This window comes from Sphingobium sp. YR768, assembly GCF_900111125.1.
In the GTDB taxonomy this organism is placed as follows: Bacteria; Pseudomonadota; Alphaproteobacteria; order Sphingomonadales; family Sphingomonadaceae; genus Sphingobium.
The window spans coordinates 57,672-173,014 of sequence record NZ_FOGE01000006.1 but is presented as its reverse complement, the minus strand read 5'-3'; the positions used below and the strand labels follow the sequence as shown (position 1 = coordinate 173,014).

At 63.7% G+C, this 115,343-nt stretch carries 89 protein-coding genes (2 of these 89 cut by a window edge); 65 read left to right on the top strand and 24 right to left on the bottom strand.

The genetic code is table 11. From position 1 onward, the window contains the following. The 5 genes from pnuC to BMX92_RS10225 all read left to right on the top strand — a co-directional run. Positions 1-460, top strand: partial view of a nicotinamide riboside transporter PnuC gene (gene pnuC, locus BMX92_RS10245; protein WP_093015988.1) — the 3' portion only. Its footprint begins 113 nt before the window's first position; the window shows 460 of its 573 coding nt (coding positions 114-573); its start codon lies off the left edge, out of view; the stop codon is at positions 458-460. A gap of 102 nt (positions 461-562) precedes the next feature. Continuing rightward, positions 563-1,354, top strand: a complete 792-nt coding sequence (locus BMX92_RS10240) for a class II aldolase/adducin family protein (protein WP_093015985.1) — start codon at positions 563-565, stop codon at positions 1,352-1,354. Between the two features lie 18 nt (positions 1,355-1,372). Next, entirely contained in the window at positions 1,373-2,722 is a 1,350-nt protein-coding gene (locus tag BMX92_RS10235; protein ID WP_093015983.1) for an LLM class flavin-dependent oxidoreductase, read from the top strand. A gap of 90 nt (positions 2,723-2,812) precedes the next feature. Further along, positions 2,813-3,478 carry a peroxiredoxin-like family protein gene (locus BMX92_RS10230; protein ID WP_256213361.1) on the top strand — a complete coding sequence of 222 codons (666 nt, stop codon included), beginning with the start codon at positions 2,813-2,815 and terminating at the stop codon, positions 3,476-3,478. A gap of 116 nt (positions 3,479-3,594) precedes the next feature. Continuing rightward, a complete protein-coding gene (locus tag BMX92_RS10225; RefSeq protein ID WP_093015980.1) occupies positions 3,595-4,227 on the top strand; it encodes a DUF4198 domain-containing protein in 633 nt (210 codons plus the stop codon). A 46-nt stretch (positions 4,228-4,273) separates the two neighbouring features. Here BMX92_RS10225 and BMX92_RS10220 read toward each other — a convergent pair whose 3' ends face one another. Further along, the gene (locus tag BMX92_RS10220; protein WP_093015977.1) at positions 4,274-4,972 is read right to left on the bottom strand and encodes a pirin family protein; all 699 of its coding nucleotides are present in this window, start codon (positions 4,970-4,972) and stop codon (positions 4,274-4,276) included. Positions 4,973-5,088: 116 nt separating this feature from the next. On the opposite strand from BMX92_RS10220, the gene BMX92_RS10215 reads away from it, so the two are divergent. Then, positions 5,089-6,018 carry a LysR family transcriptional regulator gene (locus tag BMX92_RS10215; protein ID WP_093015974.1) on the top strand — a complete coding sequence of 310 codons (930 nt, stop codon included), beginning with the start codon at positions 5,089-5,091 and terminating at the stop codon, positions 6,016-6,018. Between the two features lie 38 nt (positions 6,019-6,056). On the opposite strand, the gene katG is transcribed toward BMX92_RS10215, so the two are convergent. Continuing rightward, positions 6,057-8,252 (bottom strand): catalase/peroxidase HPI, encoded by a 2,196-nt coding sequence (katG, locus tag BMX92_RS10210; protein ID WP_093015971.1) that lies wholly within the window; start codon positions 8,250-8,252, stop codon positions 6,057-6,059. A 322-nt stretch (positions 8,253-8,574) separates the two neighbouring features. On the opposite strand from katG, the gene BMX92_RS10205 reads away from it, so the two are divergent. The 9 genes from BMX92_RS10205 to BMX92_RS10165 all read left to right on the top strand — a co-directional run bounded on the left by BMX92_RS10205 (position 8,575) and on the right by BMX92_RS10165 (position 19,272). Further along, positions 8,575-10,272, top strand: a complete 1,698-nt coding sequence (locus BMX92_RS10205; protein ID WP_093015968.1) for a thiamine pyrophosphate-binding protein — start codon at positions 8,575-8,577, stop codon at positions 10,270-10,272. Positions 10,273-10,330: 58 nt separating this feature from the next. Continuing rightward, positions 10,331-12,199, top strand: a complete 1,869-nt coding sequence (locus BMX92_RS10200; protein WP_218145755.1) for a hypothetical protein — start codon at positions 10,331-10,333, stop codon at positions 12,197-12,199. Between the two features lie 332 nt (positions 12,200-12,531). Continuing rightward, positions 12,532-13,398 carry a phenylalanine 4-monooxygenase gene (gene phhA, locus BMX92_RS10195; RefSeq protein WP_093015965.1) on the top strand — a complete coding sequence of 289 codons (867 nt, stop codon included), beginning with the start codon at positions 12,532-12,534 and terminating at the stop codon, positions 13,396-13,398. Next, positions 13,395-14,597, top strand: coding sequence for an amino acid aminotransferase (locus tag BMX92_RS10190; RefSeq protein WP_093015962.1), 1,203 nt, complete (start codon positions 13,395-13,397; stop codon positions 14,595-14,597). Before phhA ends, BMX92_RS10190 begins: the two co-directional genes overlap by 4 nt. A 15-nt stretch (positions 14,598-14,612) precedes the next feature. Further along, entirely contained in the window at positions 14,613-15,659 is a 1,047-nt protein-coding gene (gene hppD, locus BMX92_RS10185; protein WP_093015959.1) for a 4-hydroxyphenylpyruvate dioxygenase, read from the top strand. Then, positions 15,652-16,971, top strand: coding sequence for a homogentisate 1,2-dioxygenase (gene hmgA / locus BMX92_RS10180; protein WP_093015956.1), 1,320 nt, complete (start codon positions 15,652-15,654; stop codon positions 16,969-16,971). The genes hppD and hmgA overlap by 8 nt, the downstream gene beginning before the upstream one ends. Beyond that, on the top strand, positions 16,968-18,269 hold the full coding sequence (gene fahA, locus BMX92_RS10175; protein ID WP_093015953.1) for a fumarylacetoacetase: 1,302 nt from the start codon (positions 16,968-16,970) through the stop codon (positions 18,267-18,269). The genes hmgA and fahA overlap by 4 nt, the downstream gene beginning before the upstream one ends. Next, positions 18,266-18,910, top strand: coding sequence for a maleylacetoacetate isomerase (maiA, locus tag BMX92_RS10170; protein WP_093015950.1), 645 nt, complete (start codon positions 18,266-18,268; stop codon positions 18,908-18,910). Before fahA ends, maiA begins: the two co-directional genes overlap by 4 nt. After that, positions 18,907-19,272: a Rieske (2Fe-2S) protein gene (locus BMX92_RS10165; RefSeq protein ID WP_218145754.1), complete on the top strand. Its 366-nt coding sequence runs from the start codon at positions 18,907-18,909 to the stop codon at positions 19,270-19,272. Before maiA ends, BMX92_RS10165 begins: the two co-directional genes overlap by 4 nt. Before the next feature lie 10 nt (positions 19,273-19,282). Here the strand turns inward: BMX92_RS10165 and BMX92_RS10160 are convergent, their stop codons facing one another. Then, positions 19,283-21,793: a PepSY domain-containing protein gene (locus BMX92_RS10160; RefSeq protein WP_093015947.1), complete on the bottom strand. Its 2,511-nt coding sequence runs from the start codon at positions 21,791-21,793 to the stop codon at positions 19,283-19,285. An 83-nt stretch (positions 21,794-21,876) separates the two neighbouring features. Then, on the bottom strand, positions 21,877-22,779 hold the full coding sequence (locus BMX92_RS10155; RefSeq protein ID WP_093015944.1) for an SDR family NAD(P)-dependent oxidoreductase: 903 nt from the start codon (positions 22,777-22,779) through the stop codon (positions 21,877-21,879). A 132-nt stretch (positions 22,780-22,911) separates the two neighbouring features. Here BMX92_RS10155 and BMX92_RS10150 point away from each other — a divergent pair, with 132 nt between their 5' ends. The 5 genes from BMX92_RS10150 to BMX92_RS10130 are packed head-to-tail and all read left to right on the top strand — an operon-like array spanning position 22,912 to position 29,222. Beyond that, positions 22,912-24,333 (top strand): MFS transporter, encoded by a 1,422-nt coding sequence (locus tag BMX92_RS10150; RefSeq protein ID WP_093015942.1) that lies wholly within the window; start codon positions 22,912-22,914, stop codon positions 24,331-24,333. 37 nt (positions 24,334-24,370) lie between these two features. Continuing rightward, the gene (locus tag BMX92_RS10145; RefSeq protein WP_093015939.1) at positions 24,371-25,129 is read left to right on the top strand and encodes a nuclear transport factor 2 family protein; all 759 of its coding nucleotides are present in this window, start codon (positions 24,371-24,373) and stop codon (positions 25,127-25,129) included. Between the two features lie 5 nt (positions 25,130-25,134). Further along, entirely contained in the window at positions 25,135-26,562 is a 1,428-nt protein-coding gene (locus tag BMX92_RS10140; RefSeq protein WP_093015936.1) for an NAD-dependent succinate-semialdehyde dehydrogenase, read from the top strand. A 3-nt stretch (positions 26,563-26,565) separates the two neighbouring features. Beyond that, positions 26,566-27,621: an amidohydrolase family protein gene (locus BMX92_RS10135; RefSeq protein ID WP_093015933.1), complete on the top strand. Its 1,056-nt coding sequence runs from the start codon at positions 26,566-26,568 to the stop codon at positions 27,619-27,621. Continuing rightward, positions 27,618-29,222, top strand: a complete 1,605-nt coding sequence (locus BMX92_RS10130; protein ID WP_093015930.1) for an MFS transporter — start codon at positions 27,618-27,620, stop codon at positions 29,220-29,222. The genes BMX92_RS10135 and BMX92_RS10130 overlap by 4 nt, the downstream gene beginning before the upstream one ends. 160 nt (positions 29,223-29,382) lie before the next feature. Here the strand turns inward: BMX92_RS10130 and BMX92_RS10125 are convergent, their stop codons facing one another. Both BMX92_RS10125 and BMX92_RS10120 read right to left on the bottom strand, forming a co-directional pair. Continuing rightward, the gene (locus BMX92_RS10125; protein ID WP_093015927.1) at positions 29,383-29,868 is read right to left on the bottom strand and encodes a DUF3237 domain-containing protein; all 486 of its coding nucleotides are present in this window, start codon (positions 29,866-29,868) and stop codon (positions 29,383-29,385) included. Next, positions 29,865-31,334 carry a carotenoid oxygenase family protein gene (locus BMX92_RS10120; RefSeq protein ID WP_093015923.1) on the bottom strand — a complete coding sequence of 490 codons (1,470 nt, stop codon included), beginning with the start codon at positions 31,332-31,334 and terminating at the stop codon, positions 29,865-29,867. Before BMX92_RS10120 ends, BMX92_RS10125 begins: the two co-directional genes overlap by 4 nt. Positions 31,335-31,445: 111 nt before the next feature. Between BMX92_RS10120 and BMX92_RS10115 the strand changes: the two genes are divergently transcribed. The 7 genes from BMX92_RS10115 (at position 31,446) to BMX92_RS10085 (ending at position 40,930) form a co-directional block, all read left to right on the top strand. Continuing rightward, positions 31,446-31,901, top strand: a complete 456-nt coding sequence (locus BMX92_RS10115; RefSeq protein WP_256213360.1) for a MarR family winged helix-turn-helix transcriptional regulator — start codon at positions 31,446-31,448, stop codon at positions 31,899-31,901. A gap of 280 nt (positions 31,902-32,181) precedes the next feature. Continuing rightward, the gene (locus BMX92_RS10110) at positions 32,182-34,689 is read left to right on the top strand and encodes a TonB-dependent receptor (RefSeq protein WP_256213359.1); all 2,508 of its coding nucleotides are present in this window, start codon (positions 32,182-32,184) and stop codon (positions 34,687-34,689) included. A gap of 65 nt (positions 34,690-34,754) precedes the next feature. Further along, complete coding sequence (locus BMX92_RS10105) at positions 34,755-35,522, top strand: glutathione S-transferase family protein (RefSeq protein ID WP_093015917.1); 768 nt, start codon at positions 34,755-34,757, stop codon at positions 35,520-35,522. Beyond that, a complete protein-coding gene (locus tag BMX92_RS10100; protein WP_093015914.1) occupies positions 35,519-36,268 on the top strand; it encodes a glutathione S-transferase family protein in 750 nt (249 codons plus the stop codon). Before BMX92_RS10105 ends, BMX92_RS10100 begins: the two co-directional genes overlap by 4 nt. 4 nt (positions 36,269-36,272) lie before the next feature. Continuing rightward, the gene (locus tag BMX92_RS10095) at positions 36,273-37,835 is read left to right on the top strand and encodes an AMP-binding protein (protein WP_093015911.1); all 1,563 of its coding nucleotides are present in this window, start codon (positions 36,273-36,275) and stop codon (positions 37,833-37,835) included. 100 nt (positions 37,836-37,935) lie between these two features. Further along, on the top strand, positions 37,936-40,068 hold the full coding sequence (locus tag BMX92_RS10090; RefSeq protein ID WP_093015908.1) for a PQQ-dependent dehydrogenase, methanol/ethanol family: 2,133 nt from the start codon (positions 37,936-37,938) through the stop codon (positions 40,066-40,068). Further along, positions 40,058-40,930, top strand: a complete 873-nt coding sequence (locus BMX92_RS10085) for an amidohydrolase family protein (protein ID WP_093015905.1) — start codon at positions 40,058-40,060, stop codon at positions 40,928-40,930. Before BMX92_RS10090 ends, BMX92_RS10085 begins: the two co-directional genes overlap by 11 nt. A 28-nt stretch (positions 40,931-40,958) precedes the next feature. Here BMX92_RS10085 and BMX92_RS10080 read toward each other — a convergent pair whose 3' ends face one another. From BMX92_RS10080 to BMX92_RS10015, 14 genes are all read right to left on the bottom strand, one after another. After that, a complete protein-coding gene (locus BMX92_RS10080; protein ID WP_093015902.1) occupies positions 40,959-44,294 on the bottom strand; it encodes a glycosyl hydrolase in 3,336 nt (1,111 codons plus the stop codon). Positions 44,295-44,313: 19 nt separating this feature from the next. Further along, complete coding sequence (locus tag BMX92_RS10075; RefSeq protein ID WP_093015899.1) at positions 44,314-44,754, bottom strand: hypothetical protein; 441 nt, start codon at positions 44,752-44,754, stop codon at positions 44,314-44,316. Beyond that, entirely contained in the window at positions 44,751-45,659 is a 909-nt protein-coding gene (locus tag BMX92_RS10070; RefSeq protein WP_093015896.1) for an alpha/beta hydrolase, read from the bottom strand. Before BMX92_RS10070 ends, BMX92_RS10075 begins: the two co-directional genes overlap by 4 nt. Before the next feature lie 14 nt (positions 45,660-45,673). After that, positions 45,674-46,978 (bottom strand): glycoside hydrolase family 1 protein, encoded by a 1,305-nt coding sequence (locus BMX92_RS10065; RefSeq protein WP_093015893.1) that lies wholly within the window; start codon positions 46,976-46,978, stop codon positions 45,674-45,676. A gap of 25 nt (positions 46,979-47,003) precedes the next feature. After that, positions 47,004-47,852, bottom strand: coding sequence for an alpha/beta hydrolase (locus tag BMX92_RS10060; RefSeq protein ID WP_093015890.1), 849 nt, complete (start codon positions 47,850-47,852; stop codon positions 47,004-47,006). Next, the gene (locus tag BMX92_RS10055) at positions 47,843-48,838 is read right to left on the bottom strand and encodes an MBL fold metallo-hydrolase (protein ID WP_256213357.1); all 996 of its coding nucleotides are present in this window, start codon (positions 48,836-48,838) and stop codon (positions 47,843-47,845) included. The genes BMX92_RS10060 and BMX92_RS10055 overlap by 10 nt, the downstream gene beginning before the upstream one ends. 79 nt (positions 48,839-48,917) lie before the next feature. Further along, positions 48,918-51,236 (bottom strand): TonB-dependent receptor, encoded by a 2,319-nt coding sequence (locus BMX92_RS10050; protein ID WP_256213356.1) that lies wholly within the window; start codon positions 51,234-51,236, stop codon positions 48,918-48,920. A gap of 37 nt (positions 51,237-51,273) precedes the next feature. Next, a complete protein-coding gene (locus BMX92_RS10045) occupies positions 51,274-52,104 on the bottom strand; it encodes a fumarylacetoacetate hydrolase family protein (protein ID WP_093015887.1) in 831 nt (276 codons plus the stop codon). Continuing rightward, positions 52,104-53,027: a VOC family protein gene (locus BMX92_RS10040; RefSeq protein WP_093015884.1), complete on the bottom strand. Its 924-nt coding sequence runs from the start codon at positions 53,025-53,027 to the stop codon at positions 52,104-52,106. The genes BMX92_RS10045 and BMX92_RS10040 overlap by 1 nt, the downstream gene beginning before the upstream one ends. Further along, a complete protein-coding gene (locus tag BMX92_RS10035; protein WP_093015881.1) occupies positions 53,024-53,455 on the bottom strand; it encodes a GlcG/HbpS family heme-binding protein in 432 nt (143 codons plus the stop codon). Before BMX92_RS10035 ends, BMX92_RS10040 begins: the two co-directional genes overlap by 4 nt. Further along, a complete protein-coding gene (locus BMX92_RS10030; RefSeq protein WP_093015878.1) occupies positions 53,452-54,951 on the bottom strand; it encodes a bifunctional 3-(3-hydroxy-phenyl)propionate/3-hydroxycinnamic acid hydroxylase in 1,500 nt (499 codons plus the stop codon). Before BMX92_RS10030 ends, BMX92_RS10035 begins: the two co-directional genes overlap by 4 nt. Positions 54,952-54,966: 15 nt before the next feature. Further along, complete coding sequence (locus BMX92_RS10025) at positions 54,967-56,202, bottom strand: amidohydrolase family protein (RefSeq protein ID WP_093015875.1); 1,236 nt, start codon at positions 56,200-56,202, stop codon at positions 54,967-54,969. An 81-nt stretch (positions 56,203-56,283) separates the two neighbouring features. Continuing rightward, positions 56,284-57,180 carry a LysR family transcriptional regulator gene (locus BMX92_RS10020; RefSeq protein ID WP_093015873.1) on the bottom strand — a complete coding sequence of 299 codons (897 nt, stop codon included), beginning with the start codon at positions 57,178-57,180 and terminating at the stop codon, positions 56,284-56,286. Further along, on the bottom strand, positions 57,177-58,181 hold the full coding sequence (locus BMX92_RS10015; RefSeq protein ID WP_093015870.1) for a threonine ammonia-lyase: 1,005 nt from the start codon (positions 58,179-58,181) through the stop codon (positions 57,177-57,179). Before BMX92_RS10015 ends, BMX92_RS10020 begins: the two co-directional genes overlap by 4 nt. Positions 58,182-58,332: 151 nt before the next feature. Between BMX92_RS10015 and BMX92_RS10010 the strand changes: the two genes are divergently transcribed. The 10 genes from BMX92_RS10010 (at position 58,333) to BMX92_RS09965 (ending at position 77,664) form a co-directional block, all read left to right on the top strand. Then, positions 58,333-58,944 carry a TetR/AcrR family transcriptional regulator gene (locus tag BMX92_RS10010; protein WP_093015867.1) on the top strand — a complete coding sequence of 204 codons (612 nt, stop codon included), beginning with the start codon at positions 58,333-58,335 and terminating at the stop codon, positions 58,942-58,944. 354 nt (positions 58,945-59,298) lie between these two features. Next, the gene (locus BMX92_RS10005) at positions 59,299-59,700 is read left to right on the top strand and encodes a hypothetical protein (protein WP_093015864.1); all 402 of its coding nucleotides are present in this window, start codon (positions 59,299-59,301) and stop codon (positions 59,698-59,700) included. Continuing rightward, positions 59,697-60,962 carry an efflux RND transporter periplasmic adaptor subunit gene (locus BMX92_RS10000; protein WP_093015861.1) on the top strand — a complete coding sequence of 422 codons (1,266 nt, stop codon included), beginning with the start codon at positions 59,697-59,699 and terminating at the stop codon, positions 60,960-60,962. Before BMX92_RS10005 ends, BMX92_RS10000 begins: the two co-directional genes overlap by 4 nt. Positions 60,963-61,081: 119 nt before the next feature. Continuing rightward, positions 61,082-64,264: an efflux RND transporter permease subunit gene (locus tag BMX92_RS09995; protein WP_093015858.1), complete on the top strand. Its 3,183-nt coding sequence runs from the start codon at positions 61,082-61,084 to the stop codon at positions 64,262-64,264. 11 nt (positions 64,265-64,275) lie between these two features. Then, the gene (locus BMX92_RS09990; RefSeq protein WP_093015855.1) at positions 64,276-65,688 is read left to right on the top strand and encodes an efflux transporter outer membrane subunit; all 1,413 of its coding nucleotides are present in this window, start codon (positions 64,276-64,278) and stop codon (positions 65,686-65,688) included. A 245-nt stretch (positions 65,689-65,933) separates the two neighbouring features. Then, the gene (locus tag BMX92_RS09985; RefSeq protein ID WP_093015852.1) at positions 65,934-72,878 is read left to right on the top strand and encodes a calcium-binding protein; all 6,945 of its coding nucleotides are present in this window, start codon (positions 65,934-65,936) and stop codon (positions 72,876-72,878) included. 140 nt (positions 72,879-73,018) lie between these two features. Next, complete coding sequence (locus BMX92_RS09980; protein WP_093015849.1) at positions 73,019-73,924, top strand: LysR family transcriptional regulator; 906 nt, start codon at positions 73,019-73,021, stop codon at positions 73,922-73,924. A gap of 152 nt (positions 73,925-74,076) precedes the next feature. Continuing rightward, positions 74,077-75,429, top strand: coding sequence for an MFS transporter (locus BMX92_RS09975; protein ID WP_093015846.1), 1,353 nt, complete (start codon positions 74,077-74,079; stop codon positions 75,427-75,429). Between the two features lie 28 nt (positions 75,430-75,457). After that, complete coding sequence (locus BMX92_RS09970; protein ID WP_093015843.1) at positions 75,458-76,354, top strand: shikimate dehydrogenase; 897 nt, start codon at positions 75,458-75,460, stop codon at positions 76,352-76,354. Continuing rightward, a complete protein-coding gene (locus BMX92_RS09965; protein ID WP_093015840.1) occupies positions 76,351-77,664 on the top strand; it encodes a carbohydrate porin in 1,314 nt (437 codons plus the stop codon). The genes BMX92_RS09970 and BMX92_RS09965 overlap by 4 nt, the downstream gene beginning before the upstream one ends. 37 nt (positions 77,665-77,701) lie before the next feature. Here the strand turns inward: BMX92_RS09965 and BMX92_RS09960 are convergent, their stop codons facing one another. Further along, a complete protein-coding gene (locus BMX92_RS09960) occupies positions 77,702-79,573 on the bottom strand; it encodes a bifunctional sugar phosphate isomerase/epimerase/4-hydroxyphenylpyruvate dioxygenase family protein (protein WP_093015837.1) in 1,872 nt (623 codons plus the stop codon). 195 nt (positions 79,574-79,768) lie between these two features. Between BMX92_RS09960 and BMX92_RS09955 the strand changes: the two genes are divergently transcribed. Beyond that, positions 79,769-81,112, top strand: a complete 1,344-nt coding sequence (locus tag BMX92_RS09955; protein ID WP_177184986.1) for an LLM class flavin-dependent oxidoreductase — start codon at positions 79,769-79,771, stop codon at positions 81,110-81,112. Between the two features lie 8 nt (positions 81,113-81,120). Here the strand turns inward: BMX92_RS09955 and treF are convergent, their stop codons facing one another. Continuing rightward, positions 81,121-82,674 (bottom strand): alpha,alpha-trehalase TreF, encoded by a 1,554-nt coding sequence (gene treF, locus BMX92_RS09950; protein WP_093015834.1) that lies wholly within the window; start codon positions 82,672-82,674, stop codon positions 81,121-81,123. Between the two features lie 188 nt (positions 82,675-82,862). Here treF and BMX92_RS09945 point away from each other — a divergent pair, with 188 nt between their 5' ends. The 4 genes from BMX92_RS09945 (at position 82,863) to BMX92_RS09930 (ending at position 87,427) form a co-directional block, all read left to right on the top strand. Beyond that, positions 82,863-84,080 (top strand): MFS transporter, encoded by a 1,218-nt coding sequence (locus BMX92_RS09945; protein ID WP_093015831.1) that lies wholly within the window; start codon positions 82,863-82,865, stop codon positions 84,078-84,080. After that, positions 84,077-84,916 (top strand): class I SAM-dependent methyltransferase, encoded by an 840-nt coding sequence (locus BMX92_RS09940; RefSeq protein WP_093015828.1) that lies wholly within the window; start codon positions 84,077-84,079, stop codon positions 84,914-84,916. The genes BMX92_RS09945 and BMX92_RS09940 overlap by 4 nt, the downstream gene beginning before the upstream one ends. Then, entirely contained in the window at positions 84,913-85,308 is a 396-nt protein-coding gene (locus BMX92_RS09935) for a hypothetical protein (protein WP_093015825.1), read from the top strand. Before BMX92_RS09940 ends, BMX92_RS09935 begins: the two co-directional genes overlap by 4 nt. Positions 85,309-85,390: 82 nt before the next feature. After that, on the top strand, positions 85,391-87,427 hold the full coding sequence (locus tag BMX92_RS09930) for an amidohydrolase family protein (protein WP_093015822.1): 2,037 nt from the start codon (positions 85,391-85,393) through the stop codon (positions 87,425-87,427). A gap of 67 nt (positions 87,428-87,494) precedes the next feature. Here BMX92_RS09930 and BMX92_RS09925 read toward each other — a convergent pair whose 3' ends face one another. Then, a complete protein-coding gene (locus BMX92_RS09925; RefSeq protein WP_256213355.1) occupies positions 87,495-88,400 on the bottom strand; it encodes a LysR family transcriptional regulator in 906 nt (301 codons plus the stop codon). A gap of 113 nt (positions 88,401-88,513) precedes the next feature. Here BMX92_RS09925 and BMX92_RS09920 point away from each other — a divergent pair, with 113 nt between their 5' ends. From BMX92_RS09920 to BMX92_RS09890, 7 genes are all read left to right on the top strand, one after another. Continuing rightward, positions 88,514-89,266, top strand: a complete 753-nt coding sequence (locus tag BMX92_RS09920; RefSeq protein ID WP_093015819.1) for an SDR family NAD(P)-dependent oxidoreductase — start codon at positions 88,514-88,516, stop codon at positions 89,264-89,266. A 122-nt stretch (positions 89,267-89,388) separates the two neighbouring features. Then, on the top strand, positions 89,389-90,066 hold the full coding sequence (locus BMX92_RS09915) for a winged helix-turn-helix domain-containing protein (protein WP_093015816.1): 678 nt from the start codon (positions 89,389-89,391) through the stop codon (positions 90,064-90,066). After that, positions 90,063-91,082 carry a sensor histidine kinase gene (locus BMX92_RS09910; RefSeq protein ID WP_093015813.1) on the top strand — a complete coding sequence of 340 codons (1,020 nt, stop codon included), beginning with the start codon at positions 90,063-90,065 and terminating at the stop codon, positions 91,080-91,082. The genes BMX92_RS09915 and BMX92_RS09910 overlap by 4 nt, the downstream gene beginning before the upstream one ends. A 40-nt stretch (positions 91,083-91,122) precedes the next feature. Continuing rightward, positions 91,123-92,229 carry an efflux RND transporter periplasmic adaptor subunit gene (locus tag BMX92_RS09905; RefSeq protein WP_093015810.1) on the top strand — a complete coding sequence of 369 codons (1,107 nt, stop codon included), beginning with the start codon at positions 91,123-91,125 and terminating at the stop codon, positions 92,227-92,229. Between the two features lie 8 nt (positions 92,230-92,237). Then, complete coding sequence (locus BMX92_RS09900; protein WP_093015807.1) at positions 92,238-95,330, top strand: efflux RND transporter permease subunit; 3,093 nt, start codon at positions 92,238-92,240, stop codon at positions 95,328-95,330. Beyond that, a complete protein-coding gene (locus tag BMX92_RS09895; protein WP_093015804.1) occupies positions 95,323-95,622 on the top strand; it encodes a DUF3240 family protein in 300 nt (99 codons plus the stop codon). The genes BMX92_RS09900 and BMX92_RS09895 overlap by 8 nt, the downstream gene beginning before the upstream one ends. Next, positions 95,619-96,860: a TolC family protein gene (locus BMX92_RS09890; protein WP_093015801.1), complete on the top strand. Its 1,242-nt coding sequence runs from the start codon at positions 95,619-95,621 to the stop codon at positions 96,858-96,860. The genes BMX92_RS09895 and BMX92_RS09890 overlap by 4 nt, the downstream gene beginning before the upstream one ends. Positions 96,861-96,873: 13 nt before the next feature. Here BMX92_RS09890 and BMX92_RS09885 read toward each other — a convergent pair whose 3' ends face one another. After that, positions 96,874-98,982 (bottom strand): winged helix-turn-helix domain-containing protein, encoded by a 2,109-nt coding sequence (locus tag BMX92_RS09885; RefSeq protein WP_177184985.1) that lies wholly within the window; start codon positions 98,980-98,982, stop codon positions 96,874-96,876. A 219-nt stretch (positions 98,983-99,201) separates the two neighbouring features. On the opposite strand from BMX92_RS09885, the gene BMX92_RS09880 reads away from it, so the two are divergent. From BMX92_RS09880 to xdhB, 16 genes are all read left to right on the top strand, one after another. Further along, the gene (locus BMX92_RS09880; protein ID WP_093015795.1) at positions 99,202-99,645 is read left to right on the top strand and encodes a hypothetical protein; all 444 of its coding nucleotides are present in this window, start codon (positions 99,202-99,204) and stop codon (positions 99,643-99,645) included. Further along, positions 99,638-100,981 (top strand): DUF418 domain-containing protein, encoded by a 1,344-nt coding sequence (locus BMX92_RS09875; protein WP_177184984.1) that lies wholly within the window; start codon positions 99,638-99,640, stop codon positions 100,979-100,981. Before BMX92_RS09880 ends, BMX92_RS09875 begins: the two co-directional genes overlap by 8 nt. A gap of 85 nt (positions 100,982-101,066) precedes the next feature. Next, positions 101,067-102,215 (top strand): bile acid:sodium symporter family protein, encoded by a 1,149-nt coding sequence (locus BMX92_RS09870; protein WP_093015789.1) that lies wholly within the window; start codon positions 101,067-101,069, stop codon positions 102,213-102,215. Next, on the top strand, positions 102,212-103,552 hold the full coding sequence (locus BMX92_RS09865) for an AtzE family amidohydrolase (RefSeq protein ID WP_093015786.1): 1,341 nt from the start codon (positions 102,212-102,214) through the stop codon (positions 103,550-103,552). The genes BMX92_RS09870 and BMX92_RS09865 overlap by 4 nt, the downstream gene beginning before the upstream one ends. Beyond that, the gene (locus BMX92_RS09860; protein WP_093015783.1) at positions 103,549-104,916 is read left to right on the top strand and encodes an NCS2 family permease; all 1,368 of its coding nucleotides are present in this window, start codon (positions 103,549-103,551) and stop codon (positions 104,914-104,916) included. Before BMX92_RS09865 ends, BMX92_RS09860 begins: the two co-directional genes overlap by 4 nt. Further along, on the top strand, positions 104,913-105,827 hold the full coding sequence (locus BMX92_RS09855) for a 5'-methylthioadenosine/S-adenosylhomocysteine nucleosidase (RefSeq protein ID WP_371262305.1): 915 nt from the start codon (positions 104,913-104,915) through the stop codon (positions 105,825-105,827). Before BMX92_RS09860 ends, BMX92_RS09855 begins: the two co-directional genes overlap by 4 nt. Beyond that, a complete protein-coding gene (locus BMX92_RS09850) occupies positions 105,827-107,404 on the top strand; it encodes a gamma-glutamyltransferase family protein (RefSeq protein WP_093015777.1) in 1,578 nt (525 codons plus the stop codon). Before BMX92_RS09855 ends, BMX92_RS09850 begins: the two co-directional genes overlap by 1 nt. Next, positions 107,398-108,633 carry an allantoate amidohydrolase gene (locus BMX92_RS09845; protein WP_093015774.1) on the top strand — a complete coding sequence of 412 codons (1,236 nt, stop codon included), beginning with the start codon at positions 107,398-107,400 and terminating at the stop codon, positions 108,631-108,633. The genes BMX92_RS09850 and BMX92_RS09845 overlap by 7 nt, the downstream gene beginning before the upstream one ends. 55 nt (positions 108,634-108,688) lie before the next feature. After that, positions 108,689-109,870, top strand: coding sequence for a pyridoxal-phosphate-dependent aminotransferase family protein (locus tag BMX92_RS09840; protein WP_093016058.1), 1,182 nt, complete (start codon positions 108,689-108,691; stop codon positions 109,868-109,870). Next, entirely contained in the window at positions 109,867-110,742 is an 876-nt protein-coding gene (puuE, locus tag BMX92_RS09835) for an allantoinase PuuE (protein ID WP_093015771.1), read from the top strand. The genes BMX92_RS09840 and puuE overlap by 4 nt, the downstream gene beginning before the upstream one ends. Then, positions 110,739-111,119 carry an oxalurate catabolism protein HpxZ gene (gene hpxZ / locus BMX92_RS09830; protein ID WP_093015768.1) on the top strand — a complete coding sequence of 127 codons (381 nt, stop codon included), beginning with the start codon at positions 110,739-110,741 and terminating at the stop codon, positions 111,117-111,119. The genes puuE and hpxZ overlap by 4 nt, the downstream gene beginning before the upstream one ends. Beyond that, positions 111,116-111,559, top strand: a complete 444-nt coding sequence (gene uraD, locus BMX92_RS09825; RefSeq protein WP_093015765.1) for a 2-oxo-4-hydroxy-4-carboxy-5-ureidoimidazoline decarboxylase — start codon at positions 111,116-111,118, stop codon at positions 111,557-111,559. The genes hpxZ and uraD overlap by 4 nt, the downstream gene beginning before the upstream one ends. 142 nt (positions 111,560-111,701) lie before the next feature. Then, a complete protein-coding gene (locus tag BMX92_RS09820) occupies positions 111,702-113,126 on the top strand; it encodes an FAD/NAD(P)-binding protein (protein ID WP_093015763.1) in 1,425 nt (474 codons plus the stop codon). After that, the gene (uraH, locus tag BMX92_RS09815; protein WP_218145753.1) at positions 113,123-113,452 is read left to right on the top strand and encodes a hydroxyisourate hydrolase; all 330 of its coding nucleotides are present in this window, start codon (positions 113,123-113,125) and stop codon (positions 113,450-113,452) included. Before BMX92_RS09820 ends, uraH begins: the two co-directional genes overlap by 4 nt. Before the next feature lies 1 nt (position 113,453). Next, the gene (gene xdhA, locus BMX92_RS09810) at positions 113,454-114,884 is read left to right on the top strand and encodes a xanthine dehydrogenase small subunit (RefSeq protein ID WP_093015757.1); all 1,431 of its coding nucleotides are present in this window, start codon (positions 113,454-113,456) and stop codon (positions 114,882-114,884) included. Then, positions 114,877-115,343, top strand: partial view of a xanthine dehydrogenase molybdopterin binding subunit gene (gene xdhB / locus BMX92_RS09805; protein WP_093015754.1) — the start only. It continues 1,843 nt past the right edge of the window; only the first 467 of its 2,310 coding nucleotides appear in the window; it begins with the start codon at positions 114,877-114,879; its stop codon lies beyond the right edge, outside the window. The genes xdhA and xdhB overlap by 8 nt, the downstream gene beginning before the upstream one ends.

Below are 115,343 nucleotides of genomic sequence, written 5' to 3'. Positions count from 1 at the left end.
CAAGCTGTTCCTTGATGTGCGCCTCTATGCCGACATGGTGCTTCAGGCTTTGTTCGGTGCTGCCATCCTCTATGGCTGGTTCCAATGGGCGCGGGGCAGGAGTGATACGGGCGAGATTGCCGTGGAGCCGTTGCGGCCTGCGCGGGCATGGGCGGGACTGGCGATCGGCGCGATCGGTGCAGCAGTGATAGGCTGGGGCACGAGTCGCTATACCGACGCCGCCTTACCCTGGATGGACTCCGGGCTCAGCAGCTTCAGTCTGGTCGCGCAATATTGGACGGCGCGGCGCCATGCGGCCAGTTGGCTGCTGTGGATCGCGGTCGATACGCTCTATGTCGGCATGTTCCTCTTCAAGGAGTTGTGGCTGACGGCTGGCCTTTATGCGGCGATGATCGCGCTCGCGATATTGGGCTACCGGCGGTGGCGACAGGCGCAGGCCAATCTACCCACTGGGACTTAGGCAATCGCATCCCGGCATTAGCAGCGCTTGCCGACACTTCAGACATTCTCATTGGGCGGCGGCCTGTTGCCTCTCTAGACATGCTCGCAAAGGAGCATATCCATGGCCACAGTTTTGAAAGACGATCGGTTTCGTCAGTCCGGCATCAGCGAAGCGGAATGGAAGGTTCGCGTCGACCTCGCCGCTTTCTATCGCCTGTCCGCCCTCTATGGCTGGGATGATTTCATCTACACCCATATCTCTGCGCGGGTGCCGGGGCCGGATCATCATTTCCTGATCAATCCCTTTGGCCTGATGTTCGATGAAATCACCGCGTCCAGCCTGGTCAAGGTCGATCTGGACGGCAATGTGATCGGCGAGAGCGACTATGGCATCAACTATGCCGGCTATGTGATCCATTCCGCGATCCATGGCGCGCGCGACGATGCCCATTATATCGCCCATTTCCACAGCGCTGACGGCATGGCCGTGTCGGCCCATGCCGAAGGACTGCTGCCGCTCAACCAGCGCGCCTTGTCGCTGATCCCGCGCCTGTCCTATCATGATTATGAAGGGGTCGCGCTCAATCTCGATGAGCGGGAACGCATCGTCGCGGACCTTGGCGACACGAAGATCATGCTGTTGCGCAACCATGGCACGCTGGCGATCGGATCGACGCCGGGTGAGGCGTTCAGCGGCATCTATCATCTGGAGGAAGCCTGCAAGACGCAGGTGCGCAGCCTCAGCATCGGCCGCGACAAGGTGCTGATCGCGCCCGAGGAAGCACAGGAGGAAGTGCGCCGCCAGATGAGCCGGGAGCGCAAGCCGGTGGAAGGCGCCAAATCCCATTACGACCTCGTCTGGGAAGCCGCCCTGCGCAAGGCGCAGCGTCAGGCGCCCGGTTACGACATCTGATTTCCAAGGATATTTTGCATGACGCAGCGTCAGCTCAAACTCGGCCTCGTTCCCACGGGTGTCGGTGGCCCCGGCGACAGCAATCGCTGGCTGGACACCGACATTCCGGTCGACGCCAGCGTCAGTATCGACTGGTATATCGATGTGGTGCGTCAGGCGGAGGCGGCCAAGTTCGACCTCGTCTTCATCGTCGACAGCCAGTTCATCACGGCCCATTCGCCGCCGCACTATCTCAACCGGCTGGAACCGCTGACCTTGCTGTCCGCGCTGGCCGTGGCCACCAGCCGGATCGGTCTGGTCGGCACGCTGACGACATCCTATAATGATCCCTTCAATCTGGCCCGCCGTTTCGCCTCGCTCGACCTGATCAGCAAGGGGCGTGCGGGATGGAATGTCGTGACCAGTGGGGACGCAGGGACCGCGGGCAATTTCAGCCTGCCCGAACATTTTGACTATGACACTCGTTATCGCCGCGCGGTCGAGTTCCTCGACGTCGCCCGGGGCCTTTGGTCGAGCTGGGAAGAGGGCGCGCTGGTCCGCGACCGCGCGACCGGCCAGTTCCTTGACGCCGACAAGCTGCACCGGCTGGATCATGATGGCGAATTTTTTCAGGTGGTCGGGCCGCTTAACCTCCAGCGGTCGCCGCAGGGGGAGCCGGTCATCTTCCAGGCGGGCGACAGCGATCAGGGGCGTGATCTGGGCGCGACCATCGCTGACGCTATCTTCACCCATGCCGCCACGATCGAACAGGGGCAGGCCTTCTATGCCGACCTGAAGGGGCGCGCCGTGCGTCAAGGCCGCGATCCCGATCAGATCGTCATCCTGCCCGGCTTCTCCGTCTATGTGGGCGATACCGATGCGGACGCACAGGCAATCCAGCAGCATTATCGCAGTGTAGACCAAAGCTTCGATCAGGCCCTCGCCGAATTCGGCCGCCCCTTTGGCTGGCATGATTTCCGCCAATATGATCCCGATGCGCCTTTCCCGATCGAGGCGCTGGAGCATGCCAAGAGCAGCTTCTACACGCAGGCGAAGAAGGTCACTGATCTTGCCGTCGAGCAGGGGCTGACCCTGCGGCAGGCGGTGGAACGGGTTCGCGCCGGTCGTGGCAGCCCCTTTGTCGGATCGGCGGAGACAGTTGCCAATGAAATCCAGCGCTGGTTCGAAGGGCGTGCATTGGATGGCCTCAACGTCCATCTGGGCCATCCGGCGCAGTTCAGGCGCTTCGTGCAGGAAGTGATACCCATCCTTCAGGATCGGGGCCTGTTCCGTACAGAATATGAGGCGGATACGCTGCGCGGCAATCTGGGCCTCACCATTCCGGCGAGCCGCCACCACGCCCCTTCGGCCCGTCGTGACGCGGCATGAAACTATAAAGATTCATCGACATAGGCCGGGCAACACTCATTGGCGCGGGGCGGTGGGGCGCTTCACTATGATCCGGACCGTAAGGAGATCATGATGGCGACACTTCTCACCGCAACGCTCAAGGACCGTTTTGCCGCGCTGCAGGCGGAACGGGTACGGAGCTGGCCCGCCGCGCAACTGGCCGCCAACGCCCGCCAGCGCCAGATACTGGTCGATCGGTTCGATCCGGCGGCAGTGGCGCAGGCGGGGTCTATCCTGCCACCCACGGATTTCGACGATGTCGACGGGGGCAGCCTGTCGCTGGACACGCTGACGGCAGATGGCCCGGCGGTACTGATCTATTTCCGCTTCGCCAATTGCCCGGCCTGTAACCTTGCCTTGCCCTATTATGCCGAACAGCTCTTCCCTGCGCTCGCAGCCAAGGGCGTTCGGCTGGTCGCGCTCAGCCCGCAGAAAGCGGATGCGCTGCGCGAGATCAGGACGCGCCATGCCTTGCCCTTCAGGGTGGCGACGGATCGGGACAATGGGCTTGCCCATCATCTGGGCATCACCTTCGAACCCGATGATCAGCCATCGCCACCGCCATCCGGCTGGATCGGCGACGTGACGGGAACGGGAAGCTGGGCATTGCCGCAACCGGCGGTCGCCATTGTCGGGCCGGGGCGGGAGTTGCTATGGCTGCAAGTCAGCCCCGACTGGCTCGACCGGCCGGAGGCAGACGATATTCTTCAGGCCGTCAAAGCAGCGTTATCCTAGCTTTGGCCGCCTATCTTCGTGCGCATGGAATTGCGAATATGTCGCATTAGCTGTACAGCGGTATCGAATCGGCCGGGTGGCGGCGATTTGCGCCGAAGATAGGAAGGATAAGAGGGATGCTGAAACAGTCGGTGCTGCTGGCCGTGCTGCTGGGCCTGGGTTCGGTCGCGCAGGCGCATGAAATCTGGGTGGAGCGCGATGGCGCTGGCCCTGCGCGCATCTATCTGGGCGAACCGGGCGACGTACAGCCGGAGGGCGGCGATCCTGAGTTCGAGAAGCTGAAAGCGCCGCGTCTGGTGCCCGCATCGCACGCGGCACAGACCCGCAAGGTGGGCTATATCGAAGTGGCCGTGCCTGCCGGGGACGTCCGCGTCATTGATGACAGCGTGTTCGTGCCTTGGGGCGAAGAGGGCAAGAAGGAGGGCGTGATCTATTACGCCCGTGCCGGTCGCGCGGAAGCCAAGGCAGGCCTGCCGCTGGAAATCGTTCCGACCGCCGCTCATGCCGACAGCTTCACCCTGCTGCGCGACGGCAAGCCGCTGGCCGCGACCAAGGTGACGGTAATTTCGCCCGACAAATGGTCGAAGAGCTTCACCACCGACGCGCAGGGCCGCGTCACCTTGCCGCTGAAAGACAAGGGTCGGTTCATCCTGTCGGCAACCCATGAGGAAAAGGGCGACCTGACTCTCGCGGGGCAGAAAGTATCCACTCTCTACCACATGGCATCGCTGACCTTCGTCAACGATTGAAGAATGATGCGGGGAGCCTGAATGCATCAGGCTCCCCGCAACTTGATCAGGCCGCGTCGACCAGAACGATCTCGCTATCTTCGATCGCGGTGACGCGGATCACGTCGATGTCGCTGATCGCGGCGCCATCGCGGGCGTTGACGCGGACATCGTCGATCTGGATCGCGCCGGTGGCGGGCACCAGATAGGCCTTGCGATCGCGCCCGATGGGATATTCGGCGCTTTCGCCTGCCTTGAGCGATGCAGCGACGATCCGCGCATCGGTGCGGATGGCCAGCGCGTCATTGTCATTGTCATATCCCGACGCCAGCGTCACGAAATGGCCGGCGCGATCGCCCTTGGGAAAGGGGCGGGCACCCCAACTGGGCGCTTCGCCCTGCCGGGTGGGGATGATCCAGATCTGGAAGATCTTCGTCGTCACATCTTCGCGATTATATTCCGAATGGCGAACGCCGGTGCCCGCGCTCATCACCTGAACGTCGCCCGCTTCGGTACGGCCTTTGTTGCCCAGGCTGTCCTCATGCGTGATCGCGCCTTCGCGCACATAGGTGATGATTTCCATGTCGCGGTGCGGATGCGGCGGGAAGCCCGTGTTCGGCGCAATCGTGTCGTCATTCCAGACGCGCAGATTGCCCCAATGGGTGCGCTTGGGATCATGATAGCCGGCGAAGGAAAAATGATGCTTGGCGTCGAGCCAGCCATGGTTGGCGCCGCCGAGGCTGTCGAAAGGACGAAGTTCGATCATGGTCGTGTCTCCATGCGGGGGCGGAATGCCGCCTCGCGTTGGAACCGTCTTTAGACCTTGCACACTTTCCCGATCAGAGAGATAAAATAGGGCGTTATGTTCGAGGAAATCGAAAAGTGAATAATCCCGGTACGCCGACTTTCGACCAGTTGCGCATATTCCTGACGATCGTCGACACGGGCAGTTTTGCCGCCGCTGGGCGCACGCTCAACCGGGCGGTGTCGGTGATCAGCTATGGCATCGCCAATCTGGAGGCGCAACTGGGCCTGCTGCTGTTCGAGCGGGAAGGGACGCGCAAGCCGCAACTTACCGTCGCCGGTCGCGCGTTGTTGGCGGAAGTGCGTAGCATATCGCATGGCATGGATGGGCTGCGAGCCAAGGTGAAGGGGTTGCTCGACGGGCTGGAGGCGGAGGTCAATATCGCCATCGACGTGATGCTGCCCGCCGACCGGCTGGGCAGGGTGCTGCGCGCCTTTGCACGGGAATTCCCCACGGTGCAATTGCGCCTCCATGCCGAAGCGCTGGGCGCGATCACTGCCATGGTGCTGGACCGGGGCGCGGTGATCGGCATTTCAGGGCCGCTGTCCGCCGGTGTCGAAGGGATTGAAAGCATGGCGGCGGGGCTGGTGCCGATGGTGCCCGTGGCCGCGCCGGACCATCCGCTGGGCCGGATGGACGCGATCGTGCCGGGGGCAGGGCGGGATTATACCCAGTTGGTGCTGACCGACCGGTCGCGCTTCACCGAGGGACGCGACTTTTCCGTCAGCAGCCCCAAGACATGGCGTCTCGCCGATTTGGGCGCGAAGCATGCGCTGCTGCGCGAGGGAATTGGCTGGGGCAACATGCCGCTGCCGATGATCGAGGCCGATCTGGTGGCGGGGACGCTGGTGCAGCTCGTCATGCCCGATCATCCCGGCGGCACCTATCGATTTTCCGGCATATGGCGGCGCGATACACCACCGGGGCCGGCCGCATCGTGGCTGCTCGACCAGTTTGTCGCGCTGGGCCAGGATGATCGCGAAGCAGATGGTATGAGCGACGTCTGATCCGGCTGGCTCGCAACTGCAAGCCAGCCGGTGACGTTTCAGACAAGGTCGAACCGGTCTGCGTTCATGACCTTTACCCAGGCGGCCACGAAGTCACGGACGAACTTTTCACCCGCATCGGACGCGGCATAGACTTCCGACAAGGCGCGCAACTGCGAGTTGGAGCCGAACGCCAGATCGGTGCGGGTCGCGGTCCACTTCTGTTCGCCGCTGGCCCGGTCGGAGCCGACAAACGTCTCGTCCGCTGCATCGTCCACCTGCTTCCAGGCGGTGTTCATGTCGAGCAGATTGACGAAGAAGTCGTTGGTCAATTGCCCGACACGGGTCGTGAAGACGCCGTCCAGAGATCCGCCATGATTGGCCCCCAGCACCCGCAGGCCGCCGACCAGCACTGTCATTTCCGGCGCGGAAAGGCCCAGCAACTGCGCCCGGTCCACCAGCAATTCCTCGGTCGGCACGTTGAAGCGCACCTGGAGATAGTTGCGGAAACCGTCCGCCTTCGGCTCCAGCACTGCGAAGCCATCGACATCGGTCTGGTCTTGCGAGGCATCGGTCCGTCCCGGCGTGAAGGGCACGCTGATAGCATGACCCGCGGCCTTTGCCGCCTGTTCGATGCCGACGCTGCCACCTAGCACGATCAGATCGGCGACCGAGACGCCGGCCTCCGCCGCAATGCCTTCATAGACCGCCAGCACCCGGCCCAGTTCCGCCGGTTCATTGACGTCCCAGTCCTTTTGCGGTGCAAGGCGCAAACGCCCGCCATTGGCGCCGCCGCGATGGTCGGACCCGCGATAGGTCACGGCCGAAGCCCAAGCGGTCTTGACCAGATCGGCCACCGACAGGCCCGACGACGCGATCTTGTCCTTGAGCGCCGCGATATCAGCGGTCACGGCGCCAGTATGCGCCGGGATCGGGTCCTGCCAGATCAGATCTTCCGCCGGCACTTCCGGCCCCAGATAGCGCGCCTTTGGCCCCATGTCGCGATGGCACAGCTTGAACCAGGCGCGGGCGAAGGCGTCGGCGAAATAGGCCGGGTCGGCCCGGAACCGGTCCATGACCTTGCGATAGTCGGGATCGACCTTCATCGCCATGTCGGCCGTGGTCATCATCGTCGGCACCTTAACGCCGGGGGTATGCGCCTTGGGCGCCAGCGTCTCTTCGGGATTGCCGACCGGCTGCCATTGCTTGGCGCCGGCCGGGCTGCGGACCAGTTCATACTCATGGTCGAGCAGCATGTCGAAATAGGTCATGTCCCAGCTAATCGGCGTCGGCGTCCAGGCGCCTTCGATGCCGCTGGTGATCGTATGATCGCCCATGCCGCTTTCATGCCCGCTCTGCCAACCAAGCCCCTGCTGCGCGATGTCCGCGCCCTCAGGCTCTGCGCCGACCAGCGAGGCGTCGCCTGCGCCATGCGCCTTGCCGAAGGTATGGCCACCCGCCGTCAGCGCCGCTGTCTCCTCGTCATTCATGCCCATGCGGGCGAATGTCTCGCGAATGTCGCGGGCCGACTGGAGCGCATCGGGATTGCCACCCGGTCCTTCGGGATTGACGTAGATCAGGCCCATCTGGATCGCGGCCAGCGGGCTTTCCAGCGCCATGTCCTTTTCGGGCTGGATGCGGGTTTCATTGGCTTCGTCGCCAACCCAATTTTCTTCCGTGCCCCAGTAAATGTCCTTTTCCGGCTCGAACACATCAGCGCGGCCACCGCCGAAGCCGAAGACTGGCCCGCCCATGGATTCGATCGCGACATTGCCGGCCAGGATCATCAGGTCCGCCCAGCTCAGCTTCTGGCCATATTTCTGCTTGATCGGCCACAGCAGCCGACGTGCCTTGTCCAGATTGCCATTATCCGGCCAGCTGTTGAGCGGCGCGAAACGCTGCGAGCCGGAGGATGCGCCGCCGCGACCATCACCGGTACGATAGGTACCGGCGCTATGCCAGGCCATGCGGATGAAGAAGGGGCCATAATGGCCATAATCCGCCGGCCACCAGGGCTGGCTGTCCGTCATCAGCGCGGTCAGATCCGCCTTCAGCGCGTCATAGTCGATCGTCTGGAATGCGGCGCGATAGTCGAAATCGGCATCCATCGGATTGCCCGACAGGCCGTTCTGCTGAAGAATGTCGAGCGACAGCTGATTGGGCCACCAGTCACGGTTGGTGCGACCCAGCAGGGTCCGGCGTGCCGCCTTATCCTTCATTGGACAGCCCTGTGCTTCTGTTGTCTTCGCATCCATAGTCGTCACTCCTTGTCTTTCCCTGCATGTCCTTCTAGGCGGCGGCCGGGCGCAAGCCAAACCGGGAATATCGCTCTGTCTGATCGATAGATTGGTGCGACAGGGACCACCCCGATGGAGCCGCGCAGGATGCGCTATTCTCCATTCTGCTCAATCAGGAAGGGGCAAAGACGTTGCCCCGCCCGTATCCGTCCGCGCGGGCGCGGCATTGATCGCTGCAAGCGGACTTTTGATAGCTCGCCAGCGACGCCCTGCCTGTAGACCTCTGGTTCGATAAGTATAGAACGGAGCGGGTAGAGCCGGTGCAGGCGGTGGTTTTCTTATGAGCGTCGACAGCCTGACCGGGGCCGAGGCCGCCGTTCGCACGCTTCAGGCGCATGGCGTGCGCCATATCTTTGGTCTGTGCGGCGACACCAGCCTGCCTTTCTACGATGCCCTGTGCCGGCTGGACCATGGCATGGAGCATGTGCTGACCCGCGACGAGCGAAGCGCGGCCTATATGGCGGATGCCTATGCGCGGGTGACGGGCCGCGTGGGCGTGTGCGAGGGGCCGAGCGGGGGCGGGGCGACCTATATCCTGCCCGGCGTGATCGAGGCGAACGAAAGTTCGGTCGCGCTGCTCTCCATCACCTCCGACGTGCCGGTGACGGCGCGTGGCCGCTATCCGCTGACCGAACTGGACCAGCGCGCTTTGTTTGCGCCGCTGACCAAATGGAATGCCGTGGTCGATCATGTCAGCCAGATTCCGCATATCTTCCGCACCGCCTTTCGCGCGACGACGACGGGGCGGCCGGGGGCGGCGCATATCGGCCTGCCCTATGACCTGCAAAAGCAGATGGTCGACGCGGCGGATGTCTGGGCCGATCCACGCCATGGCTGTTTCCCCGCCTATCGCACCGGCCCGGACCCGGACCTGATCGCAGCGGCGGCTGATGTGATGCTGGCCGCCGGGCGCCCTGCCTTCATCTGCGGCGGCGGGGTCATCCTGTCGGGTGCGTGCGATGTGCTGAGAGAACTGGCCGAGATACTCGATGCGCCCGTCGCCTCCACCGTCAGCGGCCATGGCGTGATTGCCGACGATCATCCGCTGGCCGTGGGCGTGGTCGGCGCCAATGGCGGCACGGACGAAACGCGCGCGGCCATATCAGACGCTGACACCGTGATCTTCGTCGGATGCCGGGCGGGGTCGACCACTACGGAACATGGCACGGTGCCGTCGCGCGGTATGCCGATCGTCCATATCGACATCGATCCTATGGTCGTTTCGGGCAATTACCGGGTCGAGGCGGGGATTGTCGGGGATGCGCTGCTCTGCCTGTCGGCGCTGAAGATCGAGATCGAACGGCGGCTGGCCGTCGCGCGGCTGCATAGCGGCGCGGCGGAACGGCTGGCCGGCCTGAAGGCAGCCAAGCGGGCCAGGTTCGACCGGTTGGCCGCATCGACCGACACGCCGATCCGGCCCGAGCGGGTGCTCGCCGCCTTGCAGGCGGCCTTGCCCGCCGATGCGATCATCGTGGCTGATCCGGGCACGCCCTGTCCCTATTTCTCCGGCCATTATCAGTTCAATTCCACCGGCGGCCGCTTCATCACCAACCGGGCGCATGGCGCGCTCGGCTTCTCGCTCCCGGCCTCGATCGGGGCGCAGATCGGGGCGCCGGACCGCAAGGTCGTGGCGGTGATGGGCGATGGCAGTTTCGGCTTTGCCGTGGGTGAAATGGAAACGATGGTGCGCAAGGGGCTGCCGATCACCATGATCGTCTTTTCCAACGCCTCTTTCGGCTGGATCAAGGCGAGCCAGAAGGATGGCTATGGCGAACGCTATTTTTCGGTCGATTTCACGCGCACGGATCATGCCCGGATTGCGGAGGCCTATGGCGTGAAGGCCTGGACGGTGCGCGATCCGGCCGAACTGGACGGGGTCGTGCGGCAGGCCATGGCCCATTACGGACCCACGCTGATCGACGTGATCGCACAGCCGCTGGAGCAGTCGGCCGTGCCGGTCAGCAAATGGATGGGATGAGGAGGGAGGTCGCCGACAGATGCGATCCGGTTCTATGATGGACTTTATTGGAGCAGGAATGATGAATCGCAGATATTTTATGGGACTGTCGCTGGGCGCACTGGCGGCCGGGGCGGCGCGGGCGGTCGACGTGCCGCTGGGCCGCAAGGGGGTGATGCTGATGAACCGCATCGCGCCGTCCCTTTCGCAACTGATGATCGCCAATCTGGACGGCAGCAACGAACGCAAGCTGCTGGTCGATACGGGCTATGAATATAATGGATCGCTCTCGCCCGACGGACAGTGGCTGTTGTTCACGTCGGAACGGCGTGGTGACGGGCAATCGGATATTTTCCGCGCTCGGCCTGATGGCACCGGCATCGCTCCGGTCGTCACCACCGACAGCATGGATGACGCAGCAGTCCTTTCACCCGACGGGCGCACGCTGGCCTTCGTGTCGACCCGGGACGGCTATCGCGCCAATATCTGGTTGCAGGACCTGTTCACCGGCCGCGTCAGGCAGTTGACCGGCATCGGCGAAGTGCGGGGCACGAAGGATATGCCCGACTGCTATTTCCGCCCGCAATGGTCGCCGGACGGCAAGTGGATCGCCTTTTCCAGCGATCGCAACACGACATGGACCGGCCATGACGGGGGCAGGGGCTGGGAGCATACCCAGGAACTGAGCATCTATGTCATCAAGCCCGATGGCACCGGATTCCGCAAGGTCGCGTCCAAGCCCGGCTATTGCCTCGGTTCGCCCAAATGGTCGCCGGACGGCAAGCGCATCGTCTTTTACGAAATGACGGTCGAGGCGACATGGGGCGCACGCCGGCCCAATTATGTGGGGAAAGCCTATTCGCAGATCGTGTCGGTCGATGTCGCGACCGGCGAGCGGACGGAGCATACGAGCGGCACCGACCTCAAGCTCCAGCCGCAATTTCTGAGCAATAGCGAGATCGGCTATCTGGTGAAATATGGCCCCAATGAAGGGCTGGCCTATACGTCCGATCGCCCCGCAGTGAAACAGACCTTCATCCGTGCGCCGAGTTGGACCCCGGACGGCAAGTCGGTGATCTATGAGAAGGTCGCGTTCAAGCCGGTGCGGCCGCTGTACAAGCCCTTGTTCAGCTGGGACAAGGATTATGACTATCAGCATGTCGATGTCTTCCCGCTGCTGTCGCGGGACGGCTGGATCGTCTTCACCGAAAAGCAGCTGGGCAACAGTTCGGTCTGGGTGATGCGGCCCGATGGGTCGGAGAAGCGCAAGGTCTTCGAATCCAGTGGCAATGGCCTGGACGAAAAGAAGGTGCAGATGGGCCTTGCCGGCGCCTTCCAGCCCTGCTGGTCTCCGGACGGCCAGTGGATCGCCTTTGGCCTGGGCTATTGGTTCGCCGAGCGCGACAAGATGACCGCCGCGCTGTGGCGCGTCCGTCGCGACGGCAGCGGCGCGGAGCAACTGACCGACGGCACGACCCATTCCGGTTTCCCCAGCTACTCGGCCGATGGCAAGGAACTGGTCTATCGCGTCTGGAGCGAGACGGAGAAGGGGCTGCGCGTTCTGAACCTCGACACGCGCAAGACGCGGGTGCTGACGCAGGGGATGGACAATCTCCCCGGCTGGTCGCCCGACGGCAAGCGCATCGTCTTCACCCGCAAGCGCGAGGACGGCAATTTCGATATCTACACGATCAAGCCGGACGGCACCGGCCTGTTTCGCGCGACCACCCATCCGTCGAGCGACGGCCATGCGGTCTGGTCGCCGGACGGGCGGATCATGTGGAGCGGGTCGGAACATGGCTTCCGCGACGAAGCGGCGCTCTATGACCAGACCTTCCAGCAATATGGCCAGATCTATGTGATGAACGCGGACGGATCGAACAAGCGCCTGCTGACCGACAGCAAATGGGAGGATTCGATGCCGCTCTATCTGAGCGATCCGTCCTGATCCTCTGAACGCGGAGAAAGGATTTCAGGCCCCGTTGCACATGGTGTGACGGGGCCTTTTTGCTGCTTTGCTGCGACAGGGAGTGAGACAGGTGTTTACGATTGCGGGACGATATTAAATTTAACATAATGTATATTATCGAGTTATGACTCGGTTTGCCGGAGGGTTGGTGAAACGGCCATACCCTGCTGGAAAAGATCATTGTCGTTTTGCATTGCAGCATGACAATATCATTCCTTTCAATCCATATTTACGATATATTTTCTCATAAAATCCGCCTGTATCCTCCATTATGAGAAGATCATTTGGCGCTTTTGTAAGATAGTCATCCCATGACGGATGCACATATCATGCGGCCCGATGATGCGGCAACGGACTGGACCATCGACCAGGCCTGGGACTCTTACAGCCCGCAGGATCATGCCATGTGGGACCATCTGTTCGCGCGGCAGGCGAAGATGCTGCCCGACCGCGTCGTGCCCGAATTTATCGATGGTCTGGACATCTTGCGGATGACCCGGCCGGGCATCCCGAATTTTGAGGAACTGTCCGAACGGCTGATGAAGGCGACCGGATGGCAGGTCGTGGCCGTGCCGGGTCTGGTGCCCGATCATGTCTTTTTCGAGCATCTGGCCAATCGCCGCTTTGTCGCCGGGCGCTTCATACGGACGCCAGAGCAGATAGATTATCTACAGGAGCCGGATGTTTTCCATGACGTCTTTGGCCATGTGCCGCTGCTCGCCCACCCGGTCTTCGCCGATTATATGCAGGCCTATGGGCGGGGCGGTTTGCGCGCGGATGGGCTGGGCGCGATCGAGAGGCTTGCGCGTCTCTATTGGTACACGGTCGAATTCGGCCTGATCCGGCAGGATGGCGGGCTGAAACTTTATGGCGCCGGCATCGTGTCTTCGCACGGGGAATCCCTGTTCGCGCTGGACGACCCCTCCCCCAACCGGATCGGCTTCGACCTGCGGCGGGTGATGCGGACCCGATATCGGATCGACGATTATCAACAGACCTATTTCATCATCGACAGCTTCGAGGATCTCTTGCGTCAGACCGTGGAAACAGATTTTGCGCCCATCTATGCGCAACTCGCCGATGCGCCCGATTTCGATATCGACACGATCCTGCCGGACGATCGGGTCCATCATCGGGGTACGCAGGCTTATGCCCGGTCGAAGGCGCTGCCGGCATGACCCTGTTTACCGACACGCAGGACGCCCTGTTCGATGCCCTGCAACCGCAGGCGCCTGATGCCCTGCTTGGCCTGATCACGGCGTTCCGGGCCGATCCGCGGCCGGACAAGATCGATCTGGGCGTTGGCGTCTTCCGCGATGACCATGGCGCAACGCCGGTCATGCGGGCGGTGAAAGCGGCCGAGGCGCGGCTTGTGGCCGATCAGCAAAGCAAGGCCTATCTCGGTGCGGAGGGCGACGCACGCTACACGGAATTGCTGGCGGAATTGCTGCTGGGGACCGATGCCACGGATACGGACCGACTCGCTGGCGTGCAGACGCCTGGCGGAACAGGGGCATTGCGATTGGGCGCAGAACTGATCGCCCGCGCCCGGCCGGATGCGCGGGTGTGGATCGGGACGCCGACCTGGCCCAATCATATGCCGATTTTCGGTGCGGCGGGCCTGACTATCCAGCCGCACGCCTTTTACCATCGCGACACCGGCCGGATCGATTTCGACGCGATGATGGCCGACCTGAGCGATGCGATGCCCGGCGATATAGTGTTGCTGCACGGCTGTTGCCATAATCCGACCGGTGCGGGCTTCGGGGCCGATCAGTGGCGGGACATAGCCGCCCTGTGCGAACGGCGCGGTCTGATCCCTTTCATCGACCTGGCCTATCAGGGGCTGGGCGACGGACTGGATGCGGATGCCGCTGCGACCCGGATGATGCTCGCCCGGCTGCCCGAAGCGCTGATCGCCTATAGTTGCGACAAGAATTTCGGCCTGTATCGTGATCGGGTCGGCGCGCTGTGGGTGCAATCCCGGTCCGGCGCCGGGGCCGCTATTGCCAAGGGCAATATGCTGGCGATCGCGCGTGGCCTGTGGTCGATGCCGCCGGATCATGGTGCGGCGGTCGTGCGGGTCATCCTCGACAATCCGGATTTGCGCGCCGACTGGATGGCGGAACTGGACGCCATGCGTATCCGCCTGAACGGCCTGCGGATGGAACTAAGCGCGTGCCATCCGCAACTGGCGCCTATCGCCAGTCAGCGCGGCATGTTCGCGCTGCTGCCGCTCTCCTCCGATCAGGTCATCGCCGCGCGGGAACAACACGGCATCTATATGGCGCAGGACGGGCGGATCAATATTGCGGGGCTGACGATCGATATAATTCCCGCCTTTACGCGCGGGATCGCGCCCTATCTGACTATATAAGAGAGGAATGCAGTCATGCTGGAAGCTCCGTCCAATAACCCATTGGGTCTGAACGGTTTCGAATTTGTAGAATTCACCTCCCCCGATCCGGAGGCGATGGCCCGGCAATTCGAGGAGATGGGGTTCGTCGCCAGCCACCGCCATCCGCGCAAGAATATCACCCGCTACAAGCAGGGACGCATCAACCTGATGCTGAACCGCGACGATGCCGGCCGTGTCGCTGCCTTTCGCGGCGAACATGGTCCGTCGGCAAGTGCCATGGCCTTCCGCGTCGCCGATCCGCAGGCGGCTTTGCAATGGGCGCTGGAGCATGGCGCGGAACGGACCGAGGAAGACGATACCGTCATTCGCGGCATTGGCGGCTCCTATCTCTATTTCATCCGCGACGGCGAAGATCCCTATGCCGACTGGGCGGAATTTCCCGGCTGGCAGGAAGCGGAAGCGCGCAATAGCGTCGGCCTCGACCTGCTCGACCATCTGACCCATAATGTCCGCCGTGGCCAGATGCGGGTGTGGAGCACATTCTACCGCACGCTCTTCGGTTTCGAGGAGCAGAAATATTTCGATATCAAAGGACAGGCGACCGGCCTGTTCAGTCAGGCGATGATCGCGCCGGACAAGGCGATCCGTATTCCGCTGAACGAAAGCCAGGATGACAAGAGCCAGATCGAGGAGTTTATCCGCGAATATCATGGCGAAGGCATTCAGCATCTGGCGCTGACGACGGACAATATCTTCGAGACGGTCGAGAAATTGCGCGCACGCGGCGTGCGCCTTCAGGACACGATCGAGACCTATTATGAACTGGTCGACAAGCGCGTGCCCGGCCATGGCGAGGATCTGGAGCGGCTGCGCCGCAACCGCATCCTGATCGACGGATCGGTCGAGACGGGCGAAGGCATATTGCTCCAGATCTTCACTGAAAATATGTTCGGCCCGATCTTCTTCGAAATTATCCAGCGCAAGGGCAATGAGGGCTTTGGCAATGGCAATTTCCAGGCTTTGTTCGAATCCATCGAACTGGACCAGATCCGGCGTGGCGTGATCACGGTCGATGCCTGAGCAGAACGCCTCGACGCTAAGCGGCTTCGGCAACCATCATGCGAGCGAGGCGATTGCCGGCGCCTTGCCGCAAGGCCGCAATTCGCCCCAGCATGCGCCCTATGGCCTTTATGCCGAACAAATCTCCGGCACGGCCTTTACGGCACCGCGCGCGGAAAATCGGCGAAGCTGGCTGTATCGCATGCGTCCTTCCGCCGCGCATGGGCCGTTTCGTCCCTTCGCGCGCGAAACGCTGATCCGATCCGGGCCGTTTCAAAATGGTCCCGTATCGCCCAACCGGCTGCGCTGGGACAGCCTGTCGCTGCCGGAGGGGCCGATCGATTTTATCGAAGGGCTGACGACCTATGCCGGCAATGGCGACCCTGCCAGCGGAACGGGTTGTGCCATCCATCTCTATGCCGCGACGACGTCGATGGTCGATCGCGCCTTCTTCTGCGCCGATGGGGAATGGCTGATCGTTCCCCAGCAGGGGCGTCTGCGGCTGGTGACGGAACTGGGCGTCCTGCTTATCGGGCCGCTGGAGATCGCCCTTATCCCGTGCGGGATGCGATTCCGGGTCGAATTGCCCGACGGGACGGCACGCGGCTATGTTTGCGAAAATTATGGCGCGCTGTTCCGCCTGCCGGAACTGGGGCCGATCGGTTCCAACGGCCTTGCCAATGCGCGCGATTTTGAGACACCGGGTGCCGCTTTCGAAGATCTGGAAAGACCGTTCGAGATCATCCAGAAATTCCAGGGAAATCTCTGGTCGACGATGATCGATCACAGCCCGTTCGACGTGGTTGCCTGGCATGGAAATCTGGCGCCGATGCGCTATGATCTGCGTCGTTTCAATACGATCGGCACGGTCAGCTATGACCATCCCGACCCGTCGATCTTCACCGTGCTGACATCGCCCAGCGACACGCCCGGCACTGCGAATATCGATTTCGTGATCTTCCCGCCGCGCTGGATGGTGGCGGAGGATACATTTCGCCCGCCCTGGTTCCACCGCAATGTCATGAGCGAATTTATGGGGCTTATTCAGGGCGAATATGATGCCAAGGCGGGCGGCTTCGCGCCTGGCGGCGCATCGCTGCACAATAGCATGTCGGCGCACGGCCCGGACCGCGAGAGCCATGGCCGGGCCGTCGCCGCCGACCTTTCACCGCACAAGATCGAGGATAGCATGGCCTTCATGTTCGAGAGCCGCCATTGTTTCGCGCCGACCCGCTGGGCGATGGACACGCCGTTGCTGCAGAAGGATTATGATGCTTGCTGGCAGGACTTTCCCAAGGCGCAACTGCCGTCTGGCCCGGAGCATGGGGCATGAGTTGGTGGCAGACGGATGAGACGCATGATCCGGCGCTGACAAGCTGGGTGGACAGCGCGAACGGCCATGCCGATTTTCCGATCCAGAATCTGCCCTTCGGTATCTTTTCCCCTGCGGACGGCGGCGCGCGCATCGGTGTTGCGATCGGCGACTATATTCTCGATCTGGCGGCCTGCGCTGAAGAAGGGCTGGTGCCGCAGGCGGTCGCGGACCTTTGTGGAGACAATAGGCTTAATCGGTTGATGGGGGCCTCTGCTGCTGTTCGCACCGATCTGCGCAAGGCACTGTCCGTGCTGCTCTCGGAACCGGCGAAGCGGGGATCGGTCGAAGATAAACTCCACGCTGCGCAGGACTGCACGCTCCACCTACCGGCGGCGATAGGCGACTATAGCGATTTCTATGTCGGCATCCATCATGCCAATAATGTCGGGCGGCAATTCCGTCCGGACAATCCGTTGCTCCCCAATTATAAATATGTGCCGATCGGCTATCATGGCCGGGCTTCCTCGATCCGCCCGTCCGGCGTGCCGCTCGTTCGCCCCAGTGGACAGCGCAAGGCGCCCGATGCCGACAGCCCGGTCTACGCGCCCACGGCCCGGCTCGACTATGAACTGGAAATGGGCGTGTGGATCGGCGCGGGCAATGAACTGGGCTCGCCCATCCCGATCGCGGAGGCCGGGCATCATGTGGCGGGCCTGTGCCTGCTGAACGACTGGTCGGCGCGTGATCTACAAGCGTGGGAATATCAACCGCTTGGGCCGTTTCTTTCAAAAAGTTTCCACAGCAGTATTTCGCCCTGGGTGGTTACGCGCGAGGCGCTGGCGCCTTTCCGCGTCGCCCAGCCTGCGCGGCCGGAAGGCGATCCCGCCCCCCTGCCCTATCTGTTCGATCCCGACGATCAGGCGCATGGTGCTCTTTCCATCTTGCTCGAAGTGCTGATCTCCAGTGAAAAGATGCGGGCGCAAGGCATGGCGCCGTTTCGCCTGAGCCATGGCCCGGCAAGCAATATGTACTGGACCATCAATCAGATCGTGGCCCACCAAACCGCCAATGGCTGCAACCTCAATCCCGGCGATCTGCTGGGCACCGGCACCATTTCAGCGGTGACAAGGGACGGCTTTGGCAGCCTGCTGGAACTGACGCAGGGCGGGCGCGATCCGATCATCCTGCCAAGCGGCGAGCGCCGCACTTTCCTTGAGGATGGCGACGAAATATTGTTGCGGGCGAGCGCATCAGCAGAGGGTTTCGCCTCGATCGGCTTTGGCGCGTGCCGTGCCATTGTTCTGCCCGCGCGATGAGCGAGATGCTTCTCCATGGCTATTGGCGTTCCAGTGCCGCCTATCGGGTGCGGATCGCTCTGAACCTGAAAGGCCTGCTTTATAGGCAGATAACGCATGATCTTCGTACCGGTGCGCAACGGCTGCAAGACTATCTGGCGATAGCGCCCCATGGCCTGGTCCCGGCGATCGAATATGAAGGGCGGAGCATCATCGAGAGCATGGCCATATTGGAATGGCTGGAAGCCCGCTGGCCCGCTCCACCCCTTCTGCCCGCCGATCCGGATGAAGCGGCCATCGTGCGGTCGATGGCAGCTTTGATCGGATGCGACATCCATCCGTTGAACAATCTACGTATTCTCAATGCACTGCGAAGCGATCTTGCTGCTTCCCCGGAACAGGTTGAGGCATGGACGGCGCACTGGATCAGGGACGGTTTCGCAGCGCTGGAAACCCTCATAGTCCAGCACGGCGGCATTTACGCATTCGGCGACAGTCCGACGATGGCGGACTGCTATCTCGTCCCCCAAATCTACAGCGCACGGCGCTTTGGCGTCGACCTGTCGGCTTATCCGCGCCTTGTCGCCGCCGGAGAGGCCGCCGGTCGTCTGCCCGCTGTCATGGCGGCGCATCCTGACAGGCAGCCGGACGCTGATCCGTGAGCGATGCCGTCGCCAGACTGACCGAAACGCCCGCCGGCGTGCAACTCTGCCGGCTCGATACCATGGCTGACCACAGCGCACGCAATTTCGTCCTGCAAATGCGGGCGGGGCGTTTCCATGGCTTTATCGTGCGGTCAGGCGACAGGGTGCATGGTTATGTCGACCGCTGCCCTCATGCCGGATTGCCGCTGGCGCAGCGGCTGGACGAGTATCTGGCGCCTGACGGCCAGTGGATCGCTTGTAGCTGGCACGGTGCGCTGTTCCAGATCGAGGACGGCGCGTGCCGTGCCGGCCCCTGTATGGGCCAGTCGCTGATGTCCTGGCCCGTCGCGGTCAGGGACGAATGGATCGTGACCGCTTAAACGCCCGATGTCAGTAGATGTCGCGGCGGTACAATCCTGCTTCGGCCATGGCCTCCAGCCTTTCATCGCCTAGCGCCGTGCGCAGGGCTGCGTCGACCGCTGGCGCCATCCCTTCCAAACTGCCGCAGACGAGGATGGCGGCGCCATCCTCCACCCATGCGCGCAGGGTGGTGGCCTGCGCCTCCACCAGATGCTGCACATAGCGTCCGCAACCGACATCTCGCGAATAGGCGCGATCGAGGCGCTCCAGCGTGCCGTCCGCCAGCATCCGTTCCAGTTCGTCGGACAGGAAGGCGTCATGCGCCGCATTGCGTTCGCCCAGGAATAGCCAGTGACCGCCAACGCCCCGTGCCGCAGACTGGCGCAGATGACCGCGCAGCCCGGCAAGCCCGGTGCCATTGCCGATCAGGATCAGGCGACGATCGCCCGGCGGCGCGCGGAAGCCCAGATTGGCGTGGACGCGCAGGTCGACTTCAGCGCCCAGTGGCGCATGCCGGGTCAGCCAGCCAGAGCCAAGGCCCAGCCTGCCATCGTCGCGCCGTACCTGACGTATCAGCAATTCGATGCGTCCGTCCGCTGCGATCGACGCGACCGAATATTCGCGATGCGGCAAGGGGCGCAGATCGGCTGGTAGAGTCATATCGTTTATGTCGTCAGGCAGGATCGCACCTGCCAGATGCGTCTGCAACATCGTGCCTTCGGCGTCGACGATGGTTGCGCCATCCAGATCCCGCCGCAGCAGGAAGTCCGCAACCCGCTGAGGATCGTTGCGCGGCAGAATTTCGGCAATGTCGCCGGCTTCCCAATCCGGGAACAGGCCGTCGCACGGTTCGAGCGATACCAGATAGGCGGGACCGCCAGCGCTGCCCGGATTGAGCAGTCGCCTGTCGATCAGACGCCATTTGCCGTAGCTGGCGGGCGCCCAGTCCGGTGCATCGGGACGTGCGCCGAGTGCGGCCAGTTGCTGCTGCCACTGGCGATGGGCGTCGGCATCCTCGCCATCCACCTCGATCATATCGAACATCCGCTGCCCGCCGCCGGCATGGAGCCAATGGTCGACCTGATGGCCGAAAGCGCAGAAATCGGCATATTCGCGGTCGCCCAGCGCCAGGACCGCATAATGAAGATGGGAGGCGGCTGGCGGTTGGGCCATGTCCTGCCGGGCGAAACGACGCGCCCGATCGGGCGGTTCGCCTTCGCCATAGGTGCTGATGACGAACAGGGCGCGATCGACCTGCGCCAGTTGCGCTGCATCAACCGACGTCAAGGGCAGCACGCGCGTTGCGCCCAGAGCGGCGGCGGTCTGCCGCGCCAGTCTCTCTGCCCCGCCGGTCTGGCTGGCGAAGGCGACAAGCATGTCGGCCGCTTCCGGCGTGCCCACAATCTCGACAGTTTCTTCGTCAGCCGGTCGTTTCTTGCGTCGCCGGGCGAGATAGAGAAGCAGGCCAGTTATGGTGAAGAGCGGCATCGTCAGGCTGGTGACGAAGAGGAACAATCGTCCGGGCAAACCAAAGATCGCGCCGCGATGGACTTCCAGCATGCTGGTCGTAATGACTTCGCCCACGGTGCGATCGGCATAGCGCTCGACTTTGACAACCCGACCATTGGCGGGGTCGATCCGGATCGTATCCGTCATCCGCTCATGCCGTGCATCAGGGAGCAGCATGCGGAAATCGACCGGCTTCTTGCCTTTAGGCAGCGTGATGGTGACCGATTCGAACTGGCTGCCGGTCAGTTGCGTGAAGGCTGACCAGGCCTGCTTCAGCGATGGAGAGGCAACGGGGCCGGCGTCTTTCTTCCCCTCGTCACGCTGTTGTTCGCCACGGCTTGTCTTGCCGGTGAGGGCATAGAGGACGCCCTGCCGATACCAGTCATAGGACCACCACAGGCCGGTGGTGGCGCTGAGCAAATAGAAGAGGACGACCCATCCACCGATGACGGCATGGAGCGCGCGATAGAGGTTGCGGCCACTTTTGCGCAGATCGAGAACCAGCCAGGCCCGCCAGTCGAGCGCGCGCTTGGGCCAACGCAGGTAGAGGCCGGACAGGGCGAAAAAGATCAGCGAAATGGCGGAGAAGGCGGTGATCTGACGACCGATGCCATTGCCGCCGCCCGGCAGTGCCAGCCAGCGATGCAGGCTGGTGATGGTGCGAAAAAAGCCACTGCCATTGGCATTGCCCAAAAGGCGGCCGTCACGCGGATCAACAAAGCTGCGCTCGCCGCGGCCTTTTTCCCCCTTGAGCGGATCGAACTGGATGCGCCATGCCTTATCCGGGGCTTCTTCCACCGTCAGCGACGCGACACGCAGACCGGCGCGTTGGGCCGATGCACGGGCGATCACCGTATCGGGATCGAGGTGCGGCGCGTTGCCGGGCGTCAGCGTGACGATACCCGGGCTGATCGCCGCCATGATCTCGTCTTCGAAGCTCAGCATTGCACCGGTCACGCCCATCACCGCCAGCACCAGGCCAGCGGTGATTCCGAGGAACCAGTGAATCTGGAAGAATATACGACGTGTCACTGCGGCCCTGCCCCTTGTCAGAGGCTCGGCTAGTGATACTGCAATCGATTTGCAATTACTTTATTGGACCATATCGTCCTGCCCTATGCGCGTGCACGGGCGGTGCGCCGTGCGCTTTCATAGCTTTCGCGCCGGATCTTTTCGAAGCCGGTGCGCTGGGAGAAGCCCGCATCTTCCGGATAGTCGCGGAAATCGGCCAATATCTCGCCGAACAGCGTGTCGAGTTCATCGCGAAATTCGGGATGGGAGAAGATGTGGAAGCGATTTTCCCGGATGCCATCGATCGTCCGCGCGGCGATCACGTCCGGCTCCATGCCGAACTGATGGATTTGCGCCAGACGATCGACCGCCGCGCCGTCGACCGGCTTTGCGTTCGCGCTAAGCGCCGCCGGACGGATTTCGTCGCTGGCATAGATATGGCTTTTCACGAGACCGGGACACAGCACCGAAACGCCGATGCCATGGGGCGCCAGACTATAACGCAACGATTCGCTCATGCCGCGCACGGCGAATTTGGTGGTGTTATAGATGCCCGGCGCCGGCCCGCACAGGAAACTGGCCATGGACGCGGTGTTGACGATATGGCCGCCCTGCCCCGCCGCCTTCATCCGCGGCGCGAAGGTCATGACGCCGTTGATGACGCCATGCAGATTGACCCCCATCACCCAGTCCCAGTCATCATAGCTGGACTCATCGATGGTCTGAAACAGGTTGATCCCGGCATTGTTGAACAACAGACTGACCGGCCCCAGTTTCCCCTCCGCCCGGTCGGCCGCGTCCGCAAAGCCCGATCGCGATGCGACATCGAGCGGGACACCTATCACGTCCTGATTGTCCAGCGTCTTGAGCGCGGCGGCGATGGCGTCTTCCCGTATGTCCGCGATCGCCACCTTGCAGCCTTCCGCCAGCAAGGCGCGGGCCACGCCCAGGCCGATCCCGTTGGCGCCACCGGTCACAAAGGCGGTTCGCCCACTTAACTGAAGCATCCCTATCTCCCTTCGCTGATTTTTTAACGGTCGTGAATTTTTGCTCTCGCCATATTCGTATAGATCACTTACAAATTCGCCAAGCCGAAATTTCATCCCTGTGAAAAAGGGAGAAATAGAGAGGAGAAGGTCATGGCCCTGGCGCCCGCGCCTATTGCGACCGACAGCCTGTGGGACGAAGAGGCGGCTGTTCCGTCCGATCCGACCCGCGCGGCGCCCCCGCCTTATTCGATGGCCGCCGCCTATTGGGCGCTGTTCGTCATCATCCTGGCAACCTTCATCACCTTCTTCGAACAGGTGGTTTTCGCCATGCTGGCAGAGCGGATCAAGGCGGATTTCGGCCTGTCCGATTCGCAGCTTGGCTTTCTGGCTGGGCCAGCCAGCATCATCTGCTATCTGTTCGTCGGCATTCCGCTGGCAAGGCTGGCAGACATCTTCCCGCGCAAATTCGTGTTGGCGGGCGGGGTCGCAGCGCTGGGCGTCATCACCTCGCTGGGGGGCATCGCGCAGAATTTCGGTCAGTTTGTGGGGACAAGGGTCTTTCTGGCAGCAGGTGGATCGGCCCATGCGCCGTCCTCCTACTCGCTGCTGGCCGACGCCTTTCCGCCGCGCATCCTGACCCGCGCCTTTGCGCTGCTGCAATTCGGCTTTATCGGCGGCACGACGCTGGGACCGGCGATCGGCGGGATGCTGATCGCCACGGCGGTCGGTTGGGCCCCGACCCAGCATGGCGGCATCACCATATTGGGCTGGCAATGGCTGATGATCTGGCTGGGTCTGCCTGCCCTGCTCGTCTCCCTGCTTTTCCTGACAATAAAAGAACCGCCGCGCCGCATGGCCACAGGGGCGATCACGTTGCCGCAGGGCGCGTCCCTTGGCCGCCGCATCCTGACCTTCACCGGTCTGGACGCCGCCAAGGCGATCCATGCCAAGCGTCGCGTCTATTATCCGCTGTTCGCCGGTCTTGCCCTCAGCGCGATCGAGACGTTCGGCCTGCAATTCTGGCGCGTGCCTTTCATGATCCGCACCTATGGCTGGAACGAGGCGCAGATCGGCGCGGTGATGGGATCGCTGACGCTGGCTGCGTCGCTGACCGGTCTGCTGCTGGGTGGCATCTTCGTGGAATGGCTGGCCAAACGCTATGCCGACGCCAATGTCCGCGCGGCCGCGATTTTCTTCAGTTGCGTCACCGTCTGCGCCATTCTCGCGCCAATGATGCCCAATGGCTATGCCTCATTGGGCGTCGCCAGCATCGGGGCGATGTTCGGCATTGCCGGCGCCGTGCCGCAAAATGCCGCGATCCAGCGCGTCGCCCCCAATGCGATGCGCGGGCAGGTGACGGCCATCTATCTGTTCATGTTCACCTTCTTCGGCGCGATGGGCAGCTTTCTGGTCGGACTGGTGCAGGATTATGTGATCGGCGATCCGACCCAGCTCTGGAAGACGCTGGTGCTGACTGCCAGCCTGCTGCTGCCCCTCGCCACGCTCTGCATGATCCGCGCGATCAGGCCCTATCGGGAAGAAGTGGAGCGGCTGGCTGCTGAAGCGGTTTAATTCGTAAGTATTACATACAATGATAGGAGAGAAAATCATGTCCGATGCTGATCGTATTGCGCAGCTGGAACAGTCTGTCGCCGCCCTTTCCACCCGCCTCCAGCGCCGCGAGGATGAACTGGATGTGCGCAAGCTCCAGCATCTCTACGGCTATCTGATCGACAAATGCCTGTATAACGAGACGGCGGACCTGTTCACCGACGATGGCGAAGTGCGCTTTTTCGGCGGGGTGTGGCGCGGCAAGGCAGGCATTCGTCGCCTCTATGTCGAACGGTTTCAGGCGCGCTTCACCCATGGCACCAACGGGCCGATCGACGGCTTCCTGCTCGACCATCCGCAATTGCAGGACATTGTTGACATCGACCCCGATGGTGTGACGGCCCATGCCCGCGCCCGGTCCATGATGCAGGCCGGCAGGCACAAGGATTATGCCGACCCGTCCAACCCGATGCTGGGCGCGCGCCAATGGTGGGAAGGCGGCATTTACGAGAACACCTACAAGAAGGTGGATGGCATCTGGCGCATCCAGATCCTGAACTACATGCCGCAATGGCATGCCGATTTCGACAAGGGCTGGGCCAACACGCCGGCCGAATATGTGCCTTTCCCCAAGATTACCTATCCCGAAGACCCCACCGGGCCGGACGCGCTGATCACCGATCACTGGCTGTGGCCGACGCACAAGCTGGTGCCGTTCCATATGCCCCATCCGGTGACCGGCAAGGAAATCGTCGCCGAACGCTGGCAGGGCGATATCGACCGCGAGACGGCGGCCCGTGAAGCGGTGAGCGCCTGAACATCATGGCCTATCCCGATCTCTATCTGATGATCGATGGCCAGCGGCTGTCGGGCGGCGGGCGGCGGACCCACAAGGTCGTCAATCCCGCCACCGGCGCCGTGCTGGCCGACTTGCCGCTGGCCGATGCGGCGGACCTGGATGCGGCGCTGGCAGCGGCGCAGCGGGGTTTCCGTCGCTGGCGGGACTCGACACCGCAGGAACGGGCCACCGTGCTGCAAGGCGCGGCGCGGCTGATGGTGGAGCGGCAGGAGGAATTGGCCCGCATCGCCACGCTGGAACAGGGCAAGACGCTGGCCGAAGCGCGCATCGAAGTGATGATGAATGTCGGCCTGTTCAACTTCTATGCCGGGGAGGTGTTTCGCCTCTACGGTCGGGCGCTGGTGCGTCCGGCCGGACAGCGATCGACGGTGACGAAAGAGCCGGTGGGGCCGGTCGCGGCCTTCGCGCCGTGGAACTTCCCGATCGGCAATCCCGGCCGCAAGCTGGGCGCGCCGATCGCGGCGGGATGTTCAGTGATCCTGAAGGCGGCGGAGGAAACGCCAGCCAGCGCGCTCGCCGTGCTGCAATGCCTGATCGATGCGGGTCTGCCCGGCGATGTGGCGCAGGCGGTGTTCGGGGTGCCCGACGAAGTGTCGCGCCACCTGCTTGGGTCGCCCATCATCCGCAAGATGAGCTTCACCGGCTCCACCCTGGTCGGCAAGCATCTGGCCAAATTGGCGGCGGAGGATTGCAAGCGCACGACGATGGAACTGGGCGGCCACGGCCCGGTGCTGGTCTTCGCCGACGCCGATATCGAAAAGGCGCTCGATACGGTGGTGGCGGGCAAATATCGCAATGCCGGGCAAGTGTGCGTGTCGCCGACCCGCTTCATCGTGGAAGCCAGCGTGCATGATCGCTTCCTCGCCGGCTTCGTGGAGCGCGCGGAAAAGGTCGTGGTGGGTGACGGATCGGCGCCCGACAGCATCATGGGACCGATGGCCAATCCCCGGCGGCTGGACGCGATGGATCGGCTGATCGGCGACGCGGTCGCGAAGGGCGCCCGCCTCGAAACCGGCGGCGCGCGGATCGGCAATGCGGGCTTTTTCTATGCGCCCACCGTCCTGTCCGCCACGCCGCTGGATGCCGCCATCATGAACGAAGAACCGTTCGGCCCCGTCGCGCTGATCAATGCCTATCGGGATGAGGCCGCGATGATCGCCGAAGCCAATCGCCTGCCCTATGGCCTCGCCGCCTATGCCTGGACCAGCGATGCCGCACGACAACGCCGGGTCGCGCGAGAGATCGAGGCAGGGATGGTCGGCATCAACACATCCATGATCGGCGGGTCGGACTCGCCCTTTGGCGGGGTCAAATGGTCCGGCCATGGCGCGGAGGACGGGCCGGAGGGCATTGACGCCTGCCTCGTCACCAAAGCCATTCACGAAGGATAACCCATGACGCATGCGTTAAACACTGGCGGCGATCGCGGCTATTTGCGGATCGCCACCGAAGAGGCTTTCGCCACCCGCGAGCAGATCGATGCCTACCTGCGCATGGTGCGCGACGGGACAACTGACAAAGGCATGACGTCGCTCTGGGGTTTCTACGCCCAGTCGCCGTCGAAGCGCGCGACTCAGATCATCGACCGGTTGCTGGAACTGGGCGATCAGCGACTGGCGGACATGGATGCGACCGGCATTGATGTGGCGATCCTGTCGCTCACCTCGCCCGGTGTGCAACCGTTGCTGGATATGGCCGAAGCCAAGGTGATGGTGACGCGCGCCAACGATCATCTGGCCGACCGCTGCGCCGCTCACCCCACCCGCTTCGTCGGCATGACCTCGATCGCGCCGCAAGACCCGGACTGGTCGGCCGCCGAAATCCGGCGTGGCGCGGGCGACCTGGGCTTCAGGGGGGTGATGGTGAACAGCCATACCCAGGGCGAATATCTGGACGATCCGAAGTTCGACCCGATCTTCCGCGCGCTCGCCGATACCGGCCAGCCGCTCTATATCCATCCCTCGACCCCGCCCGACGCCATGATCGGGCCGATGCTGGAAGCCGGGCTGGACGGCGCGATCTTCGGCTTTGGCGTCGAAACGGGCATGCATCTGCTCCGCCTCATCACCATCGGCATTTTCGATCGCTATCCCGATTTGCAGATCATCGTCGGCCATATGGGGGAGGCGCTGCCCTATTGGCTCTACCGCCTCGACTATATGCACCAGGCGGGCGTGCGGTCGCAGCGCTATGAGCGGATGAAGCCGCTGCAAAAGTCCATTCAAGACTATATGCGATCCAACGTCTGCGTTACCACCAGCGGCATGGCATGGGAGCCGGCGATCAAGTTCGCGCAATCCGTGCTGGGGGAGGATCGGGTCATGTATGCGATGGACTATCCCTATCAATTTGTGGCGGATGAGGTGCGGACTCATGACCTGCTGGACATATCGGACGCAGCGAAGCGCAAGCTGATGCAGAGTAATGCCGAGCGCGTGTTCCGCCTGTGAGCCAGACGATCCCGCCGCGTAGCACCGCTTATTATGCACTCGCGCTGGTCGCAGGCACCAATCTGGTCAGCCTGCTCGACCGCAACATCCTCGCCATCCTGGCTCCGGCGATCAAGGCGGATTTGAAGATCGGCGACGCGGAGATGGGCCTGCTCTACGGCACCGTCTTCGCGCTCTTCTACGCGCTCTTCTCCCTGCCGCTGGGGCGGCTGGCGGACGGATGGATACGCACGAAGCTGCTGGCCATCACCATCGGCTTCTGGTCGCTGGCGACCGGCGGCGCGGCCTTTGCCACCGGCTTTTTCACGCTCATGCTGTCGCGCCTGTGCGTCGGCATTGGCGAAGCGGCGTCGCAACCGGCCGGGACCAGCCTGACCTATGATTATTTCCCGCGCGAGAAGCGCGGCATGGTGATGGCGGTGATGGCCGCCGCCATCGCCATCGGCCTTGGCGGATCGCTGATCATCGGCGGCGTAGCGGCGCAATGGTGGGATGCGCGCTATGCAATGGGCGGGGCGCCGCTGGGCCTGAAAGGCTGGCAATTCGCCTTTGCCGTGGCGGCGACGCCCGGCTTCCTCATCGCCTTCCTGATGAGCCGGCTTGCCGAACCGCAGCGCGGCGCGATCGACGGCATCGCGACGCCGCCCGATCCGCATCCCTTCCGCGCCAGCATCTCCCTGCTGGGCGCGGTGACGCCTGGCTTCCACTGGCTCAGCCTCGCGCAAGCACGCGCCAGCGGGCGCGAATGGATGCGCAATATCGGCCTTATGGCGTTGATCATCGTTGCGATGCTGCTGGCGATCCGCTGGGCCGAAGCCTTTTCTCCCCGGCCACCCCTGTTGCTGGGCGGGATCGCGATCAGTCCGCATGTCGTGCAATGGAGCGTGATCGGCTTCGGCGCCATCGTCATCCTCAACCTGATCCAGTCGCTCAAGCGCCGCGATGCGGTGGCCTTTGCGCTCATCACTCGCAATCCCTCGCTGCTGCTCTGCGTTGCGGCGGGATCGCTACAGGGCGTGATCAACTATGGCGTGATGGGCTTCACGCCCTCCTTCCTGATGAAAAGCTACGGCCTCTCCCCCGCTGATACGGGTATGCAATTCGGCCTGCTATCCGCCGCGCTGGGCGTGGCCGGCCCGCTGATTGCCGGGCCGCTATCCGATCGGATCGGCGCGCATCGCTTGGCGCGCCGGGTCTGGGTGGCGTTGTTCGCCATGGGCCTGTCGCCGCTGATCGCGCTCTGGGTCTATCGCGCCGGCGATGCGAGCAGCTTCTATCTGCGCTTCACCCTCTACAGCCTGATCCTGACCATGTGGATGCCGCCGCTTTATGCGGTGCTGTTCGAACAGGTTCTGCCGCGCATGCGCGGCCTGACGGTCAGCCTCTATATCGTCGTATCGACCATCTTTGGCCTCGGCATCGGCCCCTATGCAGTGGGGATGATCAGCGATGCGCGGGGCGGCGATCTGGGCGGGGCGATCCTGTCGATCAACTGGGTCGCCCCGCCGCTGGTGCTATTGTTGCTGATCCTGCTGTTCCGGGTTGAGCGCGATCATGCCAGCCTGTTGCCCCGCGCGCGATCGGCGGGGGAAGCGGTCTGAGAGGCTGTTTGGGAATGCGCCTTTGGCGCATCCGCACCGGCCCTCACCCCCACCCGACCGCCCAACAGGGTACCATATGTGGGTGGTCGGGTGGGGGTGAGGGCCGGTGCGGCTACAAAAATGCGCTCTTTCGCGCATTTTTCAAACGGTCTCTGAGCCGTCATGTCACGCGCCAGACCCACAGATGGATCGACCGCTCGTAACGGGCGCCGGTGCACAGGAAAATGCTGCGGTTGAGCCAGTCATAGCGCCCTGTCGGCGCCACGAATTCCGGAACGGTGCGAAAATAATAGTCCGCCGGGTCGACGACTTCGCCACGGTTCAGCCGATCCATGACGTCGGGCGGGCCATGGCGCAGTCCGCGATTGCGGATCTGGATAAGAACATGATCCTCCGTTTCTATCGCATAGGTGGCATCGGCAACCGTCACGCCGTCCGGCCGGGACACTTGCCAGTCGGCGCCAACCCCGAGCAATCGGCCGGACAATAATGGCCCCCGCACCGTGCCGGACAGGATGGGGATGATCCGCCGTACGCCATCATGGCAGTCGCCGATCGGCATCGGCGCGCCCAGATCGCCGACGGCCTCATAGACAAATTCCAGGCCGGGTCGGATTGCCCCCATTGGTGCTGCATCGGCGATCATGCGGGCAGCCCGATCTGATCTGCGCTTGCCCAATTGCCATGCAGGCCGAAGCGCAGGCGGATCGGCACCTGTATCTCCGCAATCGGTCCCTTGGCGATATCTGTCGCATCGAACAGCAGCAGGTCGCTGCGATGCTCCTCCAGCCGATTGCAGACCTGCACGATCCAGCCATCTCCTTCGGCCGCATCCGGATTGCGCGGGATGAAGCAGGGCTCCTGTAGCGACGACACCGGTCCGCACCACCAGCGTTGCTCTTCGCCAGTCCGATGGTCGATCAGGCCCAGCGTATTCATCAACATGCCCGAAGGACTGCCGCCCTTCAGTTCCACCGGCTTGGTCGGGTCGATCACCAGCATCCAGCCATAGCGATAGGGCAAGCCGGTAAAGCGATCATCGATGCGCGGAAATTCGCCCATCATGTCGGTCAGTCGCTGCACGCTGGCGAAATCCTCGCCATTTGACGCCATGTCCACGGTCCAGCGGGTCAGGAAACTGGCGGCCTCCATCGGGTTGAATGGCGCGCCGTGGATATCGGGGAAGAAGGGGAACATATTATTCTTCGCCTCGGGCGTGTCGAAATGGATTCTCGTCCCCTCCTGAAAGGCGTTCATGACATGGCTGGCGAAGCAATTGTCGCGTTTGAACCAGCGAATGTCCGCCGCCGTTGCATCCGCTCGACGCGGCAGCACGCCCAGATAGACGGGTAGCGTGGTATCGAAACCGAAATGCGGCAGCCCCTGCTCCAGCCTTTCCCAATTGGAGGTGCTGGGCACGACATGGAACAGCGCATAATCGGGCGTGATCGCGAAGTCGTGCATCATGGCGTAATAAGGGAGTTCGAACCATGTTTCCTGCTTCAGCACGCCGTCTGGCGACACGACATAATAGGTCATGTCGCGCGTCAGCACCCCCTTGGCCGCATAGCCGAAGGCGATCATGTCGCCGGTTGCAGGATCGATCTTGGGATGGGCGGTGAAGGTCTGGCCGGTCATCGCGCCATCGAACCGGGTATAGCCGTCCGTCTCCAGCGTCGCCGGATCCATTACCAGTGCCGGACTGTCCTCCTTCAGCGCATAGAGTCGGCCGCCATGGATGAAGGCGGTCGTATTGGCGGTGCCGCGAAACTGCCCCTTCACCGACTCGTCGTCGGTCAGCGGATTGCGATAGGCGCCGAACAGCGCCCGCCCCGCCGCATGCTCCAGCTTCCACTTGTCCGTCTTCGCCCAGCGCTGGCGCAGATCGACCTTGCCATCGCGGAACCGGAACATGGAGATCATGCCGTCGCCGTTGAAAGCGATATCATCCCCCAGCAGGGGCGGAAATTGCGGGTCGGGCTGCACCCGGTAGAAAGCGCCATCCAGTTCCGGCGGGATCATGCCCTTCACATCCAGATCGGCAATATCCGCCTCGATCCGCGACGGTGTGTTGAAACCGGTAAAAGCAGGCGTGTCGGGAAAATGCGCCACGATGAATCCTCTCCTGATCTTGTTGGTGACATTGTATGTGTCACTCACATTTTTTCAAGCCGCAGGATTGACGCGCCGCTATTTACTCCGCACACTGTTACTATGAATACCATGCACGATATGGAGCCGCTCGGCCTCTTCCCCGATCCCCGTCTCAGCGGCATTGACGGACTGGTCGGTTTCCACATCCGGCTGGCGAGCGCGGCGGTCTACCAGCATTTTACCGAGACGTTCAGCGACCTTGGCCTGACGCAGAAGCAGGTGGCGGTGCTCTGGCTGATCGAGGACCAGCCCGGCATCGCCCAGGCGGACATTGGCCGACGGCTGAAAATGGACCGGGCCAGCGTCATGGCGATCGTCAACCGCATGCAGGATCGCGGTTTCGTGCGGCGCGGCGCATCCGAACAGGATCGCCGGCGCCAGACGCTTAGCCTGACCGAGGCGGGCCATGGCTCGCTGGAACAGGCGCGTAGCTGCATCGCCGAACATGAGAAATGGCTGAAGGATCGCTTCACCCCGGCCGAAACGGCGATGCTGGTGGAGCTGCTGCGCCGCGTTTACATCTGAAAATAGAAGCATCGGCGCAAGGCCTGTTCCTGCAAAACGGGAGCAGGCCTTTTTGCGTTTTGGACGAAGCTATTACTTCCACTACCACCAATGGAAATACCGCTACTATTTGCCCTCTCCCAATATCGTAAAATAATCGCATTATCGGTGTTGCGGGGGCGATCAGCCTCTTGCATCGCTAAAAATTGTATGCCTTACTAACAATATCACGGAAGGCGTTACGGCGGGTCGCGCTCGGTCAGGGCGGATCTTAAAGCCGGATCAGGAGAGGGGATTTCCCATGCAACACGAACTTCGTGCAATGATGGCGCGCGCCCTGTTGGCGTCCGCTTCGATACTTGCCATCACCACTCCGGCCAGCGCCCTGGCGCAGGCCCAACCAGCCGACGCGGCGCCACAAAGCGCCGATCAGGACACGCTACCCGCCAGCGCGGTCGCCGACATCGTCGTCACCGCCCAGTTCCGCGCGCAGCGGTTGCAGGACACGCCGATTTCCATCACCGCCGTCGGCGCGGCCGAACTGGAGGCCAAGAGCCAGACCAATCTGGCGCAGATGGCCGACGCCGCGCCCAACGTGTCGCTGAAACCGCAGGGCGCGTCCTTCGGCCCCTCCATCACCGCGTCGATCCGCGGCGTCGGCCAGAATGACTTCAACCCCGCCTATGAACCGGGTGTCGGCATCTATATCGACGATGTCTATTATCCGCAGTTGACCGGCGCGGTGTTCGAACTGCTCGACCTCGACCGCGTCGAAATATTGCGCGGGCCACAGGGCACGCTGGCCGGCCGCAATGCCGAGGGCGGCGCGATCAAGCTCTATTCCAAGCGCCCCACCGGCGATGGCGGCGGTTTCGTCGAGGTGAATTACGGTATCCGCAACCGTATCGGCATCCGCGCCGCCGCCGATTTCGGCATCACCGACACGCTGGCCGTCCGCATTTCCGGCGTCGCCAAGCAGCAGGACGGGTTTGTCGACCGGATCGATTATGGCTGCGCCAATCCGGACAGCGGCATAGCCTCGACCCAACCGGCTGGTGACTGCGTCATCAGCAAGTTGGGCGGCGTGGGCTATCAGGCGATCCGGGCCATCGCCTTCTGGGAACCGAGCGACAAGCTGGATGTCACCGTGATCGGTGATTATACGCGCGACGAACATACGATCGCCGGCGAAGTGCTGCTGGCAACCAGCACGGTCAATTCGCCCAACACCAATCCGGCACCCGGCATCGTCTATGATGATCGCTTCATCTGCGGCCGCTATTGCAACTATATCGGCACCGGCCAGCCTGCGGGCACATGGACGCCCCCCATCCCGGTCGATCCCTATAATGCATCGGGCACACCGCTCGCCGCCACGCAGGGCACGGACCGCAGCCTGTACAAGGGTTGGGGCGTGTCAGGCCAGATCAACTATGCCCTGTCGGATGCGTTCAAACTGTCGTCCATCACCGGCTATCGCACCTTCAACACCCAGTTTGATTCCGACGATGATATCTCGCCCGCCAATATCGGTTTTGGCCGCAACTATCTGGAGAATTGGAGCTTCAGCCAGGAGGTCCGGCTGAACGCGGAACTGGGCGACAATCTGAACGGCACGGTCGGCGGCTATTATTTTAAGCAGAAGTCGACCTATGACTCGCTTCAGGACATTCGCTACGTCCCGGTCTATCCGCTGCAATTCCGCCAGCCCGACCCGACCAAGGCGGAAGCAAAGGCCGCGTTCGCGCACCTCTCCTGGAAACCGATCGACCGGCTGACGCTCAGCGGTGGCCTGCGCTACACGGCGGAGACGAAGGACCAGACCTATTATCGCCTCAACTATGACGGCACGGTCAATCACTTCCTCGATCCGGTCGGCGCAGCCTATGGCATCGGCTATTCTGGTGCGGACACGCTCGACTATAACGGCAACGGCAACACGTCCGAGATCGTCACGGCGCTGTCCGGCCTGACCGCCCATTATAGCGCCAAGCGCTGGGACTATCGCGTCGCGGCCGACTATCGCCTGACCGACAGCCTGATGGTCTATGGGTCGGTGTCGACCGGCTTCAAGGGTGGTGGCTCCAACCCGCGCCCCTTCACCACGCAGCAGGTCATCGCCTTCCGCCCGGAAAAGCTGACCGCCTATGAAATCGGCTTCAAGAGCGACTTCTTCAATCGCCGCGTCCGGTTGAACGCTGCGGCCTTTATCAATGACTATGTCGACATCCAGATCCCGGTGCTGACCTGCCCGACTGCGCCCTGCGCCGCCCGCCTGAATGCCGGTGATGCACGGGTGAAGGGCTTCGAAGCGGAACTGTCCGCCTATCCGATCGACGGCCTCGCGATCGATGCGTCGATCAGCTATCTCGACTTCAAATATATTGCGAGCAGCCTTGATCCCGCCGCCGCCTATCCGACCAATCCGGGCGGCGTGTCGGCCGACGATCCGCCAGTGTCGCCGCCCTGGAAGTTCAGCCTGGGCGCGCAATATAAGATCGACATGGACAAGGCCGGCAGCCTGACCCCGCGCTTCGACGTCACCTATGAAGACAAGAAGTTCGGTGGCGCGGCGGTCATCGGCGGCACCCGGGTTCTCAATTTCGTGCCGGCCTATACGCTCGCCAATGCGCGTGTCACCTGGCAGAATGCGGACGAGGATCTCGACGTCTCGCTCGAAGTCACCAACCTCTTCGACAAATATTATTATCTCTCCGTCTTCGACCTGCGCGGCGCGGGTGCTGGCGTGCGCAAGGCACGTCCCGGCAATCCGCGCGAATGGGCCGTGACGGTGAAGAAGAAATTCTAGGCCTCCCCCTTGGCCGGTCGGGCAGCGCACGGCCCGACCGGCTTCTTTTCGGAGACATAAGCGGCATGACCGACGTCACACTTTATCATTGGGAACCCAACGCCAATTCGGGCAAGCCGATGCTGGCCCTGTTCGAAAAGGGCGTCGCGTTCGACAGCCATTATCTGGACCTGTTGAATTTCGACCAGCATCGGCCGGACTATCTGGCGGTCAATCCGCTCGGCACCATCCCGGCCATGACCCATGGCGACAAGGTGCTGACCGAATCCACCGCCATCATGGAATATGTGGACGAGGCATTTGATGGCCCGCGCCTGATGCCCGCCGATCCCGTCGATCAATGGCGCACCCGCTGGTGGATGAAATTTCTCGACCAGTGGCTCGCCCCCAGCTTCTCCATGATCGGCTGGAGCGTATTCGTCGGCCCCTCGGTCCGGCAGAAAGATCCCGCCGAACTGGAAGCCGCGATCGACCGCATTCCGATGCCCGAACGGCGCGTGGCGTGGCGCAAGGCGATCCATGGCGCCTTCTCAGCGGAGGAGATGACGGAGTCGCAGCGTCGTGTCGCGCTCGGCATCGGCTATCTGGAGCAGGCGCTGGGGCAACGGGAATGGCTGGCGTCGGACGAATATGGTCTGGCCGACATCAATGGCTTCAACCTCGCCTATGCCATGCCCTTGTCGCAGCCACAGCTCTGCAATGACGAACTGACGCCCAATATCATGCGCTGGCTGCGTGCCATCTATGCACGGCCTGCCACCCGCGCCTGCTGGGCGCTGGGCCGCACCGACCTCGCCCGCCGCATCTCCCTGCTTGAAAGCGAACCCGCATGACCGGCATTCTCTATCATGGCCAGCCCAATGGCCCGTCCTTCACCGTCCTGGCCGCTGCCTTCGAAAAAGGCGTCGATCTGGACTTGCGCGCGATCGATCTGGTTGCGGGCGAGCGCCACTCGACCGCCCTGCCCCATGCCATCGAAGTCGACCAGTCGATCGAAGGCGAAGGCCCCGTGCTGGTCGTGGATGGCGTCGCCATGACCGACAGCGTTTTTGTGGCCTGCTATCTGGATGAGGTCGGCAGCGGTCCGGCGATCCGCCCGGCCGATCCCTATGCCCGCTGGCAGATGATGGCCTGGTGCCGCTATGTGATCGAGCGTGTGGCGCCCGCCGCCGCCGCGCTGGGCAATGCGGCCGCGCCGCCGCCTGCCGTCCCGGCCGGCATCGCCAGCGCGGATCTTGCGGCACGCTGGACCGAGGCGGTGGAAGGCAAGGTCGAGGAAAGCCGCCTGACCGACAGCCGCACCAAGATCGTGCAGGCGGTCGAGAAGATCGAAGCGCAACTGGCCGACGGGCGCGACTGGCTGATGGGCGATTTCTCCATCGCGGACCTCGAAACCCATGGCTGGCTGGCGGGGATGCGCGCGATCGTGCCCGATGCCTTCGCCGCCGCGCCGTTGACCGATGCCTGGGAAGCGCGGCTGCGCGCCCGGCCCGCCGTGGTGAAGGCCCTGGGCCTTGCCACTATTCCCGAACCCGAAGCGATCTGGGCGCCCGGCCCGGAGATCAACCGCTGGGGCTGAGGCGATGCGCGCGATCGACTATTTCGACCGGGGCCATGACCGTGATCCCGAACGACCCTGCCTGATCGACGACGCCAGCGGTGAGACGCTGAGCTTCGCGCAGGTCCGGGCTCTGACCATCCGGATCGCCGCCGCGCTGCATGCGGCGGGGTTCCGCGATCAGCAGCCGATCGCGCTCTATGGTCCCAACAGCGCGACGATGATGGTCGCCCTGCTGGCCATCTGGCGCGCCAATGGCCAGTGGGTGCCGGTCAACACCCGCAACGCCATCGACGCCAATGCCGCCTATCTCGACTATGTCCGTTGCGGCTGGCTCTTCTATCATAGCAGTCAGGCGGCGGATGTGGCTGCGCTGAAGGCGCGGGTTCCAAGCCTTACCCACTTCGTCTGCCTTGACCGCCCGCATGATGGCGATCCTTCGCTCGACCAGTTTATCCGCGACAGCGAAGTGGACAGTTTGCCGGATTTTTCCGATCCGTTCGGCAAGCCCGACGATGTGGTCGGCCTGTTCCCCACCGGCGGCACGACAGGACCGTCAAAGGGCGTGGTCGTGACCAATCTGGGCTGGGGCACGATGATCGAAACGCTTGCCGACGCGGTCGATGGAAAATGCGATTCACCTGTCTCGCTCGTTGTCGCACCGATCACCCATGCGGCCGGTCCGGTGGCGCTGGCGACATTGTCGCTGGGGGCGACGCAGATCATCCTGCCCGGCTTCGACGCCGCTGCCGTGCTGGCGGCGATCGCGCGCTATCGTGTCACCCATATCTATCTGCCGCCGACTGCGCTTTACAACCTGCTTGATGCGCCCGAACTGGCAGACAGCGATACCAACTCGTTGAAATTCTTCCTTCTGGTCGGCTCCGCCGTTTCCCCGGAGAAACTTCGCCGCGCGGTCGACATCTTCGGCCCCTGCCTTTGCCAGGCCTATGGGCAGGTGGAATCGCCCATGATCGTCACCTGGCTGCCGCCCGAGGATGTCGCAGCGGCAGCGGCGGGCGACCGACCCGAACGGCTCGCCAGTTGTGGGCGGCCAACCCGATCCGTGACCGTCGCCATCATGGGCGAGGATGGCAGCCTGCTGCCCGATGGCGAGGCGGGCGAACTGGTGGTGCGCGGGGTGCTCGTGTCGCGCGAATATTATGATATGCCCGATGCGACCGCCGAAGTGCGCAGCCATGGCTGGCACCATACGGGCGATATCGCCCGGCGCGACAGGGACGGCTATCTCTACATCGTCGATCGCAAGAAGGACATGGTCGTGTCCGGCGGCTTCAACGTCTTTTCCGCCGAGGTGGAGGCCGCCGTCACCGAACTGGCCGCCGTGCGCGAGTGCGCCGTGATCGGCATCCCGCATGAAAAATGGGGCGAGGCCGTCCATGCCATTGTCGTCGCCGACAATATCGGGGAGACAGAGATCATCTCCCACGCCAAGGCCCGGCTGGGCGGAGTGAAGGCGCCCAAGAGCGTCGCCTTCGTCCCCGCCATTCCCCGGACCGCCGCCGGAAAGATGGACAAGAAAGCCCTGCGCGCCGCCTATTGGACCGGCGCGCGGATGGTCAATTGAGCGATTTCAGTCAAGTGGCACATTTGACGGCTCGGAAATCGCGGCAAACAGAAACGGGTGACAGATGAAAACATCTGCACCGCATAAGGAGAGGAAGAGGATGCGGGTCGCGATTGCGCTGCTGTTGGGAACGAGTCTGGCCCTGTCGGCCTGTGGCAAAGGGACGAGCCAGGACGCGGCCGCGCCATCCGCCTCCACCGGCGGCGTGGATGCCGCGCGGATCATCGCGGCCAAGCCCGCAGAATGGCTCTCGACCGGTCGCACCTATGACGAACAGCGCTTCAGCCCGCTGTCCGCGATCAATCAGGAGACGGTCGGCAAACTCGGCCTCGCCTGGTCGGCCGACATGGACACCAATCGCGGGCAGGAGGCGACGCCGCTCTTCATCGACGGCACCCTCTATGTCTCCACCGCCTGGAGCATGGTGAAGGCCTATGACGCGCGCAGCGGCAAATTGCTCTGGTCCTATGATCCGGAAGTCCCGCGCGACACTTTGGTCAAGGCCTGTTGTGACGCGGTCAATCGCGGTGTGGCGGCATGGGGCGACAAGATCTTCGTGGGCACGCTGGACGGGCGACTGATCGCCATCGATCGCAAGAGCGGCAAGCCGGTCTGGACCAAGGTCACGCTCGACCAGACGAAAAACTACACCATCACCGGCGCGCCGCGCGTGGTGAATGGCATGGTCGTCATCGGCAATGGCGGCGCGGAGTTCGGCGCGCGCGGTTATGTCGCCGCTTATGACGCCGATACCGGCACCGAAAAGTGGAAATTCTACACCGTCCCGGCCCAGCCCGGCACGGAAAAGGAACCGGATTACCTCAGGAAAGCCGCCTCGACCTGGTATGGCGAATGGTGGAAGCAGGGCGGCGGAGGCACCGTGTGGGACGCCATGGCCTATGACCCGGAGCTGGACCTGCTCTATATCGGCGTCGGCAATGGCTCGCCCTGGAATCAGGCCTACCGGTCGGAGGGCAAGGGCGACAATCTCTACCTCTCCTCGATCGTCGCAGTCCATGCGAAGACCGGCGAATATGCCTGGCATTATCAGACGACCCCCGGCGATAGCTGGGACTTTACCGCCACCCAGCACATCATGCTGGCGGACATAGAGATGGGCGGCCAGAAAAAGAAAGTGCTGATGCAGGCGCCCAAAAACGGATTTTTCTATGTGCTGGACCGCGCCAACGGCAAACTGCTGTCCGCCAAGAATTTCGTGCCGGTCAACTGGGCCAGCGGTATCGACATGAAGACCGGGCGGCCGATCGAAAATCCCGACGCGCGTTACTACAAGACCGGCAAGCCCTTCATCGGATCGCCCGGCGCGACTGGCGCGCATAGCTGGCATCCGATGGCCTTCGATCCAAAGAGCCAGACCGTCTTCATCCCCGCCAACCTCGCCGCCTTCCCCTATATCCCGGAAAAGGGATGGAAGGCGAACAGGCTAGGCTTCAACGTCGGCGTCGATATCGCGGCGGCCGCCATGCCGGCCGACAAGGCGGTGCGCGACGCCGCGATGAAAGCGACCACCGGCGCGCTCATTGCCTGGGATCCGGTCGCACAGAAGGAAAAATGGCGTGTTTCCTACAAGGGGCCTTGGAATGGCGGCTTACTGGCGACCGGCGGCGATCTGGTGTTTCAGGGGACGGCGACAGGCGACTTCAACGCTTATGCCACGCAGGATGGGCGTAAGCTCTGGTCCTTCCCGGCGCAGACCGGTATTGTCGCGGCGCCCATCAGCTATGAGCTGGACGGACAACAATATGTGGCGGTGATGGCCGGCTGGGGTGGCGTCTGGGCACTGGCGCCCGGCATCCTCTCCGACAAGAGTGGCCCCAGCCGCAATATCAGCCGGCTATTGGTGTTCAAGCTGGATGGGAAAAGCGCGCTGCCCGCACCGCCGCCGCATAGCGCCATGCCGCTCGACCCGCCGCCCTCTACCGCCAGCGCGGCGGAGATCGCGGCGGGCGCGGCCCGCTTCGGCCGCTATTGCAGCACCTGCCATGGCGACGCGGCGGTCGGCGGCAGCATCGTCCCCGACCTGCGCCGCAGCGCGGCCTTGAACGACAAGGGCACATGGCAGATGATCGTGCATGACGGCGCGCTCAAGGATAATGGCATGGTCAGCTTTGCGTCGATCTTCTCCCCTGCGGAAATCGAGAGCATCCGCGCCTATGTCATCCACCGTGCCAATGAGGACAAGACACTGGAAAGCGCCCACAATGCCCGTTGACCCGACCAAGGTTGTCGCCATCGACGTCCATGTCCATGCCGAAGTGTCGTGCCACGACCCTGAAGACCCGGTGATGGCCAAATATTTCGACGCGGCGTCGGCCTATTTCAAGGCGGATCGCAAGCGGCCGACCATCCCCGAAACCATCGCTTATTATCGGGCGCAGAATATCGCCTTCTGCCTGTTCACCGTCGATTGCGAGAGCGGGATCGGGGCCAAGCGGATCAGTAACTATGAGGTAGCGGAACTGGCCGCCAATGACAGCGACATCGTCATCCCCTTCGCCTCGATCGACCCGCGCAAAGGCAAATATGGCGCGCGCGAAGCCCGCGATCTGGTCGAAAATTATGGGGTCAAAGGCTTCAAATTCCACGGCATCATGCAGGATTGTCACCCGGCCGACCGGGTCGCCTATCCCATCTATGAAGTGATCGCCGAATATAAGCTGCCCGCCATCTTCCACACCGGCCATTCGGGCATGGGCACGGGGATGCGCGGCGGCGGCGGGGTGCGCCTGAAATATGGCCAGCCTATATTGGTGGACGATGTCGCGGTCGACTTCCCCGACATGAAGATCATCCTGGCCCACCCAAGCTGGCCATGGACCGACGAGAGCCTGTCGATGGCGCTGCACAAGGACAATGTCTTCATGGACCTGTCCGGCTGGTCGCCCAAATATTTCCCGAAACAGGTGATTCAATATGCAAACACGCAGCTGAAGCACAAGATGCTGTTCGGCTCCGACTGGCCACTCATTCGCCCTGAAAAATGGATCGACGCGGCGCGCGAGGCGGGTTTCCGTGAGGAAGTGCTGCCGCTGATTATGAAGGATAATGCTGTGAAGCTGCTGGGGCTGGGATGACGCGCCGGGCCTTCGCTCCGGTGCGTCATCACCACCCTTGTTCGGCGATCAACTGTACCGGGCCGATCAGGCCGGATGCGCGCAACGGCGCATCGGGCTTGTAGGTGGGGGCCGCCGTGAAGGTGAGCCTGTCCGCGCCGGGCTGCTGGTCGCCGATCAGGCGGTTGACCCACAGGTTCGCGACCTTGATCTCCAGTTGATTGGTCCCCTGCTTCACGAACTTGCCGATGTCGATGCGATAGGGTGCGAACCAGCTTGTCCCCGCGAGTTGCCCGTTGACGCGCACTTCGGCGATATCGCCGATCTTGCCCAGATCCATCCATAGCGGCCCGCCCGCTTTCACGCCCTTGGGCAGCGAGAAGCGCGTGCTGTAGGTCGCGATGCCGGAGAAATAGCGCACGCCCTTGTCCGCATTATTCTCCAGCGGGGTGAGCACCGGCATCTCGATCTGCGCGGGCGCGCCACGGCCCGGCTGGAAGCGAACGGTCCAGGGACTGGTGATGGTGGCGACGGCATGGGTCGCCTTCGCCGCGACGGTGGCGGACGGCGCGTCAGCGGCTTTGCGGAACAGGATGAAGAAGGCATCCTCCGCCCCGACATCGAGCGGGATTACGGTTTCACCGCCCTCGATCCGATAGGATACAGGCTGCGCCGTGCCATCGATCGCGCGCCACAATTCAGGCTGCTTGCCGGTGACGCGGAAGCGGGCCTCGATCCGGCCTGCCTTGTCGGTCCGGTTGTTGACGAAATAGAGATCGCCATCCGCCAGCTTGCGATGCACGAAGCGATAGTCGGTATCGGCCGCGCCGCCCGTAATGCGGAAGTCCGGCGTGATTCCTACGCCGGCCAATGCCGCCTCGGCATCCTGGCTGGCGATCACGCGCCCCTTGCCGACAGGCGAGCCGCTCCACAGGCGCGTGACGAGCGCCTTGAACGTAGCGGCATCATCCTGAAGCCCCGGTGCGCGTTCCGGCGCGGCGCCGATCACCGTGGCGCCCGCTTCGACCAGCGCCGCGATGCGTTGCAGCGTCGGCAGGGTCATCACCCGGCTCGATCCGCCCAGATACAGGGCATGATAGCGGGCATTGCCGGCCACCAGCTCGCCATTATCCACCCGCATGCGATTGGCGAGGATGTCGGCATTGACGAAATCATAGGCGTAGCGGCGCGGCAGGTCGGCCGGCACGCCATGTTCGAACAGCGACGTGATCGGTGCATCCTCGCCAAAGAAATAGGCGAGGTCGGCATGGTCGCGGCCCTGCTGGAGCAGATAGCCGGTGCGGGACATATAATCGACCCACGGCCTGGCCATTTCCGCCCAGCTTTCATGCCGGTTGAAATATTGGCCGAAGATCATGAGGCTGAGGCCCGGCAGCTTGTCATCGACCGGCTGGTGCACCGATGTATGGACGATCGGCCGGTTGACGCCGGACGCGAATTCCAGATCGATGACGCGCTTGAGGTCCGACGGGGCGAAAGCCCAGGGCGCGAAGGCCGATGTCATGGATTCGGCCGAAACGACATTCTGGCCATAGATATGGGCGACAGACGCCGCGCCCTTCATGTCGCCGATCAGGGTCGGGCGTGGCGCCGCGCCCCGGTTGAAGGTCCACATCGCGGCCATGGGCACATCGGTATGCGAGCGCATCGCCAGATCATCCCCCAGCACGGGGCGGCCATTTTCCAGTGCCTCGCCATAGACGGTCAGGCCATTTTCATGCGCGACCCTGGCCACCGTACCATAATGGGCGTCGGCCAGCAGGTCCGCCAATGTCTGGCGATAATCGTGCAGGAAAGCGTCACTGCGCGCCGGCGAACCGACCACCGTGCCGATCAGCGTCGGCAGGAAGGGCACGGGATCATAGCCGCGCCGCGCCTTGAATTCCTCGACCATGCGCGGCGTCCAGTTGGACGCGCCCACCTCGATACTGTCGGTCAGCAGGGCGCGGATGCCCTTCTGGCCGATCCAGTCTGCGCCCACCGTATCGCGATATAGGCCGATATAGGTTTCAAGATAGCGGCGGACGGCGGCGGCATCATATTTGTCGACTTCAAGGCCCGTGGCTTCAGGCGTGGCCGGATGGTTGGTCTTGCCGGTCAGCGAATAGCCCATGCGGACAATACGCCAGTCGCTGCCTTTGGGCGCGGTCCAGTCCAGCGTGCCATCGGGACGCAGACGATCGGTCAGGTCGATGACCTTTGCCGGATCGATCGCGGGTGCAGACGGCGCGGTCCCATCACTCAGGCTGTTATAATCGGGCAAGATCGCATAGGCGGCCTTCGCCTCATATTGATCGATCTTCGCTTCGGCCGACAGGCGCAGCTCGCCTATGCCCAGCGTGCTGCTGTCGGGGCGGGCAAAGACGTCCATCATCACCGCGCCGGGCGCGCCATCGCCAAGGCCGGGCGACTTGGCCGCATCATTGGGCGAAAGCACGAGGCGGAAACGCTGCGCCGTGACCGGTGCAAAGGCGATCGTCGCCGACACTTCGGTCAGGGTGAAACGACCGACCGGCTGCCAGCCCTGCGCCGTCTGCACCTCCAGCGTCGGGCGATAGGCAGGGTCGCCGAAGGGCGGCCGGGCATGGGGCACGAACAGGCTGGCGGAGCGGATGGTGACGGGCTTGCCATAGTCCAGGATCAGCGTGCCGGGATGGGCGGCGTCGCCCTTGGCCATCTGGGCGACCGTCTCCAGATCATCGTCCAGCAGCGGTGCGGCGGTGATTGCCGTGCCGTCTGTCTGTGTCACGCGCGGCTGGGGCAAGGCGACGGCGCTGACCGGGTAAGCCAGAATCCGGGCATCGGCATAGAAGCTGGGCAAGGCGCCCGTTTCGGCGCCGCCCGCCAGCGGATCGCTGAACTTCGCGCTCTGGAATGGACCCGTGACCGACGGGGGAGCAGACAGGGCGCCCTTCAGCCGCTGGCCGCCGCGCAGGTCGGTTTCGCTCCAGACCAGTTTCTTCATCGCATCTTCGGGCTTGACCCATGGGCCGCCCGTCTCGCTCCAGCCCGGCGACGCCGCGATGGCGAATTCCAGCCCCTTCGCGTCAGCGGTCTGGACGGCATGGCGGAAGGCATCCTTCCAGCCATCAGTCATATAGATCAGCCGGTCCTTGACGATCTGCGGCGTCATCAGGCTGGCATCGAAATTCTGGACGCCGCCAATGCCCATGCGGGCCATCCAGTCGAGATCCTTGTCGATCCCGTCCTTGGTGACATTGCCGTTCATCCAGTGCCACCAGACGCGCGGGCGGGCCGACTGGGGCGGGTTCTGGAATCCGTCGGCCAGATCGTCCGCCCATACGGGCGTGGCGATCATGGTGCAGGCCAGCAGGGCGGCAAGGCGAAGGGCGCGGGCTTTCATCAACAGACTATCCTCTACTTCATATATTTTGGGCGGAGGTCAGCAGCCGTCGCAGCGACAGGCTGGCCACCAGCGCGCCGAGCGCACCGCCATAAGCGATCTTGATCGTCAAAGCCGTGGCCCAAGCCATAGTCGGAAAGCCGGCATTACCGATCGAAAAGGCGAGCAGGCCGCCCAGCGCTGCCCCGGCTATGGCAAATAGCATGGCACGGCGCAGAATGGGGCCGATGGTGGGACCATTGCCCAATTGCCGACGCGCGATCAGCGCCGGAACCAGAGCGCTCATCAGGCAAACCGCGATGCTCTGCGGGATGAAGTCCAGCGCCAGCCCATCGGGCGTACCCCAGCTTAGCGGCCGCGATTGCATGCCGAAGACGCCGAGGAAGAAGGCAAGGCTCAGCACGCCATTGATGACGACGCTGATTGCCGCTTCCCGCCGGATCGAAACGGCGCTCGTCACTGGCCCGCCTTCGTCGTCAGAAGGCCGCGCATCTCCATCCAGGACAGGAATTGCGGCAGGACGCCCATCGTCGTGGTGCCGGGCTTGCCCATGCCAAAGCCATGGTCGCCCCGTTCATAGGCATGGAGTTCCACCGGCACATGCGCCCGGCGCCAGCTTTCGACCAGTGCATAGGATGGCGTGGAGAAGAGGCTGTCGTCATTGGCGATCGCGGCGAACATCGGCGGGGCGTCCGCCGGAACATCGCGCGCCAGCATCGGGCCATAGACATAGCCGATGAAGGACGGTCGATCGCCGCCCTTTCCTTCCAGCGCGGCATTCATCGTCGTCATCGCGCCGGCGGAAAAGCCGATCATCCCGACCCGACCGGCGTCGACGCCCCATTTGCCCGCATTGGCGCGCACCAGCTTGAGCGCGGCCAGCGCATCGAGCGTGGCGCGGGGTTCGCTGATGGAGGGCGGCGCATCGGGATCGCGCAGCGAGTCCGCCATCCGCTTGCCCATATAGGCGGATGCTTCCGCCGTATCGGCCGGGGTCTGGTTCAGCCGATATTTGAGGACGAAGGCCGCGATCCCATGATCGGCCAGCCAGCGCGCCACGCTCCAGCCCTCATGATCCATCGCCAGCAGCATGAAGGCGCCGCCCGGCGCCACCACGACCGCCGCGCCGGTCGCCTTGGCAGGATCGGGCAGGATCGGCGTCAATGTCGGCACGGTGACGTTGCGCACCGCCAGATCATTGCCGAAGCGCACCCAGTTTTCGGTCGATGTCTTGGGTGCTTTCACATCCGGATAGAGCGGGATGGCATCGGGTTCGGCAGGTGCCTGCGCCGGTGTTGGCACAGGCATTTGTGCGGCAACCGGCGTGGCGAGAAGGAGGGCGGAAATGAGGGCAAAGCGCTTCATGGCAGACCTCCTTTTTACAGCGCGTTCCTACGGGCGATCGCGCCATAGACGGCGGCGCTGGGCTTGGGCGTGCGGGCGAAGGTGACCGGATCGACGCTGACCAGGCCGAATTTGGGCTTGTAGCCGAAAATCCATTCGAAATTGTCGAGCAGCGACCAGTGGCAATAGCCCAGTACCGGCACGCCATCATCGATCGCCGCCTTCAGGCCGGCGAGCGCTTCGGGGATGAATTTGGCGCGGATCGCGTCATCATCAGTGCCGACACCATGTTCGGACACCAGGATCGGCACGCCGGTCGCTTCATGGGCATAGCGGACCGCGCCAGCGAGCGAACCCGCCCAGACTTCGGTGCCCGACCAGTTGACGGTCGATCCCTTGGGCGCAGGCAGGCGGCCCTTGTCGCCCCAGAGCGCACGCTCGTAATTTTGCACGCCGATGAAATCGTCACCCTTGGCGACATTCAGCCATTGGCCGTAAAGCTCGCCGCGCATCTTGTCGCGGACCGACGCCTTGCCGACGGCCTGATCGTCCATCATCGCCAGCGATATGCCGACGGGCAGGTCGGGGCGCACCGCCTTGATCGCCGCCTTGCCGGCCTTATGCGCGGCCAGCAGGCCGGCTTGCAGTGCTGGGAGATCATCGAAACCCGCGACATTGGCGCTGACGAATTTGGGCACGCCCAGACGCTTGGCGGCGGTTTCCAGCGTCAGCTTCTGGATATCCCAGACCTGCGGCGGCAGCATCGGCTTCAGCAGCAGCAGGATATTGGGTTCGTTGAAGGTGATGACCCGGTCGATCCCCTGCCCGAATGCACGGGTCGCCTTGTCGCAATAGCGGGCAAAAAGCTCTGCGCTTTCGGGGTTGGTCCAGCCGCCCTGCGCGCTGAACCAGCGCGGCGCGGTGAAATGGCTGTAGGTGACGATGGGGGTCAGGCCACGGGCGTGGCAACCATCGATGATCGCCTTGTAATGATCGAGCATCGCCTGGCTGAACAGGCCCTTTTCCGGCTCGATCCGCGCCCATTCGATACCGAAGCGATAGGCGTTGAGGCCCATAGTCTTGACGATGTCGAGGTCGGTTTCCCACAGTTCGAAACTGTTGCAGGCGTCGCCCGAAGGCTGGGCGAAGACGGTGGGCTGCTGGTTCTCCAGAAACCACAGGTCGCTGGCGACATTATTGCCCTCAATCTGGTGTGGCGCGGTGGCCGTGCCCCAGAAAAAGCCCTTGGGAAAGGCGGGATCGGCAGTCTTGCGCGCAGCGAAGGCGGGGGCGGCCATCAGGGCGGCACCGGTCGCCAGAAGGGTTCTGCGGTCCAGCATGTTTCCGTCTCTCCTATTCTTTGTGTCAGGCAGTGGTTTCGCGCACGAAAGCGCAGATTTCTTGGGACAGCCGCCGGTCGGCGGTGCCCAGATGCATGGCCATGCTGTAATGATTATGTCCCGAATGAATGAAGGCGCGCGGCATCGCGCCATGGCGGGTCAGGCGATCCTGCATCAGGCCCAGAAATTCGGCCTGAAAGCGGGGCGGATCATATTCGGCGCAGGCGAGGAATAGCGGCAGGCTGGTCGCCGCCACGGCCTCCAGCGGCATGCGGTCGGGATAGAGCGCGGGGTCGCCATAATAGAGCATGTCGCGCTGATCGAGCGGGGTGTAGCCATAGAGGCCCGACAGCAGGATCGCGGCCCGGATGCCGCGATCGCCAGCCAGCTTGAGATAGCCTGCGACATGGACCGCGCCGGCCGACGTGCCCATCAGCACGATGCGGTCGGGGTCGCCGCCATGCTGCGCGGCATTGGCCTTCAGCCAGTCGATGACAGCCGCCACATCTTCCGACCCGGCGGGCCAGACATTGTCGGGCGCCAGCCGATAGTTGATGACGACGCCCAGAAACCCGGCCTGCGCGGCCATGCGGCCGACATTGGCATTGGGCCAGTCGGTCGCGCCGCCCTTGTCCCCCTTCAGAAAGCCGCCGCCATGCACGAAGACGAGGATCGGGGCTGGGCTTTCCACCTGCGGGCGGTATAGGTCGAGGCGGTGGCGTTCATGCGGGCCATAGGTGACATCTGTCACCGTCACCGGCACCTGCGCCGCCAGAGTCGATTGTTCAGCATCGAACAACGCCCGACATTGACTCAGCACATCCGGACCGAGATCGGTTCCCATCGCCGAGATGGCAGCGCGCATCACCGACATCCCAGATCGAAGCTGGAAAGATCCCGCGCCAGATCGACCGGGCCGGCATAGGCCTTGCCGATATCCGTGCGGATCGACAGTTCGGATTCGCTAAGCAGGCCCGGAATCGCATAATGGGTCAGCACTACCTTGCCCGCCTTCGCCTTGAACGCGATCGTCCCGATATCAGCCGGCAACAGGTGGTGGGTCGACAGATGCTTCTGCATGGAAACCAGCATTTCGGGCGAGGCATCAACGCGGCGCTCCCGGATTTCCTTCATCAACCGGTCGAGATCGATCACCTCGCTGACCAGCATGTCGGTCCCCGATGCCAGCGCCGTTACCGCATCGCTGGGTCCGGTATCGCCCGTATAAGTGATGCTGCGGCTACCCAGCGCGAAACGGTAACTGAGGGAGATATTGGCCGGATCTGGCTTTCCATCATGGTCGAAATGGCTGTTCGCCGCCGCCTTTACGGTCACACCCCCGTCGAGGGTGATGCTCTGCCCGTCGCGCAGTTCCATGGCGCGGACCGATCCGGCAGGCGTGGGCGGCAGCGCGCCCAGACCGAAACCGATTCTGGCCGGCGGTCCCATGGACGCGACGATGCCGTCGACCACCTCCTTCGTACCGGGCGGGCCATAGACGGTCAGTACCCCCGGAAACTGGTTCATCCAGCGCAGGCCAATGACCGCGCCGAGGCCGCCGCTATGATCGAGATGTAGATGGCTGATGAACACGGTACGGACCAGGCGCATGTCCATGCCAATCCGCGCCAACTGGTCGATCGTGCCATCGCCGGTGTCGACCAATATTCTCTGATCACCGGCGATCAGCAGATTGGCGGGTTCGGACCGATCGGCAGTCGGAACCGGGCCTCCCGCCGTACCCAATGTCACCCAACGCAAGGCCAGGCATGACCCCTGCGCGAAGGCGACACCGGGAGAGAGCGACAGCAAGCCCGCCAACAGCAAGGTACGAAACTGGCTCGACTTATGCATTCCCATCTCTCTCCTTCACCACGCCCGTACTATTGGCAGAAAAGGATGGGCGACGCTGCGCCGCCCATCCTTTTCTTCGTATTTCTCAGAACTTCATCTGTGCAGAGACGCCTATCGTCCGGCGCCCTTCCCGGCTCAGCCAGTTCACATAGGCACCCGGATCAGCAAAGGGCAGATCGATTACCGCCGCATGGAATCGCTGGTCCAGCAGGTTGCGCACGAACAGGCCGACGCGCCAGTTGCCGTCGGGATGGCCGATGCCCGTGTTCAAGCCGATCGTGCCGTAGCCCGGCTGATAGGAGCCCGCTTCCACGACCGCATATTGAACACGGCTGCGATAGTAGAAGTTGGCCGACCAGTCGAACGTCAGCTTGTCATTGATCGGCAGGCGCACGTCGGCCCCCGCGGTGGCGCTATATTTGGGCGCGCCGGACAATGGTTCGCCCGCCGCCTGCACCAGCGAAGTAGTCCCGTCCGCCGCCAGATAGCAGCTATAGCCCGCCTTCACGACGCCTGGACAGGCCGTGACATAATCGGTGAACTTCGTTTTCGAATAAGTGAAACCGCCAGTCAGCGTCAGTTCGGGACTCACGCGCCAGGCCAGATCCGTCTCGAACCCCTTGGCCGAAAAGCCGCCGGCATTTTCGGTCTGGAACTCGACGCCATTGAACACGGACGTCTGGAGATTCTTGTACTTGTCGAAGAAGACATTGACGTTGAAGGTCACGGCACGATCGAAAAGCTGCGACTTCATGCCGACGGTGATGTCACGCACGGTCTGCGGCGCGACCTCCGTCTTGGTGCCGGTCAGGCCGGTGAAGGTGACCGTCGGGCCCAGATAGCCCCGCGCCATGGTGCCGAAGAACATGATGTCCCGGTCGACCTTATATTCCGCGCCGATACGGCCGGACCAGTCGCCCCTCTTCGTGCTGGCGCTGACTTCCGCAGTCGGCGTGTAGGGCACGACGAAACCGTTTGCGCCCGGTCCCGGCGCATAATTGGGGTCGATGATCGAGAAGTAGGACGCCTTCACCCAGTCATATTGGTAGCGGAAGCCGCCGATCACGCTGAACCGATCGGACACATGATATTTGCCGTCGAAGAAGGCAGCCAGCGAGTCCGAACGGGTCTGGGTATTGCCCTGGCCGCCAGAGATATTGACGATGAACGAGTCGAACGGCACCGCCGGGCGCAACTGGGCACGGTTGAAGTCATTGTCGTCACCCACCTTGCGCCGCGAGGCGTAGACGCCGGTGGTGAATTCCAGCGCGCTGCCGCTGGGCGAGCTGAGGCGCAGTTCCTGCGACAGGAAGCTCTGGTCGGTGCCGGTCTGCTGCGCCGTGAAGACGGGCAGGCTGCTGGCGTCGATAGCGAAAACCTGCGGACCTTCATCCAGACGGCGCCAGGCGGTGATCGAGGTCAGGTTATAGTCGCCCAGCGACTTGTTGATTTCAAGCGAGGCGCCGTAATTCTGCTCGGTCGAATAGCCGGCATATTCCTCCACCGACTTGTCATTGTCGAAACCGGGCACGACGCCGAGTGCCGCAACATTGCCGAAGCGCGCCGCCATCAGCGGGTTGGAGAAGCTGGGCAGGCTGGCCAGCGTCCAGAGCTGGCCGGGGCCCTTGCGCTTGATCTTAGAATAATCGCCGATCAGGTAGATGCTGAAATCGTCGCTCGGTTCGAACAGATATTTGGCGCGCGCGCCATAGCTCTGCTCCCCGCCCCACATTTCGTCACGCACGACATTTTCGAGAAAGCCGTCATTGCGGCGATAAAAGCCGAACACGGCCAGCGCCGAATTCTGGCTGACCGGCACATTGACGCTTCCGTTGACATTCACTTCGTTGAGTTCGCCATAACTGGCGAAGGCCGCGCCGCCGAACTTGCCGATCTCCGGCTTCTTGGTGGTGATGTTGACCACGCCCGACGAGGCGTTCTTGCCGAATTGCGTGCCCTGCGGCCCCTTCAACACCTCGACCCGCTCCAGGTCGCCCAGGCTGTTGACCGGATTGCCGAAGGGGATGACGACATTGTCGACCACGGTGCCGACATTCTGTTCGGACGAGCTGGAGAAACCGCCGGCACTGCCCACGCCGCGCAGGCGGAAGCCGCTGTCATTGGGCGAGCTGCCGAACTGAACGCCCGAAAACTGATACTGGATGTCGGTCAGCTTCTGAAAGCCGCCTTCGGCAAGCTGTTCGCCGCTGATCGCCGACACGGCGATGGGCACATCCTGCAACCGTTCAGCGCGGCGCGTGGCGGTGACGATGATGTCCGCACCACCAGCGGCGGGCGTATCGGCCGCAGCCTGCGGCGCGGCATCCTGCGCGAAGGCAGGGGCCGACAGGGCGATGACGCTTGCACCGGCAAGCGCCATCATGGTCAGGTTGATCTTACGCATATTACTCCTCCCCTTCTTATCTTTGGGTCGATTGGGCTTATTGTTCGTCGATGATCCGGTTGGTGAGCGTGCCGACGGTGCCGACGCTGATTTCGACCTTGTCGCCGGCGTTCATGTAGAGCGGCGGGGTACGCTTGTCGCCGACACCGCCAGGTGTGCCGGTGGCGATGACATCGCCGGGGGCCAGCGGCGTGAAGGCGCTGACATATTCGATGACGGTCGCGATATCCCAGATCATGTCGCTGACCGGCTGATCCTGCACCAGTTCGCCGTTGAGGCGGGTCTGGACGCGCAGGCCATTAAGGTCGTCAATCTCGTCCGGCGTCACCAGCGCGGGGCCGAAGCCGCCGGTGCCGGGGAAGGTCTTGCCGGGCGTGAACTGGATATTGTGACGCTGCCAGTCGCGGGCCGACCCGTCGTTGAAGGCGGCATAGCCGGCAATATAGGCCATGGCATCGCCACGGGCGACCTTGTGGCAGGGCTTTCCAATCACCAGCGCCAGTTCGCCTTCATAATCTAAACGGGTGGTCACGGCCGGCTTCACCATCGGCTGGCCATCAGCAACCAAGCTATCGGCATAGCGTACGAAGATCGCCGGATGCGCTTTCTGTTCGCGGCCGGTTTCCTTAACATGTTCGGCATAGTTGAGGCCGACGCACAGGATCTTGGCCGGGTCCGGAATGACCGGCAGCAGCACTACGTCGGCAGCAACATAGGTCGCGCCGTCGGCCAGCGTCGACAGGCTGCCATCGGACAGCGCGGCCTTGAGGCTCGGCGTCGCGTCGGTCGCCAGTTCGACGATCGTCTCGCCATCCTGGCGGCCGAAGCTGGGGGTCCCGTCGGGGCGGCGGAAACTGACGTAACGCATTAGTGATTTTCCTCTGTCAGGACGTTCAGCGGCTGGACCTGCCAGTCGCGGCGATGGCGGAATTTCTCTTCGGCGGCGCGCAGGCCGGCAAAATCCTTGTCGGACATGCCCCACTGGTCGATCCGCTTTTCAGGCCAGGTCCAGTCTTCGGGCGCACCGGCCTGATAATCTTCGGGCACTTTCTCGACGGCGGTCGAAAATTCGATGACGGGGCCCCCATTGCCAGGACCAAAGGGGGCGATGAAATAGGCGAAGACGTTGGCGCCGGGGCCATGGCGACCGGGGCCCCAGGCGGGCACCATCTCATGGTCGCGCAGACGGCCGATCCCGCGCATCACCGCATCCAGGTCCGCCATTTCGAAAGCGATATGGTTGAGGCTGGCAAAACCAGCGCGGGCAAAGGCGGTGCTGTGATGCGAGTCATTGCAGCGCACGAACACCATGCCCTTGGTCCGGTCCGACACGCGGAAGCCCAATGCATCCTCGACCAGATGCCCGGTCGCTTCGGCGTCGGCGCTGTTGAACACGACATGGGTCAGCTTGACCGGCAGGTCGGCGCCTTCGATCGGCGCGACTTCCCCGGCATCGACCAGGAAGCGGAGCAGTTCGCCCTCGGCCAGTTCCACGATGATGCCATGACCGCCGCCCAGATCGCCCGACACCACCGGCGCGGCGGGCAGACCGGCTTCGTGCACACTGCGCTTCAGTTGCTCCAGCCGGTCGGCGGTGCAGACGAAGGTGGTGGAGCGAACATAGGGGTCGGCCGATTCCTCCAGCGCGACCAGATAGGGATAGCTGCCCGATCCACGCAGATAATGGATATTGCCCTCGACAGCCGCCGGGGCCATGCCCCAGATGTCCGTCAGGAAAGCGGCGGCCTCTGCCGCGTGGGGCAGCGCCAGTTCGATGCTGCGCAGCTTCATTTCATATCTCCATGGGAAAGGCCTGCGGCGAGGATGCCGGCGATGGCACAGGCTTCGTCGCATTCGCCGGTGTCGCCGCTGATCCCGACGGCGCCGATCACCGCACCTTCCACGTCACGGATCAGGACGCCGCCGGGGGACAGAGCCAGCCGACCGCCGGTGGCGGCGACGACGCTCTGAAAGAAGACAGGGTTGGAGGCGGCACGCGCGGCCAAGACCCGCGTATCCGCCCCCATCCCCAGCGCACCCGAGGCTTTGGCCTTCGCGATGTCGAAACGAAACAGGCTGGCGCCATCTTCGCGCACCATGGCAACGGGATGCGCGCCGGCATCCAGGACAACGATTGCGAGCGGTTGCGCGCTATCGGTGCGCCCTTGTTCCAGCGCATGATCGATGATGGTGCGCGCTTGAGCAAGGGTGAGGCTCATGCAGCGATCTCCTGATGAGTAACGCCAGCGATCAGCGCAGCGCGGCAGGCGACGAGGTCCGACGCCTTGCCGGTGCCAAAGACATAATGGTCGGGACGGATCAGAACCGCGTCGGCGTTGCGATCGGCCAGCCAGGCGGCGATCGCGCCCTGATCGTCCAGCGTGGCGATATCGATGACCGCGATATCGCCACCTTCGACGGGAGCGCTAGTGAACAGCCGCCAGCCGCCACCGGTCACATCGTCCAGCAGCCGGTCGCCGACGCGCGGCTGGATGAAGCGCTCGCCTGCCCCCGGCGTGCCGGTGGCGACGATACCCGTCGCGATGGCGGGGATCAGGTCGGCGGCGGTGCCATGCTGCGCGCCCTTGGCGGCTTCGCGCATCTTGGCGTCGCGCTCCGCAGCAGCTTCCGGGTCGAGCATGCAGATATAGCGGCCTGCGCCCACGGCGGCGGAAATGACCGCGCGAACATGGGGATCGCGTTCGGGCTGATAACTGTCGAGCAGTGCGTCGGGCGCCTGCCCCTTCAGCACCAGTTCCAGCTTCCAGGCGAGATTGGCGGCATCGCGCAGGCCATGGCACATGCCCTGTCCAAAAAAGGGCGGCGTCTGGTGCGCGGCATCGCCGGCCAGAAAGACGCCGCCCTGCCGCCACCGCTCGGCGATCAGACCATGGAAGCGATAGGTTGCGGCGCGCACCACCTTGTGCGGAACGCCGGAGAGATAGGGTTCGACAAGGGCTGCGACCGATTGCGGTTCCATCATCGCCCGGTCATCTTCCCCCGGCAGCAACATGAATTCCCAGCGGCGATGATTGCCGCGCCCCGGCACGATCGTCGCGGGCCGCTTGGGGTCGCACATCATGACCGAGAGTTTCTGGAGATTGGCGGCTTCCGGCACGCCCCACAGGTCGGGGAAGCGAACCGCGCCATCGACTTCGGCATCGACCACCAGCCAGGGTTCTTCGAAATCCAGATCGTCCAGGCGAATGTCCAGCGCCTTGCGCACGGCGCTGCGCGCGCCATCGCAGGCGATGACATAGCGGGCCTGCTCGCTGCGACCGCCCGACAGGCGCAGGGTGACGGCATCTTCACCCTGCTCCAGCCCTTCGAACGCGACACCGAGCTGGACGGTTACATTCGCATAATCAGCCAATGCGTCGCGGAGATGATCTTCCAGTTCGGGCTGGTAGAAGAAATAGTCGTTGGACCAGCTGAACGGACGCGCGCGGCCGACCGTGCCCATATAACGGATGACGCCATGATCGGCGCCGACATGCAGATGGCCTTCGGTGTCGCGCATGTCCGGGGCGACGCGGTCGATCACGCCGGCCGACTGGAACAGGCGCATCATTTCATGGTCGAGATGCACTGCGCGGGGCAGCGGATAGGGATGGGCTTCCTGCTCGATCACAAGGACCGAGACACCCGCCTTCCCCAGTAAATTGGCCGCAAAGGCCCCCACCGGCCCGCAGCCGATGATCGCGACATCGAACATGAAACGTCTTCCCCGTCAGGCGTTTACGGGCTGAGCGGCGGGCGATTTATGCATCTGCCCACCCAGCATGATCATCTTGATATTATTGGCGTCTTGCAGAATGCGGACGTCCTGGGTCGGATCGCCATCGACCAGCAACAGATCGGCCAGATAGCCCGGCTTCACATGTCCAACTTGCTGTCCCATCAACTGACCACCCAGCATGGTGGCGGCGCTCAGCGCCTCGGCCGGGGTGAAGCCGTAATAGGTCACGAAATGCTCCAGATCGCGGGCATTGCGGCCATGGGGGTTGAAGGGAAAACCATAGTCGCCGCCGGGCAGGATACGCACGCCCCGCGCCTTCAGCTTGGGAACGAGGGTCTTTTCCAGTTCCAGCCGCTCGGCTGCGCTGGCCTTCATCGACGACATGTTGATGTGCGGCGGGGGCGAGGCTTCCAGCGCGGCGACCGACACGCCGGGGCCGGGGGCATAAAAGATTTCGTCCTTCTTCGCCGCCATGGCATCGACTGCGGCATCGTCCGCGAAGGAGCAGTGATAGAGGATGCGCGCGCCCGCTTCGAGCGCCAGAGCGATGGCGCGCGGCGAGTAGGCGTGGGTCGCGATCCAGAGGCCCGCTTCCCTGGCCGCTTCTCCTGCCGCCAGCATTTCCTCGTCCGTGTAGAGGATGTCGGCCGAGGAACCGGGCTTGAGCGCATCTTCGCCGGAAATGACGAGCTTGAGCGACTTCACGCCTTCTTCGGCGCAATAGGCGACAAAGGCGCGCATCGCATCGGGACCGCGACCGTTGAACACGTCACCCGTCTCCACGCCCTCTTCGCCTTCCGGGCTACGCTCCAGCGTCGACGGGATGAGGCGCGGGCCGGGCGTTTCGCCGGCTTCGATCGCGCGGGCCAGTTCGGGTTCGATCTGGTCGCCCAATGCGCCCGCCGAATAGAGGCTGGTATAACCATGATCGAGCAGCACGCGGGCATTGCGCCAGGCGGCAACCTTCAACTCGTCGGGCGGCAGGATGAACTGGTGATAGATTTTCTCGACCGAGCTACCCCAGGTCAGATGGGTATGCGCGTCGACCATGCCGGGCATCAAAGTAGCACCCTGACCGTCGATCACCACATCGGCCTCGACCGCGGCGATGGCCGCCTCGTCATGCAGGACGGCGGCGATGGCTTCGCCTTCGACGACTACCGCTCCGGGGACTGGCGCAGTGCCCGTCCCGTCGAAAATTGCGATATTGCGGATCAGCTGCCGCACGGTGGTCTCTCCCGAAAGCTCTTGTTGAAGAAGCTTATGCGCCGTTCCTGACCCAAAGAAAAATAATGATTTTTGCGAACGTCATAGTTTTGAACTATGGATAAGCACATCCAGCAGCGCTTCGCCCAGATGCGACAGCCGCCCGCCCGCCAGCATCCGCACGCCGATACTGCGAGGAAAGGCGGCTTCCTCGATCGTGATGGCGCGCAGTACGCCGATCGACAGTTCGGCCGACGCCACCTGCATCGGCAGGATCGTCACGCGCTGGCTACCGCGCACGATCGCCTTCGTGCTGAGCAAAGAGTCGCAGCGGATGATGTCCTGCGGCACGGGAATGTCGGCCGCCATGAACAGGGCGTCCGTCTGTCGCCGAAAGGCGCCCCGCGCTTCGGGGAGCACCCAGCGCATCAGGGCCGTGTCCCGCAGCGACAGGCTGGCGGGCAGATGATCATTCTGCTTGCCCACGATCAGGGCGAAAGGATCGCGCGAGAAGGTGCGTTCCTCGATCCCTTCGGGCGGTTCCTCGATGCCCGTCGTGACGAACGCCAATTCTATGTCGCCGCGATGGAGCATCGCGGCCAGATCATGGTCGGGTCGTTCCACCACATGCAGGGTGAAGCGACCGATCCGCGTTTCCAGCCGCCGCACCGCATCGGGCAACAGGCTGACCAAAGCGCCGGGCGTGCCGCCGATGCGCAGGGGGCCGGTAATGCCCCGACTGGCAAGTTTCACCTCCGTCTGCACATCCGCCAGCAGCGCATCCATCGCTTCCGCGCGTCGGAGCAATGCCTGCCCTTCCGGCGTCAGCTGGATGCCGCTGCGCGACCGTTCGAACAGGGTGGCGCCGAGCGACTGCTCCAACTGGGCGATGGCGTTGGAGACGGAGGGCTGGGAGATGTTGAGCGCCCGCGCGCCGCCGCTGATGCTGTTGGCGCGGCACACCGCGAGGAAAGTGCGGATGGCGCGCGGATCGATCATGCGGCGCTATCGCCGATGATGGCGGCATAAGCGGCGGAATCGACATTGCTGCCCGACAGGACGACGACGCTGGCGCCATCGCAGGGCGGTGCGAAACCTGCGAGCATAGCCGCCAAGGCTACCGCGCCGCCCGGCTCCACGACCAGCTTGAGCGTCGAGAAGGCGAAGCGCATGGCATCGCGCACCTGATCGTCGCTGACGACAAGGCCGCCCGACAGCAAGGCCTGATTGATGGGGAAGGTCAAGGCGCCGGGGCTGGGCGCCATCAACGCATCGCAGATGCTGCGCGCATCGGGCGACACGGTTTCATGCACGCCGCTGGCAAGCGACCGGGCGGTATCATCGAAGCCGGCGGGTTCGACCGTGTAGATGGTCGTGCCGGGCGAGCGGGCCTTTACCGCCGTGGCGATGCCGGCGGTCAGGCCGCCGCCGCCGCAACAGACGAGGATCTGGCCAATCGTCGCGTCCGCCTGCGCAGCCTGTTCGAGGATTTCGAGGCCCGCCGTCCCCTGCCCTGCGATGATATAGGGGTCATCGAAGGACGGGACCAACGTGGCGCCGCGACTTTGCGACAGGGTGGTAGCGATCTCCTCCCGGCTTTCGGTATGACGGTCATAGGTGACGATTTCAGCGCCGAGCGCGCGCGTATTGGCCAGCTTGATCGCGGGTGCATCGGCCGGCATCACGATCGTCGCGGGAATGCCGAGCAATCTTGCCGCCGCCGCGATGCCCTGCGCATGATTGCCCGAGGACCAGGCGACGACGCCCGCCGCCCGTTCACGCGCATCCAGTCGGGCAAGACGGTTGTAAGCGCCACGAAATTTGAAGGAACCGGTGCGCTGCGCCCCTTCGAACTTCAGCAGGACGCGCCGGCCGACCCGATCATTTAGCACCGCATTTTCCAGCAGTGGCGTCCGTACCGCCGCCGGGGCGATGACGCGGGCGGCGTCGACTATATCCGCAATGCTGATGGCTGGGCTGATGACGGGCGAAGGGTTCATGCACGGCTCCTTTTCTGGCCAAGGCTCTAGCCGCAGCGTGAAGCGAGGAGAAGCGCGAAGAACAGCGAATGAGACAGTTGCGCGACATTGCGACGAATGTCTTCCTGCGATGGTAGACAGCAGCCCCTGCTCCACCTATATACCGAGCGGTATGAAAAGCGCGGCTGAAACTGTCACTAGAGGACGCCCCCGGGAGTTCGATCCCGAGGAAGCCCTGTCGGCTGCGCTCCAGGTCTTCTGGACGCGCGGGTATGAAGGCGCGTCGCTGGCCGAACTGACCGACGCGATGGGCATCACCAAGCCCAGCCTCTATGCCTGTTTCGGTAATAAGGAAGCGCTGTTCCACAAGGCGCTGGACCTCTATGAGCGCGACAAGCTCTGCTATATGCGATCGGCGATGGAAGAGCCAACCGCCCGCGCCGTGGCCGAACGGCTGCTGCGCGGCACGCTGAATATCCAGACCGGCGGCAGCGATCCGCGCGCCTGCCTTGGCGTCATCAGCCTGGTCGCCTGCACCACGCAGGCGGAATCGATCAAGACCGACGTGCTGGCGCGCCGCGCCTCGTCCGACAAGGCGCTGGTCGAGCGGCTGGAACGGGCCAAGGCGGAAGGCGACCTGCCCGCCGGGGTCGAGCCAGCGGCGCTGGCGGCCTATGTGATGGCGGTCATGCAGGGTATGGGCGTGCAGGCCAGCGGCGGCGCCTCACCGGAGCAACTGGAGCAATTGGTGGAAACCACCATGGCGATGTGGCCGACCGCCTGAACTGAACCGCCTAAAACCGTATATTCAGCCGCAATTCAGAAAAAATTACCAAGCGGTACAGAAAGCGGTTGACGCGATGCAGCATCGCATTATATACCGATAAGTATGAAATCCGGTTGAGGCGTCAGCCTTGATGGAGGCTCCATGAAACATTTCTGTACAAGCTAAGTCATTCGACTCGGCGCGCATCGTCACGCCGTCACTATCATCATCGTCTGGCCATGGGGTCGGAGCGTCGCTCCGGCATCGATGGCTCTTGCAGTCCCGCGGCCGCCACCGGTTCGGGAGAGTATCGCGTGCGCCCGCAGATGGCGTTCGCGGCCGGGTCTGCACGCGAATAGGGGATTGAAAACCATGGCCTATATCGATTTTGCCCAGCCGCTGCCTGCGGTTGGGAACGGCATTTCCTTGCCTGCGATCCGGGACCGGATCAAGGCCGTCGCTACCGGCTTTTCGCCGATGGAATGGCAGATCGTGCGCTTGGCGCAGACGGACGGCCTGTCTTCCCTGCGGGAGCCGGGGCGCTGGTTCCGCCTGAAGACATTGTTCTTCGGACCGCAGCCGCATTTCAAACTGGCGGACGAAAAGCTGGAGGCGCTGCGCCGTCTGGCCGTGGAGGCCTGGCATGAAGGCTTCGCCGTCCGCCCATCCGCCATTCGTCAGTTTCGCGAAGCCGGGTTCAGTGAGGGACAGCTGGAAACATTGCTGTCCGCCGTCACCGCCGCCCGCCGCACCATCAAGGGGAAATATCCATGAACATGATCACAAAGATCGACAGCGATACGCAGGCCAGCGAAGTCGGATCTGGCGGCACGACACGCCGCTGGCGCGGCCGGCATCTGGCTTGGGCAGCACTGGGTATCGTCGTGCTGGGCGGCGTCAGCTGGAAATATCTGGGGCAGCCGGAGGCGCAGGCCTCCGCCGCGCCGCTGGCGGCTGTCGGCGTGTCCGCGCCGCTCGCCCGCAGCGTGACCCAGTGGGACGATTATGTCGGCCGCTTTGCGCCAAGCCAGACGGTGGAAATTCGCCCGCGCGTATCGGGGGCGGTGACCGCCATCCACTTCCGCGACGGCGACTTCGTCCGGCAGGGGCAGTTGCTCTTCACCATCGACCAGCGCCCCTTCCTGGCGGCCCTGGCCGAAGCACGGGCGAACAGCGCATCGGCCCGAAGCGCGCTGCTGCTGGCGCAGAATGATTATGCCCGCGTCCAGAGGTTGAACGGCGACGAAGCCGTGTCGGCCAGCGAAGTCGATGCGCTGCGCTCGCGGCTCCAGGCGGCGCAGGCCGCCCTTGCCGGAGCGCAGGCGCGCGAACGGAGCCGGGCGCTGGATGTGGAGTTCACGCAGGTGCGTGCGCCCATTTCGGGTCGCGTCTCCGACCGCCGCGTGGATATCGGCAATCTGGTGGCCGGCGCGGAAGGCACGGGCGCGACCTTGCTGACCACGGTCAACAAGCTCGATCCCATCTATTTCAACTTCGACGCGTCCGAAGCGCTGTATCTCAAGTCGCAGCGTGACAAGGAGAATGGCGGCGCGGTCGAAGTCCGGTTGCAGGATGAGGCGGATTATAATCATCAGGGTCGTCTCGACTTTACCGATAATGGCCTCGATCCGCGTTCGGGCACGATCCGCATCCGCGCCGTGTTCGACAATCCGGGCAATTTCCTGACGCCGGGCCTGTTCGGCAATATGCGCCTCGCCAATGGGGGCAAGGCCAACGCCCTGCTGGTTCCGGACGAAGCGATCCAGTCCGATCAGGCCCGCAAGACCGTGCTGGTGGTGGACAAGGATGACACTGTGACGGCCAAGCCGGTCGAGCTTGGTCCGATCGTCGACGGACTGCGCATCATCCGGTCGGGCCTCAGCCCGCAGGACCGGGTGATCGTATCCAACCTTCAGGCCGCCATGCCCGGCGCCAAGGTGGCGGTGAAACCAGCGACGATCCGGCCCGCCCCCGCGCCGGTCACGCCGGTCGATAGCGCGGCCCCGGTGGCGGCGCAGGCGACCTTCGCAAGATAGCCCCACCCCAGCCCCTCCCCTGAAGGGGGGGGGCTTTGGAAACACAAATCCCAAGCCCGTGATCCGACCCTCGTCGGATCGCGCGGCATCCCTTTTGCTCGTTCGCAAAGGACGATCCGATGCGCTTTTCCCGTTTCTTCATCGACCGGCCGATCTTCGCCGCCGTGATCGCGGTGGTCATCACCGTGGTCGGCGCGCTGGCCTTCATCGGCCTGCCGGTGTCCCAATATCCCGACATCGTGCCCCCCACGGTCACGGTGTCCGCCCAATATCCCGGCGCATCGGCGGAAACGGTCGCATCGACCGTGGCCGCGCCGATCGAGCAGGAAATCAACGGCGTCGACGACATGCTCTATCAGAGCAGCCAGTCGACCGGCGATGGCAAGGTCGTCATCACCGTCACCTTCAAGATCGGCACCGACCTGGATGCCGCGCAGGTGCTGGTGCAGAACCGCGTCGCCGTCGCCACGCCGCGCCTGCCCGAAGAGGTGCAGCGGCTGGGCGTCGTGACGCGCAAGACCACGCCAGAATTCCTGATGGTCGTGAATTTGCAATCGCCCGACGGCACGTTCGACCGCGACTATATCTCCAACTATGCGCTGACGCAGGTGCGTGACAGACTGGCTCGTCTGGATGGCGTGGGCGATGTGCAGATGTTCGGATCGCGCGACTATGCGATGCGCATCTGGATCGACCCGGATCGCGCCGCCGCGCTCGATCTGACGGCCGGTGAAGTCGTCTCCGCCCTGCGCGCGCAGAATGTGCAGGTATCGGCCGGCTCGATCGGTCAGCCCCCCTATGATCGTGGCGAAGCCTTCCAGCTTGGCGTGGAAATGCAGGGCCGCCTCAACACGCCCGAGCAATTTTCCGACATCGTGATCCGTTCGGATGCCGATGGCCGTCAGGTGCGCGTGCGCGATGTCGCCCGCGTCGAACTGGGCGCGCAGGATTATGGCACCAACACCTATCTGTCGAACAAGCCCACCGTCGTCATCGCTACGATGCAGCGCCCCGGCTCCAACGCGCTCGACGCGGCGGAGAAGGTGAAGGCGGAGATGGAGCAACTGTCCAAGCGCTTCCCCAAGGGCCTGGAATATAGCATCATCTACAACCCGACCGAATTTATCAGCCAGTCGATCGACGCCGTCTATCACACGCTGATCGAAGCGGTGCTGCTCGTCGTCCTCGTCATCCTCGTCTTCCTGCAAAACTGGCGCGCGGCGATCATCCCGATCATCGCCATCCCGGTGTCGCTGATCGGCACGGCGGCGATCCTGGCAGGGCTTGGCTACAGCCTCAACAACCTGTCGCTCTTCGGTCTGGTCCTTGCCATCGGCATCGTCGTCGACGACGCCATCGTCGTGGTCGAGAATGTCGAGCGCAATATCGAGCATGGCATGTCGCCGCTGGAGGCCGCGCGCGTCTCCATGGACGAGGTGTCGACGGCGCTGATCGCGATCGTGCTGGTGCTGTGCGCGGTGTTCGTGCCGACTTTGTTCATCACGGGCATTTCCGGCGCCTTCTATCAGCAGTTCGCCGTCACCATCTCGACCGCGACCGTCATCTCGCTGATCCTGTCGCTCACCCTGTCGCCCGCCGCCGCCGCTCTCCTGCTCAAGGAAAAGCACGGCCCGCGCGACCGCAGCGGCGATCCGGTCTGGCGGCAGAAGCTGGGCGTGCTGGTCGATCACTTCAACAATGGCTTCGACCGGATGAGCGCGGGCTATGGCCGCCTCACCCGCTTCCTCGTCGCCCGTCCCAAGAAGATGCTGCTGACCTATGCCGGCCTGATCGCCGCCACCATCGCCCTCTTCTGGGTGACGCCCGGCGGCTTCATCCCGGCGCAGGATCAGGGTTATTTCCTGGCGGTCGTTCAGCTTCCCTCGGGCGCCTCGCTCGAACGCACCGACAAGGTGACGCGCGAGGTCGCGGCGAAGATCCTGCCGATCAAGGGCCTGCGCGGCGCGGTGATGTTCGCCGGCTTCCACGGCCCTTCGCAGACGCAGGCGCCCAACAGCGCGGCGATCTACTTCCCCTTCAAGAGCTTTGCCGAACGCAAGGAAGAAGGCGCCACTTATGCGGGCATCATGGAACAGGCGAACAAGGCCGTCGCCGGCTATGACAAGGCGCGCATCCTGCTCGTCCCCCCGCCGCTCATTCAGGGCATCGGCTCGGCCGGTGGCTATCGGATGATGCTGGAGGACCGGGAGGATCGCGGATACGCCGAACTGAACAAAGTCGCGCAGGACATGATCGCCAAGGCGAACCAGTCCCCCAGCCTCGCCATGGTCTACACCCTGTTCGATGTCGGCACGCCGCGCATCTATGCCGATGTCGACCGGCGCAAGGCCGACCTGCTGGGCGTGCCGCCTGAGCGCATCTTCGAAGCGATGCAGGTCTATCTTGGGTCGTCCTTCGTCAACGACTTCAACCTGCTGGGCCGCACCTATCGCGTGACGGCGCAGGCCGATGCGGAGCATCGCGGCACGGTGGCGGATATCGCGAACCTGAAAACCCGGTCGAACAGCGGCCAGATGGTGCCGATCGGCTCCGTCTCCACCTTCAAGGACAAGACCGGTCCCTATCGCGTGGTCCGCTACAATCTGCTGCCGGCGGTGGAAATCGACGGCGACACGGCGCCGGGCTATTCCTCGGGCCAGTCGCTCGCCACGATGGAAAAGCTCGCCGACGCGGCCCCGGCCGGTTACACCGGCGAGTGGACCGGCGTCGCCTATCAGCAGGTCAGCGCGGGCAACACCGCAGGTCTGGTGTTCGGCATGGCGGTCTTCTTCGTCTTCCTGGTGCTGGCGGCGCAATATGAAAGCCTGACGCTGCCGCTGTCGATCATCCTGATCGTGCCGATGTGCCTGTTCGCGGCCATGCTGGGCGTGAACCTGCGCGGAATGGATAATAATATCCTCACGCAAATCGGTCTGGTCGTGCTGATCGCCCTTGCCGCGAAGAACGCCATATTGGTGGTCGAATTCGCCAAGCAGGCGGAGGAAGAACAGGGCCTGTCGCCGGTCGAAGCCGCCGTTCAGGCTGCCCAGACCCGTCTGCGCCCGATCCTGATGACCAGCTTCGCCTTCATCCTGGGGGCGGTGCCGCTGGTGATCGCGACCGGTGCGGGAGCGGAACTGCGGCAGGCGCTGGGGACGGCCGTGTTCTTCGGCATGGCCGGTGTGACCGCCTTCGGCCTGCTCTTCACCCCCACCTTCTATGTCGTGTGCCGCGCGCTGGGCGATCGCTTCGCCCGCCGCCGGCCCGAACAGGCCGAACCTGCCTTGCAGCCGGCCGAATGAGGAATAGAGACATGACACGCAACTTCATTGCCTTGCTGCTGGGCGCCAGCGCCCTGACGGCCTGCGCCGCCGGGCCGGATTATAAGGCGCCCGCTACCCCGACCACCGCCGCCGCGCCCTTCATCGGGGCGGCGAGCCCGGCGGTCAGCGCCGCCGCCGCGCAGGATCGCTGGTGGACGCTCTATAATGATCCGCTGCTGGACAGCCTTGTCGGCGATGCGCTGGCCGCCAATACCGACCTGCGCGTGGCAGTAGCGCGGATCGAACGGGCGCGGGCGTCGCTGCGCGGCGCGAAGTCCGATCGCCTGCCGCAAACCAGTCTTGGCGCATCCGCCGTGCGCAGCCGGACTTCGGCGGCGCAGTCCCTGCCCGGCATCGACCGCGAAAACACCATTTACGATGGTGGGCTGGATATCAGCTACGAAGTCGACCTGTTCGGCCGGGTGAAGCGCGGTGTGGAGGCGGCACGGGGCGACTATGCAGCCGCACAGGCCGATGCCGATGGCGTGCGGGTCGCCGTGATCGCCGATACGGTGCGGGCCTATCTGGACGTGACCGCCACGGCCGAGCGACTGGCGGTCGCCCAGCGCACCGTGGACCTGCTCGACCAGTCGGTCCGTATCACCAGCGCGCGCTTCGATGCGGGCCGGTCCGACCGGCTGGACGTCATCCGTGTGACGACACTTCGAGAACAGCAGAAAGCGGCGATCCCCGCGTTGCTGGCGGACCGTGATGCGGCGCTCTTCCGTCTCGCCACGCTGACCGGCCGCACGCCCCAGGATTTGCCCGATACGGTGCGCACTGCGATCCGAACGCCGCAACTCTCGCAGCCGATCCCGGTGGGCGACGGACAGGCATTGCTGGCGCGGCGGCCCGACGTGCGCGCGGCCGAACGGCGGCTGGCGGCGGACACCGCCCGGATCGGCGTGGCGACGGCGGACCTTTATCCCCGCATCACCCTGGGCGGATCGGTCGGCACCACGGCGCTGGGCGGCGGCAATCTGTTTGGCGGCGGACCTCTGAACTGGGTGCTGGGGCCGCTGATCAGTTGGGCCTTCCCTAATCAGGAGGCGATCCGTGCCCGCATCGGTTCGGCGGAAGCGGACAGCGCCGCTTCGCTCGCAACCTTCGACGGCACGGTGCTGCAAGCGCTGGAGGAAACCGAACGCTCCCTCTCCGCTTATTCTCATGCGATCGAGCGGGCGCAGACATTGAGCGCCGCCCGGGATGAAGCGGCGCGAGCTGCCCGGATCAGCCTCGCCCGGCAGCGGGAAGGGCAGATCGATTTCCTGACCGTGCTGGACGCGCAGCGGACGTTGGCGAGCGCAGAGGCCGATCTGGCCACGGCGACGCGGGCCGTGTCCTTTGCGCAAGTGGACCTGTTCCGGGCGCTGGGCGGCGGCTGGGGCAATCGCCCTGCCTGACATGCATCCAGGGGTGGATCGAACATCCACTCCCGCACTGCAACAAGTTGGTCATAAAAGAAAATTGCCCGAACGGGGGCGGTATAGTCCGTCGTCCAAGAATAAGATAATCTTTCATTAACCTCCTTCAAAGTCACTTGCATTGAACCTCTGGTCATGCGAGCGATCGGGCGGGTCGTTCACGAAATTCTAGCGATTCCCCTGTGGGGATGTCGCTGATTCATCCTGCGTGTGGGGGAGTGAACATGACGGACTATACGGGCGGCTCGGAAAATAACAGCTGGACGATCACACCGACGGACGGCACCTCCAGTATCGACGGCGGCGGCGGTACGGATAGCCTGACGGTCAATCTGTCGAGCAGTACGGGCTATTATCAGTCGGGCAACTGGTACGGCCCCACGTCGTCCGGCAACATCTATGATTATGGCAGCGGGCAGTCTGTCTATTACAGCAATATTGAAGTCCTGACCGTCCTGTTCGGCAGCGGCGACAGCGATTTTTCTATCCTCAATAATGCTATCGTCGCCTTCAATGGCGGCGCGGGAAACGACTATTTTCACGGCGATTTCTCAGCCAGCACGGCCAATATCAGCTTCACGCTGAACGAAACGGCGAACGCCACCTCCACCTTCACCAACCAGGGCACCACGCTGACCAATGTCGAGCGGGTGGATATCACCACCGGCAGCGGCAATGACAGCCTGACCGGCGGGTCGCTGGCGGACACGCTGCGCGCCGGCGCTGGCGCCAATAGCGTCAATGGCGGTGGCGGCGACGACACCATCTACAGTTCAGGCGTCGATACGGTGAATGGCGGCGCAGGCAACGACATCTGGTACGGCGACTATAGCAGCCGCACCACGGCGCTGAACGTCACCGAGAGCGCGGGTGTTTACACGCTATCCAATGGCGGTAGCGTCACCAATGTCGAAAATCTGCAGCTGACCACCGGCAGCGGCAATGACAGCTTCCAGATCAGCAGCGCCGGTTCTTTCGACGGCGGCGCGGGCACCGACAGCATGACCATCAACTGGTCCGCCAGCGACGGCTATTATCAGGGCGGTTCCTGGCAGGGCTCCGGCGGCAATGTCTATGCCTATGACTATGGCAATGGATATAGTGTCTATGGCTATAATATCGAAACTCTGACTGTCCTTTTCGGCAGTGGCGACAGTGATTTTTCCGTCAGCAACAACGGCGTTGTCGCCTTTAACGGCGGCGCGGGCACCGACTATTTCCATGGCGATTTCTCGACCAGCACGGCCAATATCAGCTTCACGCTGAACGAGACGGCGAACGCCACCTCCACCTTCACCAACCAGGGCAGCACGCTCACCAATGTCGAGCGGGTGAACCTCACCACCGGCAGTGGCAATGACAGCCTGACCGGCGGATCGCTGGCCGATTCCTTCCGGGCGGGTGCCGGCACCAACAGCATCAATGGCGGTGGCGGCGACGACGTCATCTACAGTTCGAGCGTCGACACGGTAAATGGCGGCTCCGGCAACGACATCTGGTATGGCGACTATAGCAGCCGCACCACGGCGCTGAACGTGACGGAAAGCGCGGGCGTTTACACGCTGTCCAATGGCGGCAGCGTCACCAATGTCGAGAATCTGCAACTGACCACCGGCAGCGGCAATGACAGCTTCCAGGTCAGCAGCACTGGTGCCTTCGATGGAGGTGCCGGCACTGACAGCATGACCATCAACTGGTCCGCCAGCGACGGCTATTACCAATATGGCTACTGGTATGGCTCCGGAGGCAGCGCCTATGCGTATGACTATGGCAATGGATATAGCATCTATGGCTATAATATCGAGGCGCTGACCGTTCTTTTCGGCAGTGGCGACAGTGACTTCTCCGTTAGCAACAACGGCGTTGTCGCCTTTAACGGCGGCGCGGGCACCGACTATTTCCATGGTGATTTCTCGGCCAGCACGGCCAATATCAGCTTCACGCTGAACGAGACGGCGAACGCCACCTCCACCTTCACCAATCAGGGCACAACCCTCACCAATGTCGAGCGGCTGGACCTCACCACCGGCAGCGGCAATGACAGCCTGACCGGCGGGTCGCTGGCGGATACGCTGCGCGCTGGCGCGGGCACCAACAGTGTCAATGGCGGCGGCGGCGACGACATCATCTACAGTTCGAGCGTCGACACCGTGAATGGCGGTTCCGGCAACGACATCTGGTATGGCGATTATAGCAGCCGCACCACGGCGCTGAACGTGGCCGAGAGCGCGGGTGTTTACACACTGTCCAATGGCGGCAGCGTCACCAATGTCGAAAATCTGCAACTGACCACCGGCAGCGGCAATGACAGCTTCCAGATCAGCAGCAGCGGTGCCTTCGACGGAGGCACCGGCACCGACAGCATGACCATCAACTGGTCGGCCAGCGATGGCTATTACCAATATGGCTACTGGTATGGCGCCGGAAACAATGCCTATGCGTATGACTATGGCAATGGAAATAACATAAATGGCTATAATATCGAAGCGCTGACGGTCCTGTTCGGCAGTGGCGACAGCGATTTCTCCGTTAGCAACAACGGCGTTGTCGCTTTCAACGGCGGCGCGGGCACCGACTATTTCCATGGCGATTTCTCGGCCAGCACGGCCAATATCAGCTTCACGCTGAACGAGACGGCAAACACCACCTCCACCTTCACCAATCAGGGCACAACCCTCACCAATGTCGAGCGGCTGGACCTCACCACCGGCAGCGGCAATGACAGCCTGACCGGCGGGTCGCTGGCGGACACGCTGCGCGCCGGCGCGGGCACCAACAGCGTCAATGGCGGCGCAGGCGACGACACCATCTACAGTTCGGGCGTTGACACCGTGAATGGCGGTGCGGGCACCGATATCTGGTATGGCGACTATAGCAGCCGCACCTCGGCGCTGAACGTGACCGAGAGCGCGGGCACCTATAGCCTGTCCAATGGCGGCAGCGTCACCAATGTCGAGAATATGCAACTGACCACCGGCAGCGGCAATGACAGCTTCCAGATCAGCACTGCCGGTTCGTTCGATGCGGGTGTCGGCACCGACAGCATGACCATCAACTGGTCGGCCAGCGATGGCTATTATCAGACAGCCTCCTGGTATGGCGGCAGCTCTTCCAGCAATGTCTATGCCTATGATTATGGCAATGGTTACAGCGTCAACGGTTATAACGTCGAAACGCTGACTGTCCTCTTCGGCAGTGGCGACAGCGACTTCTATAACTATTACAACGCTGTCGTTGCCTTCAACGGTGGTGCGGGAACCGACCATTTCCATGGAGACTTCTCCGCAAGCACGGCCAATATCAGCTTCACGCTGAACCAGGCCGCAGGATCGACGTCGACATTCGTCAATCAGGGAACCACCCTCACCAATGTCGAGCGGTTGTACATCTCCACCGGCGCAGGTGTAGACACGCTGACCGGTGGCGCACTGGACGACTATATCGACGGTGGCGCGGGCAATGATGTCATCGATGGTGGCGCAGGCAGCGATCAGTTGAGCGGCGGCGCCAATGGCAACGACACGCTGAGCTTCGCCTCGTCCGCCAATGCCATCACCTACTCGCTAACCGACCATCAGGGCGCATGGTATGATGCCGGCAATGGCTATGACTATACCGTCGGTTTCGAAAACCTCATCGGTTCCGCACAGAATGACACGCTGACCGGCACTGCCACCGCCAACCAGATCGATGGCGGCGCGGGTGCCGACACGATGATTGGCGGGGCGGGCAACGACATCTATGTCGTCGACAATGTCGGTGACGTCGTGACCGAACTGGCGGGTGAAGGCACGGACGAAGTGCGTACCACGCTGGCCAGCTACACGCTCGGCACCAATCTGGAAAGGCTGACCGGCCTGTTGTCGACGGGCCAGACGCTGACGGGTAACAGCGCGGCGAACACGATTACCGGCGGCAGCGGCAATGACACCTTGAACGGTGGCACTGGCGCCGACACCATGATCGGCGGCGCGGGCAACGACCTATATTATGTCGACAATGCCAGCGATGTCGTGACCGAAGCTTCGGGCCAGGGCAACGACACCGTCCGCACGGCGCTGGCCAGCTATGCGCTGGGCGCGAATGTCGAAAATCTGATCGGCACCGCAGCCACGGCGCAGGCACTGACCGGCAACAGCCTGGACAACAGCATCACTGGCGGGACGGCCAATGATACGCTGACGGGTGGTGCCGGCAACGACACGCTGAATGGCGGCATCGGGGCTGACACCATGATCGGCGGTACGGGCAACGACATTTATGTCGTCGACAATAGCGGCGACGTCGTGACCGAACTGGCGGGCGAGGGTACCGATGAGGTGCGCACGACGCTGGCCAGCTACACGCTGGGCAGCACGCTGGAAAACCTGACCGGCACCGCCACGACCGGCCAGACACTCACTGGCAACAGCGCTGCGAACGTGATCACGGGCGGCAGCGGCAACGACATTATCGATGGCGGCACCGGCGCAGATGCGATGGCCGGCGGCGCGGGCAACGACCTTTATTATGTCGACGATGCGGGTGACGTGGTGACGGAAGCGTCCGGTGCGGGCGCCGATGAGGTGCGCACGGCCTTGTCCAGCTACACCCTGACTGCCAATGTCGAAAGGCTGACCGCCACCGGCGTCAGCGGGCAGAGTTTGACCGGCAACGATCTGGCCAACATCATCGTCGGCACTATCGGTGCGGATAGCATCAATGGCGGCACCGGCGCCGATACCATGACCGGCGGGCTGGGCGACGACATCTATTATGTCGATAACAGCGGGGACGTGGTCGTCGAAGCCAATGGCGAAGGCAATGACTCGGTCTTCAGTTCGGTCAACTATTCGCTGGCTGGCCTGTCGATCGAAAATCTGACCCTGACCGGCACGACCAATATCAACGCCACCGGCAATGGCGATGCCAACAGCCTGACCGGCAATGACGGCAATAATGTCATCGACGGCGGTGCCGGCGCCGACACGATGGCCGGTGGCCTGGGCAACGACACCTATTATGTCGACGATGTGAACGACAATGTGATCGAAGCCGACAATGCGGGCACGGACACAATCCTGTCGTCGGTCAGCTATGCGTTGACAGGCCGGATCGTGGAAACGCTCACCCTGACCGGATCGGCGGCTCTTACCGCAACGGGCAATGCCCGCGCCAATATATTGAACGGCAATAGCGGCGCGAACATCCTCATCGGCCTGGAAGGGAACGACACGCTGAATGGCGGCGCGGGCAATGACACGCTGAACGGTGGTGCAGGCAACGACATCATGGATGGCGGTGCGGACATCGACACGGTTACTTACGCCGATGCCACGGCCGCCGTCACGGTCAACCTGGCGACGACCGCGGCCCAGAATACGGGTGGCGCAGGAACCGACACGCTCTCCAATATCGAAAACCTGATCGGCTCGTCGTTCGGCGACACGCTGAACGGCAGCAGCGCGGCCAATGTGATCGATGGTGGCACAGGGGCTGACACGATGGCCGGCGGCGCAGGCGACGACATTTATTATGTCGACAATGTGGGCGACAATGTCGTCGAGGCAGATGGCGCCGGTTCGGACACCATCTATTCGTCGGTATCCTACACGCTGGCGGGGCGCATCGTCGAAACTTTGATCCTGACCGGATCGGCCAATATCGACGCAACGGGCAATGGTCGCGTCAACATGCTGGTCGGCAATAGCGGCAACAATGTGCTGTCGGGTCTGGACGGTGCGGACACGCTGATCGGCAATGGCGGCAACGACACGCTGGATGGCGGCGCAGGCGCCGACATCCTGACCGGTGGGCTGGGCGATGACGTCTATATCGTGGACAATGTCGGCGATGTCCTGAACGAACTGGTCGGCGAAGGCATCGACGAGGTGCGGACCAGCCTGGCCAGCTACACGTTGGCGGCCAACATCGAAAACCTGACCGGTACCGTGACCACAGGTCAGTCGCTGACGGGTAATGCCCTGGCCAACAGCATCGTCGGATCGACCGGCAGTGATTCGCTGAACGGCGGGGCCGGTGCGGATGTGCTGGCCGGTGGTCTGGGCGACGACATTTATTATGTCGACGATGTGAACGACAATGTCGTCGAGGCCGATGGCGCCGGCACGGATACGATCTATGCGTCGGTCAGCTATAATTTGACCAATCGTCTGGTCGAAACTTTGACCTTGACTGGATCGGACACCATCGACGGTACCGGCAATGGCCGCGCGAACATCATCAACGGCAATAGCGGCAATAATTATCTGTCCGGCCTGGCTGGCAACGACACGCTGTCCGGCGGCAATGGCACGGATATATTGAATGGTGGCGCAGGCAACGACATATTGGATGGCGGCAATCACACCGATACCGCCACCTATGCTGACGCCACCGCAGCGGTCACCGTCAATCTGAGCGTCACGACAGCCCAGAATACCGGCGGTGCTGGCACAGACACATTGATCAGTATCGAAAAGCTGATCGGTTCCGCCTATAACGACATCCTTACCGGGGATAGCGGCAACAACACCCTGGATGGCGGTGCAGGCGCCGATACGCTGGCTGGCGGCTTTGGTGATGACACTTATTATGTCGACAATATCAACGACAATGTCATCGAAGCCGACAATGCGGGTTCGGATCGCATCTATTCGTCCGTATCCTATTCCCTGTCAGGCCGGATCGTCGAATATCTGAACCTGACGGGCACCGCGAATATCGATGCGACCGGTAATGGCCGCGTCAATACCCTGACCGGCAATGACGGCAACAACATCCTGTCCGGCCTGGGCGGCGCCGATCGCCTGCTGGGCGGTGCGGGCAACGATATGCTGATCGGTGGCGACGGCATTGATACGCTGACGGGCGGCGATGGCGCAGACAATTTCGTGTTCGATGCGGCGCTCGGCTCCAACAATGTCGACACCATTCTGGACTATGTCGTGGCGGACGACAGCATCACGCTGGACGATGCCATCTTCACCGGGCTGTCGGTGGGAACCTTGTCGGTGGACGCTTTCCATATCGGGTCGGCGGCGCATGATGCGGACGATCGCATCATCTACAACAGCGCCACCGGCGCACTGCTGTTCGATGCAGACGGCAATGGTGCTGGCGCGGCCATCAAGTTCGCGCAACTCAGTACAGGCCTTGCGCTTACCAATGCCGAGTTCATCATCGGCTGATCCGGCGCGATCACCCATTTGAAAAGGGCGTCGGCGCAAGTCGGCGCCCTTTTTTTGCTGGCCGCTTTCCCCTGTTCGGTCGCGCCAGTTTGCAGTAGCTAAGGCCACCCATCATCATTCAGACAGATATTCGCGTCGCCATGCTCACCGTTCGCCAGATAGAGATGTTCCGCGCGGTGATGATCACCAAGACGGTCAGTGGTGCCGCCCGCATGCTGGGCACGTCGCAGCCCGGCCTCAGCCGGATGCTGGCGCATATGGAGGACCGGCTGCGCTTTCGTCTGTTCGACCGCACCCGCGGCCGACTGGTTCCGACACAGGAGGCCCGTATCCTGTTCGAGGAGATCGAGCGCATCTACAAGGGCTTCGACGATCTTGGCCATGTCATCCAGCGGCTGGCCAAGGGCGAAGACCGGACCTTCCGCGTGGGCGCCTCCCCCTCGCTCGGCCATTCGGTGGTGCCGCAGATGCTCGGGCGCCTGACCGCCAATTATCCCGGCCTGACCATTCAGTTTGACATTCTGTCGGTCGAGCAGGCGGGCGATTATCTGGCGCTGCAACGCGGCGAATATGCGCTGACCGCCTTCCCGATCGATCATCCCAATATCCTGTCCAGCCGGATCGGCGCGGGACGGATGGTCTGCGCCGTGCCGACCAGCCACCCGCTGGCGGGACGCAATAAGATCACGGTGGCCGATATCGCCGGGGAGCATCTCCAGTCCTTTCGCCCCCATACGCCGCATGGCGGGATCATTGCGGAGATGTTTGCCAAGGCCGGCTATGAGATCGACATATCGACCTATATCCGCTTTGCCGAAACGGCGGTGGCCTTCGTCGCCAACGGCATGGGCGTGGCGCTGGTGGACAGTTTCACCGCGATGCAACCGCATGCGGACACGGTGCGCTTCCTGGAGTTTGAAGAACCGGGCCTCCTGCCCGTCTATATCAACCGCAATCTGGAATCGCCGCGCGCGATCATCGGTGAAACCTTCGAGGAAATCGCCCGCAATGTGCTCATGGGCCTGCCGCGCACTCTCATAACATAATGGCATAGAGGACTTCATTTCCTCATGTGGAAATTACCTAGAAAAGGAGAGAAGCAGAACCACCCGCAGAATAGAAGCCGACAGGCCACCGGGTTGTTTCGGTAATGCAGAAGCCCACAGGTTTCTTCGAGAGGATGAAAGGCGTCATTCCCATGGCCAGCTATTCCCCCGCCGGTACGGTATCCGTGCGGCCCTATGTGACGGTGAACAACCCGTCCCCTGCGCCGTCCGATGCCAACTGGAGCGCGCGCCAGATTCTGGTCGTCGCCATCTGCTTCATCCTCAACATGCTGGACGGCATGGACGTGCTGATCCTGTCCTATGTCGCCCCGGCCCTGTCCACCGACTGGCAGGTCAGCCCCGAACGGCTGGGCGTGGTCTTCAGCGCGGGTCTCGCCGGCATGGCGGCTGGCGGCCTGATCATCGCGCCGATGGCTGACAAGTTCGGCCGTCGCAAGCTCATCCTCGCATCGCTGATCATGATGTCCGTCGCGATGTTCGGCTCGGCCATCGCCGCATCAATAACGGAACTGATCCTCAGCCGCTTCATCGTCGGCATCGGCATCGGTTCGGTGCTGGCCAGCATGGCCGCGCTGACGGCCGAATATGCCCCGGCCAAGCATCGCACCTTCGCGGTCGGCTTTTTGCAGGCAGGCTATCCGGTCGGCGCGACCATCACCGGCTTCGTCGTGGCCAGCCTGCTGCCCGTCCATGGCTGGCAGGCGATGCTGCTGGGCGCCGCGATCCTGTGCGCGATCTCCATCCCCTTCGTGTGGATGCTGCTGCCCGAATCGATCGATTTCCTGCTGACCCGCCAGCCCAAGGGTGCGCTGGAAAAGGCCAATCGCCTGCTGCGCGCCACGGGGCAGCCGCAAATGGATGCGCTGCCGCCCAAGAAGGTGCATGAAGCCCAGAATGTCGGCGTGCGCGGCCTGCTGAGCGAAGGGCGTGCGACCGGCACCCTGCTGCTGTGGATGGCGACGATCTTCGGCTTCATGACACTCTATTTCGTCATCAGTTGGATTCCCAAGCTGGCCGTTGAAGCCGGCCTGCCGGCCAAGGACGCCATCTATGCCGGCGCCATCTACAATATCGGCGCATTCGTCGGCATCACGCTCATCGGGCTTGGCGGAACGCGGTTCGATCTGCGCAAGCTGATCTTGGGCTATATGAGCGCGGCGGCCGCGACGCTGATCATCTTCGGATCGGTGGCCATGCCGCTGGTCGCCACGCTCGGCACCGCCTTCCTGATCGGCATGTTCGTGCAGGGCGGCTTCAACGGCTGCTATCCGCTCGCCGCCAGCCTCTATCCGCCCGAAGCGCGTGGCACCGGCATCGGCTGGGCCATGGGCATGGGCAGGATCGGCGCGGTGATCGGGCCGATGCTGGGCGGCTTCCTGCTGGCGGCCAAAGTGTCGCTGGCGCTGATCTTCGGCATCTTCGCCGTGCCGATCCTGCTCTCAGGGATCTGCGTCATGCTGATCCGCCTGCCCAAGGCCGGCTAAAAGCCCTTCCGTTAAGGACCAGACTATCATGATCCATCAACCCGTCATCGACACGGGGCGACCCGTCGCGTCCATTCTCTGCGGCCTTGTCGGCCAGGGCATCGCCGGATCGCGCAGCCCGGAAATGCATGAAGGCGAAGCTCGCGCGCTGGGCCTGACCATGGTCTATCGCATTCTGGATGCGGAGGTGATGGACTATGACGCCAATGCCCTGCCCCAATTGCTACCTATGCTGCGGGCGATGGGATTTGATGGCGTCAACGTCACCCACCCCTTCAAGCAGGCGGTCATCCCATTGCTCGACAGCCTGTCCGATGCGGCAAAGGCGCTGGGCGCGGCGAACACTATCCTGTTCCGCAACGGCAAGGCGCATGGCGACAATACGGACTGGTCGGGCTATCGCGCCCATTTCCTGGCGGGTCTGGGCGATCGGCGGCGTGATCGAGTAGCGCTGATCGGCGCGGGCGGCGCGGCGGCCGCCGTGGGCTATGCCCATCTCGATCTTGGCGCGACACACCTTACCATTGTCGATCCGGCGGCAGACCGGGCGGCGGCGCTTACCGACCGGCTGGGCGCGCTATTCCCCATGGCGAAGGTGAAGACTGCAACGACAGCAGCCGAGGCTATTGTCGGCGCAGATGGGGTTGTCCAGACTTCCCCTATCGGGATGGAAAGCCATCCCGGCCTGCCCTTCGATCCGGACCTTCTGCATCAGAGCCAGTGGGTGTCGGACATCATCTATTTCCCGCTCCAGACAGCGCTTCTGGCTGCGGCCGAAGCCAAGGGCTGCGCGACGCTCAATGGCGGCGGGATGGCAGTGATGCAGGCGGCCCACGCCTTTGCTCTGTTCACCGGAACGGAATCCGATAGCCAGCGCATGCTGGCCGACTTCGCGCGAGCAACCGAGCAGAGGGCAGCGGCATGATCGCCGACGCACCGCCCGTTCCGCCACCTGCGATCGTCCTGCCGATCAAGGTCGCTGCCGCCGGGGCCAAGCAGTTGCAAGGCCCGACCGCCGGTCCGCAGACCCCGCCTCCCCCACCGGAGAAAAAGCCCGGCTGGCGCACCCGGCTGAAGGACAAGGGCGTCACCCTCACCTTCTCCTATGTGTCCGAAAGCGCCGCCTCCATCAGTGGCGGACGCGATCAGGGATCGGCCTATACCCAGCAATTGCTGGCGTCGGCGGTGGTCGACACCGGCAAGGCGTTCGGGCTGGAGGGCGGCAAGCTCATCGCCACCATCATCCATCGCAAGGGCGAGGATCTGACCGCCACGCGCATCGGCAATCTGTTCGAAGTGCAGGAATTGTTTGGCGGCGGGCAGGATCTGCGCCCGGCGGAACTGAGCTATGAGCAGCAGTTGAACGGCGGCAAGACGGCGCTGAAAATCGGCCTCTATCATACCGGCGACGATTTCGCGACGCTGCCGTCCGGCTGCCAGTTCCAGAATTTCGCCTTCTGCCCGCGCCCCACCACGCTTTTCTACAATAGCGGCTTTTCGGGCTTTCCTATCCCGCGTTGGGGCGCGCGCGTCAGACAGGAGATTGCCAGCAATCTGACCGTCACGGTCGCCGCGTTCGAAGTGAATGCCCATCGCGCGCAGACCGGCAGCGGCTGGCAACTTGCGCCGCGCTTCGACAGCTTCGTGCTGCCGGTCGAACTGGGCTGGAAGACCGGGCAGACGCCGGACGGACTGCCCGGCCTGATCCGGATCGGCGGGCTGATCGACACGACCGACAAGCCTGATGTTCGCGACGATATCGATGGCGAATCCTATATTCTCTCCGGTCTTTCCCCGGCCATGCGCAAGGAGCGCTGGAGCGCCTGGATCATGGGCGAAAAGATGATCAGCCGCTTTGGCGCTGGCGATCGTGGCCTTTCCCTGTTCGGCACCATGACCCTGTCGGACAAGCATACGGCGCGCGTGCCCTTCTTCCTGTCGGGCGGCTTCGTCGCGCGCGGGCTCTGGGACAGTCGGCCGAAGGATAATTTCGGCCTGGGTCTGGTCTATGCCCGCGTCAATCCGCGCATCGCCGATCGCCAGCGCGACCAGCAATCGCTGGGACAGGCAGTCGACGTCCAGACGTGGGAAGCGAGCGGAGAAATCTTCTATGGCTGGCAGGCGACCCGTGCGCTGCTACTCCGCCCGAATTTGCAATATATCCACCTGGTCGGCGCGACCAGCCGCTATGATGATGCCATCGTCGCGGGGATGACGGTGAAGCTGATCCTGTGATCCGGCAGGCTCCTGCTTGCGCAGGAGCCTGTTGTCCTCAATCCACTACGCTGTCGTCGCGGAAGCGGTTCTGCGCCGCCAGTCGCACGCCGGCATTGGGCGCGCCATAGCCGGTATAGCCCGCATCCCGCTGGACGAATTCGAAGAAGAAGAGCTTGTCGAAGGCGCGGCTGTAGACTTGCCAATAGCCATGGCCCTCCGCATCCTCGTCATAGAGGATGCCCAGCGCCGCCATCCGCGCGATCGTCGCATCGTCGAAGCCGAAGCGAGCTGCAAGATCGGCATGATAGTTGGCGGGAATGTCCAGTATCGCAGCGCCGCCATCGCGCAGTGCCTGCGCGGTTGCGAATATATCGTCGGTGGTCAGCGCGACATGCTGATAGCCGCCGCCAATCCCCTGTTCCAGAAAGCGCGATGACAGGGTTTCGCGCGCGTCCGATGCATTGAGCGTCACGCGGAATGCGCCGTCGGGCGCCTGCATCGCCTGACTATGGACCAGACCGGACGGGTCGATCACATCCTGTGCCGCCTTCGCCTCCAGCCCGAACAGGGCGCGCCAATAAAGCTGCCAGGACAGGAATTCATCCTCATGCACCACGGCGGCGAGATGGTCGAAACCGCGCGCATGGATCGGCGTGTCCGGTTCGGCATCGAGCGCGACGAATTCGCGCGCCCACAGCCCCTCCACCTCATTATCGTCGATCAGATAGACGAGGCTGCCGCCCACCCCGCGCAGCGCAGGCATGGCCATGCGACCGGGGCGCCCTTCGGGACTATAGGCCTTGATTCCCAGAGCGGCAGCACGGGCGAGCACCGCCGCCTTGTCCTTTACCCGGACGCCGATGGCGCAGATGGACGATCCATGGGCGGTGCGATAGGCGCTGGCAAAGCCCTTGGGCTCGGCATTGACGACCAGATTGACGTTGCCCTGCCGCCATCGTGTCACCTTCTTGTGCCGATGTTCGCCCGCCAGGGTGAAGCCCAGGCTGGCGAGCGTGCTGCCGAGCCGGGCGGAACTGACGCCATCGGCGGTAAATTCGACGAATTCCGCGCCCAGCATGGGTTGGGGCGCGGGGATGGGGGAGTCCCGGCCCAGCTGGCGCAACGCCGCGTCGCGCACATAGTCGAGCGAACGATAGCCATCCTCCGCCACCAAAGCCGCGCTGTTCGAACGGAAGCGATCGTTGAAAATCTCCAGCGACAGCGGCCCATCATAGCCGGTGCGCAGGATTTCAGCGACATAGCCCGTCACGTCCAGCCCGCCCTGCCCCGGCAGGTTGCGGAAATGGCGGCTCCAGTAGAGCAGGTCCATGTCGAGCAACGGGGCATCGGCCAGTTGCACATAGACGATCTTGTCGCCCCGAATGGCGCGGATGCTTTCGCTAGGGATCTTGCGCGACAGCGAATGATAGCTGTCGAGAATGATGCCTATATTGGGGTGGTCCACCTGTTCCACGATCGCCCAGACATCGCGATGGTCGAAGACATGGCGGCCCCAGGCCAGAGCCTCATAGCCCACCAATATGCCGCGCTTTGCCGCCCGTTCCCCCAGTTCGCGAAAATCATCGACGATCCGTTCACGCTCGCCCAGCGACATGGGCGAACAGTTGGAGCAGACGAGGACGCGGTCTGTACCCAGTTCGGCCATCAGGTCAAATTTGCGTTCGGCCCTGTCCATCGCCCGCTGACGCAGATGGCCCGGCATGCCTTCGAAATCGCGGAATGGCTGATAGAGCGAACAGGTGATGCCCAGATCCTCCATCATCCGCCGCACTTCCCGGGGCGAAAGAGTCGATCCGATCAGGTCATTCTCGAAAATCTCGACACTGGCGAAACCGGCGCCGGCCGCGGCGCGCAGCTTTTCCTCCAGCGTACCCCTGAGCGAAACCGTAGCGATGGCATTGAACATGGCGACCTCCTGATCATGCCATCATCCCATGCCGGCGACGGCACGATAAGGGGTACTGGATACCCCATCCATACCCTGACGTTATAGCCGTTAGGGTTCCGATATTGAACAAAATCAGCAGCGATTGAGCAGCACTCGTTATTCGTGGACGATGCGCGGTCCTATGCCTTGGCCATTGGCAAGGAAGGATCGATCATGGCGGAACGGCAATTGCATTTGGGCGCCATATTGGAAGGCGTGGGCGCCGATCACAATAGCTGGCTGGACCCGGACCTGCGCGGTGACGCCAGCATCGACATCGGCTGGTATATCGAACAGGCGCGCCTCGCCGAAGCGGCCAAGTTCGACCTCGTCTTCATCGTCGATTCCCCTTACATCACGCCCGACACGGCGCCGCATTTCCTCAACCGGCTGGAACCGCTAACCCTGTTGTCCGCCATCGCCGCGTCGACATCCCGCATCGGCCTGGTCGGCACGCTGACGACATCCTATTGGGAGCCCTATAATGTCGCCCGGCAGTTCGGGTCGCTCGACCATATCAGTCGCGGCCGAGCCGGCTGGAATGTGGTGACGACCGGGCTGGAAGGCGCCGCGCGCAACTATGGCCGCGAGGAGCATTTCGACCATAAGGTCCGCTATGGCCGCGCCCGCGAATTTGTGGAAGTGGTTCAAGGACTCTGGGACAGCTATGAGGATGACGCCTTCCCCCGCGATCGTTCGCAGGGGCTGTTCCTCGACAAGGCCAAGCAGCATCGGCTGGACCATAAGGGCGCGCATTTCGCGGTTGCGGGGCCACTGGCGCTCAGCCGGTCGCGTCAGGGCCAGCCTGTCATCTTCCAGGCCGGCGACAGCAGCGAAGGCCGCAATCTTGGCGCGGCCATCGCCGAGGGCACCTTCGCCGCAGCACAGGATTTCGAAAGCGGACGGACCTATTATGCCGACCTGAAGGCGCGGGCCGCTGCGCTGGGGCGCAATCCCGACCTGATCAAGGTGCTACCCGGCCTAGTCCCGACCATCGCCGAAACCGATGAAGAGGCGCAGGCGATCGCCGCCGAAGCGCAAGCGTCACTATCGACCGAGAAACTGTTGGTACAGATCGGGCGGGCGTTCAACTATCATGATTTCTCGACCTATGATCTGGACGCCCCCTTCCCCGACCTGTCTGGCGTGACGCTCAACAGCTATAAGGGGCAGGCGGAGCGGATCATCCGTGTCGCAGCCGAGGACAAGCTGACACTGCGGCAGGCGGCCTATCGGTTTGGCCAGTGGAAATCCGATTTCGTCGGATCGCCCGAAACGATCGCGGCTGAAATCGAACGCTGGTTTGTTGGGCGTGCGGCCGACGGGTTCAACCTGCGCGTGACCCGACCACGCGACTTCGCGCTGTTCCGCGAACGCGTTGTGCCGATCCTTCAAGCGCGCGGCCTGTTCCGCACCGAATATGCCGGGGATACGCTGCGCAGCCATCTGGGCTTGCCGGTCCCGGAAAATCGCCACAGTCGCGCCCGGCAATCACCCCAACAGATCGCTGCGGAGTGAATATCGCGCTACCGGGCGGGGTCAAGATCGGGATAGCGGTGCAGGATGGCGCGGGTCACGCCGTTAGTCCATCCAAACCCGTCCTGTAGCGGATATTCCCCGCCCCCGCCCGGTTGCTGTTCTTCGACATCATATTTCTCCAGCATCTTGCCGGTCGAACGAAAGGCTGCATCGACGGTGCGGACCCATCCGGCAGCGATGCGTTTGGCCAGGTCGCGTTTCCCATAGCGCTCCAACCCGTCGATCGCGATCCATTGTAGCGGCGCCCATCCATTGGGTCGGTCCCATTGCTGGCCACTGTCCATTTCCGTCGTCCGCAGCCCGCCCGGCGCCACCAGTCGCGCCTCTACCGTCCCCGCTATGGCATCTGCCTGCGCCTTGCTGGCCAGGCCGACGAAGAGCGGGAAAAGCGTTGCGGCCGACAGGACCGGCGTCGCTTGCGCCCGGACATGATCCCGATCGGCAAAGCGGCCTTCGCGGGGAAGCCATAAATAACGATGGATCGCTCGCGCCCTTTGCTGTGCGGCCCGATCGAATATACTGGCGCAGGACCGATCGCCCGTCGCCTGACAGCGCCGCGCGATATTGCGTTCCATCGCCCACATCAGGCTGTTGAGATCGATGGGGACGATATCGGTCGTGTGAATGGTCGCGAGCCGCGCCGGATCGATCAGCCAGCGCGAAGAGAAGTCCCAGCCGCTTTCCGCCCCGGCCCGCAGGTGGCGATAAATCTCCGCGCTGGGTCGATTGCTCTCCCGCGCAGTCGCGACATCCTCTGCCCAGCTTTCGTCACGCGGGTCGGCACGATCATCCCAATAGCGGTTGAGCAGGCTGCCATCGGGCATCCGAACCACGCGGCGTACCGCGCCTGCCTTGCTCAACGTCTCCGCACCCGCCATCCAGAAGCGATATTCGGCGCGCAGCGCGGCCAGATGCCGGGCGGCCGTAGCCGCATCCTTTTCATCGGCCAGATCGATCATCTGCGACAGGAAGGGCGGCTGCGACCGGCTGAGATAATAAGTGCGCGTGCCATTGGGGATATGGCCGTAGCGATCGATCAGGCTTTCGAAATCCGTCAGCATCGATCCGATCAGCGCATCATGGCCGTCAGCCTTCAGGCCCAGCATCGTGAAATAGCTGTCCCAATAATAGATTTCTCGAAACCGGCCGCCCGGCACGACATAAGGCGCTGGCAGCGCCAGCGCGCTCGAACCGGCAGGGGGTTTCAAGGCCGGGCGCATAAGTTGCGGCCAGAGCGCGGCAATATGGCCGGTCAACGACTTTTCGGCGGGCGGGGCTTCCCCCGGCACATCGAAATGCCGGAGCACGAAGGCGCGCAGCGCCGCCTTGCTGCGGGGATTTTCCCGGCGATAGGCTGCCAATATGGCATCGGGCCGATCGCGCGGCATTGCGTCCACGAAAGTCTTGCCGTCGGGGAATATCCTTTCCGCCTGCACCGCCTGAAAAAGCGGGCCATAGAGATCCTGCGGACCGGGCGGCGGGGCCGTCTGCGCGGTACAAAGCAGCGCAGCGAGGAGTGGCAGGATGACTTTTTTCTTCATGCCTCCTCAATAGCCTATGGCCCGTCACAGTTCCGTAAGGCAGGGAAAATGGACGGACGGAGGATCAGGGCAATGCTGCAAATCCTGCCGACGACCAGCAGCGCCGTTCGATCTTGCCTTTTATGCTATTGCATGTCATTATTATATGTGCCGCATTGCTATGCCGCTGATTATCGGGAGTTGCCAGCATGACAGAATTGACCGGCGCGGTCGTACAGCCGTCCCCCTCGCTGTCCTTCTCCCTCAAACCCCTGATGTTCGAGACGTTCGTCTGCTCCATGGCGATGATGGCATTTGTCGCCTTGGCCGGGCCGATCGCCCGCGTGATCGGCCTTGACCCATGGCATGTCGGAACAGCGGTGACAATCGCCGGGATTGGCTGGATGATCATGGCCCGAATCTGGGGCGCAGCCAGCGATAGGCGCGGTCGCCGCCCCATACTCCTGTTCGGCCTGTCGGGTTTCGTCGTCAGCTATGCCCTGCTGGCGCTGTTCATCGACAGCGCTTTGCGCGGTGCCCTGTCGCCGGCTCTCGCCTTTGCGGGCCTGGTCGTGGGTCGAGGGCTGGCGGGCCTGTTCTATGCCGCCGTGCCGTCGACCAGCGCAGCTCTGGTTGCCGACCATGTCCCGCCGGACAAGCGGGCCGCAGCCATGGCGGGCCTGGGTGCAGCCAGCGCCGCCGGATTGGTGGTGGGACCAGGACTGGCAGGCCTGATCGGCTCCTACAGCCTTCGGCTGCCGCTCTATGGCACGGCGATCCTGCCCGCCCTTGCGCTGATCGTCCTGTGGCAGGCCTTGCCCCGCGACACTGCGGTGGCACGGCGTGATGGTGCACCGCTGAAACTGTCTGACGGGCGCTTGCGCCGGCCGATGCTGCTGGCCTTCTCCGCCATGTTCAGCGTGTCGATCGCGCAGATCACCGTCGGCTTCTTCGCCCTCGACCGGTTGCACCTGCCACCGGCGCAAGCGGCGTGGACGTCAGGCATAGCGCTGGCGACCGTCGGCGTGGCGCTTGTCGGCGCGCAGCTGGCGCTGCGGGCACTGGGCTGGGCGCCCGCGCGCTTCATCCGGCTGGGCATGATCATCGGCGCGATCGGCTTTGGATCGGTCATCTTTGCCAGCACCGCCGCCCTGCTCTGGCTGGGCTATGCCGTCGCTGCCTTCGGCATGGGATGGGTCTTCCCGTCGGTGTCGGCAATGGCCGCCAATGCGGTGCAACCCCATGAGCAGGGCGCGACAGCCGGCACGGTCGCAGCCGCGCAGGGGCTGGGCGTCGTATTGGGGCCGATCGCCGGGACAACGCTCTACACCATCGACAATGGCGCACCCTATGCTGTGGTCGCACTGTTGCTGTTGCTGGTCGGCCTCTGGTCGAACTGTCTGCCTGAAAGGAGCCCAGGATCATGACTGCCGAGAAAGTGCAGGCTTCCGACTGGAATGGCCGCAATGGCGATCAATGGGTGGCCCATCAGGCATCGCTCGATCAGATGTTGGCGCCTTTCGGGGCAGCGGCGATTGCAGCCGCAGCGCCGCAACCGGGCGACCATATATTGGACATTGGCTGCGGCGCCGGGGATAGCAGCCTGCATATCGCCGGGCTGGTCGGTCAGGCAGGAACGGTGATGGGCCTCGATATATCCGCTGCGCTGATCGAACGCGCTGGCGAGCGCGCCAGAAACAGCGGATCATCAGCCTTATTCCAGCTTGCCGACGCCGCACGCGCGCCCCTGCCCGTTGCGACCTATGACTGTCTGTTCTCCCGGTTCGGCGTCATGTTCTTCGACGATCCGGTCGCCGCCTTCGGTCATATGCGGTCCGCCCTGAAGCCGGATGGAAGACTGGTCTTCGTCTGCTGGCGGACGGCGGCGGAAAATGACTGGGTCAGCCTGCCCATGGGCGCGATCAAGGGCATCGTGCCATCCACTCCGCCGCCGCCCGCCGATGCGCCCGGCCCCTTCTCCTTCGGGGATGGCGACAGGGTCCGCACCATCCTGTCCGCCGCCGGATTTGCTGACATCGCCCTCACGCCCTTCGATCATGCCATTCCCTTCGCTTCCGATGTCGCCGCTGCGGTACGGCGTGCCTGCGATGTCGGCCCGCTGGAGCGCGCTCTGCTCCACCAGTCCGATGCCGTCCGCGCGCAAGCGATGCAGGCCGTGGGCGATGCCTTTGCCGGTCGCCGGACGGAGGAAGGCGTCATCATCAACGGCGCGGCCTGGATCGTGACGGCGACCGCCGCATGAACAGCGGCGCCTCCCAACCCTTCATGCGCGCCGTGACTCGCCGTCCAGCGGTGGAGCAGAAGGTGCTGGCCATCCTGCGCGGGGACGGCCCAGCGCAGGATGGCCGCACGCCACAGCGACCGCCCCGGCTGTCGGAGCGGGATCAGGCCCTGTTCGATGCGCTCCGCGATCAGACGCAGGCGCAGGGCCTTCATATCCGGGCGCCCGGCGCGCCCTTCATCCATGACGATGAATTGCGATTGCTCGCCTGGCTGGCGCAGGGGCAGCGACTGTCCCGCGATCTGGAGGCGGTCGCGAAGGACAGGACGTTCCTTGCCCTGATCCTGGACTGTAGTCTGTCGCTCAAGGGACTGGGCCTGCAACTGCCCGCCAGATCGCTGGTCAATCTATAAGGGCGAAGCGCCGCCGCGAAATCCATTGCGCGCGCGCCTTCTCCTTGCCACTCTGCCGGTCTTGCTCACCGGGGATTGAGTCATGCGCCCATTATTCTTTGCGTTGCTGCTTGCCACCACGTCGATCGCAACGGCGGCCCCCACACCCAAGGAAGAATTGATGACGCCGCCGACCGCCGCGCGGCATTATACCATCAGTTCGACGGCCGGTAATCATGGCGATATCTGGTCATGGTCGCTGGCCGACGGGCGCATCGCCTATCGCATGTCCATGTCGCTGCGCGGATGGGTGACGGAAACGGACGAGGTCGTCACCCTTGGCGCCGACGGGCGGCCGACCGGCATGGCCATTCGCGGCTATACCGATCAGGGCGACGCAACGGAGACTTTCTCGGTCGATAGCAGCGGCGTGGCCCGTTGGAAGACGAGCATCGATCAGGGCGAGGCGCCCTTCGCCAACAAGCGCTACAACAGCTATGGCGGCCCTTGGCTGGCGGGCGAAAAGGATATCGAGGCGCTGGTTTCCGCAGGAAGCAAGGGCGTCGACCTGCTGCCGACCGGCCATGCCAGCATCAGCATCGGCGAACCGGTGCAGATCAGCGGGCCACAGGGCAGCAAGACGGTCAAGCTGGCCTTCATTCAGGGCTATGGCTTCTCCCCCTCCCCGATCTGGCTGGATCAGGATAATCGCTTCTTCGGCAATGCCGGCGTCCTGTCGCTGCTGCCCGCCGGTTATGAAGCCAATGGACCGAAGCTGAAGGATATTCAGGACAAGGCGACAGCGGCGATGGTGCGCGATGTGGCGCACCGCTTCCTCAGCCCCGCCAACCGCACGCCCACGCTCATCGATCATGTGTTGCTGTTCGATTCCGTTGCGGGCCAATATCTGCCCGATCGCGCGGTGCTGATCGCCGATGGCAAGGTGGCGGCTGTCGGTGCTGGCGGATCGATCAAGACGCCCGATGGCGCGACCGTGATCGACGGCCGTGGCAAGACGCTGTCCCCCGGATTGTGGGATGCGCACCAGCATGTCGGCGACGACTGGAACCTGTTGCAGAATGTCGCGACCGGCATGACCAATTATCGCAGCCCCGGATCGATGATAGACGAGATAGCGAGCATCACCCGGCGCCGCGCCGCCGGCGACCTGCTGGCGCCCGAGGGCAAGGTATCGGTGATCGTCGACCGCAAGGACCCGCTGGCCGCGCAGGGCGCGCTGACCGTGTCGTCTGCGGCAGAAGCCATCGCCGCCGTCGACAAGATCAAGGCCGCCGGCCTGTGGGGCGTCAAATTCTACACATCGATGAATCCCGACTGGATCGCCCCGGCGGCGGCAGAGGCTCATAAGCTGGGCCTGCATGTCCATGGCCATGTGCCGGCGGGCATGCGTCCGCTCGACGCCGTGCGCGCGGGCTATGACGAGGTCACCCATATCAACTTCATCATGATGCAGGCGATGCCGCAGGATGTGGTCGACAAGGCGAACACCGCCGCACGGCTGGAAGGCCCGGCCAAATATGGCAAGGATGTCGACCTCGACTCCCCGATGATGAAGAGCTTCTATGCCGAGCTTGCCCAGCGCAAGACGATCATCGATCCAACGCTGACCGTCTGGGAACCGTTGATGACGTCGGACGGTAGCAGCATATCGCCGGAATATTCGCCCTTTGCCGATATTGCGCCGCCGTCCGTAGCGCGTAGCTGGAAGATCGGCGGCTATCCGCTGGTCGATGGCCTGACCCGCGACGATTATCGCAAGAGCTTCGCCAAGATGGTCGATCTGGTCGGCCGGCTCCATCAGGCCGGCGTACGTATCGTCGCGGGCACCGACGGCTATGGGCTGGAACTGGTGCGCGAACTGGAACTCTATGAGCAGGCCGGATTGACGAATGCGCAGGCGTTGCAGACCGCCACGATCGTCCCGGCGCGGATGACCGGCATGGATGGGCAAATGGGATCGATCGCTCCCGGCAAAACGGCGAACATCATATTGGTCGATGGCGATGTGTCGAAGGACTTGCGCAATCTGCGCCATGTCGAAAGCGTTTTTCTGGACGGATATCGGCTCGATGGCGCGGCCCTGCGTCAGGCAAGCGGTCTGAGCGGTATGCCGAAATAATCGTGCTATAAAACCGCACCTGCTATCCCATTCCTGTTCTCGCTATCGTAATTCCAGGGGTGGCGGTTTATGGCGCTTTTTGCTGACGGAGGACCGGACTAGCCGCCAGATGATCGATCCACGCCCGCACCGCAGGCGGTAGGCCGCGTCGGGTCGTGAACACCAGATGCATGATCCCCTTGATGCCGCGCCAAGCGGGAAAGATGCGCACGAGCCGTCCATCCGCCAGCGCGGCGCTACAAATATGGTCGGGCAGAAGGGCGACCCCCACTCCGTCAATCGCGGCTTTTCTGATCGCCATCATATCTTCGCACCCCAGACGCGGCGCGAAACGGACGACATGCGTCCGCCCGTCATCCGTCTCCAGACGCCAGACGGTTTCCTCTCCCGTGTCGCTGGTACTCAGGCAAGGCTGGCCGGACAGTTCCGCCACATCCGTCAATCGGTTCGCCATCTGCGGACTGGCGACCAATATCCGGGTCGATATGCCCAAAGATCGCATCGTCAGCGCGGCATCACTGGTCAATTCGGTCCGCACGCGCAGCGCGACATCGATCCGTTCCTCGATCAAATCCACGGCCCGATCCGTCGCGACGATCTGAAGCCGGATTCCGGGATAACGATCCAGGAAAGAGGAGAGCTGATCGGATACCAGTTCGACCAGACCGGTCGGGCAACTGAAGCGAACCCGGCCGCGGGGTTCGGCTCGCGCTTCCATGACCAGCGTTTCCGCGCCTTCCACCTCCGCCAAAATGGTGCGGCATCGTTCGTAAAAGGCCTGCCCGGTATCCGTGACTCGAAAGCGCCTGCTTGATCGCTCGATCAGCCGCAGGCCCAGCCGTTCCTCCAGACCGGCGATGCGCCGGGACAATTTGGACTTGGGTTCGCGCAGGGCGCGCCCGGCTGCCGCGAAACCGCCATGCGCCACCACCTCGGCGAAATAGGCATAATCGTTGAGATCGACCTTCATCATCGTTCCTTTTATGGAACGCTAAGTGCCAATATTGCCGACTACAAGCCTTATCGTTCGAAATCTATTTCCAATGGGCAGCGGCGATCCCGCCGACAAACACAAGGAGACAGACAATGACGAACGGGTTCAACAACAAGGTGGTGGTCGTGACCGGCGGCACCAGCGGCATCGGACTGGCCACGGCCAAGGCTTTCGCGGATGCAGGCGCGTCGGTATTCGTCACCGGCCGCCGTCAGGAAGCACTCGACGCAGCGGTCAAGGCCATCGGCGGTCGCATCACCGGCGTCCGGGGCGATATGGCGAACCTTGCCGATATCGATCGGCTCTATGACGCCGTTCAACAGCAGCATGCCCAGATCGACGTCCTGTTCGCCAATGCGGGTGGCGGTGAATTCGCGCCGCTGGGCAGCATTAGCGAAGACCATTATCAGCGCACCTTCGACACCAATGTAAAAGGCGTGCTCTTCACCGTGCAAAAGGCGCTGCCGCTACTCCGGGACGGCGCCTCCATCATTCTCACCGCGTCGACCACCAGCATATCGGGCACGCCCGCCCTCAGCGTCTATTCGGCGACGAAGGCCGCCGTGCGCAATTTCGCCCGCAACTGGATATTGGACCTCAAGGATCGCCATATCCGGGTCAATGCCGTCAGCCCCGGCGTGACCGAGACGGCGGGCCTCAACGAACTGTTCGGCGGTGGGGAACAGGCCGAAGGCACCAAGGATTATCTGGCAGGCCTGATCCCGGCCGGACGGATTGGCCAGCCGGAAGAAGTTGCAAAGGCCGTCCTGTTCCTCGCGTCCGAGGAAGCCAGTTTCGTCAATGGCGTGGAACTGTTCGTTGATGGCGGACAGGTGCAGATTTGACGGGACAGGTTCCGACAAAGGGTGCCGGCTTTCGGGCCGGCACCTTTTGCCATGTATGACATCCGAGATAACCGCCAAAATTCTGTTGCCTTCCGGTCTCACCACGACGATGCGACAACATCATGCGCCTGCTGCTGATCGAGGATAATGGTCGTCTTGCCGACCTGCTGGTTGCGGGCCTTGCTCGCCGGGGCTTCACCTGCGATCACACGCCCAATCTCGACATGGCCACCGAAGCGATCGCGGCGCAGGTGCATGATGTGCTGATCGTCGATCGCGGACTGCCGGATGGCGACGGCATCGCCTGGCTGCGCGATATGCGGCGGCGCGGCCATATGCAGCCCGCCCTGGTCCTGACGGCGCGCGATGCTCTGGAAGACCGGGTGGCGGGGCTGGATGCAGGCGCCGACGATTATGTCGTGAAGCCCGCCGAAGTGGACGAAATTGCCGCCCGCATCCGCGCGCTGCTCCGCCGTCCGGGGCCAAGGGCGCAGACGCAATTGCGGTTCGGACCGATCATGGTGGATTCAGCCAGTCGGACGATGCTTTGCTTCGATCAGCCACTGGACCTGTCCCGGCGCGAGATGGATCTGCTGGAACTGCTGTTGCGGCAAGCCGGCGCCGTGGTCCGGCGCGACAGTCTGGAAAATGCGCTTTATGCCTTCAACGAACCGGTCACGCCCAACGCGGTCGAGGCCATCGTGTCGCGTCTGCGCCGCAAGCTGGAGGATGCGGGCGCGCAGGGCATGCTCCACACCGTCCGGGGCGTTGGCTATATGCTGCGCGAGGCCGCGTCATGACCCCGCGGCGATCCATTGCCCGTCGATTGTTCATCGGCCTTTCGATCGTCGGTGTGGTCGGAGCGACCCTGCTGCTGATCTTCATCATCCGCGAGCATCAGCAGAGTTTCAGTGCGCTGGGCGATCCCAACGCCGCGCGCCACGCCTTTCGCGAATTGTTCGAACATGTGGTGGTGCCGATCCTGGTGCTGATCCTGCCCATGGGCATGGCCAGCTTCATCGTCATCCGGCGCGCGCTGGAACCGCTGGGCGCTGCGGCCGCGCAGCTTCAGGTGATGGAGGGGCATGAACGCGGCGTGATGATCGATCATACCGCTTTCCCGACCGAGGCCGTGCCATTTGCCCAAGCGGTCAATGGCCTGCTTGCTCAGCTCGATCAGGCGGCCCGCAATCATGAGGCGTTCGCCGCCGATGTGGCGCATGAGTTGCGCACCCCTCTGGCGGTGATGGCGCTGGAACTGGACGCGCTCGATCATCCCGATGCGCCACGCCTGCGCGCCGAACTGTTGTCTATGCGGCGGCTGATCGATCAGTTGATGCTGTTGGCGCGGGTCGACGCGCAAAGCCTGGCCCATTCGATGCGCGACACGCTGCGGCTGGAGGAGATCGGCGCCGATGTCGTCAGCCTGCTGGCCCCGGGCGCGATCGGTGCGGACAAGAATCTGTCGCTGACCCGCGTCGGGGAAGCGCCGCCGATTACAGGCCAGCGCGAAACGGTAGCGGCAGCCCTGCGCAATCTGGTGGAAAATGCCTTGCGCGTGACGCCGCGCGGGGGCGCCGTGACGGTTCTCGTCGGCCCTGGCCCCAGACTGCGCGTCAAGGATGGTGGCACCGGCCTGACGCCCGATCGCTTGCAACAATTGGTCCAGCGGCATCATCGCGCGGATCATGCCAGTCGGGAAGGCGCGGGACTGGGGCTGGCCATCGTCGCGCGGATCATGGCCGCTCATGGCGGTCGTCTGCACAGCGTGCCGGAAAGTCAGGAACTGATATTAGATTTTACATCGGCGGCCTGATCGTCAGGCTCTCGTCAGTTTCGCGCCATAGGCGGGAGCCATGCTCCAGTCGCTTCGTATCGCACAGGCCGCCATCCCTTGTGCCCTTGCCCTCCTGTCCCTGACCGCCTGTTCGGGCGAAGAGACCGCCGTCCGCAATGAAAGCGCAGCCGCCCCGTCCGATCCCGGCATGATCGCGCTCAGCGCGGACAATATCGCGCGACTGGGTCTGAAATTCGCCGCTGCGGTTGAAGCGGCCGAAGCGCCGATCGCCGTCGTCCCCGCCATCATCGCGCCCCCGCCCAATGCACGGGTCGCGGTCGCGGCTACCTTCCCCGGCGTCGTGACTCGCATCCTGGTGGTCGAAGGGCAGGATGTAGTGCGTGGTCAGGCGCTCGCCATCGTATCGAGCCGCGACGTATTGAGCATGGGCGCAGACCTCAGCCGGGCCAGTGCGCGGCTGGGTGTCGCACAATCGAGCGCCAATCGCCTGTCGCAACTGGAACGGGAGGGCGTCGTTGCCGGTGCCCGCGCCGATGAAGCCCGCGCGATGCTGGGTGAGGCGCGCGCCGACGTGTCGGAGAAAAGCCGCATATTGCGCATGGTGAACGGCTCTGGCGCCAGCGGCAGCTATACGCTGACTGCGCCGATCGCAGGCAAGGTCACGGCCGCCACCATCCATGCCGGCAGCGTGGTTGACGGCACCACTGCTCCTTATGTGATCGATGCCGCCGGCCAATATGAAGCGCAGGCGCAATTGCCCGAACGGCTCGCCGGACAGGTGAAGCCGGGCATGACGGTGGCGCTGGGCGATAGGCTGCGCGGCACCGTGACGTCGGTTGGCTCGACCATCGATCCCGCGACCCGCTCCGTCACGCTCAAGGCAAAGCTACCCGCTGGCCCCGGCGCACTGGCGGGCCGCGCGACCAATTTGTCGCTCTTTGGCCCTGCCCCCGCCGGCGCCGTGACGATCGACCAGAATGCTCTTGCCACATTGGCGGATGGCGAAGCCGTCTTCGTCCGCTCGGCCAAGGGCGTCGAAATCCGCAAGGTGAAGAGCGGTGGCAAGGACGGCGACCGCATCCTGATCCTCTCAGGCCTCAAGCCGGGCGAGCAGGTGGTCGTCACCGGCACCAGCGCGCTCAAGCCCATGGCGATGGGCGAGTAAGCCGCGCCATGTTGAAATCGCTTGCCGCCTGGGCGCTGTCCTATCGTCTGGTCATCGTCGCGCTGTCACTGCTGACCGCAGGGCTGGGCGCCTGGGCCTTCGTCAACCTGCCGGTCGATGCCTATCCCAATATCGCGCAGACGCAGGTCAAGGTGATCCTGAAGGCGCCAGGCATGACGCCGGAGGAAGTGGAAAGCCGCGTCATCACGCCGATCGAAATGGAAATGCTCGGCATTCCGGGGCAAGCCATCCTGCGCTCCTCGGCCAAATATGCGATTGCCGACATCACCATCGATTTTGTCGATGGCACCGACATCTATTGGGCGCGGCAGCAGGTGGCCGAACGCCTGTCCGGCGTGATGGCCGACCTGCCCGAAGGCATAAATGGTGGCATGGCGCCGATTTCCACGCCGCTGTCCGATGTCTTCATGTTCACCATCGAAGGGCCTTTGAGCCTCGAGGAAAAGCGGACCCTGCTCGACTGGACGATCCGGCCTGCCCTGCGCACGGTGCCGGGCGTGGCCGATGTCAATGCGCTGGGCGGCTACGTCCGCACATTCGAGGTGCGGCCCGATCCGATCGCGCTGGCAAGCGCAGGCCTCACCGTCACCGACCTGTCCGAAGCAATCGAACGCGGCAATCGCAATGACGGCGCGGGCCGCCTGTCGCAGGGCGAGGAATCGCTGATCGTGCGTGCGGTGGGCGCGATCCAGTCGGAAGCGGACCTGCAATCGCTGGTCATTGCGACCCGAAACGGCCGGATCGTGCGCATGGGCGATGTCGCGACCGTCGGCACCGGCAGCCTCACCCGCTATGGCGCGGTCACGGCAAACGGCAAGGGCGAAGCGGTGCAGGGACTGGTCATCGCGCTGCGTGGCGCGGATGCCGGCGTCGTGGTAAACGGCATCAAGGCGCGCGTCGCCGAACTGGAGAAGACTCTGCCGAAAGGCGCCCGCATCGCCGTCTTCTACGATCGTTCCGACCTGATCGGCCGAGCCGTCGGCACGGTCGAAAAAGCACTGATCGAGGCGACCGTGCTGGTCATCATCCTGCTGATCGTCTTTCTGGGCGACTGGCGCGCGGCGGCGATCGTGGCGGCGACATTGCCCATGTCGGCGCTCGTCACCTTCCTGATGATGCGCGGCATGGGCTTGTCGGCGAACCTGATGAGTCTGGGCGGCCTTGCCATCGCCATCGGCATGCTGGTCGATGGCGCGGTCGTGGTGGTCGAAAATGTCGTCGAGCGCCTGAACCATGCCAAGGAAGAAGGCGGCCCGCCCCGGCTGAACATCGTGTTCCGCGCCACCAGCGAAGTGGTCGTGCCAGTGTCGGCGGGTATCCTGATCATCGCGCTCGTCTTCCTGCCGCTGCTTTCGCTTGAAGGGCTCGAGGGCAAGCTGTTTGCGCCCGTCGCGCTCACGATCATCTTCGCGCTGGCGGGATCGCTGCTGATTGCCCTGACTCTGGTCCCGGTCCTGTCGTCGCTGGGCCTCAAGTCCGGCCATCATGGCGAACCCTGGATCATGCGGAAACTGACGCCGCGCTATCGCCGCCTGCTGGACGCCGCCTTCGCCCGCAAGCGCCTCGTCTATGGCTCGGCGGCGCTAGGCTTGGTTCTGGCGGGCCTTGCCTATGGCGCGGTCGGCAAGACCTTCATGCCGTCGATGGATGAAGGATCGGTGATCGTGCAGACCGCCAAGCTGCCGACCATCAATCTGGACCAGTCTGTGCTGGGCGACGTGGCCGTGCAGCAATCGCTGATGAAGGATGTGCCGGAAATCCAGCAGATCATCGCCCGCTTGGGTACGGACGAAATCGGTCTGGACCCGATGAGCCCGAATGAAACCGACAGCTTCGTGGTGTTGAAGCCGCAGAAGGAATGGCGCGGGGACAAGCAGTTCGTGGTCGACGAAATCCGCAAGTCGATCGACCGGCTGCCCGGTATCGAGCCGACCTTCACCCAGCCGATCGAAATGCGCGTGTCGGAAATGCTGACCGGGTCGCGCGGCGACCTTGCCGTCAAGATTTTCGGCCCGGACCTCAACACACTGTCCGACCTTGCCGGACAGGTGCAGAAAATCCTGTCGAAGACACGTGGCGCATCCGAAGTCATGACCGTCGCCAACGACCATGTCGACTATCTGCAACTCGACATCGATCGCAGCGCGGCCGGCCGTTTCGGCATGCCGATCGACCAGATGCAGGACACGCTGCGCGCCCAGATCGAAGGCGTCCACGCCGGTGTCGTGGCCGACGGGCAAAAGCGCGTGCCGATCCTGATCAAGGGCGACGATACGATCCGTAGTGACGCCACACGCTTCGCCGACCTGCCGCTGCGCACCCCCGACGGCACGGTCGCGCGCGTCAGCGACATGGCCCGCGTCGAACGCACGCAGGGGCCGGTCAAGCTCGATCATGAAAATGGATCGCGCTATGCGCTGGTGCAGGCCTTCGTCTCTGGCCGCGACCTTGTCGGCTATGTCGATGAGGCGAAGGCCACCGTCGATCGCGAAATCAGAATGCCCGCGGGCTATCGCATGGTCTGGGGCGGCCAGTTCGAAAATCAGCAGCGCGCTTCGGCCCGGCTGATGCTGGTCATCCCGGCGGCGCTGCTGCTCATTCTGCTGGTCCTATTGCTGACGCTGCGGTCGCTGCGCGCGTCGCTGCTTATCCTGGCCAATATTCCCTTTGCGATGGTGGGCGGCATCGTGTCGCTCTGGATATCGGGCGAATATCTGTCCGTTCCGGCTTCGGTCGGTTTCATCGCTCTGCTTGGCATCGCGGTTCTGAATGGCCTCGTCCTCGTCGCCTATTTCCGCCAGTTGCGGGAAGAGGGGCAGAGCATGGCGCAAGCCGTGCGCCTCGGCGCCGAACGGCGGCTGCGGCCCGTGCTGATGACCGCCAGCATCACGGCCTTCGGCCTCGTCCCGCTGTTGTTCGCGACCGGGCCGGGATCGGAAATCCAGAAGCCGCTTGCCATCGTCGTGATTGGCGGACTGCTCAGTTCGACCCTGCTGACCCTCATCCTGCTGCCCATCCTGTTCGAGCGCTTCGGTGAAAGCGCCCGGGACGCCGCCGCCCTGGAATCCACCGATGACTGACATATTGCTGACCTTCTATTGCGCCCTGATCGATCAGGATGGCGTTGCTGATGCCCTGCGCAGCGTCACCCACGCGCCACTTCACCTACGGGAGGAGCAAGTGCTGGGGCGCGACTTTCAGGACGCACGCCCCGCCGAACAGGTGCGCGGCGCCCTGCGCCGGGCCGCGATCGACCTGATCGTGGAAGCGCAGGAACGGGAGGCGCTTGTGACCGCCGTCACCAACGCTCGCCGGGGCCATCCCGTCCGCTGGCACAGCAGCGCCATTTCGGCGCGGGGTCGCATTCTATGATCCGCTATATTCTCCTGATCGGCGCCGCCATCATGGCCACGCCCCTTCTAGCCCAGCGCGCCGACCTGCCGCCCGAACCGCTCGTCATAGAAGCGCTGGACACCCATCCCGCCGTCGCCGCCGCGCAGGCCCGGGTCCGGTCGGCACAGGCCGGTTCGGATATGCTGCGCCGGGGCAGCCACGAATTCACCTTCCAGGGCACGCTGTCGCGCCGTTCCGCCGAAGGGGAAGGCGATTATGCCGAATATGACGTGAACCTCACCCGCCCGATCCGCCTGCCCGGCAAGGCGGCGCTGGATCGCAAGGCGGGCGAACTGGGTGTCGAAGTCGCGCATAATCTGATGGAGGACATCCGGCACCAGACGGCGCTGGCCTTTTCCGACAATTGGCATGACTGGCTGATCGCCAGCGCCCAGCATCGCACCGACCTCGATTCCATGCAGAGCCTGAAGGATGATCTCGCCGCGATCCGCAGGCGCGCGCAATTGCGCGACGCATCCTTGCTGGAAGTGGATCAGGTGCAATCGGCGCTGGCCATGGCCGAGGCGCAGGCCGCGACATCGCAGGCGGCGCGGGACGAGGCGCGAGTGAAGCTCGCCGCCAACTTCCCCGGATTGCCCCTGCCCGAAGAGGCACCGGCGCCAGCCGCACCGGCGATGCCCGCCGACAGTCTCGAAATATTGCGCGATCTGGTGATCGAACGCAGCCATGAAATCCGCGCATCCGAGCGGGAAGCGCAAAGGCTGGCCACGCTGGCCCGTCGTGCTTCAGCCGATCGCATCGCCGATCCGTCGCTCGGCCTGCGCGTGTTCAGCGAACGCGGCGGTCTGGAAAAGGGCGTCGGTCTGGTCGGCTCCATCCCGCTGGGCGGCGGCTATCGCCGCGCCGCGCATGATCAGGCCAGCGCGGAGGCGGGCGCCGCCGATCTGGATCTCGCTCGCGTCCGCCGCGAAGCGGAGGCGACCGCTTCCGCCGACCTTAGCAATGTCAGGGCCCATGACAGCATATGGCGCAGTATGGAAAATGCCGCGTCCAGCGCCGCCGCCGCCGCCGGAAGGACAAAACGTGGCTATGAACTGGGGCAGGTCGATCTGACCGATATGCTGCTGGCCCGCCGACAGGCCAATGACGCCCGTCGGCAGGAAATCGAAGCGCGCGGCAACCTGCTCCGCGCCATATTGAAAATCCAGATCGATGCCCATGCCGTCTGGACCTCGCAGGAGGGGCATGAAGATTGAATGGCGCAAAGCGTCAAGAAATAGGCAGACCCGGAAAAGCCGCATGCAATCGTGCTAGCAGCGGCGCGGGCAACAGGGCTTTGCTCATGCTGCTATCGCGCAAGGCCGTACGCATCTGTTTAGCCTGCGCAGCACGGCCTCGGCGCGCCACCGCATCGGCAAGGCGAACATCTCTTTTCCACAATGCCTGAAAACGGGGATCACGCTGCATCGCGGGCGGGAAAGGCGCACTTCCATAAGGCAGGGATGGCAACCAATAGACCGACATGGCCTGCAACGCACGGCCCAGCAGGGCAATCGCCCGGTCATATTGTCCCGCACAGGCATATTCGATCGCCAGGATGAAGGTCAGATCATCCCGCGCGCGTCCCCCTATCGTCGCCAGTGACAGCCCCCCGGCATCATAGCGCGCCAGTTCCACGTCCAGAATAGCAAGCAGCGCTTCCGGTCGCCCCGCCATCGCAACCAGAGCGACACGACACCGCCGGATCGTCCATGCGATGGCCGCGCTGGTCTTTTCGCCTTTCTCCAGACGGTCGACATACGCCTGCAATCCTACGCGATCATCCTGCGCAACCAGCAGATAGTAGATTTCATAAAGCAGAAAATAGCTGTCGGGCCAGTTCCTCAGTTCCTGATAGTAGAGCGTCATCGCCGCATGATCATACCCCGCCAGAAACAGCAGCCGAGGCAAGGTGATCCGATGCCACAAATGCGTGTCGGTCAGTTGCTTGAGCGTCAGCCCATGGTCCAGTCCGGCCACCACATCGCCCAAAGTCGCCAGCAAATGCGAATAGGCCCAATGCGCATCCGCATTGGCGGGGTCGTTGACGATCGCATGACGGAACAGGGTCGCCGCATCGTCCCATCGCCAGCTGAACCGGCGATACAGATCGGCAATTCGCACCATCGCCCCGGCATTGGCCGGATCGGTCCGCAAGGCCCGCCGGAGGAGTAGCAATGCCTGATCGACCCGCTGCTGCGTGGTCAGTTTCCGCGCGGTGATCGCATGGGACCAGCCATTGCGCGTCAGGTCCGCCATGACGATCAGTGCGCCGGGGTTTTCCGGGGCCAGCACCAGCGACTGTTCGGCAAGGGCCACGGCCCGATCCGCTGAATCCTGCGCCGCATCCTGCTGCCCTGTCAGAAACAGATCCCGCACATCATCGCATAACAGCCGCGCTGCCTCGCTTAACCGATAGGCTTCGGGATCCCCGCGCATGGCGACCGATGTCGGTGGCGTGGACGCTACAGGCAGTCGCAGCACAAGCTGTTCGATCAGGGCAGCAGACAGGTCGCGTTGCAAATCCGATATCCCGGCCATCGCCGCATCGATCGAACCGGACCAGAGTTGTTGATCGCTGCCTGCATCCGTCAATGTCAGGGATAAGCGCAATCCATCCTGCCCTATCCGCGCCACACTGCCATCAACGCGATAATCGGCACTACCCGTTCGATCCTTCTCGTCCTTTCCTGCTGGCCCTGACAGCCTCAGTCCAGGAACGCGCGCGAGATCGCTGCGCAAGGCATCGCTGGTCGTCCGGCCGATCACCTCCAGCGCATGATCGCGCCCCTCGATCGCCAGCGGGTTGATGACCAGCAACCGATCTGTAGAGCCCGCGCTAGGCCAGCCGATCCTGGCGCCGACCGCCAGCAGGGCAACCCCGCCGGTCGTTATCGCAATGACGCCGCGACGGCTGACCTCGCCCATTGGCAGGGATTCAGGCACAGCATCAGGAACAATATCGGTCGAAGGAGCTTCCGCACCCTCGCCTTCCTGCACCGTCAGTCGATAGCCGATGCGCGGCAGCGTCTCCATCTGGAAGCTGCCAGCGGCAATGCCTCCGGCCAGAAGGCGGAGATGCGAGATAACGCGGCTGACAGCATCGTTGCTGACGATGCGCCCAGCCCAGCAGGATGCGATCAACTCGTCACGGGTGACAATCACCCCTTTAGCACGTGCCAGGCCGACGAGAACCTGCATCATGCGCGGTTCGATGACCTGCTCCTGACCCGCAGGATCTCGGATCAGACAATTGGCCGGATCGACCTGCACCATGCCGAGGCGGAACGGGGCAGTCCGGGCCAGCACGACGGCATCGCTATTTGCGTTCGGATTCATCACCATATCCCCCAGACCTGTTTGGCCTGTCGGCATGGCCGGATCAAGCCGCGCACAGGTTCCACCCCGTGCGTCAGACATGCCGGTGTCGCAGCGACATGCCTTCACGCCTAAAGATCGGCAATCCATCGGCGAAAGATCGGCGCCCGCAATCTGGCCAGATCGGCCGCTCCGACGGCACAATCCGGACCACAAATCAATGGTGGGGCTGGCAGGGATATGGACGGGAAAAAGCCGCAACAGGATGAGCGACTATGGCGGGAGGCCGGGCCTGTTCTCACGACCTGCGACCATGCCGCGCATCTCGAAGCAATCAACGACAGGCTCTCTAACATCCTACGACAGGAACGGCAGACCAATATTGTCCATCTGTCATCGGGCCCAACCCACGATATCGGCGATCTCGCGAAGCCGGCAGACCAGCCCCGGCTTTCATGGCGTTTCTGGTATGGCGGAATCGCGCTGGCGATCTTGCTGGTCATCGCGGCCATCTGGACGGCGCTCGCTGCCGTTCCGCTTCTCGCCGGCCATGCCCGCCAACTGATGCGGGACAGCGAAGCCGCGCTTGCCCGCGCCATTCCGACCGAGCCCGGCGCACGCCGTTGGCGGTCTCGCTTCAAGTCGCGCCCTTCCCTCCCTTCATGGACAGACAATGATGACTGACACTTCCATCAATCCCGTCAGCCCGACCGCCCGCTTCCAGTCTCTCGACGTCCTGCGCAGCTTTGCGGCTCTGGGCATATTGCTCGTGAACATTCCAGCCATGGGCCTGTCATGGGACCGGCCGCTCCCACCCTTCCCCGTGCGCCTGAACGCAGACTGGATCGCGCTCGCCATCCAGGAAGTCAGCGTCGCCGGCGCCATGCGGGGCCTGTTCACCCTGCTGTTCGGGGCGGGGATGATCGTCATGCTAACCCGGCCCGATCCCGCACGGGAAGAGGCGGCGCAACGCACCTATTTTGCCCGTTGCTTCGCACTTATGCTATTGGGCGTCGCCAATTTCGCGCTGTTCCTGTGGCCGGGCGAGATATTGTTCACCTACGGCGTGGGAGGCCTCATCCTCTTTCTGTTCCGCAAGGCCGATCTGCGCCTTCTCGGCATGGCGGCTGCGACATCCCTGATCCTGATGCCGATCGGCATAGATCAGGCACGGCAGGAAAGGATGGAGATGCTGCGTCTCGCCGATGCGGCCACCGCCGCAACACAAGCTGGGAAGAAGCCCAGCAAGGAACAGGCGGAAGCCCTCAAGACCCGCGACGAGAAGATAAAGGCCCTGACGTCACCGGAAACGCGCGCCAGGGAGCGAGCGACCCGCACATCCTATCCCGCCCTGCTGGTGTGGAGCATGGAAAAATGGTCGGAAATCAGCTTCACTGGTCCTTTCACTCTTGCCTTCCAGTTCGAAACGCTGGGCTTCATGCTGATCGGCATGATCCTGTTCCGGACCGGCGTGCTGACGGGTCGGCGCTCGCAACGCTTCTACGCCCTCATGGCCATCGGCGGACTGGTGCCCGGCCTCATCCTGCGCAGCATCGTCCTGATGACCGCATGGCAGGCCGGTTTCGTGCCGACGGCGCACTCGGCGACACTCCAGCTCTGGCTCTATCAACCCGGTCGCCTGTGCATGACGATCGGCCTGTTGGGGCTGGTGTCCTTCCTGCTGAAGATCGGCGCGCTGGGGCGTCTGGCCGATATACTGGCGGCCGTGGGCCGCACTGCCCTCACCACCTATATCGGCCAGTCCATCATCACTTCGCTGCTCTTCTATGGTCTGGGTTTCTACGACCGGTTCGGCTTTGCGCAACTCATGGGCATCGCGGTCCTGATCTGGATCGGCCAATGCGCCTTCTCCATGCTATGGCTTCGCCGCTTCGACATGGGACCAGCCGAATGGCTGCTGCGATCGATCACCTATGGCCGGATGACGTCCATCGGTCGGCGCATCCCGACAGACGACGCCCCGCCAGCATTGAGCAGTAGCAACAGTTTGATGGCATGAAATTTCTCCAGCGCTCTATTTTTTGCAACGTTCCGTTGAAGTCATTCTATTGGATCGGTAGGGGGAAGGCGCGCATAAGGCCGCCATGCAGCGCCCTTCCCTCGCTCCGCTACGGATCGATCCCTTTTTGCTATGGCTCATCGCCACGGTCGCGGGCGCGTCTCTCCTCCCTGTTCGGGGTTCGGCCGCTACCCTGGTCGATATTCTGGCCGATTGCGCCATCGCCCTGCTGTTTTTTCTGCACGGCGCCAAATTGTCGCGGGACTCCATTCGGCAGGGGGCCGGCAACTGGCGGCTGCACCTGCTGGTCTTTGCCTCCACCTATATCCTGTTTCCGATCGTAGGCGTCACGCTGGCGCTGCTGATTCGGGGGTGGGTCGATCCCGTGCTGGCATCTGGCCTGCTCTATCTGACCTTGCTGCCTTCGACTGTGCAATCCTCGATCGCCTTCACCGCCATAGCGGGTGGCAATGTTGCTGCCGCTGTTTGCAGCGCTTCCCTCTCCAACCTGATCGGCATCGTGTTGACACCCTTGTTGGTGGCGCTGGCGCTGCATGTCGATGGCAGCGGCGGTTCGGCGGCGCTCCATTCGATCCAGAGCATCGCGCTGCAATTGCTGCTTCCTTTTGTCGCCGGGCATCTGCTGCGCCCGCTGATCGGCGGCTTCATCGATCGCAACAAGGGGATATTGGCGCCGGTGGATCGGGGATCGATCCTGCTGGTCGTCTATGCCGCCTTCAGCGCGGCGGTGGTCGGCGGCATCTGGACCCAGGTCGGGGTTGGCGATCTGCTGATCCTGCTGACGCTCAGCGCTCTGATTTTGGCAATCGTGATGGGTGTGAATGTCGGTGTCGCCCGCCTGTTCCGTCTGCCTCGCGAAGATGCGATCGTGCTGCTCTTCTGCGGATCGAAGAAGAGCCTGGTATCCGGCGTGCCGATGGCCGGTGCGCTATTCCCTGCCGCGCAGGTCGGGCCGTTGATCCTGCCATTGATGATCTTCCACCAGTTGCAGCTTTTCCTGTGCGCTGCACTCGCCATGCGCTTTCGTCGTCAGCAGGAAGACGGCGCTCACCCGACCGCCCTGCCCCGCACAGAAGCGGAGATCAGCAGCGCGGCCGCCGCCATCGGCCTGCCCATCGATCCCGCCTGCATGCCCGGCGTCGTCGCCAATATGGCGCTGCTCGATCGTCATGCCGGGATCATGCTGGCCAGCGACGGAAAGGGGCCGGCATGACCGGGGCTATCGCCATCGCGCAATCCGTGCGCAGCGGCCGTCTGTCGGCGGTGCAACATATCGAGCAATGCCTGATCGGGCTGGCCGAGCGGGAGGCGCCACTCTGCGCCGTCACCCGCATGCTGGCCGACCGCGCGCAGCAGGAGGCAAAGCGGATCGATGCGATCGTCGCAGCGGGTGGCGATCCGGGGCCGTTGGCCGGCGTGCCCTATGGCGTGAAGGATCTGTTCGCCGTCACCGGCCTGCCCACCACAGCAGGGTCACGCCTCTATGCCGATGCGCCGCCAGCCACAGCCGATGCGGAGGCCATCAACAGGCTGCGTGACGCCGGTGCGATACTGGTCGCCACGCTCAATATGGATGAGTTCGCTTATGGCTTTGCGACCATCAACGCCCTGCATGGCACCACCCGCAACCCGCATGATTTGAGTAGGCTGGCTGGCGGATCATCCGGCGGATCTGCGGCAGTCGTGGCCGCTGGCCTGCTGCCCTTCTCTCTGGGTTCCGACACAAACGGATCGATCCGCGTGCCCGCCAGCCTGACTGGCCTTTATGGTTTGAAGCCTACCCATGGCAACCTGCCGATGGATGGCGTGTTTCCGTTCGCCGACAGTTTCGACGATATCGGCCCCTTCACCGGATCGCTGGCCGACATGGCCCTGCTCTGGGAAATATTGACCGGCCGGTCGGCCACGCAAGAAGATCGACCGTTGCGTATCGCGCGCCTTGGCGGCCGCTTTGCCGAGAATGTCGATCCCGATCAGGTCGCCGCCATGGACGCGATCGCCCCCGATGCCCCGGTCGTGACGCTGCCGGACATTGCCCGCGCCCGCTCCGCCGCCTTCCTGATCACTGCCAGCGAAGGCGGCAGGCTGCATCGCGATGCACTCGGGCGCAGTGCCATGTTGTTCGATCCGCAAGTGCGCGACCGCCTGATCGCCGGCGCGCTGCTGCCCGACGATCTCTACGAAAAGGCGCAGGCGTTCCGCACCGCCTTCCGCGCAGCCGTGCTGGACCTGATCGCGCCCTATGACGTCCTGATCGCCCCCGCCACACCTTGCACCGCGCCGCCAGTCGACGATCCCCGCATCCTGATCGACGGCGCGATGAGCGCGGCCCGCGCCGACCTTGGCATTCACAGCCAGCCGATCAGCTTCACCAGCTTCCCTTCGCTCTGCGTTCCGCTCTATCGTCCGGATCGACTGCCATTGGGCCTGCAACTGATCGGCAAGCCGGGAACGGAACCGGCGCTATTTCAATTCGCAGCCCAACTGGAGCAGAAGGGCATTACCGGCGTCAGTCTGGCGGCCGGCGCATATTCGGGGGATATTGCATGACGCAGCCGCAAGTCGCGGAGACAGGAGCGCCACCAGCGCCCTCGGGACCATTGGATCGCTATTTCGGCCTTAGCCAGCGCGGCACATCCGCACGGACAGAGGTGCTGGCGGGGGTCACCACCTTCCTGACCATGGCCTATATCGTGCTGGTCAATCCGGCGATATTGGGCGCGGCCGGGATGCCGGTCGCCTCGGTCGCGGCGGCCACCTGCTTCGCCGCCGCCTTTGCCTCTATCCTGATGGGGCTGACCGCCAATGTGCCGCTGGCGCTGGCGCCGGGCATGGGTCTCAACGCCTATTTCGCCTTCACCGTCGTCGGCCAGATGGGCGTGCCATGGCCAATCGCGCTGGGTTGCGTGTTCATTTCCGGTATCGCCTTCCTGATCCTGACCGCGACCGGCGTGCGGCAACTGATCGTCGCGGTCATCCCTACCTATCTGTTCGCGGCGGTCGCGGGCGGCATCGGCCTGTTCATCGGCTTCATCGGCCTGAAAAATGCCGGGATCGTCGGCGCCAATCCGGCGACCTTCGTGGCGTTGGGCGACCTGAAAGCCCCGGGCGCGGCGCTGGCGCTGCTGGGCCTGCTGGTCATCGGCACCCTGTCCGTCTGGAATGTGCGCGGCGCGATGCTGATCGGTATCGTCGCCACTACCATCGTCGGCTGGCTGACCGGCATGGTCACGGTCAAGCCTGAACCCTATAGCCTGGACGCGCTGACCGGCACCGCCTTCAAACTGGACCTGCCCGGCGTGTTCGGCCTGACCGGCAGCCATGGGCTGGGCCTGCTCGAAATATTGTTCGTCTTCCTGTTCGTCGATCTGTTCGACAATATCGGCACGCTGGTCGCCGTCACCAAACGCGCGGGACTGATGGACGCGGCGGGGCGCATTCCCGGCCTCAATCGTATCCTGACCACCGACGCCATCGCCACGGTCGTCGGGTCGATGGCAGGCACCAGCACCGTCACCTCTTATGTCGAAAGCGCGGCAGGCGTGCAGGCGGGCGGGCGAACCGGCTTGACCGCGGTCGTCACCGGCATCCTGTTCTTGGCTACCATGTTCGTCGCTCCCTATGCGCAACTGGTGCCGCTGGCGGCGACCGCCCCTGCGCTGATCATCGTTGGCGGCCTGATGCTGCTGCCACTGACCGAAGTGGAGTGGGAAGACCCGATGTCGGCCATCCCCGCCTTCCTGACGGTGGCGATGATCCCGCTGACCTTCTCGATCGCCAATGGCCTGGCCTTTGGCATCACCGCCCACGCTGCGCTCAAGGCTTTGCGCGGCACGGCCACGCGCAAGGATTGGTTCCTCTTCCTGCTCGCCGGCCTCTTCGTTATCCGCTTCGTCTGGATGGGAGCCGCCTGATGCGCGTCCTTGCCTTCACCCTGCTGGCGCTCGCCGCCCTCCCCACCCCGGCGCTGGCGCGCAAGCTGGACAGCACGCCCCGCACCGTCGTCATGACCGCCTTTCCCCCTGAATGGGATGCGCTGGTCAAGTCGGTGGACAAGCCCAAAAGCTACAAGATCAACGGCCTCACCTTCCTGACCGGCAAGATGGCGGGCAAACCGGTACTGCTGATGCAGAGCGGCGTGTCGATGGTGAACGCCGCGATGAATACCCAATTGGTACTGGATCGCTTCACCATCCGGCGGATCGTCTTTTCCGGCATTGCCGGGGGCGTCGATCCCGGCCTGTCGATCGGCGACGTCATCGTGCCGCAGGACTGGGCGCAATATCTGGAAGTCTCCTTTGCCCGCAAGACGGGCGATAGCTGGAAGGTGCCCGAAGCCGTGGATGCGGAGGCGCCGGCCAATTGGGGCATGATGTTTCCGCGCGGCGTGCGCATGGGGAATGCAGCGGAACCGGTGAAGCGCCATTACAGCTTCGGCGTCGACCCGGCACTGCTCGATCTGGCGAAGAAGGTTGCGGGCGACGTGAAGCTGGAGCGCTGCGTCCAGAATGAATCCGCCGCCTGCCTGCCGCATGATCCCAAGATCGTCGTCGGCGGCACCGGCGTTTCGGCCGGTGTTTTCGCCGACAATGCCGAGTTTCGCGATTATCTGTCATCCGCATGGAAGGCTCGCGTGCTCGACATGGAAAGCGCAGCCGTGGTGCAGGTCGCCTATGCCAATCAGGTGCCAACGATCGTCTTCCGCAGCCTGTCGGACCTTGCCGGTGGCGACGCGGGCGAGAATCAGATGGTCGCCTTCATGGCGCTCGCCTCGGTTAACAGCGCACATGTCGTGCGCGCCTTCGTCGCGGCGCTGCCCAACTGATGGCGCTGGTCACCGTCTCCGGCCGCAACGGCATGGTTACCGCCCCGCACGCGCTGGCGAGCGAGGTGGGCCTGTCCGTGCTGCGCGACGGCGGCAATGCGGCGGAAGCCTGCGTGGCTGTGGCGGCCTGTCTGGCGGTGGTCTATCCGCATATGACCGGCATCGGCGGAGACGGCTTCTGGGTGATCCGCGAGCCCGATGGGCGCGTGCATGGCATCCATGGCTGCGGCGGCGCGGCGGCCAAGGCGGACCTGTCGCTCTATGCCGGGCTGGAGGCGGTGCCGACACGCGGGCCGCTGGCGGCGAACACGGTGGCAGGCACGATATCGGGTTGGGCGGCGGCGCTGGAGGGCGGGACGCTGCCCCTGTCGCGCCTGTTGCGTGATGCGATCGCCCACGCACGGGCCGGCGTGCCCGTCACGGCCGGCGGCGCGGGCATCGCGGCGGCCAAAGGCGACGAACTGCGCGACCAGCCCGGTGCTTATGCGGCGATTTTCGAGCCGGAAGGCCGCCCGCTGGTTGAGGGCGACCTCCTGCGCCAGCCGCAACTGGCTGACACGCTGGAGCGGCTGACGAAGGAAGGGCTGGAGAGTTTCTACACCGGCCCGCTCGCGGCCGACATCGCCGCCGATCTCGCCGCGCTGGGCAGCCCCGTATCCGCCGCCGATCTTGCAGCCCATGTCGCCACCCGCCCCGATCCGCTGCATGTCGGGATCGGCGGCGCGACTCTCTATAACAGCGCGCCGCCCACACAGGGTTTCGCCTCCCTGCTGATCCTCGCCCTGTTCGACCGGCTCCAAGCACCGCAGGCCGACAGCTTCGATCATGTCCATGGGCTGGTGGAGGCGACCAAGCAGGCCTTCCTGATCCGCGACACCCATGTCGGCGATCCGGCCTTCCACGCTTATGACTGGCAGGGCCTGCTGGACGATCCCGCCGCGCTCAATGCGCTGGCGGCGAAGATCGATCCGGCCCGCGCGCTCCCCTGGCCACAGCCGCCCCAATATGGCGACACCTGCTGGTTCGCGGCGGCCGATGGCGAAGGCCGGGTCGTGTCCTGCATCCAGTCCACCTATCATGAGTTCGGTTCCGGCCTCGTCCTGCCGAAGACCGGCATCACCTGGCAAAATCGGGGCTCCAGCTTTCGCCTCGCGGAAAGCGGATGGAATGCGCTGAGGCCCGGCCGCAAGCCTTTCCACACGCTCAATCCCGCGCTGGCCTGTTTCGATGACGGCCGGATCATGGCCTATGGCACGATGGGCGGCGAAGGCCAGCCCCAAACGCAGGCCGCCCTCTTCACTCGCTACGCCCGCTATGGCATGGACGTGCAGGAGGCGATTTCGCGCGCCCGCTGGCTGCTGGGCCGTACCTGGGGCGACCAGTCGACCACGCTGAAGCTGGAGGACGGGTTTGACGATGCGCTCTATGACGCTCTCGCCGCCGCCGGCCATGATGTGGAGCGGGTCGGCCCGCTGACCGCAACCATGGGCCATGCCGGCGCGATCGTCCGCTACGCCGATGGCCGACTGGACGGCGCCACCGACCCACGCAGCGATGGCGGGGTAGCGACATGGTGACGGGCGGAGCCAGAGCCGTTGCCCGCTGCGACATGCTGGGCGTCTCGCCCTATAGCGACATGGAGGGCGGCCTTTATCGCGCTTATCTAACGCCCGCTTATACGGCTGCGCAGGGCAGACTCGCCGGATGGATGGAAGAGGCCGGCATGACCGTCCGACGCGATGCCGCCGCCAACCTTATCGGCCGCTATGAAGGAACCGACGCCACCGCACCTGCCCTGCTGATCGGCAGCCATCTGGACAGCGTGCGCGATGCCGGCCGTTATGACGGGCCGCTCGGCATCATGCTGGGCGTGGAGGCTGTCGCCGCCTTGCATCAGGCCGACAAGCATCTACCTTTCCCGATCGAGGTCATCGCCTTTGGCGACGAGGAAGGATCGCGTTTCCCCGCCGCCATGCTGACCAGTCGGGCGGTGGCCGGGACGCTCTCCCCGGACGCGCTTGACCTGCGCGATGGCGATGGCGTGGCGTTGAAGGACGCCGGCGTCGACATCAGCGCCTATCTCTCCGCCGTTCGCGCACCCGGCACGACGCTCGCTTATCTGGAAGCGCATATCGAACAGGGGCCGGTGCTGGAGGCCAAGGGCCTGGCCATCGGCACCGTCACCGGCATCGCTGCGCAACTGCGCTTTCAGGCTGTCGTCACCGGACAGGCCAATCATGCCGGCACCACCACCATGGGCCTGCGCCGCGACGCCATGACCGGCGCGGCCGAGATGATGCTGGCGATCGAGCGCATCGCCCGCGACGACGCCTCCGATCTGGTCGCGACCGTCGGCCGGGTCGATGCGCTGCCCGGCGCGCCCAACGTCATTCCCGGCGAGGTGCGCTTCACCATCGACGTGCGATCGGGCAATGAAGACCGGCGGAACCGCGCCGCACAGGCTATCCTCGTCGCGTTGGAGGACATCGCGTCCACCCGTCACCTCAGCCTGTCGCTCCAGCAGATCCACGACCTTCCCGCCAGCCCCTGCAATCCGGCGCTGATGGATCTGATGGACGCCGCTATCGTTGACACCGGGCATTCCCCCTTCCGCCTCGTCTCCGGCGCGGGCCATGATGCGATGGTGATGGCGGCGCTCTGCCCTACCGCCATGCTCTTCATCCGCTGCAAGGACGGCATCAGCCATAATCCGGCCGAACATGTCGATCCCGCCGATGTGGAAATCGCGCTACAGGCGATGATGGGCTTCATAGAAAATTTGGGAGAGACTTTTGTCCCCGCCTGATCTGACATTTGATCCGTCCCTGTTCGGCGAAATCGACCCGCCCCAGCGCCTGCTGATGGGGCCGGGGCCGGTCAATGCCCATCCCCGCGTGCTGCGCGCCATGTCGGCCGATCTGCTGGGCCAGTTCGACCCCGAAATGACCGGCTATATGAATCAGGTCATGGCGCTTTATCGGCCGATCTTCGACACCGACAATCGCTGGACCATGCTGGTCGACGGCACCGCGCGCGCGGGCATCGAAGCGGCGCTCGTCAGTCTGGTCGCGCCGGGCGACACGGTGCTGGTGGTCAATTTCGGCCGCTTCGGCCTGTTGCTGGGCGAGATATTGGGCCGCATCGGTGCAGTCATTGAAACGGTCGACGCGCCCTGGGGGGAGGTGGTGCCGCTGGACGCCATCGCCGCCGCCATAGAACGCACCACGCCAAAGCTGGTCGCCACCATCCATGGCGACACCTCCACCACTATGGCGCAGCCGCTCGACGGACTTGGCGCCCTGTGCGCGGCCGCCGGGGCGCTGCTCTATGTCGATGCCACCGCCACGATCGGCGGCATGGAACTGGCCAGCGACCGCTGGGGCGCGGATATCGTCACCGGTGGCTTGCAGAAATGTCTGGGTGGCCCCTCCGGCTCCGCGCCCATCACCATATCCGACAAGGCGGCGGACCATATCTTCACCCGCCGCCATACCGAAGCGGGCATCCGCGCCGCCGGTATGGTCGATGGCAGCGGCCCACGCATCGGCTCCAACTATTTCGATCTGGCCATGATCATGGATTATTGGAGCGAGAAGCGGCTCAACCATCATACCGAGGCGACGTCCATGCTCTATGCCGCGCGGGAGTGCGCGCGGATCATGCTCGGCGAAGGACTGGACGCCCGCTACGCCCGCCATGCCAGCGCAGGCCGGGCGATGACGGCCGGGCTGCGCGCCATGGGCTTGACGGTGTTCGGCGACGACGCCCATCGCATGACCAATGTGACCGGCGTCTATATCCCCGAAGGCGTGGATGGCGAGCGGGTGCGCACCGCCATGCGCACCCATTTCGAGATCGAGATCGGCACCGCCTTTGGTCCGCTCGCCGGGTGCATCTGGCGGATCGGTGCGATGGGCTATAACGCCATGAAGCATAAGATACTGATCACGCTGGGCGCGCTGGAAGCCTGTCTGCGGATGGAAGGCTACAGCCTGCCCGCCGGCGCAGCCGTTACCGCCGCTATGGAGGCGTGGGACGCATGAGCCAGCCCCGTGACCTGATCGGCTATGGCCAAACCCCGCCCGATCCGCGCTGGCCCGGCGGCGCGAAAATCGCCGTGCAGTTCGTCATCAATTATGAGGAGGGCGCGGAAAACAGCGTCCTCAATGGCGACAAGGGCTCCGAAGCCTTTCTCTCCGAAATGGTCGGTGCGCAAAGCCATCCCGACCGGGCGATGGCGATGGAAAGCCTCTATGAATATGGCAGCCGCGCCGGTTTCTGGCGGCTGCACCGGCTCTTCACCGATCGCGGCCTGCCCGTCACCATCTTCGGCGTCGCCAATGCCATGGCAATGCACCCGGATGCCGTCGAAGCGATGCTGAAGGCCGACTGGGAAATCGCCAGCCACGGCCTCAAATGGATCGACTATCAATATGTGTCCGAGGATATGGAGCGGGACCATATTGCGCAGGCCATCGCCCTGCATGAAAGGCTGACCGGCAGCCGCCCGCTCGGCTGGTATCAGGGCCGCACATCGCCCAACACCGCGCGCCTCGTCCGCGAGGAAGGCGGATTTATCTATGACGCCGACAGCTATGCCGACGACTTGCCTTATTATGCACAGGGCCAGTTGATCGTCCCCTACACGCTCGACGCCAACGACATGAAGATCGTGGCGCTCAACGGCTTTACCGAGGGCGAGCAGTTCTTCCGCTATCTGCGCGACACGTTCGACCAGTTGCGCGAGGAAGGCGGCCGCATGATGTCGGTCGGCCTGCACGGCCGCATCGCCGGACGCCCCGGCCGCGCCCGGGCGCTCGCCCGCTTCCTCGACCATGTCATTGCCAGCGGCGACGCATGGGTCGCTCGCCGCATCGATATCGCCCGCCACTGGATGGAGGTTCACCCCGCATGAAAATCGACGATCCCGATCTGCTCGCCGAAATGACCGCCGCCTTCATGGAATATGAGCGCGCGCTGATGGAGGATGATATCCCGGCGATGGACCTGCTGTTCCATAATGCGCCGACCACCAACCGCTATGGCGTGGGGGAGGTCCTCTACGGCATCGAGGAAATCCGCGAATTCCGCAAAGGCCGCGGTGGCTCCCCCCAGCGCAAATTGGGGAAGGTTGCGATCACCGTCTATGGTGACAATTTTGCGACCGCCGACGCCGAATTTTTCCGCGAGAATAGCGACCGTCGCGGCCGCCAGACGCAAAGCTGGGTCAAGTTCCCCGATGGATGGAAGGTCGTCTCCGCCCATGTCAGCCTGGAGGGCAATACCCATTGACCGCGCTGTTTGAGCATAGTCCCTGGATCGAGGCGCGCGCCGATGCGCGCCCGTCGTCCGGCGATCGCTGGGCGGACCTGATGGCCGTGGTCGACAGCGCCAGCGGCGAAGAGCAACTGGCTCTGATCCGCGCCCATCCCGAACTGGCGGGCAAGGCGGCAATCGACCGAACCCTGACCGAAGCATCGGCCGCCGAACAGGCGAGCGCCGGGCTGGATCGCCTGACGCCAGAGGAATATGCGCGCTTCCTCGACCTCAACACCGCCTATCGGGATCGCTTCGGCTTCCCCTTCATCATCTGCGTGCGCCTGACCGACAAGGCGGGTATATTGGCGGCCATGGAACAGCGGCTCAGCCATAACCGCGACACCGAGATCACGACCGCGCTGGAACAGATTGGCGAGATCGTCCGCCTGCGCCTGAAGGATATGACGGCATGAGCGCTTGTCTCATTCCTCCCCGGCACGGGGAGGGGGACCACGAAGTGGTGGAGGGGGTTAGCCTCCTGACGCATTCGTCGCGGCAGAGGGCGACCCCGCTCCGTCGGGGCTTTGCCCCGCCACCTCCCCGTACCGGGGAGGAATGGATATGAGCGGCCTGCCCGCCCTTGAAGCCGACCTCGCCCGGCAACTGAGCCTCATCGGCTTTGGCGGCGCGGACTGGACCCGGCCGCGCACCCATCCGCAGGGCCATGTCCATGACGTCGTCATCGTCGGCGGCGGGCAAAGCGGGCTGGCGGCGGCCTTCGGCCTGCTGCGCGAGCGGGTGTCCAACATCCTGATCATCGACGAAAGCCCCGTGGGCCTGGAAGGCCCATGGGAAAGCTATGCGCGGATGATCACGCTGCGCACGCCCAAGACTCTCAATCCCATCGACTTCGGCGTCCCCGCCCTCACCTACCGCGCCTGGTGGGAGGCCCAGCATGGCGCCGCCGGATGGGATGCGATCGACAAGATCGCGCGTGGCGACTGGATGGATTATCTGCGCTGGTATCGCCGGGTGCTGGCGCTGCCGGTGCGCAACGACACGCGCCTGACCCTGATCGAACCCCTGGGTGACGGCCTGCACAGGTTGCATCTGGACGGGCAGGAACCGTTGCTGGCGCGCAAGGTCATATTGGCGACCGGCATTCAGGGGGGCGGCGAATGGCATACGCCCGCCATGATCCGCGACGCCCTGCCCCGCAACCTCTACGCCCATACCAGCGAAGCGATCGACTATGCCGCACTGGCGGGCAAGCGGATAGGCATATTGGGCGGCGGCGCCTCCGCTTTCGACAATGCAAATCATGCTCTGGCGCTGGGCGTGGCGCAGGCGCATGTCTTCATCCGCCGCAAGATCCTGCCGCGCATCAACCCCATCCGCTTCATGGAGCGGGTCGGCTTCACAGGCCGCTATCCGGCTCTCTCGGACGCGGAGAAATATGCCGTGATGGCCAGCTTCCTTGGCCATAACCAGCCACCGACCAACGACACGTTCGAGCGCGCCGCCGGTTGGCCCGGTTTCGACCTGCATCTGGGATCGCCCTGGACCGCCGTCGAACAGCGAAATGGACAGGTGCGCGTCACCACGCCGCAGGGGCATCATGACTTTGATTTCGTGGTGCTTTCCACCGGTCTGATCAGCGACCCCGGCCTGCGGCCCGAACTGGCGCAGGTCGCGCCCTATATCGCGCGCTGGGCCGATATTTACACACCACCGCCCGGCGAAGAAAATGCGCTGATCGACGCCCACCCCTATCTCGGCGCCGGTTTCGAACTGCTGCCGCGCGAGAATGGCGATGCCAGCACCCTGCACGGTCTGTTCGCCTTCAACTATTCGGCATTGATCAGCCTCGGCCTCTCCGCCTCCGCCTTGTCGGGCCTCCAGACCGCTCTCCCCCGCCTGATCCGAGGCGTAACCGATCAGCTGTTCCTGGATGATGGCGAAGCACTGATCGCCGACCTGATCGCCTATGACGAGACGGAATTTCTGGGCCAATGGCCGCGTCAGGAGGAGGCGGCATGATCAGCCTGTCCACCCATGTTCTCGACACCGCCCATGGCTGCCCGGCCGAAGGCGTATCGTTGCAGTTGCTCACCGCCAGCGGCACCCTGATCTTCGCCGGAACCACTAATGCAGACGGTCGCTGCCCCGGCATCCCACCGATCGAACCGGGCCGCTACAGCCTGCGTTTCTGTGTCGCAGACTATTTTCGGGCGCGCGCGACGGTGTTGGCCGACCCGCCCTTTCTGGACGTGGTTACTGTCGACTTCGGTGTCGCCGACGAAGGCCATTATCATGTCCCGCTGCTGGTATCGCCCTATGGCTACTCGACCTACCGGGGCAGTTGAGATGAGCGGGCTTCGCTTCCTGCTGGACGGCGCGATTGTGGAGATGGCGGACGTCGACCCGACCGCCACCCTGCTCGACCATCTGCGCTATCGCATGGGCCGGACCGGCACCAAGGAAGGGTGCGCCGAGGGGGATTGCGGCGCCTGCACCGTGCTGGCCGGGACATTGAACGGCGACGCGATAAACTGGCGCGCGGTCAATGCCTGCATCCTCTTCCTGCCGATGCTGCATGGCAAGGCGCTGATGACCGTGGAAAGTCTGGGTTCGGACAAGGCGCTCAACCCGTTGCAGGCCTGCATGGCCGCAAACGGAAGTTCGCAATGCGGCTTCTGCACGCCCGGCTTCGTCATGTCGTTGCAGGGGCGCTGCATCGGCGCCAGTGGACATGACCTTCCCGTCGCCGACATATTGGCGGGCAATCTGTGCCGCTGCACCGGCTACGGCCCGATCCTGGAGGCGGCAGAAGCCATCCCCTCCCTGCCGCAGGACGACAGCGCCACCATATCGGCGCTCAAGGCACTGGCATCGGACGAGACGCTATCGGGCAGCCATGGCGATCGTCGCTGGTTCATCCCCCGCACCACCGCCGCGCTGGCCGACCTGCTGAGCGCCCATCCCGACGCGCGGCTGGTGGCAGGCGCCACCGATGTCGGCCTGTGGGTGACGAAGGGCCTGCGCACGCTGGAGACATTGATCTTCATCGGCGACGTTGCCGAATTGCAGCAGATGGATGAAAGCCCGGATGGACTGACCATCGGCGCGGGCGTGCGCTATGCCGATGCTCATGCAGCTTTTGCGCGGCTGCACCCCGACATGGGCGAACTGGTGCGACGGATCGGCGGATTGCAGGTGCGCAATGCCGGCACGGTCGGCGGCAATATCGCCAATGGCTCGCCGATCGGCGACGGGCCGCCCGCGCTGATCGCATTGGACGCGACGCTGACGCTGCGCAGCGCCATGGGGCGACGGACGATGCCGCTGGAGGACTATTTCCTTGGCTATGGCCAGCAGGACCGGCGTCCGTTCGAATTTGTCGAAAGCCTTTTCGTGCCCCGCCCGGCACCGACCGACATCATCCTGATCGGCAAGCTGTCGCGCCGGTTCGACAGCGACATTTCGGCGGTATGCGGCGCGATATCGCTGCGCATGGATGGCGACCGGATCGCGGACGCGCGGATCGCCTTTGGCGGCATGGCGGCCACGCCCCACCGTGCAGCGGCCTGCGAAGCTACACTGATCGGCAAGCTTATCAGCGAAGCGGCCATAGACAGCGCCATCGCCGCATTGGCGGAGGATTATAGCCCGCTCAGCGATGTGCGCGGCAGTTCCGCCTATCGGATGGAGGCCGCCGCCAGCCTGTTCCGGCGGCTGTGGCATCGAGAATCCGGCGTGGCGATATCGCTGCTGGCGCTGGAGCCGGAACATGGCTGAGCGCGATCCCGTCTGGCCGGTCCTGTCCAAACCGTCCAATCCGCATGACAGCGCGCCGCTCCATGTCAGCGGCCTGGCCCGCTATGCCGACGACTTACCCGAACCGGCGGCCATGCTGCACCTTGCCTTCGGCCAGAGCAGCCATGCCCATGCGCGCATCACCGCCGTCGACCTGTCGGCCGTGCGCGCTGCGCCCGGCGTAGTCGCGGTCTACACCGCCGCCGATATTCCCGGCGCCAATGATGTCAGCCCGGTCGCGGGCGACGACCGGCTTCTGGCGGACGGCGAAGTGCTCTTCGTCGGGCAGCCCATCTTCCTCGTCGCCGCCACCAGCCAGCGCGCCGCACGACGGGCCGCACGACTGGGCAAGATCGACTATGCACCGCTTCCCGCCCATCTGACCGTCGAACAAGCGCGCGCCGCCGCATCGCTGATCGAACCGACCCAGCATATGGCGCG

What these genes read in the sequence shown, in the direction of transcription:
- BMX92_RS10240 (WP_093015985.1), top strand. Translation starts at nt 563, where the DNA reads ATGGCCACAGTTTTGAAAGACGATCGGTTTCGTCAGTCCGGCATCAGC.
- BMX92_RS10235 (WP_093015983.1), top strand. Translation starts at nt 1,373, where the DNA reads ATGACGCAGCGTCAGCTCAAACTCGGCCTCGTTCCCACGGGTGTCGGT.
- BMX92_RS10230 (WP_256213361.1), top strand. Translation starts at nt 2,813, where the DNA reads ATGATGGCGACACTTCTCACCGCAACGCTCAAGGACCGTTTTGCCGCG.
- BMX92_RS10225 (WP_093015980.1), top strand. Translation starts at nt 3,595, where the DNA reads ATGCTGAAACAGTCGGTGCTGCTGGCCGTGCTGCTGGGCCTGGGTTCG.
- BMX92_RS10220 (WP_093015977.1), bottom strand. Translation starts at nt 4,972, where the DNA reads ATGATCGAACTTCGTCCTTTCGACAGCCTCGGCGGCGCCAACCATGGC.
- katG (WP_093015971.1), bottom strand. Translation starts at nt 8,252, where the DNA reads ATGGATGCGAAGACAACAGAAGCACAGGGCTGTCCAATGAAGGATAAG.
- BMX92_RS10205 (WP_093015968.1), top strand. Translation starts at nt 8,575, where the DNA reads ATGAGCGTCGACAGCCTGACCGGGGCCGAGGCCGCCGTTCGCACGCTT.
- BMX92_RS10200 (WP_218145755.1), top strand. Translation starts at nt 10,331, where the DNA reads ATGATGAATCGCAGATATTTTATGGGACTGTCGCTGGGCGCACTGGCG.
- phhA (WP_093015965.1), top strand. Translation starts at nt 12,532, where the DNA reads ATGACGGATGCACATATCATGCGGCCCGATGATGCGGCAACGGACTGG.
- BMX92_RS10190 (WP_093015962.1), top strand. Translation starts at nt 13,395, where the DNA reads ATGACCCTGTTTACCGACACGCAGGACGCCCTGTTCGATGCCCTGCAA.
- hppD (WP_093015959.1), top strand. Translation starts at nt 14,613, where the DNA reads ATGCTGGAAGCTCCGTCCAATAACCCATTGGGTCTGAACGGTTTCGAA.
- hmgA (WP_093015956.1), top strand. Translation starts at nt 15,652, where the DNA reads ATGCCTGAGCAGAACGCCTCGACGCTAAGCGGCTTCGGCAACCATCAT.
- fahA (WP_093015953.1), top strand. Translation starts at nt 16,968, where the DNA reads ATGAGTTGGTGGCAGACGGATGAGACGCATGATCCGGCGCTGACAAGC.
- maiA (WP_093015950.1), top strand. Translation starts at nt 18,266, where the DNA reads ATGAGCGAGATGCTTCTCCATGGCTATTGGCGTTCCAGTGCCGCCTAT.
- BMX92_RS10155 (WP_093015944.1), bottom strand. Translation starts at nt 22,779, where the DNA reads ATGCTTCAGTTAAGTGGGCGAACCGCCTTTGTGACCGGTGGCGCCAAC.
- BMX92_RS10150 (WP_093015942.1), top strand. Translation starts at nt 22,912, where the DNA reads ATGGCCCTGGCGCCCGCGCCTATTGCGACCGACAGCCTGTGGGACGAA.
- BMX92_RS10145 (WP_093015939.1), top strand. Translation starts at nt 24,371, where the DNA reads ATGTCCGATGCTGATCGTATTGCGCAGCTGGAACAGTCTGTCGCCGCC.
- BMX92_RS10140 (WP_093015936.1), top strand. Translation starts at nt 25,135, where the DNA reads ATGGCCTATCCCGATCTCTATCTGATGATCGATGGCCAGCGGCTGTCG.
- BMX92_RS10135 (WP_093015933.1), top strand. Translation starts at nt 26,566, where the DNA reads ATGACGCATGCGTTAAACACTGGCGGCGATCGCGGCTATTTGCGGATC.
- BMX92_RS10125 (WP_093015927.1), bottom strand. Translation starts at nt 29,868, where the DNA reads ATGATCGCCGATGCAGCACCAATGGGGGCAATCCGACCCGGCCTGGAA.
- BMX92_RS10115 (WP_256213360.1), top strand. Translation starts at nt 31,446, where the DNA reads ATGCACGATATGGAGCCGCTCGGCCTCTTCCCCGATCCCCGTCTCAGC.
- BMX92_RS10110 (WP_256213359.1), top strand. Translation starts at nt 32,182, where the DNA reads ATGCAACACGAACTTCGTGCAATGATGGCGCGCGCCCTGTTGGCGTCC.
- BMX92_RS10105 (WP_093015917.1), top strand. Translation starts at nt 34,755, where the DNA reads ATGACCGACGTCACACTTTATCATTGGGAACCCAACGCCAATTCGGGC.
- BMX92_RS10100 (WP_093015914.1), top strand. Translation starts at nt 35,519, where the DNA reads ATGACCGGCATTCTCTATCATGGCCAGCCCAATGGCCCGTCCTTCACC.
- BMX92_RS10095 (WP_093015911.1), top strand. Translation starts at nt 36,273, where the DNA reads ATGCGCGCGATCGACTATTTCGACCGGGGCCATGACCGTGATCCCGAA.
- BMX92_RS10090 (WP_093015908.1), top strand. Translation starts at nt 37,936, where the DNA reads ATGCGGGTCGCGATTGCGCTGCTGTTGGGAACGAGTCTGGCCCTGTCG.
- BMX92_RS10085 (WP_093015905.1), top strand. Translation starts at nt 40,058, where the DNA reads ATGCCCGTTGACCCGACCAAGGTTGTCGCCATCGACGTCCATGTCCAT.
- BMX92_RS10080 (WP_093015902.1), bottom strand. Translation starts at nt 44,294, where the DNA reads ATGAAAGCCCGCGCCCTTCGCCTTGCCGCCCTGCTGGCCTGCACCATG.
- BMX92_RS10070 (WP_093015896.1), bottom strand. Translation starts at nt 45,659, where the DNA reads ATGAAGCGCTTTGCCCTCATTTCCGCCCTCCTTCTCGCCACGCCGGTT.
- BMX92_RS10065 (WP_093015893.1), bottom strand. Translation starts at nt 46,978, where the DNA reads ATGCTGGACCGCAGAACCCTTCTGGCGACCGGTGCCGCCCTGATGGCC.
- BMX92_RS10060 (WP_093015890.1), bottom strand. Translation starts at nt 47,852, where the DNA reads ATGTCGGTGATGCGCGCTGCCATCTCGGCGATGGGAACCGATCTCGGT.
- BMX92_RS10055 (WP_256213357.1), bottom strand. Translation starts at nt 48,838, where the DNA reads ATGGGAATGCATAAGTCGAGCCAGTTTCGTACCTTGCTGTTGGCGGGC.
- BMX92_RS10050 (WP_256213356.1), bottom strand. Translation starts at nt 51,236, where the DNA reads ATGCGTAAGATCAACCTGACCATGATGGCGCTTGCCGGTGCAAGCGTC.
- BMX92_RS10045 (WP_093015887.1), bottom strand. Translation starts at nt 52,104, where the DNA reads ATGCGTTACGTCAGTTTCCGCCGCCCCGACGGGACCCCCAGCTTCGGC.
- BMX92_RS10040 (WP_093015884.1), bottom strand. Translation starts at nt 53,027, where the DNA reads ATGAAGCTGCGCAGCATCGAACTGGCGCTGCCCCACGCGGCAGAGGCC.
- BMX92_RS10035 (WP_093015881.1), bottom strand. Translation starts at nt 53,455, where the DNA reads ATGAGCCTCACCCTTGCTCAAGCGCGCACCATCATCGATCATGCGCTG.
- BMX92_RS10030 (WP_093015878.1), bottom strand. Translation starts at nt 54,951, where the DNA reads ATGTTCGATGTCGCGATCATCGGCTGCGGGCCGGTGGGGGCCTTTGCG.
- BMX92_RS10020 (WP_093015873.1), bottom strand. Translation starts at nt 57,180, where the DNA reads ATGATCGATCCGCGCGCCATCCGCACTTTCCTCGCGGTGTGCCGCGCC.
- BMX92_RS10015 (WP_093015870.1), bottom strand. Translation starts at nt 58,181, where the DNA reads ATGAACCCTTCGCCCGTCATCAGCCCAGCCATCAGCATTGCGGATATA.
- BMX92_RS10010 (WP_093015867.1), top strand. Translation starts at nt 58,333, where the DNA reads ATGAAAAGCGCGGCTGAAACTGTCACTAGAGGACGCCCCCGGGAGTTC.
- BMX92_RS10005 (WP_093015864.1), top strand. Translation starts at nt 59,299, where the DNA reads ATGGCCTATATCGATTTTGCCCAGCCGCTGCCTGCGGTTGGGAACGGC.
- BMX92_RS10000 (WP_093015861.1), top strand. Translation starts at nt 59,697, where the DNA reads ATGAACATGATCACAAAGATCGACAGCGATACGCAGGCCAGCGAAGTC.
- BMX92_RS09995 (WP_093015858.1), top strand. Translation starts at nt 61,082, where the DNA reads ATGCGCTTTTCCCGTTTCTTCATCGACCGGCCGATCTTCGCCGCCGTG.
- BMX92_RS09990 (WP_093015855.1), top strand. Translation starts at nt 64,276, where the DNA reads ATGACACGCAACTTCATTGCCTTGCTGCTGGGCGCCAGCGCCCTGACG.
- BMX92_RS09985 (WP_093015852.1), top strand. Translation starts at nt 65,934, where the DNA reads ATGACGGACTATACGGGCGGCTCGGAAAATAACAGCTGGACGATCACA.
- BMX92_RS09980 (WP_093015849.1), top strand. Translation starts at nt 73,019, where the DNA reads ATGCTCACCGTTCGCCAGATAGAGATGTTCCGCGCGGTGATGATCACC.
- BMX92_RS09975 (WP_093015846.1), top strand. Translation starts at nt 74,077, where the DNA reads ATGGCCAGCTATTCCCCCGCCGGTACGGTATCCGTGCGGCCCTATGTG.
- BMX92_RS09970 (WP_093015843.1), top strand. Translation starts at nt 75,458, where the DNA reads ATGATCCATCAACCCGTCATCGACACGGGGCGACCCGTCGCGTCCATT.
- BMX92_RS09965 (WP_093015840.1), top strand. Translation starts at nt 76,351, where the DNA reads ATGATCGCCGACGCACCGCCCGTTCCGCCACCTGCGATCGTCCTGCCG.
- BMX92_RS09960 (WP_093015837.1), bottom strand. Translation starts at nt 79,573, where the DNA reads ATGTTCAATGCCATCGCTACGGTTTCGCTCAGGGGTACGCTGGAGGAA.
- BMX92_RS09955 (WP_177184986.1), top strand. Translation starts at nt 79,769, where the DNA reads ATGGCGGAACGGCAATTGCATTTGGGCGCCATATTGGAAGGCGTGGGC.
- treF (WP_093015834.1), bottom strand. Translation starts at nt 82,674, where the DNA reads ATGAAGAAAAAAGTCATCCTGCCACTCCTCGCTGCGCTGCTTTGTACC.
- BMX92_RS09945 (WP_093015831.1), top strand. Translation starts at nt 82,863, where the DNA reads ATGACAGAATTGACCGGCGCGGTCGTACAGCCGTCCCCCTCGCTGTCC.
- BMX92_RS09940 (WP_093015828.1), top strand. Translation starts at nt 84,077, where the DNA reads ATGACTGCCGAGAAAGTGCAGGCTTCCGACTGGAATGGCCGCAATGGC.
- BMX92_RS09935 (WP_093015825.1), top strand. Translation starts at nt 84,913, where the DNA reads ATGAACAGCGGCGCCTCCCAACCCTTCATGCGCGCCGTGACTCGCCGT.
- BMX92_RS09930 (WP_093015822.1), top strand. Translation starts at nt 85,391, where the DNA reads ATGCGCCCATTATTCTTTGCGTTGCTGCTTGCCACCACGTCGATCGCA.
- BMX92_RS09925 (WP_256213355.1), bottom strand. Translation starts at nt 88,400, where the DNA reads ATGATGAAGGTCGATCTCAACGATTATGCCTATTTCGCCGAGGTGGTG.
- BMX92_RS09920 (WP_093015819.1), top strand. Translation starts at nt 88,514, where the DNA reads ATGACGAACGGGTTCAACAACAAGGTGGTGGTCGTGACCGGCGGCACC.
- BMX92_RS09915 (WP_093015816.1), top strand. Translation starts at nt 89,389, where the DNA reads ATGCGCCTGCTGCTGATCGAGGATAATGGTCGTCTTGCCGACCTGCTG.
- BMX92_RS09910 (WP_093015813.1), top strand. Translation starts at nt 90,063, where the DNA reads ATGACCCCGCGGCGATCCATTGCCCGTCGATTGTTCATCGGCCTTTCG.
- BMX92_RS09905 (WP_093015810.1), top strand. Translation starts at nt 91,123, where the DNA reads ATGCTCCAGTCGCTTCGTATCGCACAGGCCGCCATCCCTTGTGCCCTT.
- BMX92_RS09900 (WP_093015807.1), top strand. Translation starts at nt 92,238, where the DNA reads ATGTTGAAATCGCTTGCCGCCTGGGCGCTGTCCTATCGTCTGGTCATC.
- BMX92_RS09895 (WP_093015804.1), top strand. Translation starts at nt 95,323, where the DNA reads ATGACTGACATATTGCTGACCTTCTATTGCGCCCTGATCGATCAGGAT.
- BMX92_RS09890 (WP_093015801.1), top strand. Translation starts at nt 95,619, where the DNA reads ATGATCCGCTATATTCTCCTGATCGGCGCCGCCATCATGGCCACGCCC.
- BMX92_RS09885 (WP_177184985.1), bottom strand. Translation starts at nt 98,982, where the DNA reads ATGAATCCGAACGCAAATAGCGATGCCGTCGTGCTGGCCCGGACTGCC.
- BMX92_RS09880 (WP_093015795.1), top strand. Translation starts at nt 99,202, where the DNA reads ATGGACGGGAAAAAGCCGCAACAGGATGAGCGACTATGGCGGGAGGCC.
- BMX92_RS09875 (WP_177184984.1), top strand. Translation starts at nt 99,638, where the DNA reads ATGACTGACACTTCCATCAATCCCGTCAGCCCGACCGCCCGCTTCCAG.
- BMX92_RS09870 (WP_093015789.1), top strand. Translation starts at nt 101,067, where the DNA reads ATGCAGCGCCCTTCCCTCGCTCCGCTACGGATCGATCCCTTTTTGCTA.
- BMX92_RS09865 (WP_093015786.1), top strand. Translation starts at nt 102,212, where the DNA reads ATGACCGGGGCTATCGCCATCGCGCAATCCGTGCGCAGCGGCCGTCTG.
- BMX92_RS09860 (WP_093015783.1), top strand. Translation starts at nt 103,549, where the DNA reads ATGACGCAGCCGCAAGTCGCGGAGACAGGAGCGCCACCAGCGCCCTCG.
- BMX92_RS09850 (WP_093015777.1), top strand. Translation starts at nt 105,827, where the DNA reads ATGGCGCTGGTCACCGTCTCCGGCCGCAACGGCATGGTTACCGCCCCG.
- BMX92_RS09845 (WP_093015774.1), top strand. Translation starts at nt 107,398, where the DNA reads ATGGTGACGGGCGGAGCCAGAGCCGTTGCCCGCTGCGACATGCTGGGC.
- BMX92_RS09840 (WP_093016058.1), top strand. Translation starts at nt 108,689, where the DNA reads ATGGGGCCGGGGCCGGTCAATGCCCATCCCCGCGTGCTGCGCGCCATG.
- puuE (WP_093015771.1), top strand. Translation starts at nt 109,867, where the DNA reads ATGAGCCAGCCCCGTGACCTGATCGGCTATGGCCAAACCCCGCCCGAT.
- hpxZ (WP_093015768.1), top strand. Translation starts at nt 110,739, where the DNA reads ATGAAAATCGACGATCCCGATCTGCTCGCCGAAATGACCGCCGCCTTC.
- BMX92_RS09820 (WP_093015763.1), top strand. Translation starts at nt 111,702, where the DNA reads ATGGATATGAGCGGCCTGCCCGCCCTTGAAGCCGACCTCGCCCGGCAA.
- uraH (WP_218145753.1), top strand. Translation starts at nt 113,123, where the DNA reads ATGATCAGCCTGTCCACCCATGTTCTCGACACCGCCCATGGCTGCCCG.
- xdhA (WP_093015757.1), top strand. Translation starts at nt 113,454, where the DNA reads ATGAGCGGGCTTCGCTTCCTGCTGGACGGCGCGATTGTGGAGATGGCG.